Origin of the sequence: Nostoc linckia z4 (assembly GCF_002608075.1) — a bacterium.
In the GTDB taxonomy this organism is placed as follows: Bacteria; Cyanobacteriota; Cyanobacteriia; order Cyanobacteriales; family Nostocaceae; genus Nostoc; species Nostoc linckia.
Map to the genome: position 1 here is coordinate 57,672 of NZ_LAHA01000013.1, position 113,737 is coordinate 171,408.

General features: G+C 38.8%; 69 protein-coding genes and 1 pseudogene (1 of these 70 running past the window's edge). 16 read left to right on the forward strand and 54 right to left on the reverse strand.

Going from position 1 to position 113,737, the window contains the following annotated elements:
* Together sat and VF06_RS13335 are read left to right on the forward strand one after the other, a co-directional pair.
* Positions 1-723 carry the 3' portion of a sulfate adenylyltransferase gene (gene sat, locus VF06_RS13330; RefSeq protein WP_099066316.1) on the forward strand. 456 nt of this gene lie to the left of the window's left edge, so the window shows 723 of its 1,179 coding nt (coding positions 457-1,179); its start codon lies off the left edge, out of view; the stop codon is at positions 721-723.
* 203 nt (positions 724-926) lie between these two features.
* On the forward strand, positions 927-3,053 hold the full coding sequence (locus tag VF06_RS13335) for a caspase family protein (RefSeq protein WP_099066315.1): 2,127 nt from the start codon (positions 927-929) through the stop codon (positions 3,051-3,053).
* A 132-nt stretch (positions 3,054-3,185) separates the two neighbouring features.
* Here the strand turns inward: VF06_RS13335 and VF06_RS13340 are convergent, their stop codons facing one another.
* The 26 genes and pseudogenes from VF06_RS13340 to VF06_RS13460 form a co-directional block, all read right to left on the reverse strand.
* Positions 3,186-4,073 carry an oxidoreductase gene (locus tag VF06_RS13340; protein WP_099066314.1) on the reverse strand — a complete coding sequence of 296 codons (888 nt, stop codon included), beginning with the start codon at positions 4,071-4,073 and terminating at the stop codon, positions 3,186-3,188.
* Between the two features lie 381 nt (positions 4,074-4,454).
* Positions 4,455-4,679, reverse strand: a complete 225-nt coding sequence (locus tag VF06_RS13345) for an MbtH family protein (RefSeq protein WP_099066313.1) — start codon at positions 4,677-4,679, stop codon at positions 4,455-4,457.
* A 16-nt stretch (positions 4,680-4,695) separates the two neighbouring features.
* Positions 4,696-6,075 carry an MATE family efflux transporter gene (locus VF06_RS13350; protein WP_099066312.1) on the reverse strand — a complete coding sequence of 460 codons (1,380 nt, stop codon included), beginning with the start codon at positions 6,073-6,075 and terminating at the stop codon, positions 4,696-4,698.
* Between the two features lie 10 nt (positions 6,076-6,085).
* The gene (locus VF06_RS13355; RefSeq protein WP_371411452.1) at positions 6,086-7,126 is read right to left on the reverse strand and encodes a ferredoxin family protein; all 1,041 of its coding nucleotides are present in this window, start codon (positions 7,124-7,126) and stop codon (positions 6,086-6,088) included.
* A 79-nt stretch (positions 7,127-7,205) separates the two neighbouring features.
* Positions 7,206-8,093, reverse strand: a complete 888-nt coding sequence (locus VF06_RS13360; RefSeq protein WP_099066311.1) for an SDR family NAD(P)-dependent oxidoreductase — start codon at positions 8,091-8,093, stop codon at positions 7,206-7,208.
* A gap of 50 nt (positions 8,094-8,143) precedes the next feature.
* Positions 8,144-9,532, reverse strand: coding sequence for a cytochrome P450 (locus VF06_RS13365; RefSeq protein WP_099066310.1), 1,389 nt, complete (start codon positions 9,530-9,532; stop codon positions 8,144-8,146).
* A 63-nt stretch (positions 9,533-9,595) separates the two neighbouring features.
* Positions 9,596-10,990, reverse strand: coding sequence for a cytochrome P450 (locus VF06_RS13370; protein WP_099066309.1), 1,395 nt, complete (start codon positions 10,988-10,990; stop codon positions 9,596-9,598).
* A complete protein-coding gene (locus tag VF06_RS13375; RefSeq protein ID WP_099066308.1) occupies positions 10,990-15,099 on the reverse strand; it encodes a non-ribosomal peptide synthetase in 4,110 nt (1,369 codons plus the stop codon). Before VF06_RS13375 ends, VF06_RS13370 begins: the two co-directional genes overlap by 1 nt.
* A gap of 97 nt (positions 15,100-15,196) precedes the next feature.
* On the reverse strand, positions 15,197-15,970 hold the full coding sequence (locus VF06_RS13380) for a class I SAM-dependent methyltransferase (protein WP_099066307.1): 774 nt from the start codon (positions 15,968-15,970) through the stop codon (positions 15,197-15,199).
* An 87-nt stretch (positions 15,971-16,057) separates the two neighbouring features.
* Positions 16,058-16,654 (reverse strand): phosphopantetheine-binding protein, encoded by a 597-nt coding sequence (locus tag VF06_RS42615; protein ID WP_244918020.1) that lies wholly within the window; start codon positions 16,652-16,654, stop codon positions 16,058-16,060.
* Positions 16,628-19,288 (reverse strand): annotated as a pseudogene (locus VF06_RS13385) (type I polyketide synthase); the annotation flags it as partial. The gene VF06_RS42615 and the pseudogene VF06_RS13385, both read right to left, overlap by 27 nt.
* A 33-nt stretch (positions 19,289-19,321) precedes the next feature.
* Positions 19,322-23,647 carry a type I polyketide synthase gene (locus VF06_RS13390; protein WP_099066305.1) on the reverse strand — a complete coding sequence of 1,442 codons (4,326 nt, stop codon included), beginning with the start codon at positions 23,645-23,647 and terminating at the stop codon, positions 19,322-19,324.
* Positions 23,648-23,720: 73 nt separating this feature from the next.
* Positions 23,721-25,367, reverse strand: coding sequence for a pyridoxal-dependent aspartate 1-decarboxylase PanP (gene panP, locus VF06_RS13395; protein ID WP_099066304.1), 1,647 nt, complete (start codon positions 25,365-25,367; stop codon positions 23,721-23,723).
* Positions 25,368-25,384: 17 nt separating this feature from the next.
* Entirely contained in the window at positions 25,385-30,052 is a 4,668-nt protein-coding gene (locus VF06_RS13400) for a type I polyketide synthase (RefSeq protein WP_099066303.1), read from the reverse strand.
* Positions 30,053-30,073: 21 nt separating this feature from the next.
* Complete coding sequence (locus VF06_RS13405; protein ID WP_099066302.1) at positions 30,074-32,839, reverse strand: non-ribosomal peptide synthetase; 2,766 nt, start codon at positions 32,837-32,839, stop codon at positions 30,074-30,076.
* Positions 32,840-32,874: 35 nt separating this feature from the next.
* A complete protein-coding gene (gene ectB / locus VF06_RS13410; RefSeq protein WP_099066301.1) occupies positions 32,875-34,131 on the reverse strand; it encodes a diaminobutyrate--2-oxoglutarate transaminase in 1,257 nt (418 codons plus the stop codon).
* A 40-nt stretch (positions 34,132-34,171) separates the two neighbouring features.
* On the reverse strand, positions 34,172-35,053 hold the full coding sequence (locus tag VF06_RS13415) for a cupin-like domain-containing protein (RefSeq protein ID WP_099066300.1): 882 nt from the start codon (positions 35,051-35,053) through the stop codon (positions 34,172-34,174).
* An 11-nt stretch (positions 35,054-35,064) separates the two neighbouring features.
* Positions 35,065-36,468 carry a condensation domain-containing protein gene (locus tag VF06_RS13420; RefSeq protein WP_099066299.1) on the reverse strand — a complete coding sequence of 468 codons (1,404 nt, stop codon included), beginning with the start codon at positions 36,466-36,468 and terminating at the stop codon, positions 35,065-35,067.
* Positions 36,465-41,189 (reverse strand): type I polyketide synthase, encoded by a 4,725-nt coding sequence (locus VF06_RS13425; protein WP_099066298.1) that lies wholly within the window; start codon positions 41,187-41,189, stop codon positions 36,465-36,467. Before VF06_RS13425 ends, VF06_RS13420 begins: the two co-directional genes overlap by 4 nt.
* A gap of 14 nt (positions 41,190-41,203) precedes the next feature.
* Positions 41,204-44,422: a non-ribosomal peptide synthetase gene (locus VF06_RS13430; protein ID WP_099066297.1), complete on the reverse strand. Its 3,219-nt coding sequence runs from the start codon at positions 44,420-44,422 to the stop codon at positions 41,204-41,206.
* 78 nt (positions 44,423-44,500) lie between these two features.
* A complete protein-coding gene (locus VF06_RS13435; protein WP_099066296.1) occupies positions 44,501-50,089 on the reverse strand; it encodes a non-ribosomal peptide synthetase in 5,589 nt (1,862 codons plus the stop codon).
* Positions 50,090-50,122: 33 nt separating this feature from the next.
* Positions 50,123-51,076 carry a class I SAM-dependent methyltransferase gene (locus VF06_RS13440; RefSeq protein ID WP_143874381.1) on the reverse strand — a complete coding sequence of 318 codons (954 nt, stop codon included), beginning with the start codon at positions 51,074-51,076 and terminating at the stop codon, positions 50,123-50,125.
* Positions 51,063-57,023, reverse strand: coding sequence for a type I polyketide synthase (locus tag VF06_RS13445; protein ID WP_099066294.1), 5,961 nt, complete (start codon positions 57,021-57,023; stop codon positions 51,063-51,065). Before VF06_RS13445 ends, VF06_RS13440 begins: the two co-directional genes overlap by 14 nt.
* 68 nt (positions 57,024-57,091) lie before the next feature.
* Positions 57,092-58,006 (reverse strand): TauD/TfdA family dioxygenase, encoded by a 915-nt coding sequence (locus tag VF06_RS13450; protein ID WP_099066293.1) that lies wholly within the window; start codon positions 58,004-58,006, stop codon positions 57,092-57,094.
* A gap of 240 nt (positions 58,007-58,246) precedes the next feature.
* Positions 58,247-64,834: a non-ribosomal peptide synthetase gene (locus VF06_RS13455; RefSeq protein ID WP_099066292.1), complete on the reverse strand. Its 6,588-nt coding sequence runs from the start codon at positions 64,832-64,834 to the stop codon at positions 58,247-58,249.
* A 249-nt stretch (positions 64,835-65,083) separates the two neighbouring features.
* The gene (locus VF06_RS13460) at positions 65,084-65,977 is read right to left on the reverse strand and encodes a cupin-like domain-containing protein (RefSeq protein ID WP_244918019.1); all 894 of its coding nucleotides are present in this window, start codon (positions 65,975-65,977) and stop codon (positions 65,084-65,086) included.
* Between the two features lie 993 nt (positions 65,978-66,970).
* Here VF06_RS13460 and VF06_RS13465 point away from each other — a divergent pair.
* The 3 genes from VF06_RS13465 (at position 66,971) to VF06_RS13475 (ending at position 71,236) form a co-directional block, all read left to right on the forward strand.
* Positions 66,971-69,799 carry a TonB-dependent receptor gene (locus VF06_RS13465; protein WP_099066289.1) on the forward strand — a complete coding sequence of 943 codons (2,829 nt, stop codon included), beginning with the start codon at positions 66,971-66,973 and terminating at the stop codon, positions 69,797-69,799.
* 99 nt (positions 69,800-69,898) lie between these two features.
* Positions 69,899-70,849, forward strand: a complete 951-nt coding sequence (locus tag VF06_RS13470; RefSeq protein ID WP_099076420.1) for an iron-siderophore ABC transporter substrate-binding protein — start codon at positions 69,899-69,901, stop codon at positions 70,847-70,849.
* 9 nt (positions 70,850-70,858) lie between these two features.
* Positions 70,859-71,236: a DUF1636 family protein gene (locus VF06_RS13475; protein ID WP_099076421.1), complete on the forward strand. Its 378-nt coding sequence runs from the start codon at positions 70,859-70,861 to the stop codon at positions 71,234-71,236.
* A 40-nt stretch (positions 71,237-71,276) separates the two neighbouring features.
* Here the strand turns inward: VF06_RS13475 and VF06_RS13480 are convergent, their stop codons facing one another.
* The 5 genes from VF06_RS13480 to VF06_RS13500 all read right to left on the reverse strand — a co-directional run bounded on the left by VF06_RS13480 (position 71,277) and on the right by VF06_RS13500 (position 77,163).
* On the reverse strand, positions 71,277-72,161 hold the full coding sequence (locus VF06_RS13480; protein WP_099066288.1) for an Rpn family recombination-promoting nuclease/putative transposase: 885 nt from the start codon (positions 72,159-72,161) through the stop codon (positions 71,277-71,279).
* 178 nt (positions 72,162-72,339) lie between these two features.
* Positions 72,340-74,133 carry an ABC transporter ATP-binding protein gene (locus VF06_RS13485; RefSeq protein ID WP_099066287.1) on the reverse strand — a complete coding sequence of 598 codons (1,794 nt, stop codon included), beginning with the start codon at positions 74,131-74,133 and terminating at the stop codon, positions 72,340-72,342.
* A 53-nt stretch (positions 74,134-74,186) separates the two neighbouring features.
* The gene (locus tag VF06_RS13490) at positions 74,187-74,996 is read right to left on the reverse strand and encodes an ABC transporter ATP-binding protein (RefSeq protein ID WP_099066286.1); all 810 of its coding nucleotides are present in this window, start codon (positions 74,994-74,996) and stop codon (positions 74,187-74,189) included.
* A 104-nt stretch (positions 74,997-75,100) separates the two neighbouring features.
* A complete protein-coding gene (locus VF06_RS13495) occupies positions 75,101-76,135 on the reverse strand; it encodes a FecCD family ABC transporter permease (RefSeq protein ID WP_099066285.1) in 1,035 nt (344 codons plus the stop codon).
* The gene (locus VF06_RS13500; protein WP_099066284.1) at positions 76,132-77,163 is read right to left on the reverse strand and encodes a FecCD family ABC transporter permease; all 1,032 of its coding nucleotides are present in this window, start codon (positions 77,161-77,163) and stop codon (positions 76,132-76,134) included. The genes VF06_RS13495 and VF06_RS13500 overlap by 4 nt, the downstream gene beginning before the upstream one ends.
* A gap of 423 nt (positions 77,164-77,586) precedes the next feature.
* Between VF06_RS13500 and VF06_RS13505 the strand changes: the two genes are divergently transcribed.
* Positions 77,587-79,692, forward strand: coding sequence for an acylase (locus tag VF06_RS13505; RefSeq protein ID WP_099066351.1), 2,106 nt, complete (start codon positions 77,587-77,589; stop codon positions 79,690-79,692).
* Here VF06_RS13505 and VF06_RS40700 read toward each other — a convergent pair.
* Positions 79,689-79,862 carry a hypothetical protein gene (locus tag VF06_RS40700; RefSeq protein WP_180267700.1) on the reverse strand — a complete coding sequence of 58 codons (174 nt, stop codon included), beginning with the start codon at positions 79,860-79,862 and terminating at the stop codon, positions 79,689-79,691. The two genes, VF06_RS13505 and VF06_RS40700, sit on opposite strands and share 4 nt — an antisense overlap.
* 33 nt (positions 79,863-79,895) lie before the next feature.
* Between VF06_RS40700 and VF06_RS13515 the strand changes: the two genes are divergently transcribed.
* On the forward strand, positions 79,896-80,588 hold the full coding sequence (locus VF06_RS13515; RefSeq protein WP_099066282.1) for an ABC transporter ATP-binding protein: 693 nt from the start codon (positions 79,896-79,898) through the stop codon (positions 80,586-80,588).
* Between the two features lie 3 nt (positions 80,589-80,591).
* On the opposite strand, the gene VF06_RS13520 is transcribed toward VF06_RS13515, so the two are convergent.
* Entirely contained in the window at positions 80,592-81,230 is a 639-nt protein-coding gene (locus VF06_RS13520) for a histidine phosphatase family protein (protein ID WP_099066281.1), read from the reverse strand.
* 339 nt (positions 81,231-81,569) lie between these two features.
* On the opposite strand from VF06_RS13520, the gene VF06_RS13530 reads away from it, so the two are divergent.
* Positions 81,570-82,379: an ABC transporter permease gene (locus VF06_RS13530; protein WP_099066279.1), complete on the forward strand. Its 810-nt coding sequence runs from the start codon at positions 81,570-81,572 to the stop codon at positions 82,377-82,379.
* Between the two features lie 103 nt (positions 82,380-82,482).
* Entirely contained in the window at positions 82,483-83,355 is an 873-nt protein-coding gene (locus VF06_RS13535) for an S-methyl-5'-thioadenosine phosphorylase (protein ID WP_099066278.1), read from the forward strand.
* Positions 83,356-83,386: 31 nt separating this feature from the next.
* Here the strand turns inward: VF06_RS13535 and VF06_RS13540 are convergent, their stop codons facing one another.
* From VF06_RS13540 to VF06_RS13560, 5 genes are all read right to left on the reverse strand, one after another.
* On the reverse strand, positions 83,387-84,163 hold the full coding sequence (locus VF06_RS13540; RefSeq protein WP_099066277.1) for an ABC transporter ATP-binding protein: 777 nt from the start codon (positions 84,161-84,163) through the stop codon (positions 83,387-83,389).
* A gap of 473 nt (positions 84,164-84,636) precedes the next feature.
* Positions 84,637-85,044: a hypothetical protein gene (locus VF06_RS13545; protein ID WP_099066276.1), complete on the reverse strand. Its 408-nt coding sequence runs from the start codon at positions 85,042-85,044 to the stop codon at positions 84,637-84,639.
* Between the two features lie 254 nt (positions 85,045-85,298).
* Positions 85,299-85,727, reverse strand: a complete 429-nt coding sequence (locus VF06_RS13550) for a CAAD domain-containing protein (protein WP_099066275.1) — start codon at positions 85,725-85,727, stop codon at positions 85,299-85,301.
* A gap of 663 nt (positions 85,728-86,390) precedes the next feature.
* Positions 86,391-86,852: a BON domain-containing protein gene (locus VF06_RS13555; protein ID WP_099066274.1), complete on the reverse strand. Its 462-nt coding sequence runs from the start codon at positions 86,850-86,852 to the stop codon at positions 86,391-86,393.
* 151 nt (positions 86,853-87,003) lie between these two features.
* Positions 87,004-88,638: a general stress protein gene (locus VF06_RS13560; RefSeq protein ID WP_099066273.1), complete on the reverse strand. Its 1,635-nt coding sequence runs from the start codon at positions 88,636-88,638 to the stop codon at positions 87,004-87,006.
* Positions 88,639-89,486: 848 nt separating this feature from the next.
* Here VF06_RS13560 and VF06_RS13565 point away from each other — a divergent pair.
* Complete coding sequence (locus VF06_RS13565; RefSeq protein ID WP_099066272.1) at positions 89,487-92,606, forward strand: hypothetical protein; 3,120 nt, start codon at positions 89,487-89,489, stop codon at positions 92,604-92,606.
* Between the two features lie 50 nt (positions 92,607-92,656).
* Here VF06_RS13565 and VF06_RS13570 read toward each other — a convergent pair whose 3' ends face one another.
* The 3 genes from VF06_RS13570 to VF06_RS13580 form a co-directional block, all read right to left on the reverse strand.
* Positions 92,657-93,268, reverse strand: a complete 612-nt coding sequence (locus tag VF06_RS13570; protein WP_099066271.1) for a hypothetical protein — start codon at positions 93,266-93,268, stop codon at positions 92,657-92,659.
* A 123-nt stretch (positions 93,269-93,391) separates the two neighbouring features.
* A complete protein-coding gene (locus VF06_RS13575) occupies positions 93,392-94,123 on the reverse strand; it encodes an intradiol ring-cleavage dioxygenase (RefSeq protein WP_099066270.1) in 732 nt (243 codons plus the stop codon).
* A gap of 176 nt (positions 94,124-94,299) precedes the next feature.
* On the reverse strand, positions 94,300-94,572 hold the full coding sequence (locus VF06_RS13580; RefSeq protein ID WP_099066269.1) for a hypothetical protein: 273 nt from the start codon (positions 94,570-94,572) through the stop codon (positions 94,300-94,302).
* Between the two features lie 251 nt (positions 94,573-94,823).
* On the opposite strand from VF06_RS13580, the gene VF06_RS13585 reads away from it, so the two are divergent.
* Both VF06_RS13585 and VF06_RS13590 read left to right on the forward strand, forming a co-directional pair.
* Complete coding sequence (locus tag VF06_RS13585; RefSeq protein WP_099066268.1) at positions 94,824-95,522, forward strand: response regulator transcription factor; 699 nt, start codon at positions 94,824-94,826, stop codon at positions 95,520-95,522.
* A 98-nt stretch (positions 95,523-95,620) separates the two neighbouring features.
* A complete protein-coding gene (locus VF06_RS13590) occupies positions 95,621-97,120 on the forward strand; it encodes a sensor histidine kinase (RefSeq protein WP_099066267.1) in 1,500 nt (499 codons plus the stop codon).
* Between the two features lie 69 nt (positions 97,121-97,189).
* On the opposite strand, the gene VF06_RS13595 is transcribed toward VF06_RS13590, so the two are convergent.
* The gene (locus VF06_RS13595) at positions 97,190-97,507 is read right to left on the reverse strand and encodes a hypothetical protein (protein ID WP_099066350.1); all 318 of its coding nucleotides are present in this window, start codon (positions 97,505-97,507) and stop codon (positions 97,190-97,192) included.
* Between the two features lie 443 nt (positions 97,508-97,950).
* Here VF06_RS13595 and VF06_RS13600 point away from each other — a divergent pair, with 443 nt between their 5' ends.
* Positions 97,951-98,610, forward strand: a complete 660-nt coding sequence (locus VF06_RS13600; RefSeq protein WP_099066266.1) for an HD domain-containing protein — start codon at positions 97,951-97,953, stop codon at positions 98,608-98,610.
* A gap of 721 nt (positions 98,611-99,331) precedes the next feature.
* Complete coding sequence (locus VF06_RS13610) at positions 99,332-102,175, forward strand: beta strand repeat-containing protein (protein ID WP_099066264.1); 2,844 nt, start codon at positions 99,332-99,334, stop codon at positions 102,173-102,175.
* A gap of 65 nt (positions 102,176-102,240) precedes the next feature.
* On the opposite strand, the gene cpcF is transcribed toward VF06_RS13610, so the two are convergent.
* The 7 genes from cpcF to cpcB all read right to left on the reverse strand — a co-directional run bounded on the left by cpcF (position 102,241) and on the right by cpcB (position 107,523).
* Entirely contained in the window at positions 102,241-102,978 is a 738-nt protein-coding gene (cpcF, locus tag VF06_RS13615; protein ID WP_306419434.1) for a C-phycocyanin alpha-cysteine-84 phycocyanobilin lyase subunit CpcF, read from the reverse strand.
* A 150-nt stretch (positions 102,979-103,128) separates the two neighbouring features.
* On the reverse strand, positions 103,129-103,974 hold the full coding sequence (gene cpcE, locus VF06_RS13620) for a C-phycocyanin alpha-cysteine-84 phycocyanobilin lyase subunit CpcE (RefSeq protein ID WP_099066263.1): 846 nt from the start codon (positions 103,972-103,974) through the stop codon (positions 103,129-103,131).
* On the reverse strand, positions 103,949-104,230 hold the full coding sequence (gene cpcD / locus VF06_RS13625) for a rod-capping linker protein CpcD (RefSeq protein ID WP_099066262.1): 282 nt from the start codon (positions 104,228-104,230) through the stop codon (positions 103,949-103,951). Before cpcD ends, cpcE begins: the two co-directional genes overlap by 26 nt.
* Before the next feature lie 213 nt (positions 104,231-104,443).
* Positions 104,444-105,313, reverse strand: a complete 870-nt coding sequence (locus VF06_RS13630) for a phycobilisome linker polypeptide (RefSeq protein WP_099066261.1) — start codon at positions 105,311-105,313, stop codon at positions 104,444-104,446.
* Between the two features lie 130 nt (positions 105,314-105,443).
* Positions 105,444-106,256: a phycobilisome rod-core linker polypeptide gene (locus VF06_RS13635; protein ID WP_099066260.1), complete on the reverse strand. Its 813-nt coding sequence runs from the start codon at positions 106,254-106,256 to the stop codon at positions 105,444-105,446.
* Positions 106,257-106,421: 165 nt separating this feature from the next.
* Positions 106,422-106,913, reverse strand: coding sequence for a C-phycocyanin subunit alpha (cpcA, locus tag VF06_RS13640; protein WP_099066259.1), 492 nt, complete (start codon positions 106,911-106,913; stop codon positions 106,422-106,424).
* Between the two features lie 88 nt (positions 106,914-107,001).
* A complete protein-coding gene (gene cpcB / locus VF06_RS13645; protein ID WP_099066258.1) occupies positions 107,002-107,523 on the reverse strand; it encodes a C-phycocyanin subunit beta in 522 nt (173 codons plus the stop codon).
* Positions 107,524-108,011: 488 nt separating this feature from the next.
* Between cpcB and VF06_RS39145 the strand changes: the two genes are divergently transcribed.
* Positions 108,012-108,251: a hypothetical protein gene (locus VF06_RS39145; RefSeq protein WP_143861836.1), complete on the forward strand. Its 240-nt coding sequence runs from the start codon at positions 108,012-108,014 to the stop codon at positions 108,249-108,251.
* Positions 108,252-108,434: 183 nt separating this feature from the next.
* Here the strand turns inward: VF06_RS39145 and VF06_RS13650 are convergent, their stop codons facing one another.
* From VF06_RS13650 to VF06_RS13665, 3 genes are all read right to left on the reverse strand, one after another.
* Positions 108,435-109,178: a phycoerythrobilin:ferredoxin oxidoreductase gene (locus VF06_RS13650; protein ID WP_099066257.1), complete on the reverse strand. Its 744-nt coding sequence runs from the start codon at positions 109,176-109,178 to the stop codon at positions 108,435-108,437.
* A gap of 193 nt (positions 109,179-109,371) precedes the next feature.
* A complete protein-coding gene (locus VF06_RS13660; RefSeq protein ID WP_099066255.1) occupies positions 109,372-110,100 on the reverse strand; it encodes a 15,16-dihydrobiliverdin:ferredoxin oxidoreductase in 729 nt (242 codons plus the stop codon).
* Between the two features lie 249 nt (positions 110,101-110,349).
* The gene (locus tag VF06_RS13665) at positions 110,350-110,931 is read right to left on the reverse strand and encodes a phycobiliprotein lyase (RefSeq protein ID WP_099066254.1); all 582 of its coding nucleotides are present in this window, start codon (positions 110,929-110,931) and stop codon (positions 110,350-110,352) included.
* A 269-nt stretch (positions 110,932-111,200) separates the two neighbouring features.
* Here VF06_RS13665 and VF06_RS13670 point away from each other — a divergent pair, with 269 nt between their 5' ends.
* Positions 111,201-112,022, forward strand: a complete 822-nt coding sequence (locus VF06_RS13670) for a pentapeptide repeat-containing protein (RefSeq protein ID WP_099066253.1) — start codon at positions 111,201-111,203, stop codon at positions 112,020-112,022.
* A 445-nt stretch (positions 112,023-112,467) separates the two neighbouring features.
* On the opposite strand, the gene VF06_RS13675 is transcribed toward VF06_RS13670, so the two are convergent.
* Together VF06_RS13675 and VF06_RS13680 are read right to left on the reverse strand one after the other, a co-directional pair.
* The gene (locus tag VF06_RS13675) at positions 112,468-112,668 is read right to left on the reverse strand and encodes a hypothetical protein (RefSeq protein ID WP_099066252.1); all 201 of its coding nucleotides are present in this window, start codon (positions 112,666-112,668) and stop codon (positions 112,468-112,470) included.
* Positions 112,669-112,920: 252 nt separating this feature from the next.
* Positions 112,921-113,583: a HEAT repeat domain-containing protein gene (locus tag VF06_RS13680; RefSeq protein WP_099066251.1), complete on the reverse strand. Its 663-nt coding sequence runs from the start codon at positions 113,581-113,583 to the stop codon at positions 112,921-112,923.
* Between the last annotated feature and the right edge of the window lie 154 nt (positions 113,584-113,737).

Here is a 113,737-nt window from a genome sequence, read left to right on the forward strand (position 1 = left end):
GGCTCAGTACATCTGGCTGGTGACATCTGGCTATTACAACGGGAACCCCATCCTCTTTTTCCCACTTATCAAATCGATCCCGCCGCTTCCCGGCAAATCTTCCGCGAAAATAATTGGAAAACCATCGTTGGTTTTCAAACTCGCAACCCCATCCACCGCGCCCACGAATACATCCAAAAGTGCGCCTTAGAAACAGTGGATGCTTTATTTTTACATCCATTAGTCGGCGCAACCAAAGATGATGATATTCCCGCCGACGTGCGGATGCGCTGCTATGAGATTTTGCTGGAACACTACTATCCTAGCGACAGGGTAATTTTAGCAATTAATCCCGCAGCCATGCGTTATGCCGGCCCTCGTGAAGCTATATTCCACGCCCTAGTGCGTAAAAACTACGGCTGCACCCACTTTATCGTCGGCCGCGACCATGCCGGAGTTGGTAATTATTATGGCACTTATGACGCTCAATACATCTTTGATGAATTTGAGCCAAGTGAATTAGGCATCGTGCCCATGAAATTTGAACACGCCTTCTACTGTACCCGTACCAAGCAGATGGCGACAACTAAAACCAGTCCCAGCAAACCAGAAGAACGCATACACCTCTCCGGAACCAAAGTCAGAGAAATGCTGCGACGCGGTGAATTACCTCCACCAGAATTTTCTCGCCCAGAAGTAGCCGCCGAATTAGCACGGGCAATGCGGATACAGGTGTCGGTTTAGGGTATAACCCTTCGGGTAGGGAAAAGGGAAAAGGAAAAAGGGAAAAAGGAAAAGGGAAAAAAGAAAAGGGAAAAGGGTATTATGAGGGATCTTTCCTTTCCCCTTTGCCCTTTTCCCTTTCCCCCTACCCCTCTGCCCCCTTTACACTACAGTCCTTAAACCTTTAAGCTGCTAGCTGGTAGGCTGAGAAATGATGGCTAATTATGAAACGGCGCACGTTTTTCAACAGAATTGGCTCAATACTCGCGGTATTGGGGCTGACTGAAGCTGAGTGGTTGACTCTGGGAAACCGCTATTACTATGCTTTGGCACAACCTAGTCCGCGCAAGTTGGCTTTATTAATCGGTATTAACCAATATCCTAAAATTCCAGCCCTCAGTGGTTGTCTCACTGATGTGGAACTGCAAAGGGAACTTTTAATACATCGCTTTGGCTTTCAAAGGTCGGATATCCTCACCTTAACTGAGGAACAAGCAAGTAGGGAATTCATAGAGGCGGCTTTTTTAGACCACCTGGGCAAGGAAGCTCAAGCCGACGATGTGGTGGTGTTTCATTTTAGTGGCTATGGTAGCCGTGTCAAATTGGAAACATCCTCAGAGACAATGGAAAATGCTCTGGTGTCGGCTAATGAAACTCAGACATTAGAAAATGAAAAAATAGTCAATTATTTATTAGAAGAAAGTTTACTGTTATTATTGCGATCGCTCCCCACAAGCCGAGTCACTGCGGTACTAGATACTAGTTATTCTGTTCCAAGTTCAGTTATTGGATTAAAAAATCGCGCCCTCCAGGAGTCACCAGAAGCTAAGCTCGTAGCAGAGGAAATAGATTTTCTCAAACAATTGAAAACTCAAAAACCACTCAGCAATCCTGTTGTGTTAACTGCTACTTCCAGTCCCAAGCAGTCTGCGAGGGAAGGAATTTTTTCTGGTTTTAGTGCGGGGTTATTTACTTATGCCTTGACTCAGTATTTATGGGAAGCTACCCCAGCGACTAAAATTCAAGTCGCCCTTTCTCATGTGGAAAATTCTTTGTATAAATTGGGTAGCAAACAGCAACCAAATATATTAACGACACAAAAAAATCAAAATGTAGAGAAGTTAGATGTAACGTCCATACTGCCAGATAGTAACATTGGTGCAGAGGGCGTAGTGAGAGCCGTTGAAGAAGACGGTAAAACAGTGCAACTGTGGTTGGCGGGATTACCTCCCCAAGTGCTGCTATACTACGGAGTGAATTCTCGATTGACTCTACCAACAACAGAGCAATTGGTATTGCGATCGCGTAGTGGGTTAACAGCAAAAGCGCAACTGTTGAAAATTGAAGGTGCAATTCCCCCACAAGTAGGGCAATTTGTCCAAGAAGCAGCGCGGGTTTTACCAAAAAATATTAATTTAGTAATTGGTCTAGATACTCGGCTAGAAAGAATTGAACGAGTAGACGCCACAAGTGGCTTTGCTGCTACTGCTCATGTGTCCACCGTAGTAGCAGGGGAACAACCAGCCGATTATATATTTGGTAAGCTCCAGCAAACACCCAGTCGCTACGGACTATTTACTTTGGATGGTGAGTTAATTCCCAACACCGCCGGCGAAGTGGGCGAAGCGGTAAAAGTTGCAGTACTGCGGTTAGCACCAAAATTATCCACCTTACTAGCAGCTAAATTATGGCGACTCACAGAAAATCAAGGTTCTTCCCGCCTAGCCATCAAAGCAACCCTAGAGATAATTAATGATAAATCACCCCAAGCCGTAACCCAACGCCAAACACTACGAACCCAAGACTCAACATTCAACACTCCCCACTCCCCACTCCCCACTCCCCTTGTCCCCATCGGCAGCCGGATGCAATATCGGCTGCAAAATCAAAGCGATCGCCCAGTATACTTAATTTTGCTAGGTTTAAAAAATAATCAGACTGCAACTGTTTTCTACACTTGGGAAACTCCACAAGAACCAAACACTACAGAAAATAAACTCCTTTTTAGAGAAATTGTCATCCCCCCAGGTGAAACCGTTACTTTGCCTGAAAACAACACCGGTTCTGAATGGGTAATTGCAGCGCCGGCCTTCTTTTTGCAACAACAACTAATTTTTAGTACTGCTCCCTTGAGTGCAACTCTCGCCGTCTTAAACACTGCAAAATATCCCACACCAGACCAGCATCCAATTACCCCATTGTCCAAATCATTAGATGTCGTCCAAGCCTTACTCCAAGATTTGCACAACGCCAGCTTCATCAAAACCGAAATGAACGGTACAGCAACCGACTCATATATCTTGGATGTGAATAATTGGGCAAGTTTGAGCTTTAATTTTCAAGTTGTGTAAATGGGGCATTGGGCATTGGGCATTGGGCATTGGGCATGGAAAGAGGACAAGGAAGACAAGGGGGACAAGGTAGCAATCTTTCTCCCCCATCCCCCTATCTCCCCCATCTCCCCACTCTGCACTCCCCCACCACTAAGCCGAACTACTCACAAGTTCATCAAAAGCAGTATCGAAAGACACTTCTTTCCAAGTATCTAGTTCAGTTTTCACGGACTCCAGTTTGGCGTTAATAGCATAGATAGCATCTTCTCCCAATGCCAATCTCAGTGGCGGATTTTCGCTATTAACTGCTTTAATAATTGCCAAAGCTGCTTTTTTTGGATTTCCTGGTTCTTGGAATTCCAATTGATTATCTAATATATCCCGCGCCCCTTGACGCATTTCACCAATGGCTATTTCATAATCTTTGATTTCGCTATCAGCAATAACCAGAGAACGGGTGACAAATTCTGTACGAAAAGCACCAGGTTCGACAATTGTGATTTTGATACCCAAAGGTGTAACTTCTTGAGCCAATGCTTCAGAAATTCCTTCTAGAGCAAATTTTGTACCATTATAAATTCCCGTACCTGCATAGCCCACAAAACCACCCACTGATGAAATATTAACTATGTGCCCACTACCTTGCTGTCGCATATAAGGTAGTACTGTGCGTAGCACTTCTAAGACACCAAAAAAGTTAGTTTCAAATTGACGGCGGACTTCTGCATTGCTGACTTCTTCTATTGCCCCTAAAATGCCATATCCAGCATTATTAACAAGTACATCAATGCGTCCAAATTTGGCAATTGCTTGTTTTACTGCTGCTTGTATTTCTTCTGGCTTAGTAACATCAAGTTGCACCGCTAATGTATTTTCTGGAAAGCTTGCTGCTAAATCTTGAATCAACTCTGGATTCCTAGCAGTTAATACCACAGTGTCACCTTGCTCTAACACCGTTTCTGCTAATGCTCGACCCAAGCCTTTTGATGTGCCAGTAATCAACCATACTTTTGTTTCAATAGTTGAAGACTTTATCATTAAAACTCTCCATTTTTTACAAAAAAAAATTCAGCCAGTAGTTACACAAAATTCAATATAATTGCCTTAAAAATAGGGACTGGTGACTGGGGACTGGGAAAACTAAGAGATTTTTATTGTTTCTTGTGAGCGCAACTCATGGAGTCTCTTGCAAAAGTCCTTCTTTGCGCCTTTCTGTAAAACTCTTAAATAACTTCGTCAGCAACACCAAAATATTTATGCAAGAAGTCTAATTTTGAATTTTGTGTAACTAGGGTATTAACTATAAATAGTTGCTCTAAAACCCAATATTCGTAAAAGATTTTCCTGTTTCCTGTTCCCTGTTCCCTGTTCCCTCTTAATTCCGAATTTTCAATTGTTTATTGAACGCATATCTATTTACTAGATATTTTCAGATGTTTCTTCCATCTTTTTCCGCAAACTCAGCGGCCTCATATCAGTCCAGACTTCTTTAATATAATCCAGACACTCTTGTTTCAAACCATTTTTACCAACATCCTTCCAACCATTAGGATTTTCGCGGTCAGACGGCCAAACGGAATATTGTTCTTCGTGATTAACTACAACTTTGTAAATGGTTGTGTCTTCTGCATCATTTTGGTACATAATTCACCGATTGATATTAATTAACTTTTGTTGTTTGCATTTGCAGAGAATTTAAAGATTGAAATTCTATAATTGTTAACACTAAAACAATTAACATAAATATAATATCTGCAACCATTATACCAGAATATATACCTCTGATTCCTATAAATTTAGACAATAATATCACTGTTGGCACAGTTAAGATTAAACTTTTTAGTAAAACTACTACTAACACAGTTTTACCTTTACCTATGGATAAAAAAAGAGTATTACTAAAGTATGCTAAAGGCCATATTGGCATTAAGACGCTGAGAATTCTAAAATTTAGCAAATCGTCATTCATAAATTTAACATTCGGGAGAAGTAATTCTAAAAAAAACTTAGGAAATAATTGTAATGGCAGCCAAATACCTATTAATAAGATAGTGCCAATAATTGCAAAAGTTAAATATGCTTTTTTAATTCTGCCATAATTTTGTGCGCCATAATTCATGCCAATAATAGGCTGTAGTGCTTGGGAAAAACCAATAATAGGAATAAATACAATTGCAACTATTTTTCCCGTTGCTCCAAAGAAGGCGACATCAGTATTTGTTCCATAGTCAGAAATTGAATTATAAACTATGAAATCTTCAAGCAAAATGGTAAATGGGTATAATAATTCTGAAATGCCCACTGATAAAATGGGGGGAATTAAATCAATGGCGATCGCTATTTTTTTAAAATTCACTGGAATGGAACTTTTGCCAATTATAAAATAACCTAAATTGACGATACTATAAACAACCATCGCTAAAACTGTCGCAAAAGCAATTCCTTCTATTCCCCATTTAAATACACTAACAAATATATAATTTAATACAATATTCGTAATTACAAATAACCAATCAAATATTGAGGTTAATTTAATTTCTCCCTCTGATTTTATTAGTTTGTTACAAGCTTCCGCTAAAATCAAAAATACTGAACCTAGTATATAAGTATTAAAATATTTTGTGCCTTCTAAAGTAACTTCACCAGTTCCTCCCATTAATAAAATTAACTTTTCACCAAAGTTGTAACCAATAATAGTAATTAATAGTGAAACTACAACACTCATCACTATTAAATTACCAAATATTTTCGACTGAGTTTTCACATCTCCATAACCAATAGCTCTACTCATTACAGAAGCAGAACCCACCCCAATACAAAAAGCAAATCCATTGATTATAGTAATAATTGGTAGTGCCAAGGAAATGCCAGCTAAAGCATTTTCACCAATAAATCTTCCGGCAAATAAAGCATCAATAAAAGTATTTAAACTCAGCATCAATATTCCTAGAGTGCTAGGAATTGATAACTTAAACATCAGTTTAACAAGGCTACCATCAAGAATTTCATTAGTGATTTGAGATTGTTTTTGGGAAATCATTTTTTATTTTTTACTCGACCTTAACCAAACGGCTAACACGATACTGCTTCACTGCTTCTAACTTCATTTCTTTTGCTGAGTTAAATGCACTCATCACCTCACCACAAACTTCAATTCTCGCTTCATAAGCGCCTGAAATACTGCCATCTGGTAGAGCAAAATCAATCCGCACTTCTGCCCAGTCACCATCTTTTTCCATCGCCAATACTTTCCCTGCTTTCAAACAATTTAGCCAATTCCAACCAAGCTGCATCCAAATTTCGCACTCAGCAATTTGCTCAAATTTGTTTAAACCAGTCCATCCCCGATAAAACTGACGTAAATCATTAACCGAGCCATTTCGTTGCACTAATAAATCCAATATTCCTGACTCTAAATGTCCCCATATAGAACCTTGGGGTAAATCAATTAATGTTGGTGCAAATTGATGACCGCCAAAGTGAGTTGTCTGCCAAACTCGTAGTTTTCCATGAGAAACAGCAGCATATTCTTTACGTAATTGTCTATATAATGGAGTCCCAAATCTACCGCAAGCAAGGTCAACTTGAGCGTGGGTACACACCATCAGTTCGCGAATTTCACTTGTTTGTTGTTTATACTGCTGAAATTGGGATAAATTATTCGGTTGTTGTATCAACTGCTGCAATATTGCTGTCAACAAATCAGCCGCTTTACTTTCTGGAACCACAAACTCTTGTTTCTCAAACTGAGAAAACAGTTTTCCAGGACGATAATAGTAGAAAATGCGGGTAAAACCAGCATGAGAATATTCGCGGTCAGGGGCAATTAACATCGGTTTTAAATTAACCCCATGCTGAATAATCAACTCTTGGAATAAATCTATTACTGACTTAATAATTGGATTTTCTTGGAATATTTCTTGCGGCCAAGGTTGTGGAACTTCCATAATCAACCAATGTTCCCAAGTACCTGCTGTTCCAATCAAGTCTTCTCCATTAGCTTTAGAAACCAAGGAACAAAAACGACAATTTCTTCCCAAAAGTTCTTTCACATGTTGAGTTGGCATTTTTACTATCTGTTTTTTAGTCATTAGTGATTGTTCATTTGCTTTTCTGAGAACAAATGACAAAATTTAAAAAAGCAAAGTTAATCTCTACAGTAAAAAATTACTAATCAAGTTCCATACCTTTTCGCATATCCTGATAAAAATTGTCATAAAAATATTGGTGTGGTACTAACCTCTTAAATAAAGCATACATATTTAGACGCCAGTATGACTGCACAACAAAATATTGTCTTTTAGGTTTACGAGCTTCCAAAGCCTGAAGAATTGTATTTGCCACTTTATCAGCTGGTAAACCTCCACTGCGATTATCTTCTACCGAACCTTGCATATAAGTTTTGTAATTCTTGCCATATATGGCTTTAATTTCCGGTGACATATCTGCTAATGTTTGCTGATAACTAGCTTCTACTTTGTCAGCCTGTTCTGGAGTGACTATACCTGCTGGTAAAATTGAAATAACCTCAACTCCAGTGGAAAATAATTCCATTCGTAAAGAATCTGTAATTGCTTCGATCGCAAATTTAGAAGCCGATAAAAGACTTCTATAAGGTAAAGCTAACCTGCCACAAATTGCACTGATATTAATGATGCGACCTTTGGCTTTTCGGATCAATGGTAAAAATGCTTGTGTCACAGCAATTTGACCAACAACATTGACTTCAAAATTAAACCTCACTTCATCTATGGGAATACATTCTAAAGGCCCATCTACAGCGACAACTGCATTATTAATTAATGCAAATAATCCTTCATCACCAACTGCCAAAGAAACAAATTCAGTAGCAGATTTAATTTCTTCAGCTTTTGTGATGTCCATAATAATTGGTGTTAAATTCCCAGATGCAACTTGCTTGAGAGACTGTGCATCTTTCTCAGTGCGGACTCCAGCAAAAACTTGATATCCTTGTTTAGCTAATAAAAGTGCAGTTGCTCGGCCTAAACCTGTGGATGTTCCAGTAATGACAACTGCGCCTTTTCCATTTCGATCCATAGTAATTTTATCCTACGTATATTAATTAAATAAACAACTAAAATTCAAAACTAAAACAAATTAGAAACAAGCGGTTTTGACTTTTCTAAAGGCTGACTTGGGCCACGCATAACCATCTTCACACCGCTTTTTGCATAACATTGGTCGTTGGCATGTTCTTGTGCTTCTGGTCGGTTGTTCACTAGTTCTAATTTATAGTTTGCAAGAATTGTTGCTAATACAAGCTTCATTTGAAAAATAGAAAAAGACCCTGCAATACAACTACGGGCACCGCTACCGAAGGGAATAAATTCATAGGGAGAGTATTTTTTCTGGAGAAATCTTTCTGGCTGAAATTGTTTCGCTTCCGGGTATACATCTTCACGTTGATGTGTTGAATAAATATTAGTAATTAGTACTGTACCAGGAGTTAACTCATAGCCCATGATTTCCACAGGGGAAACTACCACCCTTGGTAATGAAAATATCGGACTTGGATAAATTCGCAAAGACTCGCAACAAACAGCATTCAAATAAGGCAAAGCAACAATCTTCATGGGATCTGGGTTTTCACCAAGGCTATCTAGTTCCTCAAGTAATTGCTGGCGAACATCTGGTAAACGGTGAACCCAGTATAAAAGCCAAGTCAACGAATGCGTTGCACCATCTCTACTTGCTAATATTGGTAAAAACAAAAGATCCCGGACTTCTTCATCACTGAATAATTTACCTGTTTCATCACAAGCAAATATTAAATCGCAAAGCATATCAGTGCGTGAAGGATCTGCTTCCTGGCGGCGTTCTTTAACTTCATTGTATAAAAATTCAAAAATTTCCCTTAGGAGATATTTATGATATCCCCACGGACTTAAACGACCGAAATCTATTTGTGTAAAAGGTAGGTCTTTGATTAAATTAAATAGTAAACTTCTTTCATATTTAATGCAAGATGTGTATAAATGATTAATTTTTTCATAACGCTTTCCTTCTCGTAAGCCAATTACAACCTCTATAGCTACTTGTAAAGTAATTTTTGATAATATTTCATGGGCAATAAAACTTTTATTACTTGCTTGTTGACTAATAATTTGTTTTGTCAGTTCGCAAATACTTTTTCCACTAGCATTCATCCGCTCGCCGTGGTAAACCTTCATCAATATAGGACGACGATTTTTATGAATTAAACCTTCGAGATGAAGAATTCCTTGTTGTCCCATTTGTCCGACTGTAATCGGAGAATCTCCAGGGGGAAGGCTAGAGATTGTAATTTCTTTAGTATTAGTTAAATACTGCTTGATTGCTGACGGATTACTGACATAAACTATTGGTGTAGAACCGTACATTATAGTGATAATGTCGCCATAGCTTTTGTAAAGACCATCCAAAAAACCAGTGGGATTAGTATTAAGCTGATGACGTAGCAACCACAAAGGTGTTTTAGGGCCAGGAGGTAGTGTCATAAATGTTATTTAACTCCATAATTTCTAGACATAGAAAACTGTTAACTGTTGATAGTCAACGACCTAAGCCGGAATAGTTTTTTTTGCAGTTCCCTTACTCCCTACTTCCCCTGTCTCTTGTTGACGGCGACTACGCATTACCATTTTCACGCCGCTTGCAGGAGAACAAATTAAGCCGGCAAATTTGGGACGTTCTGGGCGTTTGCTGGTTAACTCTAATTCATAATTTGCAAGAATCGTTGCTAATATAAGTTTCATTTCAAATAGGGCAAAATTTGCACCAATACACACACGAGAACCGCCACCAAATGGTAAAAATTCATAAGGAGAAAATGGTTTTTCTAAAAAACGTTCTGGCTGAAATATTTTAGGATTTGGATATAAATCTTCGCGCTGGTGGGTCGAATAAATATTAGCAATCAGTATTGTACCTGGATGTAGTTCGTAGCCCATAATCTCAACGCTAGATTCCACTAATCGAGGAAATGCAAACAATTGAGTTGGATAAATTCGCAAAATTTCATTGCATACAGCACTTAAGTACGGTAATGCAACAATGCTCATGGGGTCTGGATTTTCACCAAGACTATCAAGTTCTTGGAGTAATTTGTCTCGGACATCTTTTAAACTATGAATCCAATACAAAGCCCAACTAATAGCAGTTCCAGAAGCATCAGCAGCCGCAAATATAGGTGATATTAAAAGGTCGCGCACTTCTTCATTGCTTAATGCTTCACCTGTTTCATCATGAGCCAATAACAAATCGCTAAGTATATCAGTTGATGACAAATTTGGCTGCTGGCGGCGTTCTTCAACTTCAGTCAATAGTAATTGAAAAAGTTCTCGTCGTAGATGCAAGAGATATCCCTGTGGACTCCATTGACCTAAATCTTTATTGAATAAAATTTGATTAATAATTTTAATTATTAGAGATTGGCGATCGAGTTTTAGCAAAGATGCAAATAAATGTTTAATTTTGTCGTAGCGTTCTCCTGCATACAAACCAATTACCCGCTCTATACCCACTTGAAAAGTAATATCTTCAATCACCGGATAAGCAACAAAAGGTTTTCTAATTACTTGTTTATTCATCATCTTTTCTGTGAGTTCGCAGATACCTTTTCCACAGGCTTGCATCCGCGCTCCATGAAAAGCTTGCATTAGAAGTTTACGCCGATTTTTGTGAATTAAACCATCAAGTTGTAGAATACCTTGGTTTCCTGTAATAAAGGCAAAATCTTCATTTAATTCACCCCTAGCGAGAATTTCTTTAGTATTTGTGAAAATTTCTTTTATACCTAAAGGATTGCTGATGTAAACAATTGGTGTAGCACCAGATATGAGAGTGACGATATCACCATAACGTTGGGAAATAGCATCCAAATAGCCAAAAGGATTAGACTCAAATTGTATACCTAACATCCAAAATGGTGTTTTCGGGCCTGGGGGTAGTTTCATTAGTTGTTTTTACTCCCATTATTTAAATTTGATACTGCATTATCAATACAAACTCTTAAAGTTTTAGCTAATTCTTGAATATGAGGTTCCACAAAAATTGAAAAATGATCGCCAGGGATTTCTATAACTTTAATAGGTTGAATAGAATATTTACGCCAACCTAGTAACGGGTCATCAGTATGAAATTCTGGGCTTTCAAAATCGTGGATAATTTCTTCTTTAGCTCTCAATAAAGTCATGGACTCAGGATAAACAAGTGGCACATAATTCCGCATTGCTTGGACATGAGCCTTAAAGAGTTGGTAATAACGAATAAAATCTTTAATTTCTGTATCAGTAAAAATGAAATTTGCTTTTTGATTAATCAAATCAATTTGCTGGCTGAGCGATAAATCTCGGAGTTCTTCAAAAGAAACTGCAAAATCTATATTGCTGTCAGTTTTGATTGATTCAGCCATGCGGAGTAGGAATTTGGCATCATCGTCTTTTGTAGATTCAATGCGGGTTTCTGCAAGAATGGCATCAATTACAACTAACAAATCCACTCTTTCCCCTTGTTTTTGTAATTGTTGCGCCATTTCAAAAGCAAGTACACCACCATAACAATGACCGCCTAAAAGATAAGGGCCATTTGGCTGTATTTTGCGAATTTCTTGCAGGTAATAACTTGCAGTTTCTTCAACTGAAATAATTTCAGGTTCTTCTGTATCTGGGTTATGTTCCAAAGCATAAAATGGATAATCTTCACCAAGCCTTCTAGATAAATTAATATAGTGATTAATACCTCCACCAGCGCCATGTATACAAAAGAAAGGTAGCTTGGAATCAGAAGAGTTGATTGCTACCACAGGAGAATTAGAACTCTCCCGAAATGGCTGACTAACAATTGCAGCTAATTTCTCAATTGTGGGATTTTCAAAAAGAGTAGATAGGCTGAGGTTATGCCCAAATCTATCTTGAATTTGAGCCATTAAACGTACAGCTAAAAAGGAGTGACCGCCCAAGTTAAAGAAGTTATCTGTTACCCCAATAGGGCTAGTATTTAAGAGATTTTCCCAAAGCTTGACTAATGATAATTCTGTAAAATTTCGGGGAGTAATTAAAGTTTTAGTAGTATTTACTTGGATAACTGTATCTCTGGGAAGAGAATATTTATCTACTTTTCCGTTAGGTGTCAGTGGTAGTGCATCTAATACCACAAAGGCAGAGGGGAGCATATAAGAAGGTAATTTTTGTTGCAAATATACCAAAAGCTGTGCAGTTATGTCTTGTTTTTCTGTGACAATATATGCAATTAAACGTTGATTTTCTTCAGCATCATTAACTGCAATGACAACAGCATCTTGCACCTCTGGATGTCGGTTAATTACACTAGTTATTTCACCTAATTCTACGCGAAAACCTCTAATTTTTACTTGTGCGTCATCACGACCAAAATATTGCAAATTACCATCAGATAAATAACGTACTAAATCGCCGGTTTTGTAAAGCTTTGTTTCCGGAATAAATGGGTTATCAATAAATCTTTCTTGCGTTAATTCTGGACGATGTAAATATCCCCTAGCTAAACCATCACCACCAATATAAAGTTCCCCTATAACTCCTAAAGGTGTTGGTTGTAAATTACGATTTAATACATAGGTTTGAGTATTGTCAATAGGACGACCAATGGGGACGGTGTTTGCTTGGTTTTGTAATAAACTGATGTCGTAGTAAGTCGCATTAGCAGAAACTTCCGAAGAGCCATAAAGGTTGATTAATTTTGCAAATGGCATTGCGTCTCGGAAAGTTTTAGCTAAGTTAATAGATAGTGCTTCGCCGCTAGTTATCCAGAGTTTTAACTGTGATAATTTCTTCGTTAGATGATGATAATTCTCTAGAAGTAAACGTAGTAATGAAGGTACAAGTATAATTCGAGTAACTTTCTGATGCGCTAAAACTTCTATAAATAACTGTGGGTCTAGTAGAGTTGCATTGCTGATAATTACTGTAGGAATTCCTTGAAGTAAAGGGGCAAAAATTTCCCAAACAGAATCTACAAAACTAATAGCTGTTTTTTGACAACAAACTTCTTCTGGGGTAAAAGGATAAGTTTTCCATAGCCAGTGTAAGCCATTTACTGTACCCCGATGAGTGCCAAGAACGCCTTTTGGTTGTCCAGTTGAACCAGAAGTGTAGATGATATAGGCAAGATTATCGAGTTGGGAAATGTTAATGGTGTTTTGTGGACTTTGTTGAGCAATTTCGTCTTTTTGGATATCGAGACAAATAATTTTTGGTAAAGATAATGATAGTTTTTCTAATATTTCTTGATTGCTAATTAATATTGATGCTTGAGAATCAGAGAGCATAAAATTTAAACGCTCAACTGGATAACTTGGCTCTAGAGGAATGTATGCACCGCCAGCTTTGAGAATGGCTAAAATTCCCACTATCATGTCTATTGAGCGTTCTAGACAGATAGCAATCAGGGTTTCTTTTGTGACACCCTGTTTTTGTAAATAATTCGCTAGTTGATTAACTTTATCATTAAGTTGGCGATAAGTTATTTGCTGAGACTGATGAATTAACGCTATGGAATCAGGTGTTAATTCAACTTGTTTTTCAAATAGTTGATTGAGAGATAAATTTTTATATTCTGCACTGGTTTGATTATATTTAATTAATAATTGCTCTTGTTCGCTGGCAGTTAGTAGTGATAATTCACAAATATGCTGTTGTGGGTTAAGAACTATATTTTCTAATAAAGTTTGATAATTTTTGATAAATTGACTAATGGTTGTTGTATCAAAAATATCGGTATTGTATTCCAAACACCCTGTTAATCCTTCTTGGGATTCAAACATCGACAGGAAAATATCTAGTTGCGATGTACCGCTATCAAAGTCTAAAGTACGCAGAGTTAATCCAGATACTTCTTGTACGTTTGTGGGAGTATTTTGTAGAACGAACATGACTTCATAAAGGGGATTTCTGCTTAAGTCGCGTTCTGGTTGTAATTCTTCTACAAGCATCTCAAAAGGTAAGTCTTGATGTGCATAAGCATCGAGAGTTACCTGGCGGACTCGGTGTAAAAATTCGCTGAATCTGGGGTTACCACTGAGGTTATTACGCAATACTAAAGTATTAACAAATAAACCCAACATTCCTTCTAATTCTGTTCGGTTGCGATTGGCAATTGGAGAGCCAATTAAAATATCTTCTTGGTCTGTATAGCGATTTAATAATATATTAAAAGCTGCCAGCAAGGTCATAAATAAAGTGGCGTCTTCTTGCTTGCTTAATTGTTTGAGTGCATTAGTTAAGGTTGTGGAGAATGTAAAATATTGCTTCGCACCTGCAAAAGTTGTGACACTAGGTCGGGGACGGTCTGTGGGTAGTTGGAGTACAGGAAGTTCGCCGCTTAGTTGTTGCTTCCAGTATTTTAACTTGGTGGCGAGGAATTCTCCTTGAATGCGATCGCGTTGCCAAATTGCGAAATCTGCATACTGAATTGGTAGTTCGGGTAAGGGAGAAGGTTGATTTGTGGAAAAAGCTGCATATAGCGTTGACAATTCCCGCAAAAAGACCCCACAAGACCATCCATCGGTGATAATGTGATGCATGGTTATAAGCAAGACGTGTTCTTGTTCGTTTAAGTGTAGTAAAGTTGCTTTGACTAAAAGTTCTTTAGCTAAATTAAAGGGTTTTGCTGCTTCTTTAGCTACAAATTCTTTAACCTGGGATTCCCAATTGTGATTGGATAAATGTTGGAGATTAATTATGGGTAAATCCCAAATTAAATTAGGTGTAATTTCCTGTACTGGCTCTCCATTTATCAGTTTAAATGTTGTCCGCCAAATTTCGTGACGCTTGAGGATTTCATTGAGACTTTGCCGAAGGGCAGTAATATTTAGGTATCCTTTGATATGAAAAGCAATGGGAATATTGTAGAAGGAACTCCCGTGGTAAAGTTGGTCAATAAACCAGAGTCTTTGTTGAGAAAAAGATAAGGGGATGTTGTGAGAAATTTGGCGTTTGGGAATAGTGTCGGCTTGAAATTTGCCAGCTTTCAATTTTTCTAACAGGGCTTTTTTAGCTGGGGATAAGTTAGAAAGATGTTTATCCATTGATAATGTTTGATGAGAGGTTGAAGATATTTATTTGCACGCAGAGGCGCGGAGGCGCAGAGAGGAGGAGGGGGAGGAGAAATTTACCGATAACTCACTATTGGCTACTCTCTGTATTAAGGGAGGTTTTTTGACAAACAAAGCAAGCTATGTCTTCGCTTTCTCCAAAATCTCTGGTGTTATAGTAATTAAATTGTGTGAAACCAGCATCTTTTAAAGTTGATTCAACTTCTTCTAAAAAGTGGTCTTTTCTTAACCAAACTGTGTCTGAGCGTTGCCAGTTTTTATCTATTAATTCAAAGCCTGTGACTTTTATTTCCCAGAGTCTTTCTTCGGGTTTGTAGTAGAATAGTTCTATTAATGAGCATTGCTCGTTGATATTAACAATATTAAAATTGTTGTTTTGAGCGGCTTCATGTAGCCAGTCTGTTATTGGTATATTAAACACAAATATACCACCATCTTTAAGTGCGGTATATATGTTTTTGAATGCCGTTTTCAAATCTTCGTTGCTGTGAAAAAAATGGAAGACATCATTGGCTAAGGCTGCATCAAAGATGGCTGGTAAATCAAATTGACGTATGTCACTCAGAATAAATTCACTTTCTGGGGCGTTTTTTTTAGCGTAGTTTAACAGACTTTTGGAAGCATCGATTCCAGTAACTTTATATCCTCTAATGTGAAGTTGTTGTGCTAAATATCCAGAACCACAACCAAGTTCAAGAATATGCGCTCCAGGAGGAAGCTGTGATAACATTATTTGCTCTAAAGCAGGTAATATACCTTGTTCTAAAACTTCAGGTGTGTTCTTGAATTCGTTTTGTAGGCGAGCGATGGGTTCATAGTTGGGAGCAGCATTTAGTAGGGACATAGACTCTTTTTGTATTGGTGAATGAAGGTTTACAATTAAATAACGAACCGCAGAGGCGCAGAGAAAACGGAGAAAATAGAAAAAGATTTATTGGTTAGCTAAAAGAGCTTCTATTTCTTCTTCGGATAACTCTTCTATTTTTTCTAATAGAAGTTGCTCGATCATTTCTGCTTGTTTAGCTGGGATTGTGGCTTGCGATAAAAGGTCACGTAGGGCTAAATCTATAGGGAATTTTGCCCGCAATCGAGAAATTAATTGAGTAGCAATGAGAGAGTCTCCTCCTAATTCATAAAAATTGTCATAAATACCAACTTCTGTAATTCCAAGTACCTCTTGCCAAATTTGGATAATTTGTTTTTCTAATTCATTTGTGGGAGCAATATAGGGATTACTTAGTTGCGGTCTAGAATAGCGTGGGGATGAATCTAATTGATTAGTAGGTTGGGAATTTTTGAAATAATCAAGATGAAATACATAATTTTGTCCAGCTTGATTGTCTACTGTAGATATAATGATTTGAGTTGGTTGTTCTAGAGATAGTATTTTTTTAAATGCTTCTATAGCTTCTGTTGGAGTAATGGCTAATTCTAATCCACTTACTTTTTCTAAGATTTTTGATTCTTGGGTGGAGTTTAATGTTGTTAATTTAGTGTTTAATGAATTTGATGAAAATTTAGTATCTATCCAGTATCTTTCTCGTTCAAAGGGATAGGTAGGTAAAGGTAAACGATGACGTTGTTCGTGGGTATAAAATCCTGACCAATCTATATTTACACCAAAAAGCCATAACTTACCTAATGTTTCTAACAAAAAATTCACATCGGATTTTTGCTCTTGTACGTGAGGTAGGGAAGTCAGCACATTTTGTTTAGCATTGATATCTAAATGTTGTTTGGTTAATGTGCTTAAAGTTCGCCCAGGGCCGACTTCTAAAAAAACAGCTTCAAACTGATTTAATAGTTGATTTATCCCATCGAAAAATTTCACAGTTTCTCGTAAATGTTGGCTCCAATAATTAGGATTTGTGACTTGTGAGTCTGTAATCCAATTACCAGTAACATTGGAAATAAAAGGTATACGTGGTGGATTCAGTTTAATTTTTTGGAAGCATTGCTCAAATTTCTCTAAGATTGGCGACATCATTTGAGAATGGAATGCATGGGAGGTATGCAACAAACGACATTCAATTTTTTGAGAGGATAATTGATTTTCTAGTATGGCGATCGCTTCTTTTGTTCCAGAAACTACACATGAACTTGGACTGTTAATGGCTGCAATTTCTACAGATTCGGAAATTAGCGATTGCACTTCTTTTTCACCAAGCTTAATTGCTAACATATTCCCTGGCGGTAACTGTTGCATCAGTTGTCCTCTTTTTGCCACGATGAACAGGACATCTTCAAGAGAAAATACACCTGCGATCGCCGCTGCAACATATTCTCCAATGCTGTGACCAATCATCGCCGCAGGTAGCACACCCCATGACATGAATAATTTAGCCAAGGCGTATTCAATTACAAATAATGCTGGCTGGGTAAAGGCTGTTTGTTGTAATTTTTCCTTAGCTGCGGTAATTTCTGCTGATTTTGGAAACAGTAAATCGCGGATATCAACACCGAGGTGTGGTTGCAAAATTCCGGCGCAATTATCTACATGTTTGCGAAAAGTTGCTTCCACTTCATACAGTTCCCGACCCATGTTTGCATATTGCGAACCTTGTCCGGAAAACATGAAAATTACAGGTTTATCTCTATGCTCTTGATATACAGTAAAAGTCCGTTCTGACTGTTGTGTTTTTAATACAGTGACAGCGTCTTCAACTTTTTGACATACCAATATGCGGCGATGATTGAAAGCTCTACGACCTACTTGTAAAGTATAAGCAACATTAGCTAAGTTTACTTCTGGATTTTGTTGAAAGTACGCTAATAAATTGGCAGTTGCACTTTCTAAAGCTGTGCTAGTTTTCGCTGATAATAAAATTAATTGCCAAGGTCTAGATTTATCAAAATATTTAACTTGCGGTGCTTCTTCTAAAATTACATGGGCGTTAGTTCCACCAAATCCTAAGGAACTAATTCCGGCTCTCCGAGGACTATTGTGAGTTTTCCAATCAGTTAATTGAGTATTAACATAAAAAGGACTGTTTTTAAAATCAATTTCTGGATTGGGAACTTCAAAATTGATGCTTGGAGGTAGTTTTTGATATTTTAATGCTTGTACAGTTTTGATGAGACTTGCTATGCCAGCAGCTATATCTAAATGTCCGATATTTGGTTTAACTGAACCAATGGCACAGAAGTTATTTCTTGATGTAAAAGCCCGAAAAGCTTTAGTCAATGCTGCAATTTCCACTGGATCTCCAGCAGCAGTTCCAGTTCCATGAGTTTCTATATAAGAAATATCATCAGCATCTATTCCAGCAATTGCTAAAGCTTCCACAATTACTTCAGCCTGACCATTGACACTAGGCGCGGCGTAGCTAACTTTTAAAGAACCATCATTATTAATTGCTGAACCTTTAACAACTGCATGAATATAATCTTTATCTGCGATGGCATCCTGTAATCTTTTTAATACAACTATTCCCAATCCACTGCCAAAAATAGTACCTTGTGCTTTAGCATCAAAGGCTCGACAATGACCATCAGGAGATAAAATGCCATCTTGTTCGTAGTAATAACCAGACTTTTGGGGAACGATGATTGTAACTCCACCAGCTAATGCAATATCGCACTCTTCATCGAGTAAACTTTTGCAAGCTAAATGTAAGGCAACTAATGAAGTAGAACAGTAAGTTTGAACTCCTATACTTGGGCCTGTTAAATTTAATTTATATGAAACATTTGTAGTCAAAAAATCTTTATTAAAAGTATAGTTGTTAGCAATAACTCTAGAATTAACATTATTATATATGTTATTAAAAAAGTAAGTATTAGTGCTGACGCCACCATAAACACCAATCAAACCATTGTATGTTTCTGGGTCGTATCCAGCATTTTCCAGAGCTTCCCAGGCACACTCTATGAATAAGCGATGTTGGGGGTCAATTAGTTCCGCCTCTTTTGGGCTGTAGCCAAAGAATCGAGCATCAAAATGTTCGATATCTGGTAATATAGGCGCAGCTTTAACATAATTTGGGTCGTTTAAAACTTCCGCATCTAAATTTAAATCAGCTAAATCATCATTCGATAAAAATGAAATAGACTCAACTTTATTTTGGATATTCTGCCAAAATTCTTCGATATTATTCGCACCAGGGAAACGACCAGACATTCCCACTATTGCTATATCTAGATTTACCGTTGATTCTTGCATAACTTTACTAACCAGATAAATTAACTTTGCATTTTAGTGAGTTTGCATTTTTATTTGTCTTCTCCTTTGTCCTCTATTTAGCCTTTGTTCAAAACTATTTTTATCGGATTCTTCAATAGGATTAAAAGTTTTTGCCATAGAATTGATATTTGGGCATTCATAGAGCTTAGCAACAGAAAGATTTGCATTAAATTGCTTATTCAATATGTTAGTCAATTGAATACCTATCAGCGAATCACCACCAAGTTCAAAGAAGTTATCATAAATTCCTATCTTTTCAATTCCAATCACTTCTTGCCAAATATCAACTAACTTTTGCTCATTTTGATTGCGGGGTGCAACGTAATCATTACTGAGTTGTGGTCTGGGATACTTTAATTTAGCTGAATTGACAGTTTCTAAAAAATCTAATCCTGATGTTTTATTTTCAGAATTGTAATGTTTAAATACTTCCAATAAATCAGAGGTAGATATTACAACCTGAGGGATTGTATTGTCTAAAATCCGTTGAAATACATCTACACCTTCATGGGGTAATATACCTTGTTGGAGATTTTCTCGGCGCAATTCTTGGAGCCGTTCAGGTAATTGTGTGTTTACTGCCATCCCAACTTCTTGCCAAGTATCCCAATTAATACTTGTAATCAATCGGTTTTGTTTTGCAGCATTACAGTGAGCATAAGCATCTAAAAAAGCATTTGCAGCACAATAATCTACCTGTCCAAATTCCGCTACGATAGAACTATTTGATGAGACTAAAATAAAGAAATCTAATTCAATATTTTGGATAATTTTATCAATAACGATTGTTCCCTTCACCTTAGGAGCGAGGATTTTTTCTGCTTCTTCTGGAGTTTTGCGTTGAATTGCACCGCCTCCAGGAATTCCGGCGGCGTGGATGACACCATTAAGTTCACCGAATTGTTGTTGTGCTTGAGCGATCGCACTTTGCATTTGTTCTATACTGCTAACATCAGCAGCAATGGTCAAAACCTCTGCACCCAATTTTTCAAGTTCTTGGACTTTACGAATTTTAGAGCTAATACTATCAGTTTCATCATGAGTAGATAACCATTGAGTCCATTCATTTTTGTTGGGTAAAGTAGAACGTCCTACTAATAATAATTTTGCTTGTAAAGTTCTGGCTAAATATTCCGCCAAAACAAGCCCAATACCTCCAAGTCCACCTGTAATTAAATAGACTCCTCTTTCTTTTAGTCGAGACTTTTCAGTTTTAATTTTCTCAAAACGTACTGGCTCAAAACTCTGCACCCAACGATTTAAACCTCGATAAGCAATTAACTTTTCTGGTTTTTCAACCGTCAGTTCGGCGAGGATATTTTCTATCAATTTTTCTTCTTGCCAATTGTTTTTGAGAGGAAATAGAACATCAATACTACGACAACTAATATTTGCATATTCTTGAGAAATAACTTTAACTGGGCCGAGTAAAGTTGCTTTCTCTGGAGAAAGTGATTCACTTACCGTTACTGACTGTAGGTTGTTAGAAATAACTATGATTTCAAAATCATTACTACTTTCTTGTTTACCTAAAGCTTGGGCAATAAATAATAAACTATAAAATCCCTTGATTTGAATTAGTTCTAATTCTTGCTCAACAACAGGTGTAACGTTCCATAAATGAAGTATCTTTTTTGGCAGTTTATGTTGTTTGATTAATTCTTCAAATAAAATATCATAATCGTAATGATTTTCGGGATTGATAGTATATTCAAAATTGCCTATTTTGGTAAAGCTGTCACCTAATTGAACTGTAACTACATCTTGCTTTTGTTTTTCTAGTTGTTTTACTAAGTTGAGACCCAAGCCGCACTCATCAAGAAATACCAAAATGCAATTTTTAGTTACTAATTCTTGGCTATCCAGTTTAACTGGAGGTAATGAAGGCTTCCAATAAGGAATGTAAAACCAGTCGGCTATATCGGTTTTTTTAACGAGTGAAACCAAATTATTATTGTTATCTGGTTCTGGCTTTTTCGCATCAATCCAATACCTTTGTCGTTCAAAAGGATAAGTAGGTAAAGGTAAACGATGACGCTGTTCTTGGCTATAAAATTCTGACCAATTTATATTGACACCAAAAAGCCACAACTTACCCAAGGTTTGCAGCAAAAAGCTGACGGCTGATTGTTGATTTTCAGGTAAAGCAGTCAAGACGTGTTTTTTAGTTAATTTGCTGAAATTTTGTCTAAATCCAACTTCTAGAAAAACACCTTCAAACTGCTCTAATAGTTGAGATATACTATCAGATAATTTAAGATTTTGTTGTAAAATTTGATTCCAATAGTTGAGATTTGTTGCTTGTGCGTCTGTAATCCAACTATTAGTCACATTGGAAATAAAGCGTATACGTGGTGGGTTCAGTTTAACTTGTGTGCCCTTGTTTGCTAGAATTTTTAAGGCATCTTCTAAGGAAAATACACCTGCGATCGCACCTGCAACATATTCACCAATACCCTCACCAATCATCGCTTCTGGTAATATACCCCATGACATAAATAGCTCAGCTAGGGAATATTCAATGACAAATAATGCTAGTTCATTAAGATTAGCTGCGGCAACTTTATCTGAATTGTGAAACAGTAAATCACGGATATTAAAACCGATGTAAGATTGCAAAATTTCAGCGCAATTATCTACATGCTTGCGATATGTTGCTTCAACTTCATATAATTCTTTAATGATGTTATAATTTTGTGATTTTTCCGCAGAAAACACGAATGTAACGGGGCAACGAGTAGGCTGTAAATGATAGTCAAAAACACGTTCCTGGTTGTGATTTTGCAGTAATTTCACAGCATCATCCAAGTCTTGACAAACTACCATCCGCCGATGTTCAAAAACTCGACGACCTACTTTTAAAGTGTAAGCAACATCAGCTAAATTAATATCGGGATTTTGCTGGAGGTGAGCAGCTAAATTTGCTGTGGCAGTTTCTAAAGCCGTGCTAGTTTTCGCTGATAATAATATTAATTGCCAAGGACGAGAAGCACTAGATTCTTCAATTACTGGAGCTTCTTCTAATATGACATGGGCGTTAGTGCCACCAACACCAAAAGAACTTACACCCGCTCTACGAGGAAATCCCTTAGTTTGCCACTCTGATAATTTGGTATTGACATAGAAAGGACTGTTAGCAAAATCTATCTCTGGATTTGCTTTTTCAAAATGTAAACTAGGCGGTATTTGTTGATGTTTTAATGCCAGCACTGTTTTAATTAAACCTGTCACACCTGCTGCTGTATCCAGGTGTCCAATATTGGTTTTTACTGAACCGATAGCACAAAAATTTTTGCCATTTGTGGTAGCATTAAAAGCTTGTGTAAGAGCCTTAATTTCAATGGGATCTCCCAACGGCGTTGCAGTTCCATGAGCTTCCACATAAGAAATCGTATCGGCTTCAACACCAGCTAAAGCCAGTGCTTCTGCGATTACTTCTCTTTGACCGCGAACGCTAGGTGCTGTGAACCCAACTTTTAAAGAACCGTCATTATTAATAGCCGAACCTTTAATTACAGCATGAATCAAATCACCATCAGCAATTGCATCCTCCAATCTTTTTAAAACAACAATTCCCAACCCATCACCAAACACCGTTCCTTTAGCATTAGCATCAAAAGTCCGGCAATGTCCGTCAGGAGAATGCAGAACTCCTTCTTGATAGTAATAGCCAGATTTTTGGGGTAACTTAGCTATAGAAACACCACCAGCCAAAGCAATATCACTTTCTCCATTCAGCAAACTTTGACAAGCTAAATGTACAGCTATTAATGATGTAGAACAGTTATTTTGAACATTAATACTCGGCCCGGTAAGATTTAATTTATAAGAAGTTTGAGTACTTAAATTATCTTTTTCATTACCAATAAAAATATTTAACGCATCTACAGATTCGATTAACTCTTTATTTGAAGCTAAATTTGTAAATAAATAATTACTATTAGTGACACCAGCAAACACCCCAATTTTACCTTGATAAAATTCAGAATCATAACCCGCAGATTCTAAAGCTTCCCAGGCTGACTCTAAAAATATCCGATGCTGCGGATCTGTAATTTCAGCTTCTCTAGGAGTATATCCAAAAAATGCAGCGTCAAATAACTCGATGCCTTCCATAATACTGCCTGCTTTCACATAATTTGCATCACTTAACAAGGCAGCATCTACACCAGCCGCTAGCAACTCCTCATCTGTAAAACGCGAAATTGATTCTACTCCATCTCGCAAATTTTCCCAAAACTTATCAACATTATTTGCCCCTGGAAACCTACCAGTAATTCCAATAATAGCTATCTCATCGCTATCATCACAATTGTCAAACTCTTGAAAATCATTCATCTTTTTCACCAACAATTACACATACTCTTGCCTTCCTCTCTGCGCCTCTGCGTGAGACCCTTTCTAAAAAACCTCATACCTCCAAATCCAAAGCAATTTGAATTTGGTCATTTAAAACAGCATCAATATCCTCTTTAGTCGTCAACGGATTAGCAATTACCGCACGCAACGCAGTTACAGAAATTTCTTTCTCGAAACAACTAATTCTTTTTATTGTTCGTGAAATAAAACTACGACCAGCTTGACGCTGACTTTTTTGTAGACGTTCATTAAATAAATTAATTTCTTGATTCTGACTTTCTGTTAATTGCTTTTTAACTACAACATCTCTTAAAGTTTGGGGAATATAACGATAAAGCAGCAGATTTATATCAGGTTCCGATAGTAACTCAAATTCCGGCATAGCATTAATACGCGCAGCCATATATCGCGTCTTCTCAATACCTGCATCAATCAAAAATTCATAACCTTTCAAACCGATTAGATGTAGCCCCGCATGTAAAAATAATGCCATACCGGGACGAGAACCTTCTAAAGCACGTTTTCCTAAATCAAACGAACCCTTACGCATGGTGTAGCTAGCATTTTTTTCAATGGATGCAGCTAGGTGTGGTTCGCGCATAAACACCATGCCAATACCCATAGGTAAATACAGCTGTTTGTGTCCATCAATTGTGACAGAATCAGCGCGTTCGATACCAGCAAGTTTTTGTCGATGTTGTTCGGAAAATATTAGCGGCCCTCCCCAAGCAGCATCTACATGAAAATGCACATTTGCAGCTTGGGCGATATCTGCAATATCAGAAAGTGAGTCTATGTTACCAGAATCCGTAGTACCGGCAACGCCAGCGATCGCAATAATATGCAAATTTTTTGATTGACAATCTGCAACAGCTTGACGTAAGGCTACTAAGTCCACTTGATTGTTTCCATTAGTAGGAATTTTAATCAAACTATGCGTGCCTATGCCTAATAAATCTGCTGCTTTTTCAAAAGAAAAATGCATCAATTCCGAACCAATTATCACTGCTCCTTGATAACCGTAGTAATCTAAAGCTGCTGGTAAACCCGCCTTTTCTACACCAGGAAAACTATTGTTTGCACCCAAAGATTTATTACGAGCGCACCATAATGCAATGATATTGGCTGCCGTACCTCCAGAAACTAATATGCCTAAGGTGCTTTGGCTATTTTGCACATGTTCGCTATAAAATTTATCAGAAAAGTTATAAATTAATCTATGAATCATTGCCAAAGCTTGACGCTCATAGGGGCTAAAAGCTTTGGCTGTTTCTATTTTGACGACATTTTGATTCATTGCTGTCATCAGTTTTGCCAGAGGTCTTACAAAACAAGGCAGCGCCGAAGTCATGTGACCGATAAATCTCGGTGAAGATGTATGTATTGAATGATTAATAACATTATTTGCTAAATATTCAAGATAAGTGTCAAAGTCAGCAGGATTAACAGGAACTTGACTATCAGCAAATGTTTCTATTAATGAATTAAATTCAATATCTGAATTGGTGTTAATGGCATTTAAAAAATTATCAATCAACACATCAGTTTCAATAGTCATCTTAGCTTCTGTACAGACTAAGCTATTAGATGGTGCAAATAATTGCATCACGTCATTGGCAACTGCATACTGTGGCGTTAGCTCATTTTCTAAAAATAAGTTTTGCTGAGTTTTTTCTGATTTTTGCTGACTTAATGCCATTTTATACCCCTGATTATTTACTTTTGACTGGCTCGGCGATGACTTTGTCTAGCTTCCTTGCGACGCTTAATTGAAGCAGACCTTACCTGAGGACGAGAAGAATCTTTTTGCAAAACAACTTCTTCCTCTTTAGTTAAAAATTTGGCAAGGGAACTGATAGTTGGTCTTTCATAAATGCTAATTATGGGAATATGGGTATTTAATTCTTTTTGTAACTGGGAAATCACTTCAACACCGATTAAAGAACTACCACCCAAATCAAAGAAATTATCATAAATACCAATCTTTTCAATTCCCAGAACTTTTTGCCAAGTTGTGGCTACTATTTGCTCTACCTGATTGCTAGCTGGAACGTACTCATTTTGTAAGTTTCCTCTGGAATGAAGTGATAAATTTTCTACATGATTTTGTAAAAATTGTCGTTTTATCCATTGCTCAATTCTCGGTTGTAATTCACCCGCAGAAACAACAATTTGAGGAGTTTTATTTAAACATAATACTCGACTAAAAACATCTATACCTTCCTTCCATGTCATACGTAATTTTTCTAAAGCTAATCCCACAGTGAGGTCTTGGATATCGCCTGCTTCAGCTTGCCAAGTATCCCAGTTGACGCTAATACAAGGAAACAAGTTTGTTTGATTCTGCTTGTGGGCATAAGCATCCATAAAAATATTAGCAGCAGAATAGGAAGTTAACCCTAAACCTCCTAATACAGATGATGAGGAAGATGTGAATAAACAAAAATCTAACTTTTCACCTTGTAAAACTTTTTCTAAAACAAATAAGCCGTATACTTTAGGACTAAATTGTGCTTGACTTTGAGCTTTAGAACTTTCTTCAATAGTGTAATAGGCATCGTCATTAATTCCGGCTGTGTGGATGACACCATGAATTTCACCAAAGCGTTCTTTAGCTAAATATATAGCTTTTTGCATTTGTTGTTCGTTAGCGACATCAGCACTAATCGCTTCAACTTCAGCACCTAATTCCTCAAGCATCATCATTTTTTTTAGCTTTTGGCTAACTTCATTAAATTCATCATGAGTTAGTAGCCATTCAGACCATTTATGTCTTTCTGGTAAGCTTTTTCTTCCGATTAAAATTAACTTAGCCTGCACGGTTTTTGCTAAGTATTCTGACATTGCTAAACCGATGCGACCAAGACCGCCAGTAATTACATAAACACCGCTTTTTCTCAACTTGGTTTTGCTGGTAATACTTTCATCTAAACGTACAGCTTCATAAGTTTTAATCCAGCGATGATTGCCACGATAAGCAATTAAATTATCAGTGATTGGTGTTGTAAATTCCGTCAGCAGCGAGTTTATTAATGTTGCTGATAGTTTAGTTTTAGAGTCTGGAAGTACAATATCAAAGCAACAACAAGTGATGTTGAGATATTCTTGGGGGATGACATTACACGGCCCCAATATAGTTGCTTTTTCAGGGCATAAATTCTCGCTACCAGTGACATCATGTAGATTACTAGTGACAACCATTAACTTTATTGGGTCAATGATATTCTGTTTTACCAAGGCTTGTGCTAGGAACAACAGACTATCAAAACCGAGATTTTGGCAATCTTCAAAAAATTGATATTGTGTTTTTGGATTTAGCTCATGACTAGGTAAAATATCGTTAGGAGTTAGGCTCCAAAAATGCGCGACTTGCCTTACTTCCTGAATCAAATTTTGTTCTTGCAGTGTTTGAAATAAAGTATTATAGTCATTACTTTCTTGGGGATTAATGACATAATTACAGTCGTCAATTTGAGCAAATTTATCCCCAACTCTTACAAAAATTACATCTTGATTTTGTTGTTGCAGTCGGTGGGCAATTTCTACTCCCACTCCATAATTATCAACAAAAATTAACCAAGATGATTTGTCTTCTAACAGTTTATCCTGCTGAATAAATTCAACTGGTGTAGATTCTTTCCACCGAGGAACATAAAACCAATCAGCAATATCTGGCTTTTTATCTGATGCTTTTGAAGACATCATTGCCAAAGTTGCATTTCGATTTACCTCAATCCAATAACGCTGGCGCTCAAAGGGATAGGTAGGTAAAGGTAGGCGACGACGTTTTTCATTTGCATAAAAACCAGACCAATCAATTTGAATTCCTACTAACCAAAGTTTGCCCAAGGTGTTAAGTAAAAATTCTATATCTGATTGTTGTTCTTGGGGATGTCGTATAGAAGTTAATGTTATTACATCTGTTTGATGTTGTTTAGCCAAACTACTTAACGTCCGTCCCGGCCCGACTTCCAACAATACTTGCTCTGGCTGTTTTAGTAGCTGAGAAATTCCTAAGCTGAAATTGACTGGCTGTCTTAAATGCCTTGCCCAATATTGAGGATCTGTTGCTTCAATGGCAGTAATCCAAGTTCCACTAATATTGGAAATAAAAGGAATTTTTGGAGCATTCAATTTTATTTTTTTGAATGACTCAATGAAACTTTCAATGATGGGTGACATCATTGCAGAATGAAAGGCGTGAGATGTATGCAACCGCCTATAATTTACGCCTATTTGTTGCAATTTTTCTTGCAATTTATCTATTGCTGTATATGAACCAGACACTACACAAGATGTAGGTGCATTAATGGCAGCTAAAGAAATTCCTGGTTCTAGAAATTGTTGTATTTTTTCTTCAGGAAGCTGAACCGAAAGCATCGCACCGCCGGGTAACTCTTGCATGAGTTTTCCTCGCGTTGCGACTATTGTTAAGGCATCTTCTAAAGTAAAAACTCCGGCTATGGTAGCAGCTACATACTCTCCAATACTATGACCAATCATTGCCTCAGGACACACGCCCCAAGCCATCCACAACTTGGTCATGGCATATTCAATAACAAATAATGCAGGTTGAGTAATTGCTGTTTGTTGTAATTTTTGTGTTGCTTCTGAAATTTTTTCTTCGCTGGGATAAAGAACTGTACGTAAATCGATTTGCAAGTGAGGTTTTAGTAATTCGCAGCAGTAATCAACTTGTTCTCTAAAGATACTTTCATTTTCATATAATTCTCGACCCATATTTACATATTGCGAACCTTGTCCGGAAAACATAAACACAATCGAACGGTTACAAGGTTCTTGATAAGAAGTAAAAATCCTTTGTGGGTTTTGCAATGCGTTAATAGCATCTTCTTGATTTTGACAAACTACCATGCGGCGATGGTTGAAAGCCCAGCGACCTACTTGCAAAGTATGAGCAACGTCAGCAAGATTTAAATCTGGATGCGTTTGTAGATGATTTAGCAGGTTTTTTGTAGCGGTTTCTAGGGCTGTATTCGTCTTAGCTGAAAGTAGCAATAATTGATGCTTTCTCCCCTGCTCCCCTGCCCCTCTGCTTTCCTGCTGTCTTGGTGCTTCTTCTAAAATAACATGGGCATTTGTGCCACCAAAACCAAAGGAACTAACACCCGCACGGCGAGGAGTATTGTTTGTTTTCCACTCTGATAATTGATTATTTACATAAAAAGGGCTGTTAGCAAAATCAATTTGAGGCGAAGGTTTTTCAAAGTTTAAACTAGGAGGAATTTGTTTGTGTTTTAGAGCTAAAACAGTTTTAATTAAACCTGCGACACCAGCAGTTGCATCTAAATGTCCAATATTGGTTTTTACAGAACCAATGGCACAAAATTCTTTTTTCTGAGTTTTAGTACGAAAAGCTTGTGTTAATGCTGCAATTTCAACGGGGTCGCCTAAAGAAGTTCCTGTTCCATGTGCTTCAATATAGCTAATAGTTTCAGGTTCCACTTCAGCCATCACTTGGGCGGCTCGAATTACTTTCGCTTGACCATTTACACTCGGTGCGGTGTAGCTAACTTTATCAGCACCATCATTATTAATAGCAGAGCCTTTGATAATAGCATGGATGCAATCTTTATCGGCGATCGCTTCTTCTAATCGTTTTAAAACTACAAGACCTAAACCTCTTCCTTTTACGGTTCCCGCAGCCTGAGCATCAAAAGCACGGCAATGTCCGTCAGGAGATTCAATTCCTCCTTCTTGATATAAATAACCATCTGCTGTGGATATTGAAACTCCTCCTGCTAAAGCAATATCGCACTCACCACTAAGCAAACTTTGACAAGCTAAATGTACGGCAACCAATGAACTCGAACAAGTAGTTTGAACCGCATAACTCGGCCCTTGCAAATTTAATTTATATGAAACAAGTGTAGTAACGTAATCTGTAGAAGTTCCTTTTTCTATTTGCTTATCGCCTACAGAAGCTATGACATCATAATTAGAATAAATATTCAGTAAATAGCTGCCAAAACTCGTCCCAGCGTAAACTCCAATAGGTTTTTTATATATCTGCGAACTATAACCAGCATCCTCCAATGCTTTCCATGAATACTCTAAGAAAAAGCGCAATGAAGGGTCTAGAATTTCAGCTTCTCTAGGACTAAAGTCAAAAAATGCAGCATCAAATAAATCTATACCTCCGACTCGACCTTCTGCTTTCACATAATTCGGGTCATTGATTAAGGCGGTATCTACACCCAAGTCTTGCAATTCTTGGTCGGTAAATCGATGAATTGACTCTACTCCATCTCGGAGATTTTGCCAAAATTGTTCTATGTTTGGAGCTTCCGGAAAACAGCCACTCATGCCAATAATAGCTATTTCCAGACCAGTTGTATTTGTGAAATATTCTGAATCTTCCATAATTAATTTGGCTGTTGGCTGTTACACATTTTGTTGTCTTTTTTGCAAAAAGCGTTGCTTTAATCTAGCTTTTCCAGCTTCTAGTTGTTCGTTTAATTCATTGCTTTGATTTTCAAAGCTGTCATCTTCTTCTTGATTTAAATACCGTGAGATAGAACTGATTGTTGGATATTTAAACAAGTCAGTTATTGCTAAGTCTGGTTTAAAAAGTTCTCGGAGTTTGCTGTAAACCTGAAGCACATTTAAAGAATGTCCACCAAGGTCAAAAAAGTTATCTTGAATGCCGACTTTCTCCACCTTGAGAATTTTTTGCCAAATATCAACAATTGTGCGTTCCATTTCATTTCGCGGCAATACATAAGCTGTTTCTAGTACTGGGCGAAGATTATCTGGTTTTGGTAGAGCTTTCCTATCTACCTTTCCACTTGGTGCTAGAGGTAAATTTTCTAACATCACAAAGGCAGAAGGTAACATGTGGTCTGGTAACTTTTCTGTTAAGAAACTACGCAATTCACTAACGCTAGGAACTAGTGAGATTTTCGGAACTACATAAGCAACAATTAATAAGTTACCTGGTACATCTTCTTGAACGATAACTACATTTTCACGTACATTGGGGTGCTGATTGAGAAATGTTTCAATTTCTCCTAATTCAACTCGGAAACCACGAATTTTTACTTGATGGTCAATGCGTCCAAGAAATTCCAAATTTCCATCAGCTAACCACCTACCTAAATCTCCAGTTTTATAAATTAAATCCTGACGATTTGGTGGTAATTTCTTCCTAGTATCTGGAAAAACATTAGGAACAAAACTTAAATTAGTTTTCTCTTCATTCTTCCAATACCCCGCACCGACACCAATACCCGAAACACAAATTTCTCCCGGAGCGCCAATAGGTAATAGTTGCATTTGCTCATCGAGAACATAGATATTCAAGTTAGCTAATGGTTTACCAATTGGTACTGTGCGCTGATTTTTAGCAAAAGGCTGATTAACAATAAATTGAGTAATATCATCAGCGGCTTCCGTGGGGCCGTAAGCATTAACAATTTTGATTTCAGGATATAGCTGGAGCCACTTATTTACCCAACTTACCGATACTGGTTCTCCCACAACCATCATCCATTTTAAATCGGGTAATTCTCTTTCATGAATTGCTAGTTCCGAAGTATATTCCAGTAAGCCGCCAAATAATGCAGGTACTAATTCAATAACTGTAATTTTTTCTGATTTGAGTGCTTTAAATAGTTTATCAGGAATTGCTACAGTTTCTACATCTACTATTACTGTTTTGCCACCGATTAAAAGCGGTGCTAAAAATTGCCAGACGGAAATATCTGTTGATGAAGGAGCGCTTTGGAGAAAAGAAAATTCTTCTGTTAATTGTAATTCATCGAATTGGGCATAAATATGATTGATTGCCCCATCATGCCTGACAATTGCTCCCTTTGGTAATCCTGTAGACCCAGAAGTATAAAGCATATAAGCCGGGTCAACTGCATGATTTATAGGGTCTATATTATCATTGGGTAGATGTTGAAAATCTAAGTTGTTATATATCTTTAATTGTGGGCGATCGCTAACTAATCTTTCATCAGCAATCAAGCTATCCAAGCAAATAATAGATGATAGCTCAAAACTATCCTTTGCTAAATCAGATAACACATTTAATAACGAAGTATCTGTGAATAAAAACCTGACTTGGCTATTAGCTAGCATATATTTAATGCGGTTCGCTGGATAAGTGCTATCAATGGGTACATAAGCCCCACCCGCCTTGTAGATAGCAAGAATAGCGATAAGGAAATTAATATCGCGGTCTTTGAAAATCCCAATAAACTCCCCTTGCTTAACTCCTAATTTCCGCAATAAGCCAGCTACCTGATTAGCTTTTTGATTTAGCTCTTGATAGGTTAATTGAGTTTGTTCGTGGACTACAGCTATATTATTTGGAGTCTGAATTACTTGCTTTTCAAATAATTCATTGATTGTCTGGTAAACGGGATATTCTTTAACATTGTTGTTACATTGTTGTAATAATTGGTATTTATCAGACTTTTTTAAGAAAGCAATATCGAAAATTTTAATATGAACTTGATTCAAACAGCTTTCTAAAACATTTACATAACATCTGCTCATTGATTTGATATTTTCATCTTGAAACAGATGTTCGCTATATTCTATATCAACACTAATATTTTCACTGTTAACTGTAAAAGAAATTGTGATGTCGTTGTTGAGTTGCTTTAACTGAGTTTTGTAATGAATATTTTCTAGTAAAACTACTATGTCAAAAATGGGGCAACGATTAGGAATTGTGGGGATTGCTAATAATTTAATTAGTTCATCAAAATTATAGTTTTGATGAGCGTAAGCAGCTATAGTAGCATCTTTAACTTGCAAAACAAAATCTTGAAATGTCAACTGAGACGTAACTTGAGTACGTAGAGGAATGACTTTACTATTTACGTCATCTGTTGCGATTTTTTCATATACTGGTATGCCAAGAATAACATCATTATTTCGCGTATATTTTGGCAGCAATATTTTCAAAGCCGACACAAGGATTAAATAAATTGAAAAGTAAGAACCATTCCCCAGTTTAATGATTGCTTGAGATAAATCATTGGATAAATCAAAGCTCAGAGCTTTTTTGTTCCCAGTGGGAAATAATGGTCTTACATAATCCAACATTAAATTTGTTTCTGGCAATTCTTTGGATAGTTTATTTATCCAATAAATTTTTTCAGAGAATGTGTCATGTGAGTGTAGATGTAAACCCATAATCTTTGATGTGACTAATTAACTAGTACTTAAATTTAATTCGATATACAATTATCAAAGGCTGCTTTAATAATTGAACAACCCTTTTGTAAGCTAGACATATCAATTGTGAGGGGAGGTAAAATTTTAATTACACTATCATTTCTGCCTGCTTTTTCAATGATTAATCCCAGTTCAAAACAACGCGATGTGATACGTTGAGATAAAGTGCGATCGCCAAAATCTTTGACATCAATTCCCCAAATCATTCCGATTCCCCGGATTGCAATTTTTTCACTCATCGCTGCTATTTCGTGATTCAGAAAATTTCTCAAAAAAAGCTCTTTAGCTTTTACATCTTGTTCAAAATCATAGCTTTCTCTATACTCCAGAGCCGCTGTTGCTCCAATAAATGCTAATTGATTTCCCCTAAAAGTACCATTATGTTCGCCAGGTTCCCAAATATCCAATTCTGGCTTAATTAATAATAGCGACATGGGAAAACCATACCCGCTAATTGATTTAGAGAGTACGACCATATCGGGAACGATATCTGCTCTTTCAAAAGAAAAGAAAGACCCAGTTCGACCACAGCCGACTTGAATATCATCGCAAATTAATAAAATATCATGTTCGTCACATAACTTTCTTAATCTTTGCATCCAATCAATGGGAGCAACAATCACCCCACCTTCTGCTTGCACTGTTTCAAAAATAATTGCTGCTGGTTTTTCAATTCCGGAATTAACATCATTTAAAACAGATTCAATATATTCTATTGTGTCAAAACTTTCCATAAATCCATAAGGATAAGGCATAAATGTGACATTACTTGATGTCCCAATTGCCCCTGCCCTAATTCCAATATTACCACTAATTGATAAGCTACCTAAAGTCATTCCATGATATGCCCCCATAAAGGAAAAAATACCTGGTCTTTGTTTAACTTTTCTAGCTAATTTTAAAGCTGCTTCTACTGCATTTGTTCCTGTCGGGCCGCAAAATTGAATGCGATAATCTAGCTTTTTTGAACTAAGTACCACTTCATCAAACTTCGCTAAAAATTTTTCTTTAGCCGAAGTATACATATCTAGCCCATGTGCAATTCCATCAGCATCTAAATATGAAATTACTCTTTGTTTTATATAGTCGTGGTTATGTCCATAATTTAAAGCCCCGGCTCCAGCAAAAAAATCAATATATTCTTTCCCTGATTCCGAATAAATGATAGAACCTTTGGCTCGATGGAAGATATCTGGAAAATTATGGCAATAGCTTCTGACGTTGGATTCACGCTTTTCAAATATGTTCATGAGATTCTAGGATTTGAATTACAAACCGAGCGTGTACTGTTTAAGAAACGTAATTAAGATAAGTTTTATAAAATTTAAAAATTATCTGGGGAGGTACTTTAAATACTAAGCCCATTGTTAATAACCAGTTATAGTATAAATTTTGTACTGGCATTCCTTTTTTAATAGCTGCTAAAGCAGTCAAGGAACTTTTTTGTGTATGCCAATCGATATTAAAGGAAATTGACATATCCAAACTTCTAACATGATGCAGCGTTCCAGGAGGCATATATAAAATTTCCCCAGGATTGACAATAAATGTAATTGGTCTAGCGTTTTTGTAATCAGGATATTTATTGAAATCTGGATTTTCTGGATTGACAAGAAACCATCTCCAGCCTTGGCGATAGCAATATTTAGCGTCTTCAGGTAATAGGATGGTAAATTGTTTGCGTCCAGCAATTTGGAAAAAAATATTGTTAGTAAGAAGACAATCAAAATGTAATGGTGTAATGCTGTTGGAAGAACCTAAAAAAAATTGACAGTAACGCCACCACTTATACCAATACCATTTTGGTAAATATTCAAAAGGAAATGGTTTAACATCTTCTATTAGTGAAGGAATTAAGCTAAATAAAGGTAGGTCATGACAATATGGTGGCAGAGAATGATTTTCTGGATCTTTTTCATAGCTTTCTATTAATTCTATATATTTTTTCATGGTCAATCGACATATTTCGATTTCCTTATTACTAAATTTCTTGGCATAAATATTTAGAGATGGAGATAATTGTTTGAAATATTTTAAAGACCATTTATCAAACCCACTCCAATTGGAAATGACTCCAGAAATGATGACTGGTTTACCTAGTTCAACATATTCTTTTTGAAATTCATCACTTGATAGCTTATATCTTCTTTCTATCGCCGAGGAAATAATCATACCTTCATACCTTAAAATGTTGCTGCTAATTGCCAATCAAATGATGCTTCTTTATCTAAAGCAGTTAATATTTGCTGTTGTTGTGGCGTGGAAAGTGATAGTTCTTTGATGGGAACATGAGGATTATTTATGATTTCTTGTAGAAGTACTTGAAAATCTCTAATTATCCCAGTGATTGTGGCGATATCGAATCTAGAAGCATTGTATGAAATTGCTACTATAATTTCTGATTCGGGATAGATAACTAAATTTAAAGGATAGTTGTTCCTGTAATAAGTTCCAGTCGGTTCAAATTCTATATTTCCTTTCCAATTTCTGACAAATTGACTAACTGGAAGGTTCTCAACTACAACAATTGTTTCAAACAATGGTAAATTTCGGGGTACTTCGCTCCAGCCTTGAATTTGTGTTAAAGGAGTATATTCATGATGACGTGCTTCTACTAATTGAGTTTGGAAATCTTGTAGCCATAACAATACTTGTTGGTCAGGATTTAACTTGACATTAATTGGTAATGTATTTATAAACATCCCAACCATTGAATTGACATCGGGTAAATCTACTGGCCTTCCTGTAACAGTACATCCATAGATAATGTTGTCATGACAAGTGTAACGACTCAGGAGAATAGACCAAATCCCATGAATTAATGTAGCAAGAGTCAAACGATTTTTTGTTGCAAAAGATAGTAGGGATTTTGTTGTTGCTTCTGATAATTGAATTTTCTCTTCGTCGTATCTTTCTTTTAGATTAGGTAATTGATTATTTTCGATGTAAGTTAAGGGAGTTGGTGCTTTTACTCCTTGTAATGCTTGTCGCCAATAGCTTTCAGTTTTAGCTATGTCCTGTTGCTGTAACCAATCGATATAATTTCTAAAGGGACGGGCTGGGGGTAAGTTAGCTTGTTTAGATTCGCAAAGTGCTACATAAATTTGTAAGCATTCTTCTAATATTATCGGAGTTGTCCAGCCATCTATAATTATATGATGATTGCTCCAAATAAATTCATAGCGATCGCCAGCAAGACGGATTAAAGATAAACGCATTAAACATGGTTGAGAAAAATCAAAACATAACTGGCGATCGCTCTCTAAAAATAACTTCATTCGCTCTTGTTGTTCTGCTGTTTCAATGCCACGCCAATCATATTGATTTAAAGTAATTTTGACTTGTTTATAAACAACTTGTAAGGGATTATCAATGTCTTCCCAATAAAATCCAGTACGCAAAATTGTATGTCTATCTACGACTTGCTGCCATGCTTGTTCAAAAGCTTCTATATTGGGTTGACCATGTAAAGTTAAGGTGTGGTGAAAAAAATACAATGCTGATTCCTTAGCATATAAACAGTGAAAAAGCATCCCTTTTTGCACTGGTGTGAGTTCGTATATATCCTCTACATTTTCGACTTTCATTGTGCTTTATTCTCACTTAATTTATTGATTTTTGCCAAAAATTTATCTAAGTCTTGTTGGTTTAAATTAGCCCTGGGAAAGTCAGAGGGTGTATATTTTTCTGCTGACAAGGACTGAGACTGCTGATGTTGAATCGGTGCAATTTCGATTGTTTCCTTCACCTCAATTAAATTGGCTGCTGTTGCTAACTCAGCGATAGTTTGGTGGAGAAACATTTGTTGAGAAGTTAACTTTAAGCCTAATTGATTAGCTTTGGCAACAATTTGAATTGCAATAATCGAATCTCCAGCCAATTCAAAAAAGTTGTCATGAATCCCGACTTTTTCAATTCCTAGAAATTGTTGCCAAATATTAGCTAAAGTCTCCTCAATTTCGTTTTGAGGGGCAATATAAGCATTTGCTAAATTTGGACGCGGATGACTAATGTGGGTAAGATTTGTTGTTGATGTCTCTGATAACAGTCCTAAATCTTGGTTGAGGTAATTGAAGGAATTATTCTGTTCAATTACTTGTTGAAAATCTTGGGTGGAGACAATAACACGAGGCAAATTACTTAACAAAATACGATTAAAAGCTTCTGCACCTTCTGGAGGTAGTATGCCTTTTTTAATTTCTTCTTGACGTTGCAATTTTAATTGTTCTGGTAGTGTTGTCTCCACTGCCATCCCTACTTCTTGCCAAGTATCCCAGTTAATTGACACAGTGAATTCATCAAATTCAGAGGTACGATAATTTGCATAAACATCGAGAAATGCATTGGCGGCACAATAATCTACCTGTCCGAATTCACTTAATATAGAACTCTGGGATGAACAAAGCACCAAGAAATCTAAAGTAATATTTTTGAATTTTAAAATTTCTTCTAATACTAATGTGCCCTTGATTTTTGGTGCGAAAACACTATTTACTAAATCCTCTGTTTTGAGTTGAATCATGCCACCGCCAGCAATACCCGCAGCATGGATGACGCCATTAATTTGACCAAATTTTTCTAAAGCTTCAGTAATGGCTACCTGCATTTCTTCGTAGCTAGCGACATCGGCACTTTTAATTTCAATTTGGGAACCTAATTTTTCAAGTGCCAATATTTTTTCAATCTTGCGGCTTACAGAATCTTGGCGATCGTGATTTTCTAGCCATTGTTGCCAGTGCGATCGCTCTGGTAATTTATTTCTACCAATTAAAATTAATTTAGCTTGTACTGTCTTCGCTAAATGTTCCGCCAGTACTAAACCCATACCGCCGAGTCCACCAGTAATTAAGTAAACTCCTGCTTTTTTTAGTTTAGTTTTACTAGGAATATCTTCATCTAAACGTACATTTTCAAAGGTTGGAATCCAGCGATGATATCCCCGATAAGCAACTATATTTTCTGTTTGCTGGGTTCTTAATTCTGTAATTAAATAATTCACAAATTTTTGGAAAATTTGAGCATTAGAAATTACCACATCAATCAGCGAACAATGAATATTTGGATATTCTTTGGGAATTACCTTACAAGCACCTAATATAGTTGCCTTCTCTGGGCATAATTTTTCATCGCCGATGACATTATGTACATTATTAGTTATAACTTTTAATTTCAAAGAATCGCTAATATTTTGTTTTCCTAATGCTTGAGTCAAATACAACAAACTCCAAAAGCCAAGATTCTGGCAATTTTCTAAAGTAGGTAAAGCATCATTTGGCGTAATGCTCCAAAAATGAACTATTACATTGGGAATCAAACTTTGTTTTTGCAGTTCTACAAACAAAACATCATAATCATTTCTTTGTTGGGGATTAACAGTGTATGTATATTTATTAATTTGGGTGAATTTATCTCCAATCTTAACTGCGATCAAATTTTGACTTTGCTGTTGTAATTTTTTGACAACTGCATCACCCACTCCATAGTCATCTATAAAAATTAACCAGCAGATATTTTTTTCCATTGCTGGAAATAATTCAATTGGTGTTGATTGTTTCCAACTTGGGACATAAAACCAATCAGCAATATTTGGCTTTTTAGCTAATGATTTTGGCGATATTGTTGAGAATGTAGTTTTAGAATCAACCTCAATCCAATAACGCTGATGCTCAAAAGGATAAGTAGGCAAAGGAATACGTCTGCATTGTTCGCCAGCATAAAAGCCCGTCCAATTTATCGGCAATCCTGTTAACCAAAGCCGAGACAAAGTATTAAGTAAAAATGCCACATCAGAAACTTGCTCTTGGGGATGTCGCAGCGAAGTTAGCACCATAGTTTGTGTAGCTAACTGTCGTTTGGTTAGGGTAGTTAAGGTGCGTCCAGGGCCGACTTCTAAAAATATTCGCTCTGGTTGTTGCAGCAATGTAGCGATTCCCTCGTTAAACAATACCGCTTGTCGTAAATGTCTCCCCCAGTAATCAGGATCGGTTGCTTGCTGTGCTGTAATCCAAGTGCCGCTAACATTAGAAATAAAAGGAATTTGTGGCGCTTTGAAATTGACTTCTCTAACGTGTGCTACAAATGTCTCTAAAATCGGCTCCATCATTTGGGAATGGAAGGCATGAGATGTATGCAGACGGCGACAATCTATACCTTGTTCTGTCAACTTATTTTCTAATATTTCTATGGCATTTGTAGCACCAGAAACCACACAAAGAGATGGTGCATTGCTGGCTGCTAAAGAAAGTTCTGAACCCAACATTGGTTGTATTTCTTCAGCAGAAATAGAAACAGAAAGCATCGACCCAGGTTCGAGATTTTGCATTAATTCTCCGCGAATCGCGACTAAAGTCAGTGCTTCTTCTAAAGAAAAAACACCAGAAATACAAGCCGCTACATACTCGCCGATGCTGTGACCAATCATTGCTTGGGGATGCACACCCCAAGACATCCAAAGTTTAGCTAGGGCATATTCAATTACAAATAATGCAGGTTGACTTAAGGAAGTTTGTTGGAGTTTTTCTACTGTAGTTTCTAATGTTGGAGGATAAAGTATTTCTTTGAGATTTAAATTTAAATATGGCTTTAATAATTCACAGCAATTATCAACTTGTTGCCGAAAAATCCATTCAGTTTCATATAATTCCCGTCCCATGTTTACATACTGCGCTCCCTGTCCGGGAAACATGAATACAATTGGATGGTTACGGGTTTCTGAACAATTACTAAAAATCCCTTGTTTATCTGGCGCTGTGAGTGTTTTGATTGCATCTGAAATATTTTGACACAATAAAACTCGACGATAATTAAAATTTCGGCGACCAACTTGCAAAGTATAAGCAACGTCAGCGAGATTTAAATCTGGATGTGTTTGTAGATAATTCGCCAGATTTTTTGTAGCGGTTTCTAGGGCTGTATTAGTCTTAGCTGAAAGTACCAGCAATTGATACTTTTTCCCCTGCTCATTTACCCCTTTATTCCCCTGCTGCCTGGGAGCTTCTTCTAATATGATATGAGCATTAGTACCGCCAATACCAAAAGAACTAACTCCTGCACGTCTAGGATATTCGTTTATTTTCCATTCGGAAAGTTGATTGTTGACATAAAAAGGACTATTGGCGAAATCAATTTGAGGATTTGGTTCCTCAAAATGCAAGCTGGGAGGGATTTGTTTGTGTTTTAAGGCTAAAACTGTTTTAATTAAACCTGCAACACCGGCGGCTGCATCTAAGTGACCAATATTGGTTTTTAAGGAACCAATTGCACAGAAATTTTTCTTTTTTGTGCTGCTTTCAAAAGCTTGGGTTAGTGCTGCGATTTCAATGGGATCTCCTAAAGAAGTTCCGGTTCCATGAGCTTCAATATAGCTAATTGTTTCTGCTTCTACTTCTGCAACAAATTGGGCAGTTTTAATAACTTTAGCTTGACCTTCTATGCGGGGTGCTGTATAGCTAACTTTATTTGAACCGTCGTTATTAACGGCAGAACCTTTGATTACAGCATGAATAAAATCACCATCATTTAATGTATCTTCTAATCTTTTTAAAACAACAATTCCTACACCTTCTCCACTAACAGTTCCCTGTGCTTGAGCATCAAAAGCACGGCAATGTCCATCAGGAGATTTTATACCGCCTTCTTGATATAAATAGCCAGCTTTTCTAGATGCACCAACAGAAATTCCGCCAACCAAAGCAATATCGCATTCACCGTTAAGCAAACTTTGACAAGCCAAATGTACGGCGACTAATGAAGTTGAACAAGCTGTTTGAATTGTATAACTAGGGCCTGTTAAATTAAGTTTGTAAGAAGTACGTGTAGCTAAATAATCTTTATCCGCAGCAATTGTTAATTGGTGTTCGTCTATTGAGTTTCTAATATTTTGATTAAAATAAATGTTTAATAAATAACCGCTTAAATTAGAGCCAGCAAAAACACCTATGGAACCATTATAAGTTTCAGAATCATAGCCTGCATTTTCCAAAGCTTCCCAAGCACACTCTAAAAAAATCCGATGTTGCGGATCGGTGATTTCTGCGTCTCTAGGATTAAAGTTAAAAAAGGCAGCATCAAAAAGTTCTGCATCTTCTAAAACACCATTGGCTTTCACATAATTGGGATTGTTAATCAGTGCTGGTTCTATTCCTGCTGCTAACAGTTCTTCGTCACTGAAAAAAGAAATTGACTCTACGCCAGTTTGGAGATTATGCCAAAATTCATCAAGATTTTTCGCCCCAGGAAATCTTCCTGTTAATCCGATAATTGCAATTTCTGAACCGTTATAAGAATATGTGTCGCTGGGAATATTCATAATTGATAAATTCCTTAATTATTTTCAACTGATTTAAGTTTTTGCAACCGTTTTCTTTGTTGCGCTTTCCCAGCTGAAATTTTCTCTGTTTGGATATCAGTTTCTTGAAGGGATAGTGTTTGATTTGCAGATGAGCTTAAATACTCTGCTAAAGAATTAATGGTGGGATATCTAAACAAATCAAGGGTTGATAGTTCGGCATTATTCAATATTTCTTGTAATTGGCTGTGAACTGTAACTAAAAGTAATGAATGACCGCCAATTTCAAAAAAATTATCGTGAATACCTATCTTTTCAAGATTTAAAGCTTTCTGCCAAACTGAAGCTATTGTTTTTTCTACTTCTGTTTGTGGTACTACATAAGCAACTTCTAATTCTGGCCGTAGCGCATCTGGCATTGGCAATGCTCGACGGTCTACTTTGCCATTAGATGTTAGTGGAAATGCTTCTAATATCATAAACGCTGTTGGTAGCATATGGTCAAGCAATTTATTTTGTAAGAAGCGTCGCAGTTGAGAAATTGTTAATGTTTTGTCTGGATAAAGAGTGATATAAGCGATTAAATTTTGATTTCCTGGTTTATCCTCCCGGAGTATTGCTACACTTGCAGATACCGATGGATGTTGATTGATAACTCCTTCAATTTCTCCTAATTCAACACGGAAACCCCGGATTTTTATTTGATTATCAATTCTACCGATATACTCAATATCTCCACTCGGTAAAAAGCGGACTAAATCACCTGTTTTATAAAGGCGATCGCCTTGTTGTTTACTAAAGGGATTGGGGATAAATTTCAAAGCTGTTAATTCAGGTTGATTCAAATAACCCCTAGCTAATCCCAGTCCACCAATATATAATTCGCCCGTTACGTTTGTTGTTACTGGTTGTAAATATTGGTCTAAAACGTACAACTGAGTATTAGCGATGGGTTTACCAATGGGTATGGAACCTGAAGTATGTTTTCCCACTGGAACTTGATAAATACAGCAGCCTACCACTGTTTCTGTGGGGCCGTATTCATTGACTAATATCGTATCTGGGGCTACATCTTGCCAGAAAGTAATACTTTGGGCTAATAAATTTTCACCACCAATAATAAAAGCTCTTGTTTTATTAGCTATCTCTTCTTTAGATAACTGTTGTTTCAACAAATCCAAGTGTGCGGGAGTGATTTTCACCAAACTTAAATTCGAGCTTTTCTTTAAAGCTTGAGAAAGAGTTTCAATTCCTTGTTCTTCTGATAATAATTCTACTGTGCGACCAACTAATAAAGGTGATAACAAACTGGTGATGGTTAAATCAAAACCCAGAGGTGAGTGGACTACAGTTCCTATTCCTTGTTCGACTGTATATTTTTGAGTAGCCCAACTTAAGTAATTCACTAATCCTTGATGGGGGATAAGAGTTCCTTTCGGTTTCCCAGTGGAACCGGAAGTGTAAATCACATAAGCTAAATTTAATGTCGTTGTTGTAGTAATTGGGTTATCAATTTTTTGTTGGTTTATGGTTTCCCAATCACTATCAAGATAAATTACTTGAATTTCATTTGTAACTAAATCTGCCATTAAATGCTGTTGAGTCAATAGCACTGGCATTTGAGAATCCTTTAAGATAAAAGTTTTTCTTTCTAAAGGATAATTAGGGTCAATGGGTACATAAGCACCACCAGCTTTTAAGATCCCTAAAAGTGCAATTAGCATGAAAGGGGAACGTTCTACACAAATTCCCACCATGACATCTGGTTTTACACCTAATTGTTGTAGATAATGAGCTAGCTGGTTAGCACGATGATTTAATTCTTGGTAGGTAAATTGTTGATTTTCATAAACAGCAGCAATATTGTCTGGGGTACGTTGTACTTGTTCCACAAAAAGTTGCTGAAAACATTTATTGTTTGGAAAATCAATTTGTGTATTATTAAACTCAATTAGCAGTTTTTTGTTTTCATTGTCGCTGAGTATTTGTAATTCCCTGAGTAGTGCATCAGGATAGTTAATGGCACTTTTTAAAAGATTAAAAAATTGTCCCGATAATCGTTCGATATCTTCTAGTAAAAATAACTCTGCATCATAGTGCCATTGAGCCTGAAGAGAATTTTTTCTACGAATAAATGATAATTTTACTTTAAATTTATCAAAACAAACATATTGCTGTAGTAGAGAAAAATTAACTGCATTTGTAGTCAAAATTTCACAATTTTGCTCTATAAATTCAAAACAAAAGGGTAAGAAGGGTATATTATCAAATCCTGAAAATAATTCCCAATTAAAACAATCTTGCCATTCCTCAGCTTGATTTTGCTTCAAAGTAATTTGCTCTAAAGCTTCGCTAAATTTGAAATTACCTTGGAAATGGCAATCTACTGGTACATATTTGGCTAGCAGTCCTACCATATCTTGGAGTTCTGCTTCCGGTCTACCATCGCAGTGAGTGCCAATCACCATATTTGATACATTAGTCAAGCGCCATAGTAGGATTTGCCAACATGTTAGTAATAAGGATGATTCAGTGGTGTTGAAATTTTCGGCGATCGCCTTGATTTTCGCTACAATTTCAGGGGGAATTATTTGAGTAAAAATTTGCGGTTTAAATTCAGTTTTATTAGGCAAGTTATTTTCATTTGGCAGTTTCAAATTACAAATATTATTAATATCTTTTTCTCGCCAATATTTTCTGCCAATTTCTGCTTCTTCTGACTCTAATAATTCATTCTGCCAATCTGAAAAAACTATGTATTGTACTGGTTCTTCATCATCTAAATTGCCAGTGTAAGCACGAGTGATTTCTGTTAATAAATTATTCAGGGAAGTTGTATCTGCGTATAAAGCAGGTAAGTTTAACAATAATATGCATCTAGATTCTGACAATATAGCTAGAGATATCTGTAATTTATCTTGTTTAAGAGATTCAATTAATAATTCAATAGCATGATTTTGTTCTGCGACTGTAATTGTTCTAAAATCGTGTTCTTTGATTAATAAATCGCTGTTATCTTCAATTACTTGTAATGGAATATTCATTCCTGGTAAGCAGCGAAAGCTAGTGCAAAGAATTTGATGTTTGTGGACAATAGTTTTTATGGCATCCTTCAACGTTTCTATATTTAAATTACCTGTAATTTCCACCGCAATAAATGAATAATAGGCATGGCTATTGTTTTCTTGTTGTAATAGCCATAAATGTTTTTGTTGTGGTGAAAGTTGAAAACCGTGAATTGCTTGATTATTCATGATTCAGTTAATTTTTAAACGAACCGCAGAGACGCTGAGGACACAGAGAGGAAAGAGAAATTATCTAGTTTAGGGATTTTATGAGTGAGTAATTATTGAAAAATCATGCTGAAGAGGTTCGCCCATTGCAGTTAAAATTTTCCTGGAACCAGAGTAGGAATTACGGGCGTGGGCTGTCAACATATTATCGAGCATTAATATATCCCCTTTCTGCCAAGGATAAACAATCATTTCTTGTTGATAAGCTGCAAGAATTTCTGCAATCACTGAATCTTCAATAGGAGAACCATCTCCATAAAAAGTGTTATAAGGTAAATCTTCTTCTGTAAACTCGCTGAAAAATTTCTCTCGAAATTGTGTTTGTAAACTCGATACATGCCAAAAAACAACATGATTAAACCAAACCATTTCACCTGTTTTCGGATGTTTTGCTATGGCTGGACGAACTTGGCGAGTTCTTAAGCGGTTGTTGTCTTTCCACTCAACTTCAATACAAGCATGACGACAATATTCTTCCATCACAGCTTTGTCTGTTGTGTGATAGACTTTTTGCCAAGGTAAACCAAATCCATGACCATAGTTGCGGACTAGCATCCATCCTTTTTTTTGAAAGCGTTCTCTAATTTGGGGATGAATACGTTGATATACTTTTCTCACATCAGCAATTGGAGTTTCTCCTCCTTGGCTTGCAGGTTCCATGCAACAAAACCATATCTTCATCGGATAGGTATTGGCATAGGATGATTCGTTATGTAAAGCAATAGTTTGGTCGGCAGGAAATTCGGTAGAAGTATAAACTTTTTCGCTTAATTTAGTACGAGGTGTGGAAGATTCTATGTAAGGCATTAATTGAGGACATACGGCGCTAACAAATTGCTCAAAATCCTCTTTTTGGTTAATAGCAAAACCTCTAAATAAAATGCCTCCATATTTTAATAAATTAGTGGCGATAAATTCTTGATTTTTTGCAATCCAAATAGGTAAATTGAAATCGCTGAATTTTGGCGAGATAACTAAAGGCAGTTGATTTTTAGTTTCTAAAAAAGATTCTGTAATTAATTCTTGGGGAGATAAGTTAATTACTTTTGGCTGAGCTTGTGATTTAAATGCTTTAAATTTTTGGCTACGGGCTTGTTTAAATTCCTCTTGTTTTGCATCTTGTGTTTGTTTTTCTGCTGCTGCCAATATTTCTTTGATGCCTGTAAATTTAATATTAGGTTGAGCAACAACAGCACGCAAAATTATTTCATAATCTGTAATAAATTTAGTAATCCTAGAAGCATTAAACAAGTCTGTGCTATATTCCCAACTACCACTCAAACCTTGTTCACTTTCCCACATGGTAAGTAGTAAATCAAATTTAGCTGTGCCATTATCAATATCTTCGATAATTTTCAAATTTAAACCTTCAAGTTCTAATGGCAAAGTCGGGGCATTTTGCAAAACAAACTTAGATTGAAATAGAGGTGTACGGCTTAAATCTCGTTCTGGTTTCAAGGCTAATACTAACTGGTCAAATGGCATATCTTGATGTTCGTAAGCACTTAATGTAACCTCACGAATACGTTGCAATAGTTCCTGAAAAGTTGGATTTCCTCCTAAGTTGGTACGTAATACTAGCTGATTAACAAAAAAACCAATAATATTTTCTGTGTCTGGATAATTGCGGTTTGCAACATCAGTACCGACAACAATGTCATCTTGTTTTGTGCAGTAATGCATTAAAATTTTAAATCCTGCCACTAGAGTCATAAATAAAGTGACTCCTTCCCTGCGACTTAATGCTTTAATTTCTTCACATAGTTGTTTTGGTAGTTGTAAATGTTGGCTAGTGCCGCGAAAAGTTTGGATTTGAGGACGGGGATAATCAGTAGGCAATTCCAACACGGGTAAGTTAGCCAGTTGTTGTTTCCAATAAGACAAGTGTTTCTGCATTACTTCACCTTGCAGCCATTGATTTTGCCAATAGGAAAAGTCTGCATATTGAATTGGTAATTCTGTTAAAGGTGATGGTTGTTTTTTGCTGAAAGCTGCATAAAGAATAGATAATTCACGAATCAGTACGCCAATTGACCAGCCATCAGAAATAATATGATGCATCACTAACAGCAATACATAAGATTCTTCAGCTAAACGCAATAAATTCACTCGCAGCAATGGACTTTTAGTTAAGTCAAAAGGTCGTTGAGCTTCTGCCAAAATTAACTGCTGCACTTTCAAAGATTGTTTTTCTGCTGAAGCTTCACTGACATCTACAATTGGGATAGTGATACTAATAGATGAAAGGATTAATTGTACAGGATTTCCGTTTACTTTTTTAAAGCTAGTGCGTAAGACTTCTTGTCGCCGTGAAAGTTCTTGAAAAGTTTGTTCTAAAGCATTTATATCTAAATGTCCCTTGAGGTAAACGGCGGCTGGCATATTATATGTAGAACTTCCTTCCTCCAATTGTTCTAAAAACCACAATCTTTTTTGAGCAAAAGATAAGGGTAGTTCTTTATCTCGTGAAACTCGTGCAATTGGTGGTAAAGAATTAATATTTAGCTGTTTTTCTTCTATGCTTTTAGCTAATTTTGCTATTGTTGGTAGTTCAAAAATGCGGCGTATTGGCAACTGGATATCTAAATTTTTATTAATGCGGGATATTACTTGGGTTGCTAAAAGTGAGTGTCCCCCTAATTCAAAAAAGTTATCGTTGACTCCTAATTTTTCTAATCCAAGTACTTCCATCCAAATAATTGCTAATTGCTTTTCCATAGAAGTTTGAGGTGCAACAAAGTTTTCCTCAAATTCTGGAAGTACTTTATCAAGTGCGGGTAACGCCTTGCGGTCAACCTTTCCATTAGGTGTTAGTGGTAGTGCTTCTAAGATGACGAAATTACTTGGTAGCATATAGCTTGGTAATTTCGATTCTAAAAAGTTACGCAGTTGAGGAATCGTTAATGTTTGCTGGCTTTGGGGGACTAAATAAGCAACTATTCGTTGAGAATCTAGGGAATCTTTACGTACTATAACTACAGCTTCTCTAACTGCGGAATGTTGAGTTAAGAGTGCTTCAATTTCTCCTAGTTCAATACGAAAACCACGGACTTTTACTTGATTATCAATTCGACCAATGTACTCTATTTCTCCATTTGGTAAATAGCGGGCTAAATCTCCTGTTTTATACAGACGCGTAGGTTTTTGACTAAATGGATTTGGGATAAATTTTTCTGCTGTTAAGTCGGGACGATTGAAATAACCTCGTGCAAGTCCATCGCCACCGATATGTAATTCCCCTGCTACACCTATAGGAACTAATTGATTGTATTGGTCTAGAATGTAAAATTGTGTATTGGCGATCGCACCATTAATCCCTATAATTTTTACATCAGTTTCTACCTCACATGCTGCTGACCAAATAGTGGTTTCTGTAGGGCCATACATATTCCATAAAGAACCACACCGATGCAATAATTGATTGGCTAAATATCCAGGTAAAGCTTCTCCACCACAGAGAATTTTTAATTGACGATTTCCACTCCAGCCTGTTGTTAAAAGCAATTGCCAAGTTGCTGGTGTTCCTTGCATCACTGTTGCTTTGGACTCTGTTAGTTTTGCTGATAATTGAATTCCATCTGAGGTTATTTCCCGATTAGCAATTACCAAACAACCACCAACTATAATTGGTAGAAAAAGTTCCAAAGCAGCAATATCAAAAGCATAAGTTGTCACTGCCAACAAAGTATCGTTTTCAGTGAATCCCGGTCTTTGCTTCATGGAGTACAAAAAGTTACTCAAAGCGCTGTGGGGAATTTGTACGCCTTTTGGTTTTCCTGTAGAACCAGAGGTATAAATAACATAAGCTAGACGATCGATAGTTAGGTTATCAACTAAATTTTCTTGACTTTGTTGTGCAATTTTTTGCCAATGTGCATCTAAACAAACGACTTGACTTTTGTTTTGCGGTATTACTTCTAAAAGGCAAGTTTGAGTTAACAAAACTGGGGCTTTTGCATCTTCTAAAATAAATGCTAATCGCTCTTTGGGATAACTAGGATCTAGCGGAATATATGCTCCACCTGCTTTGAGTACGGCTAATAATCCGATAAGCATATTTAAGGAACGTTCTACACAAATCCCCACCAGAACTTCCGGTTTTACTCCCAGTTTTTGTAAATAATGTGCTAATTGATTAGCTTTAATATTGAGTTCGTTATAAGTTAATTCCTGATTTTCAAATACTACTGCTACAGCATCAGGTGTTTTTTCCACTTGGGCTATAAATAATTGATGAATGCACTTTTGAGGATAATCAACTGCGGTATTATTCCAATCTTCCAACAATTGCTGATGTTCTTGTGCAGTTAGTAACGGCAAGTCTTTAATACGCTGCTGTTGGTTGGCTATCATCCCCAATAATAATATACGCAAATGCCCCAACATTCGAGTGATGACATTTGATTTAAACCGATGACTTTCATAGAAAATTTCTAATAATAATTCTGCATCCACCTTCACTGATACAGTGAGGGGATAATGAGGATGCATAAAACTACGAATATGAGATATTTTTAAATTGCTTACTTGTTCTAACTTAGAAAAATCTGTCGGATAATTCTGAAAATTAACTATACTTTCAAATAAAGGTTGTCCAGATGGAATTTCACTGCATTTTTGAATTTTGATTAATGGGCATTGCTCATATTCTCGTGTTTCATTTTGCTGTACTTGCAGTTGCTTGAACCAAGATATCAAAGATGCTTCTGAATTTACACGTACTCGCACTGGCAGAGTGTTAATTAACACCCCCACCATTGATTCAGTTCCAGCTAAATTGCCCCGGCCAGCAACAACGCTTCCAAAAACAACATCTTTTTCTCCACTGTAACGGCTTAAAAGAATAGCCCATGTACCCTGTATTAAAGTATTTAAAGTTAGCTGTTGCTGTCGTGCAAAAGATTGTAATGCTAATGTTTCGGCAGTTGATAATTTAATATATTGTTGTTTATATTCTTTTTGTTCATCAGATAAAGTACTAGAAATTTGGTCTACACTCAAGGAAGTAGTTGCATTAAATTGCTGCAAATACCGTCGCCAAAAAGCTTCATTTTGAGAAATATCCTGTTGTTGTAGCCAAGCTATATAATCTCGGTAAGGACGAGGTTTTGGTAAATCTAAATTCTGATTCTGGCTAAACGCTTTGTAAAATGTAAAGACTTCGTCCATCACCAAAGATGAAGACCAGCCATCTAATAATAAGTGATGTTGACTCCAAATAAATTGATAATTATTTTCGGCTAATTGTATCAAAGTTAACCGCATCAATGGTGCTTGAGAAATATCAAAACTTCGTTGTTGTTCTGCGGCTAAAAAACTTTCAATATGCTTTTGCTGGGTAATACTTTCAATGCCACGCCAATCTTCCTGCTGCCAAGGTAACTTTACTTGCTTATGTACAATTTGAGCGGGTTCTTTTAAGCCTTCCCAAACAAAAGATGTTCGCAAAATTGAATGACGTTGTAGTAATTTTTCCCATGCTTGTTTAAATGCTGAGATATTCAATTCACCTACAATATTGCAACTGAAGATTTCACAATAAACTGCGGAGTCTGGGGTATAAAGACTGTGAAATAGTATGCCTTGCTGTGTTGGGGAAAGTGGATAAAAATCTTCAATATTTTTCATTTTATGAATACCAAAAAATATTATTAAAATTAACTATTTTGTTGGGTCGTCAATTATGGGAAAATTTAAACCTAATTTATCAATTGTATCAATACCGATTTCTTCTAAAAATTCTGGTCTTAATGTATTATTTTCCATCACATTACCTGGTTCTGTATTATTTCCTTTATAAATAAAAATTTGATTGCGATAAAAATGGATACCAACAATATGTTTATCAAAATAATTAGGTAAATACCCAGGATTAAAAAATTCCTGATGACTTAGACAGTCAACTAATCTTTTAAAAAAATTCATCATCGTTTTTGGGTCGTATAAATCTAAGCTTCCCCCATACTGCGACCATTCAGGAGGCTGGTTATCATCGGAGAACTTTGACCAATTTTCGTAGCTGGGTATATAAGAAGTATGAGTGTCTTCAATGATATAAATTCCCCCATCATTCAATTCGGGGAAGAGGACTTTAAATGTTTTAATTACATGGTCATTGTGATGACTACCATCATCAATAATGATGTCTAATTTTCCTGTTTGTTCGACAACTTTTTCCAAAAAAACCTCATCGTCTTGGCTTCCTTGAAAAATTTTGATTCTGTCTGATTCTAAAGCTGTTTTATCTATAATATCAATACCATAAATCATACTATTAGGAAAATAATTCTTCCACATTCTTAAAGATTCGCCTCCAGAATATGGGTCATCAGCATAACCACCAGATACACCGACTTCAACACCACCTATACCTATTTCTAGAATTTTTAATTTTTTAGTTCTTAAAGGTGCAAAATGCAATTGATAACGCTGACCAAACAAATGGGGATTCCATTTGCAATCGTACAATGGCAATAATTTACTTAAATCTTTACGGTGGATGAATAGCTGTAATTGATGAGATAAATTTTGCCAAATTGTTTGGGGATAAATATCTAATTTCATGGCCATCGCTCCTATCAAATCTGTCCAAAAACCAACTTTAAGAGTTCTCAAATTTTGCCAAAATACTATCAATATCAGACTGACTCCATTGACTAGCTTGAAATTCTGCAAAGTCAGCAGGCGTGTAATTTTCTAATGCAGAAGTTTCAGAATTATTAATTAGCGATCGCAAAGCTGCAATAAAATCTTCAGTTAATTGTTTTACTGTCTCTGTTCGATGTATGTTTGTGCTATAATTCCAATCTACTTTTAATTTATTGTCTGCAATTAAAGCATTAATTTCTAATAGATGACTGCGGCTTCCTTGCAAACTAACAACATTTCCCAAAGACTTTTCAGATAGCTTCCACAAAGGAGATTTGGGTAAAGTTTCTTCTAAGTTACCAAGGTAGAGAAAAATGATTTCTGCTGGTTGTAACAAACGAATTTTTTCCGTAATGATTAAATCATCACTCAAATATCGCAATACACCATAACCAAGACCTTGATTTGGGAAATTTCGTAGTTGTTCTTTAACTAATTTCAATGCTTCCCCTGGGCTATTGCTTGCTTCTACATCTAAAAGTGCAGGAGCAATATTAGTGAACCAACCCATTGTCCGGCTTACGTCTATATCATCAAAAATTACCTCCCTACCATTGCCTTCTAAATCAACTAACAATGATTGAGTTCCAGTGTATTTACTAATTACTTGTGTTAAAGCAAATAATAGAATTTCCTCCATTTGAACTCGATAAATTGCTGTCACTTCTTGTAGTAGTGTTTGCGTTTCTGCAACACTCAATGTTATGGATATGGTGTCTGCTGACGCTACAGTGTTCGCTCCTTGTGGATAATCTACAGGTAACGGTGATACCGATTCACGATTAGCTGACAACCAATAAACTTCTTCCCATTGCAACTCTGTTGATTTAGCATATTTAATTAACCGTTGTGCCCACTGTTTAAATGAGCTTGTTTTCGCTGGCAATTTAATTTTTTTACCTTGATTTAATTGTTGGTACGCTGTTTCTAAATCATCGAGTAAAATCCGCCAAGAACCAACATCAACTACTAAATGATGAATTACAAATAGTAATCTTTGGGGTTGCTGTGTGCCAAAATCAAAAAGAGCAACTTGTAAAAGCGGGCCTGATGATAAATTTAGGGAAGCTTGTAATTGATTAACAGCAGATTCAAAAGCAGATTCTCGTAACAAATCTGGTACTGTTGATAAATCTATTTCCACAAAGGGCACAAATTCATCAGGGAGAATATTAATTTGCTGGAGACCAGATTGATTTTCGACGTAACGTAAACGTAAAGCATCATGATGTACAAGTAAATATTGTATTGCCTGGGTCAATAAAGCTGAAGAAATCGGTTGTTGTACTTCTAATAAAATAGCTTGGTTCCAATGATGCTTATCTACTAAATTTTGTTCAAAAAACCAGTGTTGTATTGGTGTTAAAGGTACTTCTCCTTGTACTAATCCTTGTTCGCCCAAAACATTCTGAGTTTTGGTTGCTACTTCTGTTAATTCTGCAATTGTTGGGTATTGAAATAAATGTTGATTGTTAACACGTAACCCCGCTTTATTTGCTCTCGCTGTTACTTGGATACTCAACAGAGAATCCCCGCCTAACTCCAAAAAATTATCGTATATACCCACTCTTTCAAATCCCAAAACTTCTTGCCAAATGTTAGCAATGATTTGCTCTGTTTCATTTCTAGGAGCAACATAACTATTGTCTAAGTTTGGTCTAGAGTGACGTGATGCTAAATTTTTGCTGAGGGAAGATTGGGAATTTTTTAATGATTCATCACCAACCCAACGTTTAATTCTCGCTGGTAAATTAGTGGTTGAAACAACTAACTGAGTTAAGTTTTTGAAAGTTAATACACGTTGGAATACTTCTATCCCTTCCCTAGCTGTCATGAAGACATCATTTGCACTTTCTTGTTGACCAGCTAACTCAGTAGCTAATTGAGTTGTGAGCCAATTATCCCAATTCACACTCATCCAAGGTGTGGAATGTGTTTGATTATGTTTATAAACAAAGGCATCAGTAAATAAATGGGCTGCTGGGTAAGCTGCCATACCCAATGCACCCAACATGGATGATAAAGAAGATATCAATAAACAAAAATCAAGTTCTTTGTCTTGTAAAACTTTTTCTAAAACAAATAGTCCCTGACCATTTGCTTGCAGTTGCTTTTCACATTCACTGCGATTTATTTCTCGAACAGTTCCTAATAATTTGATGCCTGCTGCATGAATAACTCCATTAATTTTACTAAAGCGATCGCCAGCTTGATTAATCACTGCTTGCATTTGTGTTTCGTCGCCAATATCAGCGCTTTCTACCATCACTTCTGCGCCCAGTTTTTCAAGCTGCTGGATTTTTAATATCTTGCGGCTGATTTCATCTGTCTCACCATGAGTTTTTAGCCATTGCTGCCATTCCTGGCGTTGGGGAACAGGGGATCTTCCCACTAAAATCAACTTTGCTTTGAATGTTTGTGCTAGATATTCAGCCAGTTCAAGACCTATACCACCCAAGCCACCAGTAATTAGATAAACACCAGATTCTTTCAGAGAACAATTTGTAGAATCATCCCCTGGAATTGCCTCAAAAGTTTGTATCCAGCGATGATGTCTGCGGTAAGCAATTACTAAATCTGATGACTCGTGACAGACTTCTTTTATTAGTTGGTCTATATTTTCTTCAATATTACCAATATCTATACTTTGGCAAGTAATATTTGCATACTCTTGAGGAATGACTTTACACATTCCCAATACAGTTGCTTGTTCTGGATTTAAGCTTTCCACACCAGTCACATCATGTATGTTATTGGTGACGACAAAAATCTTGATTGGTTGAGTAATATCCTGTTTTTCAAGAGATTGGGCGAGAAATAATAAACTATAAAAACCCAGATTTTGACATTTTTCAAAATACTCTGTTCTGGCTTGTGTTTCGTGGTCTGCTGTAATACTCCATAAATGAATGATTCTGTCGGGAATTTTACCTAATATTTCTAATTGTGTGATTAAAGTATCATAATCTTTTGGCTGTTGGGGATTCAGATAAAACTGGCGATCGCTGATTTGCTCAAACTGTTCTTTTGGTTGTACAGTAATCACATCATCACCATTACTTTCTAAATATTTGGCAATTTGTTTGCCGAATTTATCTACATCTCCAAAAACTAGCCAACATAACTTTTGCTCTACTGTTTTCACTAAAGATAAAATTGCTTGTTTCCACGCGGGAACATAAAACCAGTCGGAAATATTTGGCTTTTTGTAATTGGCATCAACTAAATAATTAACAGTTTTTTCAGTTTCAATCCAGTAACGCTGGCGTTCAAAAGGATAAGTTGGTAAGGGAATTCGGTAACGATGTTCATTGGCATAAAAACCAGACCAATTAATTTCAACTCCGGCTAACCAAAGACGACCTAATGTATTTAACATCAAGGCAACATCTGACTTTTGTTCCTGGGGATGACGTAATGAAGTTAACACTACTTCTTTGCTAGTGAGTACAGTGCATTTTTTAGCAAAGGTAGATAAAGTCCGCCCCGGCCCTACTTCTAACAAAATACAATTTTTATCTTGTAATAACTGTGAAATTCCCCGACTAAAATTAACCGTTTGTCTTAAATGTTTTCCCCAATAATTGGCATCTGTGGCTTGTTCTGCTGTAATCCAAGTTCCGGTAACATTGGAAATAAAAGGAATTTGGGGAGAATTTAATTTAATTTTTTTAACTTCCTGAATAAATCGCTCCTTCACAGGTTCCATCATTGGTGAATGAAAAGCATGAGAAGTATGCAAACGCCGATATTCTATACCTTTATTTGTTAGTTGTTGTTGCAGTGCATCTATAGCCGCATTAGTTCCCGAAACTACACAGTAACCAGGAGCATTAATAGCAGCTAAAGACAAATTTGTATTCAGAAAACTAATAACTTCTGCCTCTGGTAATGAAACTGCAATCATAGCTCCCGGCGGCATTTCTCCCATTAATCGCCCGCGCATCGCCACCAAAGCTAAAGCATCTTCAACAGACATGACATTTGCTAGAGTTGCTGCTACATATTCCCCAATACTATGACCAATCATTGCACTAGGAGAAATACCCCAGGATATCCACAATTGAGCCAAAGCATATTCAATGACAAATAATGCAGCTTGAGCGATATCAGTTTGTTTTAATTTTTCTGCGGCTGTGGCTGCAACTGCATTTGTTTGGGGATAAAGTAACGAACGCAAATCTATTCCCAAGTGAGGTTTTAAAATTGAGCAGCAACGGTCTACTTGGTTGCGGAATATTGCTTCATTTTCATAAAGTTCTTTGCCCATATCCACATACTGAGCGCCCTGACCAGGAAACATAAAAGCAATGGCAGGATGGCTAGTTGATTGCAAGTTTGTCAAAACTCGTTGGGAAACTTGTTCTTGCAATGCGCTCACCGCATCTTGAATATTTTCACATACTAATACCCGACGTTGATTAAACTGCCTGCGACCAATTTGCAGCGTATAAGCCAAATCTGCAAAGTTAATTTCTGGATGCTCTTTTAAATGGGTGATTAAATTAGTTGTTACCTTCTCAAGTGCTTTCTCACTTTTCGCCGACAGACACAACAGAAAATATTCACTTTTGACTTTTGACTTTTGATTTTTGACTTGTGTTGGTGCTTCTTCCAGAATGACATGAGCATTGGTTCCCCCCATACCCAAAGAACTGACACCAGCACGCCGGGGGGTTATTCCCTCTTTCCATTCAGTCAGTTTTGTATTGACGTAAAACGGACTATTGGCAAAATCAATTTGTGGGTTGGGTTGCTGAAAATTTAAGCTAGGTGGTATTTGCTTGTGTTTGAGGGCGAGAACAGTTTTGATTAACCCTGCAACTCCGGCGGTAGCATCGAGGTGACCGATATTGGTTTTCACAGAACCAATGGCACAAAAACCTTTCTTATCGGTACCGGCGCGAAAAACTTTGGTGAGTGCAGCTATTTCGATGGGGTCGCCTAAAGGTGTGCCAGTACCGTGAGCTTCAATGTAGCTAATTGTATCAGGTTCCACCGAAGCCAGCATCATGGCTTCAGCGATCGCCTCTGCTTGACCATCGACACTAGGCGCTGTAAAGCCGATTTTGGCAGAACCATCATTATTAATAGCCGCACCTTTAATTACAGCATGAATGCAATCACCATCGGCGATCGCTTCACTCAGTCGCTTGAGGACAACAATTCCGACACCATTACCAATAGTAATACCCTGCGCCCTAGCATCAAAAGCATAACAGTGACCATCAGGCGATAAAGTTCCTCCTGGTTCGTGCAAATAGCCGGTTTTTTGGGGAACGTAAATTGAAACTCCTCCCGCCAAAGCCATATCGCATTGATAATTCAGCAAACTTTGGCAAGCAAGAGAAACCGCAACCAACGATGTAGAACAAGCCGTTTGTACAGTTAAACTCGGCCCGGTTAGATTTAATTTATAAGATACGCGAGTAGTGAGAAAATCTTTTTCATTACCAATAGAAGTTTGATAGCATTTTGCCGAACCAACACCATCAGTATATAAATTAAAAGATAAATAATTATTCTGACTTGCCCCGGCATAAACCCCAATGCGACTTTCACATCTACTAGAGTCATAACCAGCATTTTCTAAAGCTTCCCAAGCACATTCTAAAAACACTCTGTGTTGCGGGTCAGTAGTCTCGGCTTCCTTGGGATTAAAATCAAAAAATGCCGCATCAAATAAATCAATATCTTCTAATATCGAGCCTGATTTTATATAATTTTTATCATTCAGCAGCGCCGGATTAATTCCGGCAGATATTAGCTCATCATCCGTAAAAATAGAGACAGATTCCACACCAGATTTTAAATTCTGCCAAAAATCTGCAATATTTTTAGCACCAGGGAAACGCCCCGCCATCCCAATAATAGCTACCCCTTCTATTGATTCACTAGTTTCTACCCTACTCATCACTTTATTTTTCCTTAGTCAGCACTTCTAAAAATTACCTATAACTTACACAAAAAACTCTTAAACTCTTATTCCTCCGCGTCCTCTGCGTTCTCTGCGGTTCGTTCCTCATAACTTACTTTAATATCACTAAGTAAAGTCACAATTCTCCGACGCTTATCGTTAAAAGACTTTCGTCCATGTAAAAACCTGGAATTATCAATCATCACCAAATCTCCAGACATCCAGGGGATAAAACCAATCAAATCATCCAGAATTTTCTGGATTTCATTGATAACTTTTACAGGAATTGCAGAACCATTAGCAAAAGTCACGATTGCTCTAGGATTTCTATATTCAGAAATTATACTATTAGCAAATGCATCTTGATTACCGTATTTAGTCTTAATAACACCAGAGCAAATATATTCTAAAATTAGCGATTCATCTTGGTTGATTTTATAGCTGATACCTGCCATATTATCTAGTATTTTTTTGACATCATCTATCGTGGCACTTGCCCCTAAAAATTGCTGCCAATGAGAAGCCAGAAACTTTTGGACATAGCGAATTTTTTGGTCGATAAATAATTGTTGTAATTCTCGGCTCATTGCCTTCCATACTTCAACACCATCCCAAAATAAAGTTTCACCACCCTCTGCTGCTGGCACAGCGCAACAAAACCAAACTACATCTGGTCTAAAAGGAGAATTAGCATTTTCACAATGGGGTGCAATGTAATGCATTCCTGAATCTACTAAAGTAATAAACTGATTGTTTAAATCAACAATTGGTCTATTGTACTGATTGAGAAATGTAGCATCAAATTGTTCGGCAAAGACTTTCATTTGTTCATAGTTGACATCAAATCCTCGAAACAAAATTAGACCAAATGATTTGAAGTCTTCTAATATTGCTGATACTGGTAATTGCATAATATTTTGTCCAGTATCATTAAAGATAATCTTACCGCTACTACTTTTTAATAATTCTGCTGTCAGCATATCAGTCAACCTCTAAATTGTTACAAGTAAACAAAATCCTAAGTTGATTATCAAACATAATTCAGGAGTCAGTCGTCAGAATTCAGTGGGGTATTTTGTACGACTGGCGGATAGCCTGCGCTATCAGTGGCGGGTCTGAATTCCCCAGTGAAAAATTGCTGAATTCTGTATTCTAAATTCTGTATTCTAAATTCTGAATTCTGAATTCTGAATTCTGAATTCTGAGTTCTGTATTCTTCTTCAACGGAGTCTCTGAGCTTTTTTCCGGCTATTTAAAGCCAACTTTTGTTTTTCAGAGCGATTCATCACTTTTTCAAAGCCAGGTTGTTCTTGCTGTTCTTCACTAAGATGTTTCGCCAACAAATTGATAGTTGGATGTTGAAAAATTTCTACTAATGATAAATCTCGATTTAATTTTTCTCGCAATTGAGCATGTACTTGACCTACTAATAATGAATGACCTCCCAAATCAAAGAAATTATCGTCAATTCCCACCCGTTCAAGACGCAAAACATCTTGCCAAATATTCGCAATCATTTGTTCTACTTCTGTTTCTGGTGGTGTATGGAGTGTATTTCTTGCTGTCGCAATATCTGGTGGAGGTAAAGCACGGCGGTTAACTTTGCCGTTGGGTAATAGAGGTAGAGCGTCCAGAAGCATGAAATTTGTAGGTATCATGTATTCTGGCAACTTTTCACTTAAAAAATCGCGCAGTTGTGGTACTAACTCCAAGGCAAATTTGGCCTGTAAGGGATTATTAGTATAATCTCGCCAAGGACGATGTTTTGCAGTATGAGTAATTTCCGACTGGGTTATTTTAATTGTTGGCTGTCGTTTAAATATGACATCGTAACGACCATTATCTCCACAGTTTGACCAAGTAATATCAATGGAGTAAGGCAAATCTTTGCTTAATGTCCAAAAATCTTCCGGCTCAATTCCTTGGTAGTGACTATTTTTTTCTAGGAATTGTCTCATATCTCCCACAGTTGCAACACCTCCAGGAGAAGTTAACCACTGCCAAATGTGCATATCTTTTGCAATTCGAGCATTGGGAACACCAGCGATACCTAAGATATTAGGGGCAGTTTCTATCAGCATTTGCTGGACAGATGCTAGTGTTAATTCTTGCTTTTCCCAGTCCAACCAAGGCGCATCTAACAAAGGAATTTCATCGCCAATATGGAGAATCACATCGTAGCGAAACTTATTCAACTCATTTTGATAGGAACCACGTTCTAGAAGAATTTCTACATGGCTAATCTTGGGTAAATGTTGTTTTAAAGCTGTGAAAAATGCCGGGTCAATCACTAGTTGTTTTTCTTCAAACAGTTGTTTTCGTGCCCGCTGTTGTAATTCTTCTTTGGAAACAAAATCTGGCGATCGCTCAAATTGCACAGATGTATGAAATACTTCTAATAAAGGTAAACTGCGAATATCTCCTAAAAAGATAAAACCTCCCGGTGCTACTGCATTCACGGCGTTCTCTAACACTTGCAGTAGATAGTCAATACTAGGAAAGTACTGCATCACAGAAACTATCAAAACAGCATCAAAACTGTTAGCCACTACACCCTCAAAGTTATTTGCTCCTCTGTGGATGAGAGTCACTCCTGATAATTCCGACTCTAGCATTGTCATCTGATGCTTGAGACTCAACAAGGCTTTTTGTGAAACATCTGTTGCACAATATTCCTGACAATGAGGAGCTATGCGAAATAACATCAGACCACTACCAGAACCAATATCTAATACCTTGGTTGGTTGTAAAGACAAAATGCGCTCTACTGTTGATTCTACCCAATGGCGGACTTCTGCTTCTGGTATTGGTTGTCCTGTGTAACTACTGTTCCATCCTTTGATATCAAATTTTAGTACTTGTTCATCGGCTAGGTTTTGATAAAGGTCATCAAACACACCTTCCCACTGTGACAACTGCTGAGTGCTTAATTCTTTTCCTAAAATTAATTCTGCTGTAGTTTCTGGTTCGGGATTTTGTACCACATAAGCAACTAAGCGTTTGTCGCCAGGTTCATGTTCTTGAGCAACAACTACAGCTTTTTCAACAGCTGGATGTTGGTTTAATATTGCCTCAATTTCTCCTAATTCAATGCGAAAACCCCGGATTTTAATTTGATAGTCTGCCCTACCGATAAATTCAATATTTCCATCTTCTAAGTACCGCCCCAAGTCTCCAGTTTTGTATAAACGTGCGCCTGATTCTTGGCTAAATGGATGAGGAATAAATTTTTCGGCGGTGGATTCCGGACGATTAAAGTAACCTCTAGCTAATCCAGCCCCACCAATATAAAGTTCCCCCACAACTCCTATGGGTACAGGCTGTAGTTGGGAGTCTAGTAAATAAATTTGAGTATTGGTGAAAGGACGACCAATTGGTACTTGTCGCTCTAGCTGTAAGTTAGTTGTGGTGGTTTCAAAATATGAGCTATCAATGGTGGCTTCGCTAACACCGTAGGAGTTAATTAATCTGGTTCCATGACTGCAAAAAGTCTTGACTTGATGATATCCACTAACATACCAGCTATCAGAACCGACAATTAGCGATCGCATAAAGTCAAGAGATTGTTGAGTCTGTTGCAAATACTGAAGTAAGTTCATCAGCACAGCTGGCACAAATTCGCCACAGTTAACTTTTTGGGAACGCATCAATGCATAAAGTCTATCTGGCTGCAAAAGCAATTCCCGCGGACAAAGTACTAGTTTCCCACCGGAGCATAAAGCCCGAACTAAGTCCCCAGTAAAAACATCAAAGGAAAAACTAGCCATTTGCAAATGACTTGTGGCTACGGAGCGCAGCGAATATACATCCTCCCAAGCAAAATAGGCATTCACTAAACCACCATGAGTAACCATCACTCCCTTGGGAATCCCTGTAGAACCAGAGGTGTAAATTGCGTATGCTAGGTTTTGCCAAGTTGTTTGATGCAGTAAATTTTCGCTGCTGTGTTGAGAAATACTCTCCCAATTGGAGTCTAAACAAACAACTTTAGCTTCGTGTTGTGGGAGATTTTTCACTAACCACTTTTGCGTCACCAAAACTGACATTTGCATATTTTTCAACATGAAAGCCAGTCGTTCATGGGAGTAGACGGGATCTAAAGGTATATAGGCTCCTCCGGCCTTCAGCACACCCAAGGCTGCTACCACCATTTCCACAGAGCGTTCCATGTAAATACCAACCATCACTTCTGGCCCGACACCAAGCGTTTGTAAATGATGTGCTAGCTGATTGGCACGTTGATTCAACTGTTGATATGTCAACTGATTTTGAGCAAATACCACTGCAACTTCATTCGGTGTTTGCTCTACCTGTGCTTCAAACAGCTGATGAATACACTGCGTAATTTGAAACTTGTGGTTGGGAATTTGAGTTTGATTAAATTCTACAAGTAGCTGATGTTGCTCTTTTTTTGTCAATAGTGACAAGTCGGAAAGTTGAGCTTGAGGATTTGCCACAATGGCACAAAGCAAGTTTTGAAAATGTTGCAGCATTCGAGCAATGGTGCTGTCATCAAACAAGTCAGTGTTGTATTCAAATGACACCATCAGCTTTTGCCCAACTTCCACAGATAAGCTTAAATCAAACTGCGCTGTTTCATTTTCTACTTTTAATTGACTGGCGACTAAATCGGGCATTTCTGGTAGAAGTGGAGCATTGCGGAAATCAAACATCACCTGAAATAAAGGAGTGTGACTGACGTTTCGCTCTGGATTTAATGCTTCTACTAGTTGGTCAAAGGTTAAATCTTGGTGTTTATATGCTTCTAAAGCCAAGCTCCGCACACGACTTAATAACTGTTGAAATGTGGGGTTACCAGAAAGGTCAGTACGTAACACCAAAGTGTTGACAAAAAAGCCTATTAGTCCTTTGAATTGTTGACTGTTGCGGTTAGCAATTGGTGAGCCGATGGGAATATCATCTTGTCCTGTGTAGCGGTAAAGGAAAGTCCCAAATGCTGCCAGTAGCAACATAAATAAAGTCACGCCTTCTTGACGAGCGATGGCTTTGAGGTCGTCTAGCAGAGTTTTGGGTAACTCAACGAATTGATGCAAACCCCGTGAGGACTGTACAGCCGGTCTTGGTCGATCCGTTGGTAATTGTAAAACAGTTGGTACATCTGCAAGTTGTTGCTTCCAATAAGAAAGTTGATTTTGCAGAATTTCCCCTTGTAACCATTGCCGCTGCCAATGTGCAAAGTCTTTGTATTGAATAGAAATTTCTGGTAATGGTGAAGCAGTTTTATTTAAGAATGCTTTGTACAGTAATGCAATTTCTTGTAACAAGACTTCAGTAGACCAGCCATCAGAAATTATGTGGTGCATCTGTAGCAAAAGAATATGCTCTTGCTGTGCTAGGCGCAAAACTTTAGCACGGAATAATGGCCCTTGGGTGAGGTCAAAAGGTTGTTGACTTTCTTGAGTTAATAATTTTTCAACTGTGAGATTGCTCTGTGATTCTATATTGATTACTGGTAAAGATAATGTTAATAAATCAGCAATAATTTGTACCGGCTCTCCGTTGACTGTTGTAAATGTGGTTCTTAAAGTTTCATGTCGCCGGATAATTTCATTCAAACTTTGTTCTAGGAAAGTAATTTCTAGCTGACCTTGGAGTTTCACAGCCAAGGAAATATTGTAAGCTGGGTTACCTGGTTCTAATCGGTCAAGAAACCATAGTCGCTGCTGGGCAAGAGATAAAGGATAAACTTTCGCTGGCTGGATTTGGCTGAGAGATTTTGAGGGAATGAAAGCTGCTGTGGTGAGTTGAGCAAGTATTTTGGTAGCGAGCGATCGCAAACTCATTCCTTCAAAAAAATCAGCTATCAATACTTCTATTTCTAAATCATTTTCAATCAAATTTTTTAACTCAAATACTTTTAAAGAATCCAGTCCCAGGCTGCTTAATGGTTCTTGATGATTAATATCATCTGCTGCAATGGAAAGTACTACCGCTAAAAGTTCAATTAAATAATTTTCTAGAATTGGTTGACATTCTTTGGGAGAAAGTGCCAACAATTGAGAACGCTGTAATCGAGTTTTTTCTCTGGAAATGTCAGTAATTTTAAGTATATTGCTGGCAACTATATTGAGTTCGCCATTTTCAAATTGAGCGCGAGTTGCACGTCGTTGAATTTTTCCGCTAGAAGTTTTGGGAATCGTACCTGGTTTAATTAAAACTACACCATAAACTTGAACTTCATGTTCTTCTGTAATGGCTTGGCGAATTGCACTAATTACTTCTGCTAAATTTGGCTTGGCGCGAAATTCTAATTCTTGTACAACTACCAATCTTTCTTCGCGGTTAACTTCTAATGTAAATGCTGCGTTAGCACCAAGACGTAATGATGAATGGCTGCGTTGTGCTGTTAATTCTATATCTTGCGGATAAAGATTGCGCCCGCGAATAATAATTAAATCTTTGGCTCTACCTGTAATGAAAAGTTCGCCATTGTTCAAGAAACCTAAATCTCCCGTCCGCAGATAAGGGCCTTTACCTGTGTCTGCTAAATAAGCACCGAAGGTTTCTGCTGTTTCTTGAGAACGATGCCAATAACCTTGACCTACACTCGGCCCGGATACCCAAATTTCCCCAATTTCATCAACTTCACAAGTATTGAGTGTTTCTGGATTGGCAATTACTACTTCCTGTTGTGGTATGACTCGGCCACAACTTACAAAATGAGAAATATTTTCATTTGAAAGAGACGATTCAACTACTCGATTCAATTCTAATGCAGATTTCTGGACTGTTTTAATGGTGGGTGCTGCCGCTTTGTCTACACCAGAAACCATGAGAGTTGTTTCAGCCATTCCATAACAAGGATAGAATGCTTCTTTACGGAAGCCACACTCGGCGAAAGCTGCGGCAAACCGTTCTAAAGTTTCATGTCGAATTGGTTCAGCGCCGTTAAACGCCACACTCCAACTACTCAAATCCAGGGTTTGTTTTTGTTCGGGAGTAATTTTTTCAGTACATAACTCAAATGCAAAGTTAGGGCCGCCACTGGTTGTTCCTTTGTAATCAGAGATAGCCTTCAACCAACGATATGGACGTTGCAGAAAAGCAGCTGGAGGCATAATGATGCAAGGAAAATTGCCATACAAAGGTTGTAATATGCCACCAATCAGACCCATATCGTGATACATCGGTAACCACGTTACAAACTTACATTCTGGTGAATGTTCCATGAATTGGTAAGTCGTGGCAGCATTGTGTAGTAGATTTCCATGACTAATCATTACACCCTTTGGTGTGCCTGTAGAACCAGAGGTGTATTGTAGAAAAGCTAAGGTATCTTCATTAATAGATGGTTGTTGCCAAGTATCTTCTATTCCCTGTGTCAAATTATCTGTAGTCAACCACTGCAAAGATTCTAAGCCTGTGTTTTGTGTCATTAAAGATTGCACTGTCGGCAGAATTTCTGTAGTAGTCAGAGCGATCGCTGCTTGTGCATCTTGGGAAATCGCTTTAATTCTGGGTGTGTTGCGTTCATTTCGTGGTGGATACGCAGTTACAGCCACAACTCCCGCATACAAGCAACCAAAAAAAGCCACTAAAAAATCTAATCCTTGGGGATAAAGCAATAAAGCACGTTCCCCAGTTAAACCCAATGCTTGTAATTGAGCCGCTACGCGACGCGATCGCCTATCCAATTCTTGATAGGTTAGTGTCGCTTTTTCTGTTTCCCCATCTAACAAAAATGTAAAAGCATCTCTATTTGGCTGCGTAGAACTTCTAAAGCGGAGTAGTTCCACAACTGTAGAAAGATTATTTATCGTATGAAACAAATCAGGAAACTTATTCATTTGTATATTCAACTCAACGTTATGTGAAATTTATTTTGACATCAGAAACTAAATTAAATCTTATATAGGACTTACGCAAAAACTCTCTCTTGCTCTTATTTCTCCGTGCCCTCTGTCTTGAAAAGTTCAGATGCCTGCGGCAACCCCTTCGGTGTACGCCGGAAGCCGGCGCTCCGACTTTTCGCTGCGTCCTCTGTGGTTCAATTTCCCGTTACCTGTGCGTAAGCAATGTTATAGAATAAGATATTTTCATAATTTAAATAAATTCCAAAAACTGAAATTTCCCGCAAAAATTGAATGATATAAATAATGAGGTGCAGTGTGAAAAAAAACTGATAACATCTTTTTTTGCCAAAAAAAATCTGCAATTTTCACGCCGTACCAAAATGACAATGAAATATTATCATCGACTGCGGTTACATGATGCCACCAAAAAGGAGGTAAGTAGAGGATTTCTCCCGGTTGAAGTACAAATTCTATTTTTTCTTGCCAAGGGAATTTCGGAAATAATTCTAAATCTACAGCATCCGGATTCACCTTGCTACCATATAGTGCGCCAGTTGCATCTTCAAGAGGTGGATAAAATGACAAATAATCTATAGGCGGATATAAAAGTATTCTTTTTCTGCCTCGAATTTGAGCGAAAAGATTATGTTCGGCATCAAAGTGAAGGCTACTATTTGAGGTAAAATTTTTGCTGGCTAAACCAAACCACAACCTCACAAATGACTTTCTGTTAAAGTATTGTGGATAAACTACATCTCCAACAAGTTCGGGGAAACGCTCTTCTAAAATTGCCTCATTTAAATAACATTCTAAGGTGCGATCGTTATTGATATAATCCTGCAATTTAATTTCTTTATGAGGTTCGTAGCTACGTTCATAAGCAAAGTTCTGATAATCATTCCAAAAATCTTTTTTATAAAATCTGACTGGCACTAGATTATTGCCACATTTTTCGATCAAATAATCATTTGACCACTGCTGGCAAGCATCCCAATGGTTGGCAACGTCTTCAATGATAAAAGGCTGATATTGTTTTGCTATTTCTGAAAATTCCTTTTTACTAGGACTTTTGATTCTGAGAATTGATTCATTAGCTTGAACTTTCATAAAAACTCCAACATCTTTACTGGTTTTCAATCAAAGTTTGACGTTGTTTTATTCTTGTCATATAAATGTTAATTTTTAATTCATTACCCTGAAAGCAGTTTATTAGCTAACGTCTTATTTTTGAACCGATAATGAATATTCCAGACGTGTCTAATCAGATATCTTTCCCAGCCAAAGCTAATGTTTGCAATTGAGCGACTATTGAACGCCATCGCTTAACTAATTCTTCAGCAAAATCCAAAAGTCATAAGTCAAAAAAATTTTTCCTTGGCTTGTAGACCAAAATACTGAACCTCACCAATATCATGTCCATGTCCGCCTCATCACTAATCGAAAAATTCTCCAGGTCAGAGCATCAGAACCTCTGGTGTGTCGGTCTAAACAATAAGTCTGCAATCGGACATCACATAAGTTGCATCAGCCAACCATTTAGATTGTTTCAACGGTAAATATATAGTGATTTACTTGGACAAATATTTAGATTAATGCAACTAATTTTTATTTATCCTTGTTTACACTATCGAGAATAAGTTGCTTTAGCAATAGTACTACTATAGATATTTATTGTTAATATCTAATAAATAATTACTTTTACTTATGTAATTTTTATTTTGTGAAATGAACTATTGGTTTCATGTACGGCAAGGAATCACAAGCTTTTTGCCCATAATCAGCATTTGCAAATCTATTAACCCATAACTTGGGGTTGCCGCCATACTTCAATGCTGAATTTTGTCTTATATGACCTAATTTGTTAATTAAAAACCGATTTTGGCTTATAAAAGTATTTATAAAAAGAGTATTTTTAACTACCAGTACTTTGTTTAATTGCTTATCAAGCAAATAAATGTTTAGGAAGAATTATTGATTGTCATCTAAAGTAAACAAAAAAAATTATGAATTATCTTGTATCTGGTATCACTTCATAATATGATTCAACTAATTTAAATGACAATCTTTTTCAAAGTTCGTCATTGTGCGTTCAGATGCTCTCAAGTAGTGCGATCGAGTGTAAGCGGATAAATGAAGTTAGATAGATTTTTTCAAAGCTTGTTGCTGACAAGTGCGGTTGTTGTTGTTATCGGCACTGCTGCTAAAGGTGAGGAAGTATCAGAGGATGTTCAAAGCAAATCTTCTACCCAGAGGGTAGGGAAATCTACATTAGATCGGCAGCTTGCAGTTACAGATAAAAAATTTGTTATCAAAAAATCTCAGGTATTAGCCTCTAGTACCAGGAAATCCCGACTGTTGAAGTTTCAGCTTGGAAGTTCGCTACAACAAGCAAAGTCGAATGAAACAACTAAAAATATTCTTCAACTAGGGGAAATCGAACTTCCTAGCACTAGCGCTCAAATGCTAGTACAGTCACCAACTAACCCTCCTAACCCAGAACAAACAACTACTGACCCAGTGATACCAATCGCGGGAGTGAAAGCAAATCCCACACAGACTGGTGTGGAGGTGATTTTAGAAACACCCCTTGGGGAACAACTGCAAGTTACAAATCGCAGTGCGGATAATAATTTTATTGCTGATATTCCCAATGCTCAGTTGCGTTTACCCAGTGGCGATACTTTTACATTTCGTTCGGAAAAACCAATTGCGGGAATTACGGAAATCACCGCTACGAATATTGATGCAAATACCGTGCGGGTGACCGTGGTAGGTGACAATACTTTGCCGACGGTTGAGTTATTTGATGATGATACAGGGCTAGTTTTTGGTGTAACTTCTGCTGCTGCAACAGCAACGCAGCCACCACAGCAGCCGGAAGCACCACAAACACAACAGCCAGACAACCAAGAAACAGCCAACCAAACACCCCAAGAAGCACCGGCCGCACAGTCAGATGAGCCGATTGAATTGGTGGTGACTGGAGAACAAGATAACTATCGGGTCACGGATAGTAGTACTGGGACGAAAACCGATACACCTTTGCGTGATATTCCCCAATCGATTCAGGTAATACCGCAACAAATATTGCGCGACCAACAGATTACTGGTTTGGATGATGCGCTCAGAAATGCCCCTGGTGTAAGTCAGAGTTTTAACTCTGCTGCAAATAACTTCTTTTCAATTCGTGGCTTTGAAGCAGCAGCTACTAATCTTCTGCGGGATGGACTAGTGGATCCTTTAGCCGGACAACTCAATGAATTGACTAGTATTGAGCGAGTGGAAGTTCTTAAAGGGCCAGCATCCGTATTATTTGGTTTGGGTAATCCGGGGGGAGTTATCAACCTAGTATCCAAACGTCCCTTAAGCGATCCTTTTTACGCCATTGATGCCACGGTTGGTAGTTATAGTTTTTACCGGGGTGCCCTTGACTTATCAGGGCCATTAAATGACTCGAAGACAGTGTTGTATCGCTTGAATACTGCCTATAGAAACAGAGGTAGTTTTGTCGATTTCTATAGTGGCGAGCAATTTAATATATCACCTGTTGTGAGTGTGGCGATCGGGGATAAAACTAACCTGACTTTAGAAGGAGAATACATCGATGCTAGAGATTCTTATATATCTGGCGTGCCTGTTATAGGTACTGTATTGCCCAATCCCAATGGAGAAGTGTCCCGCAACCGGAACTTTGGTGAACCTTCTGATGAAATCACACAAACTATTACAAGGCTTGGCTATCAACTAGAACACAAATTTAGTGACAATTGGTCGTTACGCAATGCTTTTCGGTTTACCTTTCGTGATTACAGTGACAGACAAACGATTCCTGTGAGTTTGGATGCAGACAATCGAACTTTCAATCGTTTCTATAGAGAATACGATTTGGAAAATACAAACTACACTCTGACGACAAATTTAGTTGGTAAGTTTTCCACTGGTTCAATCCAACATCAGCTACTATTTGGGGTTGATTGGAATCGTTTAGAAAACTTCTCACCAAGATATATCCAACGCCAAGCAGAATCAATCGATATCTTTAATCCTGTATATGGTCTACCACTAGGTGAGATTACTTTTGATGAGTTTAGCGATAATTCCGAGACCAACTCATTAGGAATTTATCTGCAAGACCAAATTGCATTGACGGACAACTTAAAGTTGTTGTTGGGTGGGCGGTTTGATACTTATGACCAGAAGTATGAAGATTTCACCAATAATACAGAAAGTAGTGGTTCAGATAGTGCATTCAGTCCTCGATTTGGCATTGTCTATCAACCAATCCCAGCGATTTCACTTTATGCCAGTTATACACGTTCATTCACGCCACCAAATGGTACATTCTTTTTTGGTGTTGACTCTACCTTACAGCCAGAACGCGGTACTCAATATGAGATTGGGGTGAAGGCAGATTTGAATAGTCGCCTTTCAGCAACGTTAGCATTCTTTGATTTGACTCGCACTAATGTTTCAACAGCAGACCCCAATAATGAAGGATTTACTATCCAAGTAGGGGAGCAAAACAGCAAAGGTATTGAATTGAGTTTAGCGGGGGAAATTGTACCAGGATGGAATATTTTTGCTGGTTATGCTTATATCGATGCACGCATTACTGAAGATAATACTTTTGCGGTGGGAAATCGATTACCAAATACACCGGAACATTCTTTCAATTTATGGACAACTTACGAAATTCAACAAGGTGAATTACAAGGTTTAGGGGCAGGAATTGGCTTGTTTTTTGTTGGCGATCGCGCCGGAGATTTAGACAATACTTATGATGTGCCTAGTTATGTCCGGACTGATGCAGCTATTTTCTATAACAGAGATAGATTTCGAGTTGCACTCAACTTCAAAAATCTATTCGATGTAGACTATTTTGAAAGTGCGCTGAGTTCTAGTCGTGTTTACTACGGACAGCCATTTACTGTACAAGGAACCATCTCTTGGCAGTTTTAAGAACAAAGAATTGAGAATTTAGAAGTTAGTAGTTCTAATTTAGACTCCTAACTTCTGACCTCAATTAAGCAATCTTCCAATTGTTAATTCTGATAGATAATGCGAAAATTTTTATATTTATTAATATTAACCATTCTAGGATTTATTGTAGTTGTAATCTGCAACTATAAAACTCCTAAAACTATATCTTTACTACCCCGTTTATCACCTGCCGAGTGCCACATAGTTAAACATACAATGGGAGAAACCTGTGTTCCCAATCAACCCCAGCGTATTGTTACTTTATCTTTATCTACTTTAGGCAATGTACTGGCACTTGGTGTTAAACCAATTGGCACAACTAATGAATATTACCGGGAAGAAAACTTTCTCAGAACCTCGTATAAAACAGATGAAATCAAATTAGTTGGATTGGAGAGACCAAATTTAGAAGCAATCTTACTACTCAAACCAGATTTAATTATTGGTGTAGATTGGTTCCAGTCAATTTATCCTCAGTTATCTAAAATTGCCCCCACAGTTTTGGGGGAAATGGAGTATTCTAACTGGAAAAAACATTTAACTTTTGTGGCTGAGACATTAGGAAAACAGGAAGTTGAAAAAGCTCTTTGGAATCGTTATAATCGACGAATCGAACAACTAAAATTAGCATTAGGAACTCACTATCAAGACAAAAAAATATCCTTTATCTATATTAATGGCAAGCAAATATCAATTGATGTTAGAAACTCATTTGTGGGTTCCATTATGAATGATGCTAATTTGCCACGTCCCACTTCACAAAATATCGAATCACCTTATGGAGCCGAGAATATTTCCCTAGAAGAATTAGAAAAAGCTGATGGCGATGTTTTATTTGTAGCCACTTTTGCTAGTGGTGGAAAGCAATTTCTAGAAAAAAAACAACAAAATCCTCTATGGCAAAAGCTCAAAGCTGTTCAAAAAAATCATGTTTATAATGTGAATATTACATCATGGTCTGCAACACATATGATTGCCACCGATGCAGTGATTGATGATTTATTTAAATACCTTGTCAACATTCCTTAACTATATGCTATGCCTAAACACACGATATTTGTCTGCAAATCTTGTCACCGTTCATCTGAAGAACGGCCAAAAAATCCACCTTTCGATGGCGATATTTTCATTGACAAATTAAATAATTTATGTATGGAAAAATTCACTATTGACGAACTTGAAATTCAAGGAGTTGGTTGTTTGTGGGCTTGCGATCGAGGCTGTGTTGTAGCTGTATCCAGCGAGGATAAACCCACCTATTTGTTTGTCGATTTGACCCCAGAAGAAAGCGCAGCAGCCTTACTAGAATTTATGCAAATTTATATTCAAAAACGTAAAGGCAGTGTAGCTTGGGAACAGCTACCGCAAGTTCTAAAGTCTGCTATTTTCGCGCAGATTCCATCTGTAAAATCATAGCTACAAATTATCATGCACTGTTCTCAAATATTAACTTCATTTATTTTGTTACTAACCAAGCTTCTAAATCAGCCAAGCTAGTAAAATCTAGCAATGCTTCACTCAAATCTTCTAAAACAGGTAAAGACAAACCAGAAATTGAGCCGCGAATTTCATTTGATAGTTCCCCAAACCGCTTAGCTAAGATTCGGATAATCAAGTTAGCAGCCTCTTCTTGGCGTCCTTCTTGGCGTCCTTCTTGGCGTCCTTCTTCCTTAATTTCTTGGTAAACTCTTGTTTCTTTGAGTGTTATTCCTAGCATCAACTCTATCTCCTTTGGGCTTAATTGTTCAAATCTATACACCATTATTGTCATTATCATTTCTATTATTACACGGCTTGATGAAGATGATTCTTCACGAGTTCTTGTTAAGAGATACCTTGCTTCCTCTGGCATTTGTTCCTCGTTGACGGTGGTTAGTACCATCAACGCTACCCATAGAGGTAATTGCCGAATATTGCCCAATTCATCCAAATAAATTCGATGAACTTGCCCACCATTGAGTAGTGAACGATGAGGATAAATATCCCTTTGTTCAATAGTGCGAGATGGATAAATAATCGTTACTTGCCAATCACTGAACCTGTCACGATTACGATAGAAATATAATGAGGATTCTGCAAATACTCTTTCGTAAAGCCGTTCATCTTTTTGAAACTGTACCTGCCTCATGCTTCGGCACGCTTCGCTAACACAAAAATATACGACTCCTACACCTTCGTTTTCTGGTGGCAAAAATACCCCATCTATTTCAAATTTTGGTTCTTTGACAGCTACGGAATCAAAGCGATAAGCATCTGCATTTATTGGAGGATTTGCCAATAGCTCAAATAGTAAACCAGGATATTGTTGAAAAAGTTGATAAAAAATTGAATCTCGTCGCATAAAAAGGAATTAGAATACAGAATTTAAAAGACTCCATGCTTAAACGGACAGAGTTTTAATTAGGGACTTTCAAGTAAAAAAATATTTCACAGAAGACTGTTAACTGTTGACCGTTGACAGTCAGTAGTCAACGACCCGAAGCGGAACAATTTATTTTTTGGAGTTCCCTTAGCTTCAATCATTTGACTCCAGACTGCACTTGCCATAAACCAGCATAAATTCTATTTTTATCCAACAATTCTTCATGGGTTCCTGATTCAATCAACTCTCCATATTCCATGACATAAATGCAATCAGCATTGCGGATAGTGGAAAGACGATGAGCGATCGCTATTGTAGTCCGATTCACAGTAATCCGTTCTAAAGAACGCTGAATAGCAGCTTCAGTTTCATTATCCACCGCTGATGTAGCTTCGTCTAAAATTAAAATTGGTGGATTTTTCAAAACAGCCCTAGCAATAGCAATTCTTTGGCGTTGTCCCCCAGATAATTTTTGTCCTCGTTCCCCGACTATTGTTTCATAGCCTTGGGGTAGCCGCATAATAAAATCATGAGCTTCGGCAATTTTTCCAGCAGCAATTATTTCTTCATCCCTAGCATCAAAAGTACCATAGGCGATATTTTCAGCAACGGTACCATGAAATAAGAATACATCCTGACTCACCAACCCAATACTGCGACGTAAATCACCTAAATTTAATTCTTGGATATCAATACCATCAATCGTAATTCTGCCGCCAGAAATTTCATACAATCGCAGCAATAATTTTACTAAAGTACTCTTACCAGAACCTGTAGAACCTACAATGGCAATGGTTTTACCTGCGGGTATATGTAAAGATAGATTTTTAATTACTGGTTCTCTATTGGTATAAGCAAAAGTCACTTGTTGAAAGAAAATTTCACCACGTACTTGCTCAATAGGTAAAGATTTTTCACCTGGAATAATATTTATGGGAGCATCTAATAAATCCATGATGCGATTCGTAGAAGCCATTGACCTTTGATATTTATCAAATATTTCTCCTAATGATACTAATGGCCACAAAAGTCTCTGGACTAAAACGAGTAAAACACTATAATTGCCAATGGATATCTTACCTGAATATGTCGCCATTCCTCCCCAAAATAATAAAACTGTAAATCCTCCTAAAATTAGCATTCTGATTAAAGGATTAAAAGCAGCAGAAAGTTTAATTGCTTTGGCATTACTTTTGCGATATGCTTCACTTTCTCCAGCAAATCTCGCACTTTCATAAGCTTCGGCAGTAAAACTTTTAATTGTGGTAATTCCAGTTAAATTGTTTGCTAATCGTGAGTTGAGAAAACCTACTCTTTCTCTGACTTCAGCGTAACGATCTTCCAGTAGCTTTTGATAAGTAAAGGAACCCCAAAGGATAAAAGGCATAGGCAACAATGTTGCCAAAGTAATGGCAGGAGGTAAAATCCAGAAAGCACCGCAAGTTAAAATAATCACTGAAGTAGTAATTTGGATAATTTCACTAGCTACAAAATTTAAAAAATCTTCCAATCTGTTGATGTCGTCATTCAAAATTGACATCAACCCACCAGTGCTGCTTTCTTCAAAATAATCTGAATCTAATGCTTGTACATGATTGTAGGTATCAACGCGTAAATCATGCTGAATATTTTGAGCTAAATTCCACCATAGTCGATTGTAAGCGTACTCAGAAGCCGACTCTAGTATCCAGATAATTATAGTGACAACTGTTAGCAAAAAAAACTGCCAAATTATCTCCCTTACACCTAATTTAGCAATAAAAGAATTTTGCTTTTCTACCAAAATATCTATCGCCACACCAATTAACCACGGTGGTGCTAAATCTAAAATAGTATTGATGATAGTAAATAATGTTGCTTGCCATATTTGCAGGCGATATTGGCTGCCATAATTGAGCAAGCGTTTTAGAGGAGAAGTTGAATTTTTAGGCTTTTGAGATACTTTTGTCACGAGTGTTTATTTTTTGTAATTAAATGATTTTGGTAGACATTGCATGACGAATCTCATTCGATTTGCTGATGATTGATTTTTGTCTTGCGTCCTATTGGTATACACATAGGAGTTCCAACCACGGGATCGGGAACAATACGACACTCCAATCCAAAAACCTCCTGAACCATTTCTTTAGTCATCACTAACTTTGGTTCGCCAGCAGCAAAAATTCGGCCATCTTTTACAGCAACTAAATAATCAGCATAACGACATGCTTGATTTAGATCGTGTAATACCATTACAATAGTTCGTCCTTGAATTTGGTTCAAATCGTACAATAAATCTAAAATCTCTATTTGATGCGCCAAATCTAAAAAAGTAGTCGGTTCATCTAAAAGTAAAATATCTGTATCTTGTGCTAGTGCCATAGCAATCCAAGCTCTTTGTCGTTGTCCACCAGATAAAGTATCTAATGCTCTATCTGCTAACTTCAACAAATCAGTGATCTCTAGCGCCTGTTGTACGATTGTTTCATCTTTTATTGACCATTGTTGTAACCAATTTTGATAAGGATAACGTCCTTGTGCTACTAAATCTCGTACTGTTAACCCTTCCGGTGCTACTGGCCCTTGGGGCAAAATACCCAATTGTTGCGCTATTTCTTTGGTAGAAAGATTCAAAATAGAATTTCCATCCAGATATACTATGCCATCACGAGGTTTGAGTAATCTTGCCAAGCCTCTTAACAAAGTTGACTTACCACAACCATTAGCACCAACTAAAGCACTAATTTGTCCGCCGGGAATTGCTAAATTTAAGTCACGGATAATCGTTGCACCATCGTAAGCTAAAGACAAACTTTTGGTTGACAATCCTTTCATAATGAAACCATTTTGGATTTTGGATTTTAGATTTTAGATTTTAGATTTTAGATTTATGAAAATCTGATTTTTTAGTTGATAAAATATCCTTTTCCCCCAGTCCCTCATTTTTTCCGATTACGAATTAATAAATACAAAAAATAAGGAGCGCCAATGGCAGCAGTTACTACTCCACAAGGCAGTTCGATGGGTGCAAACAAGGTTCTACCCAAGAAGTCTGCCATGACAACAATTACTCCTCCTAAAAGTGCGGAAATAGGAATTAAGCCTTCGTGGGTTGTACCTACTAACTGTCGTCCTAAATGCGGTGCGATTAAACCGACAAAAGCAATATTACCGGCACTGGCGACTCCTGCGCCTGCTAAGGCTACCCCCACCAATATCAGTAAACCACGTTGCCATTCCACTCTACTACCTAGACTTTTGGCAACATCATCTCCTAAGTTAAGAGCGTTCAAATGTCTTGCCAATGTCAAAGCCATTGGGATAAAAACAAGTAGCCAAGGTAATAAAGAAAATACTTGCTCACTCGTGCGTCCGTAGACACTTCCAGCTAACCAAACCAAAGCATTGCTAACATTGTAAATTTCGCCAAAGGTAATCATTAAGCTGGTGATGGCAGTGGCGATCGCAGATAAACCAATACCAATCAAAATTAATAGAATCGGCGAACTACCGTTATTCCAAGCCAAGGAGTAAATTAAAATCGCCATCAGCAAAGCACCAGCAAAAGCCGATAGCGGTAAAGTATAAATTGGCGCTGACGGAAATAAGACAATTACGCTCACTGCCGCCAGACTTGCCCCAGCATTAATACCAATAATACCGGGATCGGCCAATGGATTGCGTGTGAGTCCTTGAAAGATAGTCCCAGAAATTGCCAGCGCCACCCCCACCATCAAAGCTACAAGGGTACGGGGTAAACGCAAATTGTAAATCACGAATGCATGGTCTGGGTTTCCCGTATCTAAACCCAATAGAGTTTTCATAATATCCCCAGGGGAAATCGGATATTCACCCCGCCCCAAGTTCATCGTCATTGCTATCACAATCGCTAGTGCCAAACATAGCACCATGAATGGTACCCGTCGGTTTATACGCAAGGATATTCCTTGAGAACGAATGACTACAAAATTCATTTTTTCACCTTTGACTTAGCCAAGTAGACAAAAAAAGGCGCACCCACAAGTGCTGTCATTACACCTACAGGTAACTCTTGCGGTTTGAGCAACACACGAGCGCCAATATCTGCAATCAAAAGTAAAATAGCCCCCAAAACTGCACAATAAGGTAATATCCAGCGGTAATCAGCTTTGATATAAAATCTCACCATATGGGGAACGACTAAACCAATAAAGCCGATTGGCCCGGCAATAGCAACGGAACTCCCAGCTAGTAAAACTACGCTGATAGCAGTGGCAATTTTAACTAAAGCTGTTTGTTGCCCTAAGCCTTTAGCTACGTCTTCACCCAAACTCATGGTAGTAATTTGTCTACCAAGGGCAAAAGCAATAATTAATCCGGTGAGGACAAAAGGTAATGCTTGGAAAAACATATCCATATCCCGGCCAGCTAGGGAACCAGCCAACCAAAATCTAATTTCCTCTAGGGTGCGTTGGCTGACAATCAAAGTAGCAGTGGTTATGGAAGAGATGAGAGCTGTTAAAGCTGCACCTGCCACCGTCAAATTTAATGGCGTAGCTCCTCCCCGTCCTAAGGAACCCAGGAAGTAAACTAAGATTGCCGTGGCTCCAGCCCCCAGAAACGCCACAATTGTATAAACATCTAAGGATGGGCTACCAAATAAAAAAGTCGCTACAACCACCGCCACTGCTGCACCAGACTCAATACCCAAAATTCCTGGATCTGCTAGGGGGTTGCGTGTTAAACCTTGCATCAACGCTCCCGATACTGCCAAGGCCGATCCCACAAGAATAGCAACGAGCGATCGCGGTAATCTCACAGTCTGAATAATTAAGCGATCGTAGGAACCATCAAACACTATAAAAGATGAAATAACCCGATGTAGAGGTATTTCTGCTGCACCCAGCGTCACACTACACACCAAGCAAATTAGCAGCACACAAAGTCCCAAAACCAGACCAAATAAGCCCGACATTTGCCGCTTTTTGAATTCTTTCAGTGACACTATGGTGGCTTTTATCATGATCCTGCTATCAGTTGAAAATATTACGCCCTGCTGGTTATGTATTTTTTTAGGGTAATTAAACCGTTATAGAAGGGGTACGCAGCTGTGCGCCCCCACAGAGAACAGCATTAGATGAAAAAATCTATAAATTTGCACTTTCAATATTTAGCAGCTTTCTCATCATTAAATTGATAATTTTTCTTAATAAATATATAGATTACATTATCATGCGACCATTTCTCAATTTTTTACACCAATAAAACATACTCATAAACTTTTGATATATTTTCTCAATAAACTGGTATTGTTTAGATCGACTGAAATTTAACTTTGAACAGGAAATGGGGCATGGGGGAGATGAGGAGAATAATTCATCAGCAACAATGCCCCATGCCCAATGCCCATTCCCCACATAAACGTTGCTAACACATGGTGGTGTTAATGAAGTTTGATATTTTATCAAAGTCTTACAAAAGAAAATCAATACGTGTTTTACCCTTAATACTCAGTTTCATACTGGTTTTGTTTATCGGCAGCCAGAGTATAGCTACACCAACAAAATCTACAGAGATATTATGGGATACCTATGGAATACCGCATATCTACGCTAAAGACGATGCAAGTGCTTTTTATGCCTTTGGTTGGGCACAAATGCAAAGTCATGGAGATTTGCTTTTGCGTCTTTATGGTCAAGCACGGGGACGTGCGGCGGAATACTGGGGTGAAGAATATCTAGAGTCAGATCGTTGGGTACTGTCTATGGGAGTCCCAGAACGCGCTGGTGTTTGGTATCAAGCACAAAATCCCAGTTTTCGCAAGTATCTAGATGCTTTTGCGGCCGGGATCAATGCTTATGCTTCCCAAAATCGAAACTCTATTGACGATGGTGTAGAGGTGGTGCTACCAGTCAAGGGAGAAGATGTGATGGCTCACTTACATCGGGTACTGAATTTCACCTTTGTGGTGGATCCAGAACTGGTATTTGATTTGAGCAAACAAAAGTTGCCCGCAGGTTCTAATGGTTGGGCCATTGCACCAACTCATTCTGCTAGTGGAAACGCTATGTTGCTAGCCAATCCGCATTTACCTTGGTCGGATTTGTTTTTATGGTACGAAGCCCAAATCACCACACCGGGAATTGATGCTTATGGGGTAACACTTGTGGGTATTCCTGTATTGGCGATCGCCTTTAACAATAATTTGGGTTGGACTCACACCGTTAACACCTATGATGGTTGGGATTTGTATGAACTCACACCAAAAGATAATGGTTACCTGTTTGATGGTAAAGTTCGCAAATTCCTTGCCAAAACTGTGTCGTTGAAGGTGAAACAAAAAAATGGTTCTTTAAAGGAGCAACGATTACTAGTTAAAAGTTCCATCCACGGGCCTGTAATAGCTGAAAAAGATGGTAAAGCCATAGCACTGAGAGTTGTTGGTCTTGACCGACCAGGCGTACTCCAACAGTGGTGGGATATGGCACGAGCAAAAAATCTCAAGCAATTTGAAACCGCACTCAAACGCTTGCAACTATCGATGTTTACGGTGATGTATGCCGATAGAGAAGGACATATTATGCACCTATTCAACGGTCAAGTTCCGATACGTCAACAAGGAGATTTTGCATATTGGCAAGGTGTTATTCCTGGAGATACATCTAAAACTTTATGGACAAAAATCCATCCATACCAAGATTTACCGCGCATAGTCGATCCCAAGAGTGGTTGGTTGCAAAATGCTAACGATCCACCGTGGACAACTACCTTCCCAACGGCGATTAATGCAGATAATTACCCGCCTTACATGGCACCTCGTTTCATGGATTTCCGATCGCAACGTTCCGTGAGGATGTTGGCAGAAGATGACAAAATCTCTTTTGATGAAATGATTGCATACAAACACTCGACTCGCATGGAAATGGCCGATCGCCTTTTGGATGATTTAATTCCTGCTGCCCGTAAGTACGGTAAAGACTTGGGACAAAAAGCAGCCAGCGTTTTAGAAACCTGGGATCGGCAAGCTAATGCAGATAGTCGAGGGGCGGTACTATTTGCCTTTTGGGTTCAACAGCTGGACTTAAATAAAACATTTAGTCAACCTTGGAGTGAAAACTCCCCACGCACCACACCCGATGGTTTAGCCGATCCAGAAAGTGCAGTTGCAACCCTGGAAGCAGTGGCAGCAAAAATAGAAAAAACCTATGGAACTATAGATGTGGCATGGGGAGATGTTTTTCGACTGCGTTATGGCAATATAGATTTACCTGCCAACGGTGGAGCCGATCCTCTGGGAATTTTCCGAAACTTGTATGCATCACCACAACCAGATGGAAAGTTTAAATCTGAAGCCGGCGATTCCTATGTTGCAGCAATCGAATTTTCTAACCCGGTACGAGCAATGGCACTCACCAGCTACGGCAATGCAACTCAACCGGGATCGCCGCACATTGGCGATCAATTAAACTTGTTCGCCAAGAAAAAATTGCGTCCCGTATGGCGCGATCGCTCTGATATCCTTGCCCATCTAGAAGCACGAAAAGTATTCTAGATAAACTTGGGGCATTGGGCATGGAGCATGGGGCATGGGGCATGGGGCAGAGGGGAAAAACTCATCTCCCCTGCTCCCCATCTCCCCTGCTCCCCATCTCCCCATCTCCCCTGCTCCCCATCTCCCCATCTCCCCCATCTCCCCATCTCCCCATCTCCCCATCTCCCCATCTCCCCCATCTCCCCACTCCCCATTTTCCAAAAATGAAAGATCCACTGACTGAAAACCCTATTCTTTCGATACAAGATTTAGGGCGAAGAGTTGAGCAACGCTGGATTTGGAGTCACCTCAGTTTTCAAATATTTCCAGGGGAGCGAGTAGCAGTTATAGGTGCTTCTGGCTCTGGTAAAAGTTTACTCCTGCGAGCATTGGCTGGTCTCGATGCCGTACAAGCAGGGCAAATTATTTTTCAGGGACAGCCGATAAATTCCCAGTTTATGCCTACCTATCGTTCCCAAGTTATTTATTTGCAACAACGACCAGGCCTTTGGGAAGGAACTGTAGAGGAAAATCTCCAGCAAGTTTATCGATTAACTGTTCACCGCCATTTAATTTATAACCGCGAGTTGATTTTAAATTATCTACATCTTTTGCATAAAACTCCTGACTTTTTGCAGCGTCCGGTTAGCGCTCTTTCTGGTGGAGAAGCCCAGATAGTCGCTTTTTTGAGAGCTTTGCAGCTTCAAGGGGCGATATTGCTACTAGATGAACCCACTGCGTCACTAGATGCCGGAACTGCCCAAAGTTTGGAGGCTTTAGTTACAGCTTGGCAACACGAACAGCCACAACGGACATATCTCTGGACAAGTCATGACCCCAACCAATTGGCAAGGATTACTAATCGTCAAATTACCTTAAAAGATAATTCGGAATCTGATGAAGTATGGAAGACCTGACAATTACGTTCCTGGACGAGAACGAAGATCGTCGGGTATGTGATGGCGATCGCCTAATATTTCTAACAAAGGGCCATTAACGTCAAATTTCACCATACTTACTGACGCAACCAGAATATTCACCCGATAGCGATAGCGCCCTAAATCAATTCCCAGTAAACTACAAAGCATAATCCGAATCGTGGCTTTATGGGAAACTACTAAAACGTTACCTTGGGGATGTTTTTCTTGGATTTCAGCAATTACAGGCATAGAACGGTTAGCAATATCTACCGCAGTTTCTCCACCTAGTGGTGCATTCCAAGCTGGTTCTGTCAACCATTTGACATAGTTTTCTACGTAATTATCTTGAACAAAGGATTTACTCTTAGTTTCCCATTGGCCGTAACTACCTTCTCTGAGTCCATCCCGCAACTGCATATCCATACCAATAGCATCACAAAATGGCTTGGCAGTTGCAATTGTGCGCTTCATCGGGCTAACATAAACGGCTTCCCACTTTAATTTTCGATAAACATTGGCAAAACTCTCTGCCATCTGCATCCCTTCAGAAGTCAGCTGTGCATCAGTTTCACCGCAAAAATTACCACTTTGACTAAAAGTAGTTTCTCCATGCCGCAGTAAATATAAATTTAGTGTCATAGCTTGTATGTCGATTAGGATAAATAAATTGTGCAAACATAAAGTACCATTAATCTCGCAATCGAATTTGTGACACCAGGACAAAATAATCAACGAAAAAAGTCAATCAACTACAAACGACTCCCGACTCTCCTCTACTAAACTTCTTGCAGAGTCGGGAAAAGGGGGTGCATGTTTGGTATTTTCCCTTTCCCCTTTAACCTTTCCCCTTTCCCCTTTCCCCTTTCCCCTTTCCCCTTTCCCCTTTCCCTTTAACCTTTTCCCACAAAAGTACAAAAGTGGTTTTTGCACTCTTGTCTACTGACGCTGATATTGCTACTTGTTAAAGGAAACAAAGTAATGGAAACCAAGTATATCCAGATTAGTTACGGACAATTGGCTTTGGCGACTTTGTTTATTGCCATTAATGTGGGGCTTTCTTTGAGTCTGCGGTTGGGACTAGAAAAAAGCTTGGGAATAGCTTCCCTACGTATGGTAGTGCAGTTATTGATGGTGGGATATATATTGCAGTGGGTGTTTACTCTCAGCAACCCTGTGTTAATCATACTTTTGGCTTTGGGTATGACCGTCATAGCTGGTATATCTAGTGTTAATCGCACGCGTAGACGATTCACTGGTATCTATTGGAATAATTTTATTTCGCTTTTGAGTGGTTCATTTTTAGTCACGGGGATAGTAGTTAGCGGTATTTTGGGTGTACAACCGTGGTACGAGCCTCAGTATCTCATCCCTTTTTTGGGTATGGTGTTAGGTAATGCGCTCACGGGTACGTCTTTGAGTTTAGATCGATTTATGGAAGACTTAACCAATCGCCGGGGGGAAATAGAGGCGCTACTGAGTCTGGGTGCAACTCGTTGGGAAGCCGCACATCAAACTATTAGAGAAGCCTTGAGAACAGGAATGATTCCCACTATTAATTCCATGATGGTGATGGGATTAGTTAGTTTACCAGGAATGATGACTGGTCAAATTCTCGCTGGGGCAAATCCTACTGATGCCATACGCTACCAAATTGTGATTATTTTTGCACAGACATCAGGTACAGCGATCGCTATCATAGGTGTCATTATCCTAGCTTTCCTGGCTTTGTTTAATCGCAATCATCAGTTGACAAATGTGTTAATTCACAAATCACAAGTTAAGAAGTAGAAAGAAGGCTTAGTTAACAGTCCTTGGTGGAAGCTGATATTCTCGTCTCGTTCGCCATCTAGTAGAATAACTTAGCAGCTCAGCAAGGAAAAGGTTCAGTATCATGCCTCAAGCTAGTATCGGAATTATCGGTGGTAGCGGTCTGTATAAAATGGATGCGCTCAAAAATGTGGAAGAGGTGCAAGTTGAGACTCCCTTTGGTTCGCCATCTGATGCTTTGATTCTGGGGACTTTGGATGAAACACGGGTAGCTTTTTTGGCGCGTCATGGACGTAATCACACGCTTTTACCTTCTGAGTTACCGTTTCGCGCCAATATCTATGCGATGAAGCAATTGGGTGTGGAGTATTTAATTTCTGCTAGTGCTGTGGGTTCGTTGAAAGCAGAGGCGAAACCATTAGATATGGTAGTACCAGACCAGTTTATTGACAGAACCAAAAATCGCATTTCAACGTTTTTCGGTGAAGGTATTGTGGCTCACATTGCCTTTGGCGACCCGATTTGTCAGAATTTGGCTAGTGTGTTGGCTTCGGCGATCGCTTCTCTCAATTTACCAGAAGTCACCCTCCATCGTGGCGGTACTTATGTGTGCATGGAAGGGCCGGCCTTTTCCACAAAGGCAGAATCAAATCTTTACCGCAGTTGGGGTGCAACAATTATTGGGATGACGAATTTACCAGAGGCGAAGTTGGCTAGGGAAGCAGAAATCGCCTACGCAACTTTAGCGCTGGTGACTGATTATGATTGTTGGCATCCAGACCATGACAGTGTGACGGTGGAGATGGTAATTGGCAATTTGTTGCGGAATGCAGCCAACGCTCAAAAGGTGATTCAAGAAACTGTGCGCCGATTAAGTGAAAATCCACCACCAAGTGAAGCACATTCGGCTTTGAAATATGCAATTTTGACTCCATTAGATAAAGCACCAGCCGCAACGAAAGAAAAGTTAGGTTTATTGTTGCAGAAGTATTTGTAGCAAGCTATCAAAGGTAAACGACCAGATGTCATTAAATCGCAGAAATAGCACAAACCTGTAGTCCCACAGGCGTCTGAATAATCACTGAATCTACGCCAAAAACTTGAGCGATCGCATTTGGTGTCATAACTTCTTCAGGCGTACCAACTTCCCAAATTTGACCTTGTTTTAATAAGGCAATGCGAGAACTATACCGTGCGGCTAAATTGAGTTCGTGTAGAACTGTGACAATAGTTAACTCTTGGTGTTGATTTAGTTCTTTGAGTAGTTCCAACAGTTGCAACTGATAGTTAATATCTAAAAAAGTTGTAGGTTCATCTAATAATAAAACTTTTGGTTCTTGCGCTAGTGCTAAAGCTAGAAAAGCTCGTTGTCTTTCACCTCCTGAAAGTTGTTCGACTAAGCGATCGCTTAATTTTTGTAGTTGCGTCTTTTGAATTGCAGTTTCAACCTTTAGCCAATCTTCAGCCTTTAATTCCCATTGCCACCAAGGTTGATGTGGCGTGCGTCCTAAACTGACTAATTGTCTTACTGTTAAGCCAACAGGGACTATTTGTTGTTGGGGTAAAAATGCTAGTTTCTGTGCAACTATATTTGGGGGTTGAGAATGAATTGCTTTACCATCAAGTAGCACTGTTCCCTGCTGTGGAGTCAGAATACGACTGAGCAATTTCAGTAAGGTAGACTTACCTGAACCATTAGCACCAACTAAACTTAACCATTCTCCTGTTTGCAGGCTGAGGTTAATGTCTTGAACAATTGGTAATGTGGTATAACCGCCTGTGAGATTTTGTAGTTCGAGTGGCATTTGTTGAAATTAAGTTCCTTATCCTGAAGCAGTCTGTCAATACCATTTTTACCAAAAGACGGCGAGAAAGCTATTCCTTCTACAGGGTACAGTCGTTGCGTAAGGCACGAACAGCCGTTCGCCCGTACAAGTTATTACACAAGAGTGCAAAAAGCACTTTTGCACTCTTGTGGGAAAAGGGATGCATCTTTATTGGGGAAAGGGAAAATACCAAACATGCACCCCCTTTTCCGGACTTCTGCAAGAAGTCTATTGTTTATTTTTTCGAGCTTTCATACTAAAGACGCAGCGAGGTTCGCTGCGTCTCTAGTAATTTGATGGTTAGCCTGTTTACGTGTAATTGCACCCAGGAACAATTAAAAGAATTTTGAATTTGAGATTTATTCCACCAATAAATTTGCTTTTTTTAGATATTTTGTATCTGGAAATTTCAATCCAACATCCAAAATCTAAAATTCAATGATGGTTTTTAATTAAATGATTCCTGAGCCTTTACCGCGGTTGTCGCCTTTTTCTGTTAACTTACCTTCTTCGTCTTGGTTAATTTCTTCAAGTTCTTCAACGCGTTGTGCAGCATCTTCTGTTGCTTCTTGGCGCGCATCACCTGGTTCTTCGTAGTACATTTCTGGTTCAACTGCATAGTTATTCAATAAACCTTCTTTGTCTACGGTGTAACCGTCAGTGGTACGTATGCTTTGGGAGTCGGTTTGATCGTCGGTGGCTGAACTTGCTTCTCTTTCTTCTGTGGGGACTGTTTTGAATTTATCTCCTTCTCTTTCTCTGCGAGCAGCGGTTTCAGCTGGGATAATTCCGCGATCGTATGTATCTACTTCTGCACGTTCAGATGAATCTATACCTTTTTTAACTGATTCATTAGCCATAAATTATGTCCTCGTTAAGAATCTATTGAATAACTTCGAGAACTAGATTAGGCTGTTTTTCATTGTCAATCTACTATCTTGAGAAGTGATTTAAGTTTCTAAATATATGCTTTTCTCTATCTTGAGATGTATCCAAAAGATTCAGCGAGACAGGTAAAGTGTTGACTGTTGACTGTTAACTGTGAACCATCAACAGTCAACAATCAACAGTTAACAATCTTCTAAGGTATTTTTGCTATCAAATAATTTTCCAATTATTCGCCTACAATTTCCTTTTTAAAAAATTGAAATTGCTGGGCTAATTCTTGCCGATTTGCAGCCTTAATTAAATAGCGAAAAGTAAACCAAGTGGTATAGGCGATTCCGATTAATTCAAAAATTGGTGGTAGTAGTGGAAGATCGTTAATTGCATTCAAAACTGCTAATGTTACCTTGACTGTGACGATGGCTGCAAAAATTAAACTCAGAGTTATGAGAGCCTGACTGTAATCTTTAAAAAAGCTACTTAAATATTCTGGGAGTTGTCCGAAAAATGCCAAAATTTGCCTACTAATTCGTTGCCATTCAGGTTCCGATGCTGGTGGTAGCTTTGGTAAATTTGTGGGGTTTGTTCCTTCAAGTGCTAGGTTAGCTTGTAATGAAGAAGGGTTCACAGATTCGAGTGGCTGCTGTTGGGTTTGCATAGTTTTGGTTTTCAGCAATTACAGGAGTTTTTATCACTGACTAGGCGTCAATAAATATAATAATTAAAGTCGTCAGTTGTCAATTATTTGCCATTATTAGATTAAGTATACCACTCTTAGCGTGTTTGGGAATTGCCTGATATAGCTATAAAATTAGGCTTTCAATAAGTTGTCTCTTGTCTGAAGGTGCAAAAAATGTTCCCAAATCAACCTGTATTGCTGTATGTGTATATATGGCGATCGCTTTCACTTCTAAAGTTATTTACATAGGCAGGGATTAGCTGGATAGAGGATGAATCGCGTTTGTACTCAAGAATACAAAATCAGCTTTTTCCAGTTGAGAAGGAGTTTTTCATCTAACCAATGGAGCCTTCTAACTGGAAACTAAGGTTGAGTTTGACAAATTCGCTAATTTTTTCAAGTCTGCTGTAAATTCATTTCAGGAACTCCAAAAAATAAATTATTCCGCTTCAGATGGTTGATTGTTGACTAGACCTCTTGCAAAAGTAACTTTTACAAGAGGGGGGAAAGGGAAAAGGGTTTTTATTTGCCCTTTCCCCTTCACCCCTTACCCTTTTCCCCACTTCTCTTAGAAGTCTACAGTCAACACCCTTCTATGAAATATTTTTTACTTGGAAGTTCCCCATCGCTACCTATTCTTCCTTAGCTATTTGGTGGGGCAACAGTAGCTTTTACAACTACTGCCTTCACACCTTTAATTTCTTTGGATAAAGGTTCAATCTTAGCAATTTGGTCTTGATTGGGTACGGTTCCTCCTACAGTGACAGTACCATCTTTTGCTGCACTAACTGTTAATTGACCGCCTGGTATATTAGCTTCTAATTTGGAGCGAACTTCACTTGCTAGGTCACCTGCGGCTCTATTTGCATCGCCGCCAGTAGCATTATTGCGTTGTTCGCGGGCGCGAATATCCTCATTTAATTGTCTTCTACGGAGTTCGCTTTGTGCGTCTTTTTGAGAAGCTTCTGTTGTTTGAGAAGTTGGTGTTTGTGCAGCTTCGTTGGGATTAGTAGGTGCAGATTCACTTGTTTTAGAAACGTTATCGCAAGCAGCAACACCAAATACTAAAAGGCAACTAATTACTAGGGGAGTTAATTTTTGCATATGTTTAATTTGAGTTCAGATGAAATTTGTTGCAATTTACGGCAGAGGTGAGGAGCAAGGAAGCAGTCAGAATTCAAAATTCAGGAGTGTGAGTTTGATTAATCGCGTCTGTACATGTACAGAGTTGAAAATTAGAAATTCTGAATTCTGATTAGATAATTTCTTCACGACGATCGACGATAACGACAGCAGGATCGTCTCTGTGAACATCTGTTGAGTAGTTGACGCGATCGCCGCCTGTGGTGCGATGGATTCCTTGGTCAAAACGCGAGCGATATTCACCTAAATCGGTGGCGTCATAGATGCCAAATTCTTGGATACCTCGACGGTTGAGAATGGGTTCGGCTTGGTAGATTTCGGCTTCTGTACCATCAACAATTACCAAGTAATCACCTCTTTGGAAGCGTTCGTTATACACTCTGGCTCTGTCTTCGGGAATTCCTAAACCAACCAGCGCGCCAACAATACCACCAGCTGCTGCACCAATAGCACCACCAGCCAGTGTTGTTGCTATGGCGGTGGCTGCTGCGCCACCTGCAATTACTGGGCCGATTCCGGGAATTGCTAAAGTACCAAGACCGACTAATAAGCCTGTTAAACCGCCTAAGACACCACCTGTAGCTGCACCGGCTTTTGCACCCTCGTCTGCTTTATTACCTGCACCGATGTTTCTGTTATCTACACCAGCTATCCCATGACCATCAGTATCTTTGGCAATAACTGAGATTCTACTCGTGGGGAAACCCGCATCTCGCAATTCTGTAATTGCTGCTTCTGCATCTCGACGATGAGCAAATACACCGATGGCGCGTTTGGTTGCTTGCACGGGTGTAGTTCCAGTTTGTACGGCTGTAGTTCCAGGAGCATAGCCACTTGCATCGAAAATTTGCCACTGTTGAATTCCGTGTTGGCTAATGATAGCCGCTGCACGTTGAATTTCAGCTTCACTTCCGTTAACGACGATGACGTAATCGCCTTGATTGATGCGCTCGTTATAGAAATGAGTGCGATTATCTGGTAGTGTCCAGCGATTAGAGTCCCAGCGATCGCTTAGATGAATATCTGGAAATGATTCTCGTCGAGAAGAGTCTCTGTGAATTAAAGAAATTTGGCTCAAGGGAAAACCTGCTTTTCGCAAATCGCTAATTGCAGCTTCCGCATCTGGACGATGAGAAAAGTATCCTACTGCATATTTGCCGCTAACCGCATCGCGATGAGCAACACCTGTAGCTGAATGTACGTTATCTGGACGGTCGTAAATACCAAATTCTTCGATACCACGCTGACGTAATATTGCTTCTGCTCTGGCGATTTCAGCATCCGTACCATCAACGATTACTAAATACTGTCCTCGTTTGACGCGTTCGTCGTATACTCTGGCTCGTTCTTCAGGAATTCCTAAACCAATCAATGCACCAAGCAAACTACCAGCCACAGCACCGATACCTGCTCCAGCAAGAGTAGTAGCTAAAGCGGTTGCTGTAGCACCAGCCAGCATAATAGGCCCGATTCCTGGGATTGCTAAAGTACCAAGACCTACTAATAAGCCTGTTAATCCACCCAAAGCACCACCGGAAACTGCACCCACCGCAGCGCCTTCATCTGATTTATCACCAACGCGATCGCGTACTTCAGCACCAGCTATGTCATCACGCTCTCCATCTCGCGTAATCACAGATACTCTATTCATATCAAAGCCGACATTTTTCAATTCATGTAGCGCATGTTCAACATCTCTACGAGTAGAAAATACGCCGACAGCACGTTTATGTACACCTACAACCATTATTTTTCTCCAAAAACAGTAAAATCAATTATTCAAAAATTTATATAGCAATCTCATTTCAGTTGCGAACAATATTTGGTGTTGATTGTTGACTGTCAACGGTTAACAGTCAATAACTGTAACATGTAATATTTCACAAATTATTTGGGATTGCCATAGCTCGGTTATAGCTGGTATTAATCCCTATTAATACATGTTTATATTTATTTTTCCTCAATCCCTTGGAAGAAATTTTTTATCTATCAACAGGTATAGGTGGTTTTATCTAAATGAGTAAAAAATATGCGGTATTATTTATATTTTTTGTCTTAATTCACAAAAATATTTTGCTTTTTTACCTCTATATTCGACATAGCAAAAATTTATACAATTCAAAATATTTAATTAAAAAATAGTTATTGAAAAGAATTAAGAAGTCAGAATCAATTAGTTTGGAGTAGCACTTACAACTAATTGTAGACCGCTAAATTTTTAATTTAGCGGTGGTGCAAAAACGTCGTTTATTCATTTGCCACTCGTACATAATTCAATTCTGAATTCTGAAAAATGACGCATGTATTCTGTTTGATGAACCAAAAAAATGAATTCTTTTTTTATAAAAATATATCCACATATTAATGATTTAATAATGCTTAACTTCTACTCAACTAACTAATACTTCACTTGTTAACTTTTTACGGTTAGCAGTTAACCATCAACGGTCAACAGTCAACAAACTTATACGACTTTTGATGAAAAATTTTACTACCTTAGTAAGTGTAAATTGAGTTTAATAAATATTTAGACTGATGAATAGACCATTTTATTAATCAAGTGGCTGTTTGATTGTATGCAAGTGAGAAAATAGTATGTTCCAAAGTATTCTAAGCGTATTAGGATGGCATTCCCTATCTTTTGGATTAGCACCTATGATTTTCGCTCAACAATTACTAACTCCAGAAGAAGCGTCTGTTCTTTTTGCTGGGCCTAAATTCCTAGTGGCCTTGTTGGCTGGAGTTTCAATGGCTTTAGCCTTTCAACTTTTATTTACAAACTTTTCTGTTGCTGTGGGAATTTCCTCTTGGGAAATTGATTCAGACGATGACGACGAACCACTAAAGCTAGGTAGTAAAATTCGTAACATTCAAGGTAAAGTCGGTTCTTGGGCACTAATAACCGCTAGTATTGCATTATTTATTGCTTGTTTTCTAGCGGTAAAACTTAGCTTAGTGGAAAATGCATTTCTCGGATCGGTTATCGGTATTGTCATCTGGTCTATTTATTTTTCAGTAATAATTTGGTTTGGTTCATCCGCAGTAGGTTCTTTAATTGGTTCCATTGCAAGTACTGTTAGTTCTGGTTTTCAAGCGTTGTTCGGTACAGCAAGCAGTGGTATTAGTGCTAATGCTGCTAAGCAACAATTGGTTTCCACCGCAGAAGAAGTTACAGCCGCAGTCCGGCGAGAATTAACTTCAGGCTTTGATGCTGAAAGTATTAGAAACACCTTGCAAAGTTCTTTAGCTTCTATCCAATTACCAAAATTGGATCTTAAAGAAATTCGTTCTCAATTTGACAAATTAATTCAAGATACAGATTTACAATCTGTTGTGAATAGCGATTTGTTGGAAAATGTCAATCGACAAACCTTTGTGGATTTAATTAGCGATCGCACCGATTTATCTCCAGAAGATATCAATACAATCGCTGAACAATTAGAAGGTGCTTGGCAACAAGCTTTAAATCGGAAAAATCCCACAAAACAAGTAATTAATTTACTGAAATCTGCCACTCCTGAAGAACTAAATTCAGAAAACTTAGGTGAAAGACTTCAAGAGTTAGTGACGGTTGGAGGTGGTAACGGCAAACAAAGTAATGGTGCAATCAAGCAAGCTGTTCAATATGGCTTGAGTGCAGCAGTACCAGCCGTGTTGGATAGAATAAACCTTTCTCATATCGATGTTAACAAAATTGCAACTCAGTTACAAAAACTAAAAGAGAAAGTTCAAGATGTCGATGTCGAAGAAATTACAGAACAGTTACAAAAGTTTAGAGAAGAAGCAACAGCAAGATTACCCATATCCCTGGAAAATACAATCAAAGCAGACGTAGAAGACTATATATTGAATTCGTTTCCTTGGCATTTTAACCGTATTACCCTAAAAGAAGAATTCCAAGAAGTCATCTATGATGTGAATGCAGATCCGGCAACTGTGAGACGCGAGTTAGAAGAAATTAATCAAAACTACTTTACCAATTTACTGAATCAACGGGGTGATATTGGTGAAGCTAGGGTAAAAGAAATTTCCGAACAAATGGAAAGCGCTCGTCAGGAAGTATTAGAAACTGTTAAACAGACCCAAAAGCGAGAAAAATCTGAGGATTTCCGCAGCCGTATTGCAGATTATCTGCGTTCAACTAACAAAGAAGAACTGAATCCTGAAGGTATACAAAAAGACTTTGCTAGGTTAGTTGAAGATCCAGAAGTTGGGTTTGAAGAATTGAGCGATCGCTTTCATCAATTTGACCGCGATACTTTTGTAAAATTGTTGCAACAACGTCAAGATATCAGCGAAGAAGAAGCTAACAATATCGTTAGTCAACTGGAACAAAATCGCGATAATATCTTGAATCGTGCCAGAGAATTACAAGAACAAGCAAAAACCAAAGCCGATGAATTGCGGCAAACAGTTGAAGATTATTTACGGAATACTAACAAAGAAGAACTCAATCCCGAAGCTATTAAACGGGACTTTAGAGTTTTACTAGAAGATCCGCAAGCTGGAATTTATCTTTTACGCTCGCGTTTATCGCAATTTGACCGCGATACACTGGTGAAACTCCTCACTCAACGGGGAGACTTAAGCGAAGAACAAATTAACCAAGTCCTCGACCAACTTGAAGCAGTGCGAGATAGCATTTTACAAGTACCCCAGCAGGCGAGAGAACAGTACGAAAAAACCACAACAGCCATTGCAGAATATCTCCGCAATACTAACTTAGAAGAACTCGACCCACAAGGTATTAGACGAGACTTGGAAAAATTACTAGATGACCCGAAAGCAGGTGCATTAGCATTGCGTCAACGCCTTTCTCATGTAGATCGAGAAACTTTAGTTAAACTTCTCAGTCAACGGGGAGACTTAAGCCAAGAACAAGTTAATCAAATTATCGATGGCGTACAAGATGCGATTCGCGATATCGTCAAAGCGCCACGACGTTTAGCAAAGCGTACCACCCAAACAATTGTAGATTTTGAAGGAAATCTTGAAGATTACCTGCGAAATACTAATAAAGAAGAACTCAACCCGGAGGCAATCAAACGCGATTTACAATTACTATTGTCTTCACCCCGCGCTGGAATTGGCAATTTAAGCGATCGCGCTGCTAAATTTGACCGTTCCACAATTGTGGCCTTGCTATCCCAACGCGAGGATATTTCAGAAGAAGAAGCTAACCAAATTGTGGATCGAATTGAATCTGTTCGCAATTCCATAGTTGAACAATTCCAGCAGATTCAACAACGGGTGCAGTCAGTATTGGATGGAATTTTTGCCAGAATTCGCAACTATCTTAACTCTCTGGATCGTCCAGAACTCGACTATGAAGGAATTAAGCAAGACTTTGGCAAAGTCTTTGACGATCCGCAAGCGGGATTTGAAGCCTTGCGCCATCGCCTGAGTCAATTCGATCGCGACACCCTAGTTGCTATTCTCAGTTCTCGTGAAGATATATCTCCAGCATACGCCAACCGCATCATCGACCAAATAGAAGCCGCACGGGATGGCGTATTACAACGAGCCGAACGCATCCAACAGGAAACACAAAAACGCCTAAAAGCGATGCAAGAACAAGCTAAAAAACAAGCCGAAGAAACCAAAAAAACCGTTGCTAATGCGGCTTGGTGGATATTTGGTACAGCCTTGACTTCCCTTGCGGCCAGTGCTGTTGCAGGTGCGATCGCAGTTACCGGGTTACCTATATTTTGGTAACGATGCACATTAGAGACGTTGCATTGCAACGTCTCTACATTTTTATCGATTTATTGGTTTGCTGGAGGAGGCCCTTGGCGATCGCCTTGAGGACGAGGTGGAATACCCAAAGCGTCTATCAATTGTTGTTCTGTAACTCCCAGTTTCGCCGCCGCCGCTTTCAAATCAGGACGAGGGGGACGTTGGCCTTGGCTTGGAGGATTAGCAGGTACTCCCAGCGCAGCTTTTAATTGTTGTTCTGTGACTCCCAACTTTGCCGCCGCCGCTTTAAAATCTAATCGAGGGGGACGGTGATTGCCATCGCCAGGAGGATTAGCAGGTACTCCCAGTGCATCCTTTAATTGTTGTTCTGTAACTCCCAACTTTGTCGCCGCCGCTTTCAAATCTGGTCGAGGTGGACGTTGGCCTGGACTTGGAGGATTAGCAGGTACTCCCAGCGCATCCTTTAATTGTTGTTCTGTAACTCCCAGTTTTGCCGCCGCCGCTTTCAAATCCGGACGAGGCGGATGCTGTCTTTCTGAGGGTGGTTGCTTGGGAGTATCTGTTGCCTGTGCGATTTGCTGGAACTGATTAGCGGCATTTGCTTGGTGAAGTGAAATAAAACCAAATGTACCAAACCAAACGGGAATTGCTGTTAGCACTAATATTTGACGAATATTCATAATCAATACCTCAAAGATAGATTGTTTACATTTCTGATTGAACTAACCGAAAATTACAGTTTGCCTTGCTGGTGAATTACAATTTTGTAATTTTTTTTAAGTAAATATAAACACTGAAAAAAATTACGTAATCTCCAACCCCACATCAAAAGTTGCTGCATAACCTTCTTCGTTCTGAACGAGTTTGAGTAACATTTGTTCGCCACCACCAGTAAAAATTCTGTCATCAGCATTCTTTTGGGTGCGCTGTCCTTTGCTGGCGTAAGGTGCTTTTTGATGTACGTCATCGGTAATTGAATCGTCAAAATATAGCTGTGACGTAAACTCATAACGCTGCCCAGATATGCCATCGGTGCGAACCTTAAAGTGGATATGCACGGTTCTGCCTTCATACCAACCAGGATAAATGGTTGTAAACTTCACAGTTCCGTTAGTGTCACTGACTTGATAACCGCGTAAGAACTTTTGACCGGCAGTATTGAAACTGGGATCTGCCACATCCGAATAAATACCTAATGCATCACAATGCCAAATATCTACCATTGCATTGACAAGCGGCGTACACCCACCACTGCCAACTTGAGAAATATGCAGTGTCAAATCCAGCCGTGTCCCTGCCTTCACTGAATTATCCGCAGGATCGGAACGGATATCTGAGCGCTGGAGTTTTTCATCCACAAAATAGGGGCCTTCGGTCTGTTCTGGACTGACGACACACCCAGACACAGACGATGCAGAAACAGCTACAGTCTGCTTTCTCGGTATGCATCCAACCACAAGTATTGCCGTTCCAGTTGTTCTAAATAGAGCAAGTACATCTCTGCGACTGAAAATTCGAGCTAATTTATTTTTCATTGCTTTAGCTGTCTTGAAAATAACGTTGACTGTTCGCTGATGACTGCCAATAAAAAGGCGTGGGAAAAACTCATTCCTTCTGTGGATGGGATGAACACGCCTTTTTCAGTCGTTAACAGCCAACAGTCAACCGTCAACAGTCCACTAAACCATCACTCAAAGATAACAAGTTGCAATTAACGGTTATTGTATGGTCTTTGATTTTGATTTACGTCGCGATCGTGAGGTTTTGGGGAACGTTTTTGCTCCTGTGGGCGTCGTTGTTGATGTTTGATTTGTGGTTTTTTATCTGGTTTTGGCAATTCATTTTGCGGTCTTGGGCGTTGTTGTGAAATTTCTGGTCTGGGTTTGGCTGGAGATTGGGCATTTGCTTGATTGGGTGCAACAAAACCAAATGTACCAATTACAAAAGGAATTGTTGCTAAAGCTAAGACTCGACGAATATTCATGATTGTTAACCTCAAAATTGTTGCTTACATTTATCAGGACTTACGCAAAAACTCTTTGAAACCCTCTTTACTTCGTGTTCTTTGTGTACTTCGCGGTTCGTTTTTGCATTATTTTGCGTAAGTCCTATTTATGATTAAGCAACCTCAAAATTACAAATTCCTTGGTTTATAAATTACATTTTTGTAATTTGAACCCAAAGTCAATGAATTTAAAATAGAAGAATATTTATCAAGTAATCAATATTTATTTTGTGAACATTTTATTTGTGGAAGATGAAGCCAAAATTGCTAACTTTGTCCGGGCTGGATTGAAGGAGCAGGGATTTGTCGTAGACTACTGTGACAACGGCGATGAAGGATATCTACGGGCATTAGATAACGAATACGATGCCATCGTACTGGATATCATGGTGCCGGGTAGGGATGGGCTATCAATTCTCAAACAACTACGGCACTCAGGGCGGAATACTCCAGTGATTTTATTAACAGCTCGTAACGAACTCGACGATCGCCTGTCTGGATTAAATTTAGGAGCCGATGATTATATAGCCAAACCGTTTTTTGTGGAAGAATTAGCCGCTAGAATTCATGCCGTTGTGCGCCGGAGTGTAGGCGAACGCCAAAATATGCTTGTGGTGGGGTCGCTTAAACTCGATCGCATCACGCGGGAAGTCACCTACAATCAACGAGCCATCGAACTTACCACCCGTGAGTTTAACCTGCTGGAGTATCTCATGCGCTCTCCCGGACGAGTCTTTACCCGCACTCAAATCCTGGAACATGTTTGGGGCTACGACTTTAACCCCAACACTAACGTCGTCGATGTTTGTATCCAGCGAATTCGCAAAAAAATTGACCCCCTTGATGAAGCAAACTTAATTGAAAGCATTCGTGGAGTTGGATATCGGTTCCGCAAACCAGACAATGAATCAATTCAAAATTCAAAATGATGGTTGCAGACACGGCTTAGCTGCCCTAACAAAATTCCAAATTCAATACAGCCACGCCACTTGTCGGCGAGATTTTAAACCTAGCTTTTTTATCAACTATGAAGCGTCCATCGTTTCGATTGCGAATTGCCTTATTGTCTGCGGGTTTAGCTGGAAGTGCATTAGTTGGGTTTGGTGCAGTTTCTTGGTTTCAGATTTACGAGGCTAAAATCAGTCGCCTTGATGCAGAACTGTTAAATCAATTAATGCGGGCAAGTCGTCCGCCGGAACGTCCCCCTGAAGTAGAACGATGGCAACGCTACGAAGACTCATTAACCCATAGCTTAGGAACAAATACAAAGACTCCGGTTGCAGTGTTAGTGCTGGATACCAACAGCAAAACTGTTTACCAATCCCACCAAGTGCAAGCTGACTTCGACTTGAATCGTGTGTTGCTTGGACAGATAGAGTTAACACCTCTGCCACCTCCCCTGAATAGAGAACGACCCCCAATACCTGAAAATCCAAATCGCAATCGACCTTTGCTTCCCCCACGCCCGCCTCAATTTGTCTCGCAGCACACAACAACAGGAACGTGGCGGATTGGGGCAGCTAGATTTCCCAATGGTCAAGTTGCTATTGCCGTTAGTCTACAAGCCGTCAATCAAGAGATGGCAACTATTCGCAATATCTTTGTTGTTTCAATTCCAGGGGCGCTGTTGCTAGTTGCTGTTGGTGCATGGGTAGTTGCTGGTAGTGCCTTGCGTCCCATCCATGAATTAACAAGCGTTATTCAACAAGTAACCGTCCAAGGATTAGATCGGCGAATTCCCATTGGGACAACGGATGTTGAATTTGTAGAGTTGATTCGCGTATTTAACCAAATGTTGGAACGCCTAGAACGCAGTTTTACACAAGCTTCTCGCTTCAGTGCTGATGCTGCTCACGAACTGAAAACCCCACTCACCATTCTCCAAGGCGAACTAGAACGAACGCTACAACAAGTTGAACCTGGATCGGAAGTGCAACAGCGCTTAAGCAACCTTTTGGACGAAGTGGGTCGTTTAAGCAGCATCATGCGAAAACTTTTGCTGTTGTCTTTAGCAGATGCAGGACAAATGAGTTTGTATTTGGTTGCAGTGGATATGTCTGAATTGCTGATGGAAATGGTAGAAGATGTAGAACTGCTGTCTCCCCATTTGAGGGTGCAAAGCAACATTCCTCATGGTCTCAAGGTACAGGGCGATCGCGATCTCTTGATTCAAGTCCTGCAAAATTTATTAAGTAATGCCATTAAATATAATCTTCCCAACGGTTGGATAGAAATTCAGGCTTATCAAACTCAAACAAAGCTGCATATCAAGATTATTAACGCATCCAAAGATATTCCAGCCAGCGATCGCTCCCGGCTTTTTGACCGCTTTTATCGTGGCGATCGTGCCCACACCCGCAAAGTCGAAGGAATCGGACTCGGACTGAGTTTAGCCCGTGAAATTGTCCGGGCACATGGTGGCGACCTGATCCTTGATTCAACAACATCTATGGGTCAAACGGCATTTACCCTGACTTTGCCGCAATATACTTTGGTTAAGGGAAATCCAAAAATAAATTCCGTTTAAAACATTGACTGTTGACTGTAAAGCGTCAACAGTCAACAATCTTGTATGTGAGTCCCTACATCTTCAAACTTACCTTGCTCTCGATCCTGCTTGCTGGAGTAACGATCCAAGTTGCTGTACTTTTGCTGCGACATCAGCAGGGAGATCTGCCGCAGCTCCTCTTGTATCCTCACCTAAGTCAATGAGGATTCTAGAAATAGCCGCAGTATCCCGGCTTTGGATAGCTTGTTTGAGTTCACCCAAGTCTTCGGCAATGTCATTACCTTCAAGCTTTTGCTGCCAAGCATCAATAATGGCTAAGGCATCATTCTTTTGAATTTTGCTTAGATCTTGTTGCAAAGCAGCAATGGTGGTTTCGAGATTGACAGATTGAATTGGATTAACCATGAGAAATTCCTTTGTTGAGTTGATATTGGTTGAACAAAATCGCAACTCTCCCACACCCCCTTAATATTTCTCAATGTCATAGCTGAAATCTTCATTCTTAAGGCATACACAGTGGGCATAATCGATGACATTATCAATTGTGTTCTATTTAACAATCAAGATTTCAAAGTCAGGTGACATAACATTCAACATTAGACCTCTTGCAAAAGTAACTTTTGCTCATAGGGGGGAAAGGGAAAAGGGTTTTTATTTGCCCTTTCCCCGGTTGGTGAGCTTGTCGAACCATTACCCCTTACCCTTTTCCCCACTTCTGTTAGAAGTCTATTCATCAGTCAACCACTGACTAGTGTTATCCTTTTGTTGGTATATTTTTAACTTTACGGGACAGATGTTGCAGCACAAGATTTTAGCTGATTCATACTAGGAGTGGGGATACCAAGGCTATGTCTACAGAAAACCTCACGCGTATCTTATTTTCTAACTGGCAACGCACACTCCAGCCTTTTGACGTTGATGAACTAGCGGCTGATAAAGCTTTTAATCAGTTGATTACAGCTTACTCTAGCAGCGATCGCCATTACCACACGGCTAAACACATTCATCGCGTCCTCAATATGATTGAAATTTTGCACGGTTACACCAATAACCTAACTGCCGTTCAATTTGCTGCCTGGTTTCATGATGTGGTTTATGATACTCAGGCTGAAGATAATGAACAAAAAAGTGCTGACTATGCCGTTGAATTGTTGAGTAATTTAGGTATTTCAGAAAGTACTATCGCTACTGTGAGCCGCTTGATTTTGAACACTAAAAATCACCAAGCTACGATAGATGATTTCGATAGCCAAGTCTTACTAGATGCAGATTTAGCGATTTTTGCTGCTAGTCCAGTTGATTATGCAGAATACGCCTATGGTATTCGCCAGGAATATGACTGGGTATCAAAAGCGGAGTACATTGCAGGACGACGCCAGGTTTTAGAAAAATTTTTAAAGCGATCGCATATTTACTTTACGCCTTTAATGTTGGAGTTTGCCGAACCATTCGCCCGCAGTAATATTCACGAGGAAATTAAATATTTAGCTTCAGGATATAGTTTTTGATTAAAGCTATGTAATGACTTGTGAAATTTTTATTTCTATTGTAAGTGCCCTCGCAGTTTCTAATTCTCTACTGAAATGTTTATTGCTCCATCATTTCATGATATCGATCGACTCTTCTTTCTTCTATGGTGAATAGCCCTGGACTTTGAGGGTTTGTGAATATTATGCAAAATCTATTGACAATGTATTGATAAATATCATAATAATTAGGTGATTTTGCCGCCTTAATGACAATTTTAAGTGTTCTTACCTCAATCGGTCGATCGGCTAGTGGTCTATCGCATTAATTATGATGCGTAATCAAATTTCTAAATTGGTAACTCATCAAAATTAATGATCTCTGGAAAAAGCTTGCAACATTTAATTACAAACTTAATCACAGAATTTATTTGTCTAATTTTCATTGAATTATGTGATTTTGGTATTGCTGAATCAAGATGTAAAAAAGTAGGGAAAAGTTTAGCAATCCTTGTCTCCCTATGGCAAAAGCAAAATCATAGTCCAATTGAATAACGTCCACATATTGCATGAGTTGTGAAAACTCAATTTTTGACAACTAATCAGCAAGTATCTAAATTTTTTGTCTAAAAACTGCATTTTCCCAGCTTGGTTAAAATTAACCACCGTCACTCCATTAAGGTGATGAGTTTATGGCTAACCAAACTAAATACATTTGGCATTACTCCCTGACTAACAAAAAATAAGCACAGGAGAAAAAATCATGGCTAATTCATCATTCAACCTCTCTGACCTAAATGGTAAAAATGGCTTTGTCATCAACAGCATTGCTGCAAATGAGGGCTTAGGTTACAGAGTCAGCAATGCAGGGGACATCAATAACGATGGTATTGAAGACCTGATTATTAGGGGAAATAGCAAAAACTATGTGGTATTTGGGAAAACAAATCTTGGCAGTGTTGGCACTTTCAACCTTTCATCTCTAAACGGCACTAACGGCTTCACTATTAATAATTCAGGTTCTCCAGTTAGCAATGGAGGGGACATCAATAACGATGGTATTGATGATTTACTGATTTTTGACGGGAGAGAAGTGTATGTAGTATTTGGAGCGACAAATCTGGGCGGTAGCGGCACTCTTAATTTTTCGTCAGTTAATGGCACTAATGGTGTTGTGATTAGTATTTATGGTGAGGATATTTCACTCAGCTATTCTGAAGATATCTCACTCAGCAATGTAGGGGACATCAATGGTGATAGTATTGACGACCTGATTTTTAACAGCGTTTTTACCTTCATCACCCCAGACCGGGAAGCCAATGTATTTGATGTTAATTTTAGCTCTGTGGTGTTTGGGGGAAGTAATGTAGGGAGTAGCGGTAGGTTCTTAAATTCTTTCGATGGCACTAATGGCTTCTCCAGCCAAAATACCAGATTCAGCAAAGTAGGAGACATTAACGGTGATGGCATTGATGACTTGATTGTTAATGGTAACCGTGTAGTCTTTGGGGCGACGAACATAGGTGGTAATGGTTACTTTGATTTATATGATAATAATGATGGCTTTTCCATTACTAGCTCCACCGTTTATCCCTTCTTCATTAATGCCAAAGTAGGGGACTTCAACGGTGATGGTATTGACGACCTGCTCGTTGGCTCACTTGAGCAAACCTATGTAGTATTTGGTGGAAAGAATCTGGGCAGTAGCGGCACCCTGAATCTCTCAGACTTAAATAGCACTAATAGCTTCGTCATTAATGGTAAGAGCGCTAATAACTTCGCCTTTATTAACCCTTCAGGATACCAAGTCAGCAATGCAGGAGACATCAACAATGATGGCATTGATGACTTGATTTTTGGTGAGAGTAGTGCTGACCCCAACGGCAAAACTGATGGTGGGCAAACCTACGTAGTGTTTGGGGGGAAGAATTTGGGCAGTAATACCCCCCTCAACCTCTCAGAGTTGAATGGCAGCAATGGGTTTATTATTAATGGTATCAATGCGGGCGATCGCTCAGGTACCTCAGTCAGCAAAGCGGGAGATATTAACTTCGATGGTGTTGATGACTTAATTATTGGCGCACCTGAAGCCGACCCCAACGGTAATACCAATGCTGGGCAAAGTTATGTCGTCTACGGTAATGCTGCCCCTACCCTCGACCTCAACGGTACTAGTTCAGGTACAAATTATGCTGCAACTTTTAATGGCACTCCTGTAGCTGTTGTTGATACTACCAAGCTCACCGTCGGTGACACTAACACCTCTACTCTCAAGCAAGCTACCATTACCATTACTAACCGCCAAAATGGCACAGCTGAAAGTCTCACTGCTAACACCACTGGCACCAGCATCAGTGCAACTTACAACACTACTACTGGCATCCTTACCCTTAGTGGTACGGATACACTAGCCAATTACCAAAAAGTTTTGCGGACGGTAACTTACAACAACACTGCTGCAACTCCCAACACTACTGCCCGAATTATTCAGTTTGTTGTCGATGACGGACAAGCTCACAGCAATACTAGTAAAGTTACTACTACTACCCTGAACCTGACAGTTACTCCACTCAATCTCATGGGAACTGCTGGTGCAGATACTCTGGTCGGTTCCGTTGGTAACAACATCATTGATGGTAAAGCTGGTAACGATATCCTCACAGGCAACGGCGGTCAAGATAAGTTTATTATTCGCCGAGGTGATGGCAATGATACCATTAACGATTTTGGTGGTGTCGGTAAAGGCACTAACCCATCACAGGCGGTAATTGCCAATGTTGATACGCTGCAATTTATGGGATCGGGATTAACTGCTCAAAATCTGCTGTTGACTAAAAATGGTAACAACTTAGAAGTTACCTTTGAAAATGTTTCTAATACTAAAGTCACTCTGAAAAACTTTCAGTTAGAAAACCTGGATAACCTGAAAGCTTCCGGAAGCAGACCAGCCATTGGCAATATCCTGTTTGATGGTCAAACTAGGATCGTTGACAGTTTTAATGTCCTTGATGCCAACTCTAGTGATACGACCATCGGCATCAAGAACACGGTGACTTTCCTCAATGACCTGAATAACAATCTTATAGGTTTAGACAACTCCGCTGATGTCATCAATGGTCAGGGGGGTAATGACAAAATTGATGGTAAAAGTGGCAACGACTTACTGCGTGGTGGTAATGGCAATGATAGTCTCATAGGTGGTGTAGGCAACGATAGTCTTGTCGGCGGTGCTGGCAATGATGTTCTTACAGGTGGTGCGGGTGCTGACTATTTCGTTTACAACACCAATACTGCCTTTGTTAGTTCTGCTGTTGGTCAAGATACTATTAGTGACTTCAACCGCTTCCAAGGTGACAAGATTATCCTAGATAAGACTACTTTCACTGTTATTACTTCTGCTGTAGGAATCGGTTTTAGTAATGCGAGTGATTTTAAAGTCACTACTAGTGGCGCAACCACCACAGCAAAAATTGTCTACAACCCTGTGACTGGACAGTTGTTTTACAATCAAAATGGCAGTGCTGCTGGTTTTGGCAGTGGTGGTCTATTTGCCACCCTTAGTGGTGTCACAACATTGACAGCATCAGATTTTGTGGTGCAAGCATAATTTGTCTAGAATAGGAAACTCCAAGCTTGGAACAAAAAAACTAAGCTTGGAAGATTTAGCATTTATTAACGTCTGCTACCACCACGATGAGGTGCTTCAGTTTCTTCTTGTTTTGTTTTAAGTGCAAATACTTGTTGATGCTGTGGCTGTTGAATTTTTTGCAGTGCGAATTGGGCACGGGTACGAACTCCAAGATCTGCATCTGTATCTAATATTTGCTGGAGTCGCTCTTTAATACGTAACGCTGGATCTGGTAAGGTAATTGCCATCGTTGTTGCTAGTGCTTCTAAACTCGTGACTACTGCATAGCGCACCACCCACTCTGGATCTTCAGAAATTAATAGTAATGCCTCTATTACCTGAATCTGCACAGATTCTATTTTTTCTGATGGTAGTTGGTACCAGCGCAATGTTCCTAGTCCCCTGGCTGCGGCGCGCCGCACACTCAAGGAAAAATCAGTTTTTGCTGCTTCTAGCAAAGTGTCCAGGGCCCGTAAATCTCCAATTCCTGCCAAGGCGCGAATTGCCCAGGCTCTAGCGCCATAGTTGTAGTCATCAATTAGTTGCAATAACGGTGCCACTGCGGGTTCTCCCATGGCAATCAATCCATCTACCGCCGCCACCGCAGCCCCTGGATTATTGTAGCCTAAAGCTGCAATCAAGGTGGGCACAGATTCTTCTATACGCGCCGCTGCCAACTCTTGAACTGCATCTAACAAGCGATCTGAAGAATCTGCTTGTTCCACAGCACGAATCAATATCCGAGCCAGTTCACTGTTATCCATATCAATTTCACGAGTCATTATTAGTCAGCCAATTGTAGCTTAAGTTATCCGTAGTTTGCATTATGTATAAACCCCCTAAACCTCTTTTTTCGGTTTATTCGGGGGTTTATACTGTAAAAACATTTTATTTTTAAGTATTAATCACAACTGATGACTCAGGAATCCTGACTACAACAACGAGTCCATCAAATTCATCACTTTAATAGCACCTGCGGATAAAGTGGTTGTTGCTGTGCCCTTGACTTGATGTTCCAGTAATCCTTTGAGGGAGATGAGTTTGAGGCTATTTTCTGCCAAGGTCTCGGCTATGGCTTCAGCTGCGGGTAGATACCCAATGGCTCCCAAGTCTGCTAACACAGCTCGACGCAATTGCAGTTTTTCACCAGCCAAAGCCTTTATCAAGCGTTCTCCATAAACTGGTTCTTGGGTTAACTGATACATAGCTCGTGCAGCTGCATATTGCACCAGTTCTATGGGATGCTCTAAAAACGGTTCGATGGCAGAAATCGATTCAGTAGCCTGCAAACTCCCCAAAGCTTCGATAATTGCATCGTAAGGTTGCGATAAATCTGGCTGCTGTGGTTTTAGTCGCCCTTGCTGCAAACCTGCTTTTAATAGCTCCATCAGTGGAGGAATACAAACCGGATCGCCTAGCATATCTAAAGATTGGGCTGCTGCTTCCCGGACATAAAAATCTGAACAGTTTAAACAAGCAATTAAAGGTTTTACTGCGTGGCGATCGCCAATTTTACCTAATGCTCTAGCTGCGTTCCGTCGCAGAGGATATCCACCTTCTGGTGTCCTGTCGTCTTCATCCTCTAGGGCTTGGATTAATAGTGTAACCGCAGCTGGTTCGCATATCCGAAACCTACCCAACCACCAGGCGGCATAAAATCGCAAACCTAAATCTGCGCTTTGGAGATTTGCAATTGCTTGGTCTACTGTTAGCTGTTCACCTCCAGGTGAATCCCCTGGAGGTGATAAATCTTCAAATTTCTGCGGATTGGAATTCATCAGAAGGAGGATTACTCTGTTGGCTATCTGTTTTTGTCTCAGAATTCAATGGCTCAATACTAACTATTTTGCCACCCAAGCGAGCAATCCGCCGCATTTCTTGACTCATCCGATTATCAGGTACGATGATAAATAAGCTGGCACTAGAACGAATCGGATAGTTGATTGTTTGGGTTTCTTCACTTTGGCGCAAACCAACTACTTCATAGCGGAAGTAGCGACTACTAGTTCTACCACCAATAAATTGTCCAACCATAAATCAATTTAAAATTCATTTCAAAATTTTTTATTAGTTATTTGTCAATAGAGGGGAGTCGGGAGTTTTGAGAAAATACTTTGCCTTGTTGGGGCTAAAATTTCTGACTCTACTCCCTACTCCCTACTGCTTACTGCCCCCCGAAGGTGGCTTCGGTCATTTGTTCTTTGTCCTTGTTGGTTAAAAATAATCAACGACCAATAACCAATGACTCTAAAGTGGCTTGACGCTGGCGATTTTACCACCTTGTTTTACTACTCTTTGGAAGTAGCTAGATAGCTCTTCATAAGGTAGGATTACCGCTTGATTGACACGACGTGTTTTAGGATATCCAGCTCCAAAAACTCCTGCTACTTCAATGCGGTAGAGTCTACCTTCTTTACCAAAGGTTCCTGCGCCGCCGAAAGTGCTGTTGGGGGTAACGCCTTTGGTGGGAGCAACGTAGGCAAAGCCTGAGGGGCCACCAGAGGGAGGAATCACTGCTGATGCTGCATTACGTCCTAATTCGCTAGCCAAACGAGAGGATTTACCTTTGAGTTGGGAGCGATCGCTGCTGGCATACCCACGATATAGTTGGAATATCCGGCTAAATCCTACAGTTTTCTGGCCTGTTTGAGTTTGGAACCCGCGATAGTATGGCACAATATTTTCCCCAAAGTTGGCTTGATACTCTGGCGAATCTATATATGAATCAATGTCAGCATCGTAGCCCTTATTTTGGTACAAATCTAAGTGATAAACCACATCAGACTCATCGTAAGGGGCACGACCCAACAAATGTTTGTAGTTCAGCTCAATGACGCGGGTTTGAAAATTGTCGTAGAAAAATTTCTTTTTGTACAGTTCTGATTTAGCTACTTGACGCACAAACTCTTGGACAGTGATTTTGCCATCGCGCAAAATAGATTCGGCACTGATGAGGCGGTCAGCGGCCAATATATAATCATTGCCTAACAACTGACGATATACGGCAGAAATTACTCTTTGTATCTCTTCTTTAGTCGCATTTGGACGCAATTCCAAAGGGGCGCTATCAATAAAAGGTTCTGTTCCCAGACGGGACGCTGCTGTTGTAATCGCCATCTGTAAAATTCTCCTTCAGTAATACCTAATTCGCATTGGTCAGGGTAACGAACAATAGGAAATTGAGAGTAATGAAATTCTCTACCTAATCGCTACTCTCTACTTCCTATTCCCCGATCCTATTCTTTACTTACACAGCTGTGATGCTAATCACTTTACTGCCTTTACGATTGAGTTGCTGTAACTTACTAGAAAGTTGCTCGTAGGGAATTATTAACTCGGCAGTACCACGACGTACTACAGTTGAATTGGGAGAAGCTGCTTGCAGGAATCTAATCCGGTATGCTTCTCCACGACTACCTGTAGAGAGACCAGTTAAAGCTCCTGAAGATACTGGGTAAATAGGTGAAGCCAGATTCTTAGCTATTTCCCAAGTTAATTTTCCTTGTTTTACTCCTTGGGCGCGATCGCTATTCGCATAACCCCGATACAATTGAAACAGTCGCCCATAACCAACGTTTTTCTTTCCTACTTGGCTTTTAAAACCTCGGTAGTAGGGCACAATATTTTCACCAAAGTTTTCTTGATATTCTGATGAGTCAATGTAAGAATTTATTTCTGCTTCGTAACCCTTTGAATTGTATAGTTCAACGTGGTACGAAATTTCCGACTCATCTTCTGGGGCGCGACCTAATAAATGCTTATAATTCAACTCGATAAATCGAGTTTGTGAATTGGAGTAGAAAAACTTCTCACGATAGAGTTCCGATTGAGCAATGGCTGATACAAAACCCCGGACTGAAATTGTACCCTGCTGCAACAGTGATTCAGCACTCTCCAAGCGATCGCTATCTAGTAGGTATGCATTACCCAACACTTGACGGTAAGCTGCTCGGATCACTACTGCGACATCTGCCTCTGTTCTATCAGGACGTAGTTCTACTATTCCTGAGCTTTCAAATGGCTCAATTCCTAGTCTTGCTGCTTGTCCCAAAGCCGCCATTTCTAACCTCCTCAGTTTTAACTACAAAACTGAAAACTTTTTAGAAAATATTTTTTCTAATCTTTTAACAGTCTTTATCAAAATAAAACTGCCCGGAGAGGTAAGCAACTCATAGAACTTAACTTGTCATAAGAGCTGATTTCCTCTCCGGGCTAAAGAAACACTCTAGCTCAGAGTATTAATTACGTAGTCGATGTAGGAATTTGCTTCAACAGCTGGGTCGCCGCTGAGACCGTGGTTAGCTTTGATGTACTTGAGAGCTTCAATGTACCAGCTAGGAGACAGGTCAAAAGTTTTGTTGATTTCAGCTAAGCCAGAAATCAAGTAATCATCCAATGGGCCTGTGCCACCTACAACTAAAGCGTAAGTAATAATCCGCAAGTAGTAGCCAACATCACGCACACACTTAGCTTTACCGCGTTGATCGTAAGCGAAGTTGGGGCCTTGTTGTTGGGTGGTGTAGGGGAACTTGTTGTAAACAGCTTGAGCTGCACCTTCTGTTAAACGTGAGGCATTAGCACTCAAGGATTTTGCTGCTTGTAAGCTAGCTGGTGCTTGGCGAAAACGACCAAAAGCTACTTGGATTTCGGTGCTGCTGAGGTAGCGACCTTGAGAATCAGCCGCTGAAATTGCTTCGGTTAGAGGTGTTTTTGTCATTTTTGGTACTTCCCTTTAACAAACTTTTCGTTGAAATTTTATTTTGTCCAGCGGACAATCATTTCACCCAATAGCAGTAGTGCTTGGATTAAGCAACAGCAGCAGCAGCGCGATCGAAGTAGCTAGCGATTTCAGCTGCTAAAGCGCTGCAATCTCCTCTGGTGATGCCATTTGGATCGTTAACAATCTTCAAGGAAGCATCTTTGAGCTTTTGGATACCAACAGCAACGGAAGCTCCAGGAGTTCCCAATGCCAAGTAAGTTTCGCGCAAACCGTTGAGAGCGCGGTCATCTAGAACGCTGGAATCACCAGCAAAGATCGCATAGGTTACATAGCGAAGAATGATGTCCAAATCACGGATACAAGCAGCAGCGCGACGGCTGGTGTAAGCATTACCACCAGGAGCGATCAATTGGGGTTGTTCTGCCCACAGGTCGCGTACCGCAGCAGCAACAATAGCAGATGCGTTGCTGGTAATACGGTTAACTGCGTCTGCACGCTTGTTACCATCTTTTACTAGTTCGCTCAAAGCATCCAATTGTGCATCGGTGAGGTATTCACCACGTGTATCAGCTTGGGCAACCACTTTTGCAAATGCATCTAAAACCATTGCGTTAAATCTCCTAATTGGCTTGGTTAAGAATTATTTGATGTCAAAACTGAATGGTTCAGCTTTTCTTCTTTCTGATGTCAGAGGCTTAACCATCTTCTGAAAGGTTTACAACGGACATCCAAGGTATAAGTCTACGACCTCTAGGGTTTCTGATTAAAACTTTTGTTACAAAACTTTATCTTAATATGAGAGACCAAAAAACCTTCTAGATTCAGCATCCCATCAACCTTGTACTGTTATTTTGCCTTTCAAATTATCTTTATACTATGATGATGCCTTTTGTTTTATTAAAAATTGTTATGTTACCTTGAATTTATGTTAATTTAACTTAACATAAACATTTACTCTAAGTAAAAATACGATTTTAAAATAAAATGCCGCTATCAATAGGTTTGGTGAGGGAACTCCAAAAAATAGATGATTTTGGTTAGATTTGTTAACTGTTGACTGTTCACAGTTAACGGTCAACCGTCAACCATCGACTAGTGAACAGTAGCAATGAAATATTTTTTACTTCCTTTCATATCATGTCCGGTAAATTACTTGTGATATGTCATTGCGAGTGCAACGAAGTGGAACGACGCAATCGCAAGGATTCTGCGATTACTTCGCTTCGCTATCGCTACGTACCCTTCTCTTCTCTACGAGACGCTAAGAGCAAACGAGACGCTACGCGTAGCTTGCTTCCACGAAGTGGTAAGGGTTCCGCCCTTGGCGGTACGTAATGACAAGCATTTAGCCGGACTTGATATCATTTGCAAGTTTCTAAACCCAATCTTCAATTAAATTACTACAAAAACGGTGAAGGGGCTGCCGTCAGTAGCTCCTTCACCTCCTTAGAAGGATTGTGATTGATAATGGCTCAATTTATTTTTTGGAAGTTGCTAAGTATTCAACCATACATAATTTTATACGCCTAGTAATTTTCTCTCTAAATCAAACAAAAAGCCGTGAATATACTCCTCAGTCCATTCATCACCATAGAAACGCTTGAACATTCCCCGCGCCGGGTCTTTTTCAGCTCGATATCGCAGGTATCGCAGTTGTGCTTGTTGGATATCTGCTAGGCTTTGGGAATCAGTTACAGGTTCTACTTGCTCTACAAAATCGAGGTAAGCTTTGAGATAATCTTGAAAGGCAGCAAATACTTGGGTTTCCACTACAACAGTTTCCTGGGGGCGAGTCCATAGAAAAGCAGGAGAAAAGAATGGTCGTGCTTCTTCTGGAAAATCGCCACCCCAACTTAGGTGTTGTTGATGGGTATGGAAGATAGGCAAGATTGGTTGGGTATACTTTGCCTGATATGCTGCATCGTCTCGGAATAAGGGTTGCATATCCAAGGCGATGAGGTGTCCTCCTGGTAATGTCACCAAATCTGCCCCAAAGAAAGGTAAGTCATAGTTCAGGTGTGGGAAAATCACGAAATTCAGCACTTGGAGGGAATTACCACCTTGTACGTGTGCTGCTCGAATTTGCCTGAGTTTTGTAGTTTGAAAAGCATAACTAGTGGTGAGAACCTCTTGTTGGTTCTTACCTTTACCCACAGTTGCAACCTTAGACTCAAATCCTTGAGGAATAGGATAGGGTTGTAAATCCAAACGCGATCGCATGTAGGCGATGGCATAATCGAGAAATGGCTGATAAAGTGTCATTTGATGTATAAAGATTGGGTATTGGGCATTGGGCATTGGGCATTGGGGATGGGAAGAGGACAAGGTAGACAAGGTAGACAAGGTAGCAATCTTTCTCTCTTGTCTCCCTTGTCTCCCTTGTCTCCCCCATCTCCCCATCTCCCCACCTTTCTATCTCCCTCATTTCCCCGCCCCATACCCCATACTCCTTGCGTCACCTTCTACTTACTACCAAAGGTACGGCATCTTCAAATAAGAACTCGTGGAGAAAGCGCTCAGCCCATTCATGACCGAAGTAACTGCTGAATAAGCCAGATGCAGGATCGCGGTCTGCACTATATTGGTCATAGTCTTTTTGAGCTTTGACAATACGCTGGATATCTTCTGGGTCTTGCAGAGGTTGGGCATTTTCTAACATTTGCCAATACAAGTTTAAGTAATCTTGAAATGCTGCAAAAACTCGCGTTGCTACTGTTTGAGCATCTGTTTTGGCAAATAACAAGTACTTAGAAAAGTACTGATTAGCATCGTAAAACTTCATTTCTAAGTTTTGCGATAAATCTGGGTATTTTTCATGGAGAAATTTCAGCGGCAGTATATATTTTTTTTGATACTCTTCGTCTTGAAATAAAGGTTGAAAGTCAAGGACAATCAGGTTTTTAATTTTACCAAAAGATAAAAAATCAATCCCTAATAAAGGTAAATCGTAGTGATGGCTGGGATAAATCACGCTGTTAAAAATTTGGGCGCTCTCCCCGGCATCAATGTAGGTATAGCGAATTTTTCGCAATTCTTGACATTGGTGACACCAACTACGGATGGTTGCTGGGTTTCTGCCGCGATCGCTAACTTTGAATTCCAAACCAGGAGGAATGTCCCTGCTTTGCAAATCAAACCGTTCAAATAGCTCTTTTTCTAAAAATTCCAGGAAAGGCTTATACATACAGCATGACTCATTAACCCTTGCATGAAAATAAAGTATGTCGATCGTACACGTCTCATTTCTTAGAAACAAAGCAACATTCCTTAATAGGGAATGGGGAATAGGGCATTGGGCATTGGGCATTGGGCATAGGAAGTTAGGAGTTATGAGAGGTAGGAGTTAGGAGTTAGGAGTTAGGAGTTATTCTCCTTGTCTCCCTTCTCCCCTCATCTCTCGATGCGCTATGCGCCATGCCCCATGCCCCATGCCCTATGCCCTAGCATGATTTTGAGCAATCATTTGCTCTAGCAGTTGTTGAGAAACACAACGACGCTCAGAACAATAAGTCATCAAGTTGATTCCGTTCATCATTCGCACGGTACTAACTCTGACACGAAAATCATCTGTTACAAACCAACAACGTTCTTGTCCTTGGTTGTTGTCATAATCAGTATCAATGGTCAGCACTCCATCATGAGCAAATCGATATCGGCTAACAACTGGAATGCTCTCTACATAGCCTTGGTTGCGGATTAATTTGCCAGAAAGCCCTGTTTCATCGTCGGGAATGTCAATCAAAATGGCGGCATTATCGGTATTTGGGGGTCTGGTGTCTAGGTTGGCTTGCCATGCAAAGCTAGCACCTCCAGTTGCTTTGTCTGGCTCTATTCCTTGTGCTTTACAGACTTCTTGCACTTTGGGATCTTCTTTTTCGATGACGGTAATGATTAAATTCGACTCGCCCGACTCATCTGCGGCTGAGTCAAAGTGATGAACCGAACGCTCTGTAAACCATGTGCCTTCACTTTTACGAAAAAAGTCAATCATTGACAATGGTGGTATTATATGCATTTATTGGGAAACCTCTTTTTTAAAACAATAATTTCGGCAAAATCTGGTTGTAATCCTACACACCAATATCTGGTGGAGACTGGCAATAGAGAGTAGGCAACACAATTTGTTTGTGAATGATTTTAGTAGTTTTGTACTACTACGCTGTATTATTTGTACTAATTATTTTGTTGTTATGTAAAATTTACAGATGACAGCTTGCATTTTATCTTTTTTGGTTCCTTGAGTGAAAGAATTAGTTTAATAGCTATTGTTAGTTTGATATCGTAATGACAAGTAGTGAAATTCACCTGAATACTAGAGAACGCCCCAGTCCAACACCAGAAATCTTATCAGCTCTCAAAGCGGGACTTCCTTTAGAAAAAGTAGATTTGAGCGAGTTCAATCTCCAGGGAGTTAATTTAAGACAAGCTAACTTGAGTCAAGCCAAGTTATTAAAAGCTGACCTCAGCGGGATGGTCTTGAGTGATGCAAATCTTAGTGGAGCAGATTTGCGGGGTGCTAACTTGCGGGGAGCCGATTTAAGTGGAGCAAATTTGCAGGGAGCTTATTTAAACCGCGCCGACCTCCAACAAGCAAATCTGAATGGAGCAAATTTGCAGGGAGCTAAACTGCAAGTAGCGCGTTATGATACACAGACGAAATGGCCTGAAGGTTATAACTACAAAAATTCCGGAGCAGTGGGGCCTGGTGCTAATCTTAATGCTGCTTATCTCAATACAGCTTTTTTACGCAATGCAGATTTGCAAGGAGCTAATCTGCGGGGAGCTTATCTCAGCGGTGCTGACCTGACTGGAGCCAATTTACAAGGAGCGGCTTTGAGTGGGGCTGATTTGAGTAAGGCTTATTTGACAGGGGCTTACTTACGCAATGCTCGATTAACTGGAGCCAATTTGCAAGGTACAGATTTGCGAGCAACTGACCTTACTAATGCAGAAATGGAGTATTTAGAGAGTATCGCCGGGGCAGATTTTACTCTCGCTCAAGGATTAGCACAAACAACCAAAGCCATGCTTCATAGCCGTCCAACATCAGAACTTGACGTTTGGAACGCCTACACCCGCAAAACAACTCGTGAAAGTTTAAGTTAAGGACGCAAGGGGAAAGGGGAAAGGGGAAAGGGGAAAGGGGAAAGGTTTCAAATAAATCCAAATCCCCTTACCCCTTAAGCTTTTCCCAGACCATAAGGGAAGTTCATACTGCTTATCCGAACCGTATTGCCCCATCTCCTGATTACGCCTAATCCCTACTTATATTATGTCCGGTTGAAGACTTATCATTAGGACTGACGTAGGGAATTTTTTTGATAAGTGATTGGGCGGACATTATAAGTAGGTGGACACAATTATTTAGAAGAGGCATTTCGACTTTACTCAATGCTCGGTAAGCTTATTCCAAGAGGGTTGAGCGCAGCGATGCACTGCGCCGCCCTGAGCTTGTCGAAGGGAGCGTGTCCAAGTGTCGAAACCCGGCGAGATCGAGTTAGGTTTAATTTAGTAGTCCTTTTACTTGTCACTTGGGATGAATGTAGGTAATTCACAAAGCTTGCCACTTTTGTTTGAGAAGCGCTAAAAATGTAGCGTATCCTTCGGAGAAACCGGGCGGATCTGGTAGAACATATTGTGGAAACTCTTTGTACGATCGCCAAGGTTCAGAAGCATTATGCCGTAAGTATAAAGCACATTCTGAGGAACCTGGTAATCGCCAAGTCATCTGACCAGTTGGTGTATCAGTCACAAATCTCTCCCGAAATCGAAGAAATTGATATTCTATTCCAAATTTTCGCAAACAATCAGGATATTTTGTTCTAATTTCAGATACAATCAGGCTCTATAAAAATAAGAATTTTAAAATTCACGCAAAAACGCAAAAAATTAGAAGGACTTTTGAGTGCTGACTGTCAACGGTCAACGGTCAACAGTCAACAGTCAACAGTCAACAGTCAACACCTAACAGTCTTCTGTGGAATATCTTTTTACTTGGAAGTCTTTATCGTGGCAACAAATCTTCTAAAGTAGCTCCCACAACTCGGTGATCTTTATCTTGCCTGAGTTGGTTGAGGGCTGCTTTTGCTTCGGGTTGGTCAAATCGTTTGAGGGCGTATGCCACTCGCACCCGCATCCGCCAAGATTCATCATTTACCAAGTTTAGTATTTGAGATAATGCTTGAACATGCAGGTTAGAATTAGCCAGCAAGCCCAGTGCATCAACAGAGGATTCCTGAACTGTAAAATCTTCATCTTTTAAACCCTGAACGCAGATATCAAATAATTCTTCAGGACAATCCATTTCAACGAGGGCTGCGAGAATAGTACGACGGACTAACCAGTGGTCATCCTGATAATACGTCAGAACTAGATGAGAAACTGCTATTCTCCCAAATAACGATAAGGAATTTGCTGCCTCAGCTCGCACGTTGGGGGTATCGTCGAATTTCATGATTTGGATTAAAGCAGCAAAAGATTCCGCAGATTGTTGGCTACCCAAACCCCTGGCCACAAAGGAACGCACCAAGAATTCTGAGTCATGGAGTTTACTAGTTAACAAAGGCACTGCAACTTCTGATTCATAATTTTTGAGTGCAGCGATCGCTTTTAAACGATACTGAAAATCTGGATTGTTTAGTTCAACTTTAATTTTATCGATTTCCATAGGTGTATTTATTGGGCTTATTCTTTACTTTATTTTACAAATGTCAAAAAATAGCGATGGCATTTGGGAAGATTACAGGGAATGGGGAATGGGGTATGGGGCGGGGAGATGGGGAGATGGGGAGATGGGGAGATGGGGAGATGGGGAGATGGGG

Excerpts from the sequence above, each read along its gene's own strand:
- VF06_RS13480 (WP_099066288.1), bottom strand. The coding sequence starts at position 72,161 with ATGCGACGAGATTCAATTTTTTATCAACTTTTTCAACAATATCCTGGT.
- VF06_RS13355 (WP_371411452.1), bottom strand. The coding sequence starts at position 7,126 with ATGACTAAAAAACAGATAGTAAAAATGCCAACTCAACATGTGAAAGAA.
- VF06_RS13375 (WP_099066308.1), bottom strand. The coding sequence starts at position 15,099 with ATGGATAAACATCTTTCTAACTTATCCCCAGCTAAAAAAGCCCTGTTA.
- VF06_RS13345 (WP_099066313.1), bottom strand. The coding sequence starts at position 4,679 with ATGTACCAAAATGATGCAGAAGACACAACCATTTACAAAGTTGTAGTT.
- VF06_RS13455 (WP_099066292.1), bottom strand. The coding sequence starts at position 64,834 with ATGAATAAGTTTCCTGATTTGTTTCATACGATAAATAATCTTTCTACA.
- VF06_RS13430 (WP_099066297.1), bottom strand. The coding sequence starts at position 44,422 with ATGAATAATCAAGCAATTCACGGTTTTCAACTTTCACCACAACAAAAA.
- cpcA (WP_099066259.1), bottom strand. The coding sequence starts at position 106,913 with ATGACAAAAACACCTCTAACCGAAGCAATTTCAGCGGCTGATTCTCAA.
- VF06_RS13570 (WP_099066271.1), bottom strand. The coding sequence starts at position 93,268 with ATGAATATTCGTCAAATATTAGTGCTAACAGCAATTCCCGTTTGGTTT.
- VF06_RS13515 (WP_099066282.1), top strand. The coding sequence starts at position 79,896 with ATGAAAGATCCACTGACTGAAAACCCTATTCTTTCGATACAAGATTTA.
- VF06_RS13405 (WP_099066302.1), bottom strand. The coding sequence starts at position 32,839 with ATGGGTTTACATCTACACTCACATGACACATTCTCTGAAAAAATTTAT.
- cpcE (WP_099066263.1), bottom strand. The coding sequence starts at position 103,974 with ATGAATTCCAATCCGCAGAAATTTGAAGATTTATCACCTCCAGGGGAT.
- VF06_RS13475 (WP_099076421.1), top strand. The coding sequence starts at position 70,859 with ATGCCTAAACACACGATATTTGTCTGCAAATCTTGTCACCGTTCATCT.
- VF06_RS13400 (WP_099066303.1), bottom strand. The coding sequence starts at position 30,052 with ATGGAAGATTCAGAATATTTCACAAATACAACTGGTCTGGAAATAGCT.
- VF06_RS13575 (WP_099066270.1), bottom strand. The coding sequence starts at position 94,123 with ATGAAAAATAAATTAGCTCGAATTTTCAGTCGCAGAGATGTACTTGCT.
- VF06_RS13665 (WP_099066254.1), bottom strand. The coding sequence starts at position 110,931 with ATGCATATAATACCACCATTGTCAATGATTGACTTTTTTCGTAAAAGT.
- VF06_RS13630 (WP_099066261.1), bottom strand. The coding sequence starts at position 105,313 with ATGGCGATTACAACAGCAGCGTCCCGTCTGGGAACAGAACCTTTTATT.
- VF06_RS13565 (WP_099066272.1), top strand. The coding sequence starts at position 89,487 with ATGTTCCAAAGTATTCTAAGCGTATTAGGATGGCATTCCCTATCTTTT.
- VF06_RS13445 (WP_099066294.1), bottom strand. The coding sequence starts at position 57,023 with ATGAGTAGGGTAGAAACTAGTGAATCAATAGAAGGGGTAGCTATTATT.
- VF06_RS13560 (WP_099066273.1), bottom strand. The coding sequence starts at position 88,638 with ATGGTTGTAGGTGTACATAAACGTGCTGTCGGCGTATTTTCTACTCGT.
- VF06_RS13390 (WP_099066305.1), bottom strand. The coding sequence starts at position 23,647 with ATGAATGATTTTCAAGAGTTTGACAATTGTGATGATAGCGATGAGATA.
- VF06_RS13350 (WP_099066312.1), bottom strand. The coding sequence starts at position 6,075 with ATGATTTCCCAAAAACAATCTCAAATCACTAATGAAATTCTTGATGGT.
- VF06_RS13425 (WP_099066298.1), bottom strand. The coding sequence starts at position 41,189 with ATGAATATTCCCAGCGACACATATTCTTATAACGGTTCAGAAATTGCA.
- VF06_RS13595 (WP_099066350.1), bottom strand. The coding sequence starts at position 97,507 with ATGGTTAATCCAATTCAATCTGTCAATCTCGAAACCACCATTGCTGCT.
- panP (WP_099066304.1), bottom strand. The coding sequence starts at position 25,367 with ATGGCATTAAGTCAGCAAAAATCAGAAAAAACTCAGCAAAACTTATTT.
- VF06_RS13450 (WP_099066293.1), bottom strand. The coding sequence starts at position 58,006 with ATGCTGACAGCAGAATTATTAAAAAGTAGTAGCGGTAAGATTATCTTT.
- VF06_RS13490 (WP_099066286.1), bottom strand. The coding sequence starts at position 74,996 with ATGAAAGGATTGTCAACCAAAAGTTTGTCTTTAGCTTACGATGGTGCA.
- VF06_RS13340 (WP_099066314.1), bottom strand. The coding sequence starts at position 4,073 with ATGATAAAGTCTTCAACTATTGAAACAAAAGTATGGTTGATTACTGGC.
- VF06_RS13580 (WP_099066269.1), bottom strand. The coding sequence starts at position 94,572 with ATGAATATTCGTCGAGTCTTAGCTTTAGCAACAATTCCTTTTGTAATT.
- cpcF (WP_306419434.1), bottom strand. The coding sequence starts at position 102,978 with ATGACTCGTGAAATTGATATGGATAACAGTGAACTGGCTCGGATATTG.
- VF06_RS13550 (WP_099066275.1), bottom strand. The coding sequence starts at position 85,727 with ATGCAAACCCAACAGCAGCCACTCGAATCTGTGAACCCTTCTTCATTA.
- VF06_RS13370 (WP_099066309.1), bottom strand. The coding sequence starts at position 10,990 with ATGAAACTACCCCCAGGCCCGAAAACACCATTTTGGATGTTAGGTATA.
- cpcB (WP_099066258.1), bottom strand. The coding sequence starts at position 107,523 with ATGGTTTTAGATGCATTTGCAAAAGTGGTTGCCCAAGCTGATACACGT.
- VF06_RS13590 (WP_099066267.1), top strand. The coding sequence starts at position 95,621 with ATGAAGCGTCCATCGTTTCGATTGCGAATTGCCTTATTGTCTGCGGGT.
- VF06_RS13660 (WP_099066255.1), bottom strand. The coding sequence starts at position 110,100 with ATGTATAAGCCTTTCCTGGAATTTTTAGAAAAAGAGCTATTTGAACGG.
- VF06_RS13505 (WP_099066351.1), top strand. The coding sequence starts at position 77,587 with ATGAAGTTTGATATTTTATCAAAGTCTTACAAAAGAAAATCAATACGT.
- VF06_RS13495 (WP_099066285.1), bottom strand. The coding sequence starts at position 76,135 with ATGAATTTTGTAGTCATTCGTTCTCAAGGAATATCCTTGCGTATAAAC.
- VF06_RS13610 (WP_099066264.1), top strand. The coding sequence starts at position 99,332 with ATGGCTAATTCATCATTCAACCTCTCTGACCTAAATGGTAAAAATGGC.
- VF06_RS13635 (WP_099066260.1), bottom strand. The coding sequence starts at position 106,256 with ATGGCGGCTTTGGGACAAGCAGCAAGACTAGGAATTGAGCCATTTGAA.
- VF06_RS13650 (WP_099066257.1), bottom strand. The coding sequence starts at position 109,178 with ATGACACTTTATCAGCCATTTCTCGATTATGCCATCGCCTACATGCGA.
- VF06_RS13555 (WP_099066274.1), bottom strand. The coding sequence starts at position 86,852 with ATGCAAAAATTAACTCCCCTAGTAATTAGTTGCCTTTTAGTATTTGGT.
- VF06_RS13360 (WP_099066311.1), bottom strand. The coding sequence starts at position 8,093 with ATGGATCGAAATGGAAAAGGCGCAGTTGTCATTACTGGAACATCCACA.
- VF06_RS13520 (WP_099066281.1), bottom strand. The coding sequence starts at position 81,230 with ATGACACTAAATTTATATTTACTGCGGCATGGAGAAACTACTTTTAGT.
- VF06_RS13465 (WP_099066289.1), top strand. The coding sequence starts at position 66,971 with ATGAAGTTAGATAGATTTTTTCAAAGCTTGTTGCTGACAAGTGCGGTT.
- ectB (WP_099066301.1), bottom strand. The coding sequence starts at position 34,131 with ATGAACATATTTGAAAAGCGTGAATCCAACGTCAGAAGCTATTGCCAT.
- VF06_RS13470 (WP_099076420.1), top strand. The coding sequence starts at position 69,899 with ATGCGAAAATTTTTATATTTATTAATATTAACCATTCTAGGATTTATT.
- VF06_RS13420 (WP_099066299.1), bottom strand. The coding sequence starts at position 36,468 with ATGAAAGTCGAAAATGTAGAGGATATATACGAACTCACACCAGTGCAA.
- VF06_RS13680 (WP_099066251.1), bottom strand. The coding sequence starts at position 113,583 with ATGGAAATCGATAAAATTAAAGTTGAACTAAACAATCCAGATTTTCAG.
- VF06_RS13530 (WP_099066279.1), top strand. The coding sequence starts at position 81,570 with ATGGAAACCAAGTATATCCAGATTAGTTACGGACAATTGGCTTTGGCG.
- VF06_RS40700 (WP_180267700.1), bottom strand. The coding sequence starts at position 79,862 with ATGGGGAGATGGGGAGATGGGGAGATGGGGAGATGGGGGAGATGGGGA.
- VF06_RS13535 (WP_099066278.1), top strand. The coding sequence starts at position 82,483 with ATGCCTCAAGCTAGTATCGGAATTATCGGTGGTAGCGGTCTGTATAAA.
- VF06_RS13600 (WP_099066266.1), top strand. The coding sequence starts at position 97,951 with ATGTCTACAGAAAACCTCACGCGTATCTTATTTTCTAACTGGCAACGC.
- VF06_RS13435 (WP_099066296.1), bottom strand. The coding sequence starts at position 50,089 with ATGAAAAATATTGAAGATTTTTATCCACTTTCCCCAACACAGCAAGGC.
- VF06_RS13415 (WP_099066300.1), bottom strand. The coding sequence starts at position 35,053 with ATGATTATTTCCTCGGCGATAGAAAGAAGATATAAGCTATCAAGTGAT.
- cpcD (WP_099066262.1), bottom strand. The coding sequence starts at position 104,230 with ATGGTTGGACAATTTATTGGTGGTAGAACTAGTAGTCGCTACTTCCGC.
- VF06_RS13500 (WP_099066284.1), bottom strand. The coding sequence starts at position 77,163 with ATGATAAAAGCCACCATAGTGTCACTGAAAGAATTCAAAAAGCGGCAA.
- VF06_RS13540 (WP_099066277.1), bottom strand. The coding sequence starts at position 84,163 with ATGCCACTCGAACTACAAAATCTCACAGGCGGTTATACCACATTACCA.
- VF06_RS13545 (WP_099066276.1), bottom strand. The coding sequence starts at position 85,044 with ATGGCTAATGAATCAGTTAAAAAAGGTATAGATTCATCTGAACGTGCA.
- VF06_RS13670 (WP_099066253.1), top strand. The coding sequence starts at position 111,201 with ATGACAAGTAGTGAAATTCACCTGAATACTAGAGAACGCCCCAGTCCA.
- VF06_RS13365 (WP_099066310.1), bottom strand. The coding sequence starts at position 9,532 with ATGACACTACCTCCTGGCCCTAAAACACCTTTGTGGTTGCTACGTCAT.
- VF06_RS13335 (WP_099066315.1), top strand. The coding sequence starts at position 927 with ATGAAACGGCGCACGTTTTTCAACAGAATTGGCTCAATACTCGCGGTA.
- VF06_RS13380 (WP_099066307.1), bottom strand. The coding sequence starts at position 15,970 with ATGTCCCTACTAAATGCTGCTCCCAACTATGAACCCATCGCTCGCCTA.